This window comes from Anabaena sp. UHCC 0187 (genome assembly GCF_009712035.1).
GTDB lineage: Bacteria > Cyanobacteriota > Cyanobacteriia > Cyanobacteriales > Nostocaceae > Dolichospermum.
Window position 1 is genome coordinate 1 of sequence record NZ_VILB01000005.1, and the last position, 115,343, is coordinate 115,343.

Below are 115,343 nucleotides of genomic sequence, written 5' to 3' on the forward strand. Positions count from 1 at the left end.
ACGATAAGTTTTTGTTGTTTAAAATTAGGCAAAACATCACTCTTACTAATCAAATTAGAGAAAAAAGAGGTTATTTGGAAAAATTGCCATAAAAATTCCCAAAAAACCCTTGATAATAAGGTAGAAAGATTCATAACTAAAAAAGTAATAGCAATAGTATGTAGTTGACTTAAACTAACTATAACCTATAGTAAATCTCGATTTTAGTGATTTTTAATGTGTGGTTTGGTTGCACTCTAAAACAATTTGACTACTCTCTTCTAACCTAGAAAATTGCTAATCTTCTTTTCTTCTTACTTCGCGCTCTTCGTGTCTTCGTGGTTTATTAAATTAAAAATTCTTTCAGCACCAAGAGATAAACAAATGATTCCTATCTAAAATAGATATACCAGAACCATAACCTATATCCAATTTTAAACTAGAAATACTTGTTGGGAGGATCTACCTCCCAGGATATTTTATATTAAGGAATAGACACAGATCGCAATAACCGTTCAACTATAGTTTTAGCATTTCGTCCCCCTCTAGGAATCAGACGATGACAAAGAACGTGAGGTGCAAGAAACTTGATATCATCAGGAAGAGCATATTCTCTACCTAAAATAAAAGCCAAAGCTTGAGCCGCTTTTTGTAATGCGACACTACCACGGGGACTAACACCGAGAGTGATTTCTTCATCCTGTCTAGTAGTCCGCACCAATTCCAAAATATATTGTTGCAAAGATTCTTCTACCTTGACTTGGGAACAAGCTTGGCGTAATGCTTGGACTTCTTCTAAAGTAATACAAGGCTGTAAATCAGCAACCTTTAAACCAGCTTGCAGATTTTGCAACATTTGCATTTCTTCAGATTCCGAAGGATAGCCCAAACTTAAAGACAGCATAAACCTGTCCATTTGGGCTTCTGGGAGGGGAAATGTCCCTTGGTACTCAACGGGGTTTTGGGTAGCTATGACAAAGAACGGCTGAGGAACGGGACGAGAAACGCCATCAACTGTTACCTGATGTTCTTCCATCACTTCCAACAAAGCTGACTGGGTACGGGGTGTAGCGCGGTTGATTTCGTCAGCTAGGAGGACGTTAGCAAAGATGGGCCCTGGTAAAAATGTAAATTCGCCACTTTTAGGATTCCAAATATTTGTGCCGGTAATATCCGTAGGGAGTAAGTCAGGGGTACATTGTAACCGTTGAAATTTGCCATCTACAGAACGGGCTAGGGATTTGGCTAAAAGGGTTTTACCAACACCGGGAACATCTTCTAATAAAGCATGACCACCACCAAGTAAAGCTACTATAACTAAGCGGATAGCTTCATGTTTACCAACGATGGTACGAGCCAAATTTTGTGTTAAAGCGTCAATTTTTTCTCTCATGCAGTACCTGGGGGGAAATGTAGAAGAAGTATAAAGTATAAAAAACTTACAGCAGATTGGAGGTAAATGAAGTATCAAATTTCAAATATCAAGTGGGTTTAACTCCTGAGTCCTGAATACTGACTCCTAACTCCTGCCGTATTTTCTACTTTAACCTTTCCTACAGTATTCCCACTGAACATTACCAATCCAGCATTAGAAATTAAAAATTTCTAATGCTGCTGTACAGTCAAGTTGAATTTGGTTTTTTAGAGCTTCCAGGGAAGGAAATTTCTGTTCGGGGCGCAAAAATTTTACTAACTGCACTACCAAATTTTTTCCGTACAAATCACCAGACCAATCTAACAGATGTACTTCCACATGGGTATCTATACCGTTAACAGTGGGACGGTTGCCGATATTCATCACCCCTACGTGCTGAGTAGGCGCGATATCCGGTGTTTGGTTAGGGATAATTACCTCAATAGCATAAACACCATAATGGGGTAAAAATTTATCTTTTGGTAGTTGAATGTTGGCGGTAGGGAAGCCAATAGTTCTCCCTAATTTTTGACCTGTTACTACTACACCTGTGAGGCTGTAAGGTCTTCCCAGGAGACGATTTGCTTTTTGAATATCACCTGTTTCCAAACTTTCCCGAATTAATGAAGTGCTGATGCGAGTATCATCTGCTGTGGATAAGTTGTCTGTATCAGTTTGTATAGGAACTATTGTCACAGGTATATTATATTTTGCCGCGAGTATTTGCAAATCTTGAGCAGTACCCATGCGCTTTTTGCCAAAACAAAAATCTTGGCCAACGCTAATTTGTTGACATTGCAGTTGTTGGACAAGGATTTTATCTACAAATTCTTCCGGGGAAAGGGCAGATAATTCTCTATCAAAAGGCAATAATACCAATTGCTCTACCCCAAGCGATCGCAATTGTTGAACTTTTTCATCCAGTGGTGTTAACAAATCACGGGGAAGTCCCGTAAAAAACTCATGGGGATGGGGATCAAAGGTGACAACGGTTGAGTATGGGCGGGGATTTTTTTGGTCTGAAGGGGCTGAATTTTCGCCACCTCCTGCTGACTGCAATACTGGCTGAATTACTCTTTGATGACCAAGATGAACACCATCAAATTTGCCAAGAGCAACAGCAGTTGGTGTCAGCAGTCCTTCTGTGGAAGAAGCAACCCATACAGAACACCCATTTTGAGACAAATTTAACACTTGGATTCGGGAATTTTAGGTTTATTGTCGCTATCAGCGTTGACGCTCTCACGCTGTTAGATATCTAATCACCAATCTAATCTAAAATCGAGGAATCCGTTGATTAAATTGGTTTTTGATTAGGTATCCCAACCCCACGGGGAAAACTAATTGGTGTGTTGGTTACTTTTCGTAAATAAAGGCAATGACGAATGCTATTACTCAAGGGAGTGGAAAATTCTTCAATTAGTTCAATTACGCCACCCAATTGTTCAACAGCAGTTTCTAGACTTTCATTTTCTGCTTGAGTCCAAGTACCACGATAAATTACCGCTAAACCGCCTTTTTTTACCAAAGGTAAGGCATATTCAGCACAAGCAGAAACATTACTCACAGCCCGAATTACCGCTAGATCATATTGTTGTCGATGTTGAATTTGTTGACCAATTTCTTCGGCTCTCCCCAGTAAAGTTTTGGCATTAGTAAGAGCAAGTGCCGATAAAATTGTCTCAATAAAAGTAATTTTCTTACCCGTAGAATCTAAAAGTGTAACTTGGGAATTGGGAAAAATTAGAGCAATGGGAATACCAGGAAAACCCGCACCCGTACCAATATCAATTATCCGCTTACCCTTTTCAATACCGGGGATAAATTGTTGTTTTGGGCAAATTCCGCGCAAAGAATCCCAAAGATGTTTTTCCCAAAATTCTTCCGGTTCAGTAATGCGAGTCAAGTTAAGTTGACGATTTCCGGCAATGATTAATTGATAAAGTTGTTGAAATTGGTTTTCTTGTAGTTCCGTTGGTTGCCAATTCAGAGTTTTTTGCCATATTTCTCCCATTTCTGGCAAATTATTGATGGGTAAAGATTCTATATTCATCACTATTTAATAAATTTTTTGCGTTCTTATGGGTAAATTTGTGTTTTTTGAGCGAACAGGGAACGGGCAACAGGGAACAGAAAAAAACTCATGTTTAAAAATATGAGATGGAAATAATGACACTGTTTTTTTTGGTGCTACGCATCTTTTAAAAACATCTTTTTCTTAACTGAGTTTTAAACTGGTGTCAATGAGTGATTCTTATCTGTTCCCTTGTTTAGGAGGAGTGGGTAGGGGTTTAGCACTGCTAAACCCCTACAAATATAGGTTTTTCGTAATTTCGTAAAAGTCCATTTCCCAACCGTGTTTAGTATATCCCAAGACTACTTACCCACAGCCCAAGTATCACGCCATTTAACAGTACCTTCTTTGGCAATTACCCAACGGCGATTTACGAGATTTTCCCGCAGCGGTGCTTGCCCTTCTCTCCATATAGCATACTTGTAACTAATTAAGTTACCTGTACTCTCATCAAAGGGAATCTCCGCAAACCAAGTATTAGCGTTGATGTACTCTAGGGGATATGCCTTGGTAATATCCCAGTTACCCAACTCTGGACAGTCTCCAGTCACCACAATAGTTTCTCCTGGTTGGGTATTCACGCCATTGAGTTGGACACGGACAATAGTTTCCCCATTGATGCGTTCTCCCACGCGGCTAAATACAATTACTCCCCGTTCTTCCAGTTGCAAATTATCAATCTTACCATTTTTAACTTCATACTTGTTGCGAGTCACTACACAAGTATATTCACCGTCGGGTAGTTCAACTTCTACTTCTGGGAGAGTCACTTCTCCTCCTCGGTTGAGTGCTACAAAACACAAAGAATCACGATAACGGCGCACATAGCAATAAACGTCAGGTGTGAGGTATTTTGGCCATTGGCTACCCATAGCTATGGCAGGATTTAGCCGCCGCAAACCAGAAAGTAGTCTGATAGTGCGATAAATTTCTGTATCGTGATCCCATTTTTCCATCATGGGACGATTGTAGGGATCGTTACCGCCATCAGTATCGTCGTGCAGATACTGTTCTGTGCCGTAATAGATGCAGGGAATACCGCGAGAGGTCATAATTAGAGCGATCGCCACTTTCAGCATCGCTGGATCAGAATTTAGCGATTGAAACCGGGACATATCATGGTTATCAATGAAAGTGACTAACTCAGTCGCCCCGTTGTAAGCATGGTCTTGATCAAAGATAGTTTGAATTGCTTGGAATCCGTCTTCAGAACCTTGTCCCAGTGCCGCCCGAATCGCCGTACACAGGCCAAAATCTAAAATAGACATCCCTGAATGATTCGCAAATTCAACCGAGTCAATATCACAAGGATGATTATAAATCCATTCCCCAAAAATAAACACATCTGGCTTGTGATTCATCATCTCGCCAGTAAATTCTTGCCAAAACCAGATTGGCATATGCTTGACAGTATCTACCCGCAGTGCATCCACACCTCGATCTAACCATTGTTTAATCGCTGACTTGATGTACTGACGATATTCACTATTGTTTTCATTGAATGTAGCTAAACCCGCTAATTCACAGTTCTGCACTTGCCATTCATCTTCCCAATTTTGCACTTCCCCATAGTGGTGATACCAATTATTGATATCGTTATTGAAGTCAGCAATTTTGACTCCATCATCATACAATTCACCCTTACTACCATTAGTATCAGGGCTGCTATGGTTGCAAACAATATCTAATACCAACTTCATTTTGCGGTGATGCAGTTCGGCAACTAAACGGTCAAATGTTGTATTTTTGGCTTCTTGGGTACTATTTAAAGAAGCATCTTCTCCTTGGGCAATGTAGCGAGAATTTATGCGCTTGAAGTCTTTTGTCCAATAGCCGTGCATTGCAGCATTGCTAAAAAATAAATCTTCTACCTGTTCAAATAGGGGAGTTAACCACAGGGTTGTTATTCCCATTTTTTGTAAATAGTCTAATTTATCAATCACACCTTGCAAATCACCACCCCAATACTTACCCCAATCTTTGCCAGTGGGATCATATAGTTTTGAGTTAGCGCCTTCACTATTATTTGGATCACCGTCATGAAAGCGATCAACTACAAGAAAGTAAATCGTTTCCTGGCGAAATTCGATATCTCTGGTATAAAGAAACTCTAGATCAATTTCTGTATCTGATGTGGTTGCTTGTATAATTGCTTCTACGGATGTCTTTTCTGAACCTACTTTGTACTGTTCTGGTGAATACTGTGATCCAGGAATTTGTACCATAAAAAATTAAACATCCATGAAGATTAAATACGTGGTCTAAATTAAATATAACATAGCTTCTCAGGAAACCTCCTGAAGACGGATGTTTCAGTTTAATTCCACAGTATTTTTTTTAAAAGGATCAAGAGTATCTACTCTAATCTTGCTCCTGTCCGAAAATATCTTGATTTTTAGGTTTTAGGCTTGAGGTGTTGAATTTTAGGTTAAATAAGTATTTCGGCTTAATACCATTATGTGTGTTAGAGTAGAGAAGTGAAGAAAAAAGCGACCTGTTCAGTCGTAAAGAGTAAAAATACTGAGGATGACTATTAAGGTATAACCTTAAAAATTTAGTAATCATAACAATTCAATTCCCTTCCTGCCAGCGATAGGAATGAATGCATATATAACCCACATTTTAAGGAGCAGCACCCTTGAATTTGCGTGCAAAGGGGGCTTCTTGACTATATTTAGTCTGCACAATAAAAGCTGTTTGTGCTAGGAAACTGTCAGGAATGGTTTTGAATTATAGGTGAAAAGTAGCGATACTCTCATTGACTGTAACGGTAATGCAATTTTAAATTCACGTAATCTTGATCTTGAAAATTAATACGGAGAATATTATGAACTTAGAAAATCGGGCTAAAGCAACTGCCAAAAATATTGAAGGCAAAGTTCAAGAAGCTATAGGAAATATTACGGGAGATCCTCAAGCTCAAGCTGAAGGGAAGGCAAAACAAGTGGAAGCAAGCACTACTCACATTATTGAAAATGTGAAAGATGAAGTCAAAAAAATTATTGACTAAGAGGATATTTGAAAAGTTTTAGGCGAATCATATTCGCTTTTTAAACATCCTTCTAGAGTTTATTTTCCATGGAAGGTATAAATAAAAATCCAATTATTTATACTTTCTAGTTTCGCGCCCTTAGTTAATAGTCAATACCCTTTAAAAATCCAAAATTCGTAATTTACAATGATTTTATTGCAAAAAATTCGTAAAGTATTACTAAACATTAGCCTAGTTTTGTTAGTTTCAACCTCTACAAGTTCGTAACACAATAGAAGATGTGAAAGCCAATGTGCAAAACATCCTCAACTAAGAGATAGAAAGCCTCAATTTTACATCAAAAAAGCGAAATCTAAAAGCAGATAGATTATTGCTAAATTTTGACTGATTTAGAGGCAGATATTTTAAATTCCTTCGTGTCCTAATTCCAGCAATTATTGCTGATATCAACTATGACTAACCCCCAAAATCCTAATCCTAATAATCGTGAAGATAATTTAACAAAGGGGAAAACATCCTCTTATAGTGACGGTTACTCTGATGGTCGAGTTTCTGGAACAAACCTCAAAAACGAAGCACTACAAGCACGCGATCAAAACAATACTGCTGGCGGCTTGTTAATTGGTATTGGTATTACTGCTTTATTAGGACTAAGTGGACTTGCTTACTACTTCTGGGGGCGGCCACCAGCTATCAATCCGGTAATTGTTGTACCTGCTCCTGCTCAACAGCCAGCTAAACAGACAACTATCATCGAAAAGACGAATACTATTGAGCGTGTTTCAGTACCAGCAGTTGCTACTGTTCGCCCACAAAGTGCGCCTAATGTTAACGTAAAAGTTGCGATTCCACAGCCACAAACACCTAAACAAGAAAAGACAGATATTAAGGTGATTGTCCCTAGTAATTCACAGCCTGCTCCCGCTGCACCGAACACGACGATTAATGTAGCTCCTCCTGAATCATCCACGAAGACTTCAACACCTACCTCTAACCCGGACACGAGTTCAAAAACGCAAACATCTCCTAATACGCCTAAGACTAGTTCAGATACAGGTACTCAAACGAATTCAAACCCATAGCAACACGAGTCTAGGTTTCAACTTGGACGGGGTTTATGTCGAAAATAAGCCAACTACTTTTAAAACATCTAGGACTTACGCAAGTCTCACACTAAAAATTTGTTACAAGGTGCATCAGACATCAATAATCTGTTTATTTGCAGGATTTATACAGTCTAACGCACCTTACCAATGTATGTACTAGTTGCGTAAGTCCTGACATTTTCATGGATAATTAATCTTTTTCATCCCTTAATTTTTATTTAAACATTTTTAATTAATCAGTACCTCCTGTTCTTTATTTCCTAAAGTCGCAGGATCAACTGATTTTAAAACCCCATGATCTAATGTCCAGCAATAATCAGCTATTGGTAACATATCACCTGCATCATGTGTTACAACTAACAATGTCCAATCTTTTTTGAGTTTGGCTAATAAATTCACCAGTTGGCGACGCATTGACCAATCTAATCCCGCTGTAGGTTCATCTAATAATAATACATTTGGTTGACGAATTAATTGTACCGCTAAAGCCAAACGTCGCTGTTGTCCACCGCTTAAAGCATGGGGTGATGCAGATAAGGATAAATGATCTAATCCAACTTCTGTTAATGCTTGTTTAACCTGTTCTGTTCCTAGTTCGGGATGTCCTAAGCGCAATTCTTCTAAAATTGTCCCCCCGCAAAAATGCCGTTCTGGAAATTGAAATACTAAACCAGCTAATTGTTGTAGTTCTTCGGCTATAAGTCCCTGTTCTCTCCAAAAAACCCCACCAGCGGTAGGATCAGCCAATCCAGATAAAATTTCTAATAAGGTGCTTTTACCCGAACCGCTAGGGCCAATAATTAAACCCAGTTTCTGGGGTGGTAATTCTAAATTTATAGCTTGGAGAATTGCTTTTGGGCAGGCTGTGGGGTGATAAGTTAGATTTCTAAGATAGAGCATTTGTAAAGATTACCAAGTTATGAAAAATTTTGGTGGCAATAGACGTAATTTATAATTAACTATTTTGGCATTTTAGGTAACAGATACAACAATTTTAACCGTAATTATTCTGAGATTTGCCATGTTCAAACAGTTTTTAATTCCTCAATTGATGATATTCTGCCGATTTCCTGTATTTTTAAAAGTGACTGTTACGGCTTCCATCCTGTTAAATATTTTGGTAAATCCCTCCTTTGCTGGTGATCCATTTCGCAATCGAGAACCCCATAAAATTGGCGATCGCACGGAAGCCGCTTTTAATGCTATTTTTCAACAAGGAAATTACCCCACAGCCAAAGATGCTTTACAAAAAGCAATGTCTAGCGAACCCAATGAACCCTTAATTTACGCGATCCAGGCTTCTCTAGCATATCAAAACCAAGATTTGGTTGGTTTAGAAAAATACAGTCGCAAAACCCTAGAAACTGGACAAAATCTTATTGCCAGTAATCCATTACGTGGTAATTTATACACTGCGGCTGGTCATTTTCTAGAAGGGGCGGTAATTCTCAGTCGAGAAGGGACTGTAAATGGTGCTGCTTCTGCATTTAGTCGCTTACGTAAAGTCTATACATATCTTGACAGAGCCGAAAGGATTTCTGCCAATGATCCAGAGTTAAACTTAATTCGCGGCTATATGGATTTAATGTTAGCTGTGAATTTGCCTTTTGCTAGTCCAGATGATGTAATTAATCGGTTGGAAAAAAAAGCTGCACCTGGTTATTTAGTAGATAGAGGTATTGCTTTAGCATATCGAGATTTGAAAAAGTATTCCCAGGCTTTAGATTATGTTAATCGCACCTTAAAAACAACTGCTGACAACCCAGAAATTTATTATCTCAAAGCCCAAATTCTCCATGAAAAGGGCAAAAACGAAAAAAGCCAGAATTTAATTAAGGAAGCAATAGCTCATTTTGACAAAGCATTAGCCAAAAAATCCCAACTTCCTGCTAATTTAGTTAAACAAATTGAATACGAACGTAATCAAGCTGTCAGTAGTCAGTTGTCAGTTGTCAATTACCCATTACCCATTACCTATTACAAAAATGGAAATTCAATTCCGCGAGTTTAATCCTTTTGATACTTGGATTTGGTTAAAGTTCAGCACTGTTCCCTCCCAGCAGGAAAAAAAATATGTAGAAGAAGTTTTTAATTCCTGGTTTTATCTAGGTAAATTGGGGGGATTTAATGCGGAAAATCTCCAAATCCAAGATACAGGACTTGATATCAGCTACATGAATTATGATGCTAAAGGCTATGATAAAAGCTTAATGGCTTTGATGCACAACATGGGTGAATTTGAATATGAAGGAGAATGGGCGCGTTGTTGGTTTGATTTAGGTACAAGTGATGCGATCGCATTAGATATTCTGATCAACGCCTTAACTCAACTAACTGAAGAATATGTAACTATTGAAGAACTATATCTTGGTGGTGAAAATTCAGATTGGCCGATAGAAGATAGTGAAAGTCGCCCCTCCTCAATTTACGATAATTAATTGCAATCATGAATAAAGAAGGTCAAATTCGGGTAATTGTTTTAGCACTAATTCGAGATGGTAATAGAATATTTGTTTCTGAAGGATATGATCCTCAAAAACAATCAATATTCTATCGCGCTTTAGGAGGTGGTGTGGAATTTGGCGAAACTAGCCGCATAGCATTAGTTAGAGAATTTCAAGAAGAAATTCAAGCAGAATTAACCAATATTCGCTATTTGAGTTGTATTGAAAACTTATTTACTTTTAATGGTAAACAAGGACATGAAATCATTCAACTCTATGAATGTGATTTTGCTGATTCCAAGTTTTATCAAATCGAAAGTTTAACTTTTTCAGAAACACCAGCACGTCAACATCGCGCACTATGGATAGATATTTCCCGGTTCAAATCTGGTGAATTAAGATTAGTTCCTGAAGTATTTTTTGATTATTTGTAAATCAAAATATAGCAATTCTCTCCAGGATTGCTATAGTAAAAATAAAGGTAAATAGGAGGAAGTTAATTATGACCTTACAATTAGCAAAACCACGCCTTAACACTTTTCGTCTCAATGTTTCTCAATACCACCAAATGAGCGAAGTAGGTATTTTTTCAGAAAATGATAAGGTAGAACTAATTAATGGAGAAATTATAGAAATGTCACCAATTGGTAGAAGACACGCAGCTTGTGTTGACAGAATTAATCGCTTATTTAGCAATATTCTGGGAATAAAAGTAATTGTTAGGGTACAAAATCCGATTATCTTAAATAACTTATCTGAACCTGAACCAGATATAGCATTACTACAACCCCGTGCAGATTTTTATGAATCTGGACACCCTGAACCCAAAGATATATTTCTATTAATTGAAGTTGCAGATAGCAGTCTGGAATATGATAGAGACGTAAAAATTCCTCTCTATGCTAGTAGTGGTATTACTGAAGTTTGGTTAGTTGATATTTATGAACAAGTAATTATTATTTATCGCTACCCTAGCGAAAATGGTTATAGCGAGATTCAAAAACTAAGTCGCGGGGAGAAAATGTCAATTCAAGCATTCCCCGAAATTAATTTAGTTGTAGATGATATTTTGGGATCAATAGTTTCATAGCCTCTAAATAACATTCAATTCACATCTTCAGATATTAATTAAATAGAATTGTAGAAATATTAATCAAAGCAATAATGTTTTCTTACGTCGCTGGTAATTTCCCATGTACACGACATCCCAGCGGGAAAAGTTACTAAGTCTCCCTTACCCATTTCTACCGCTTCTCCTCCATCAGGAGTGACAATAACATTACCTGCTAAAAAGTAGCAAGTTTCTTGATCATCGTAAGTCCAGGAAAATTTGGATATTTCCTTTTTCCAAATTGCCCAGTTGAATACATCTAACTCGTTGAGATGTGCAAGACTAGGTTGATGTTCGACTTTAATTTTCATGGAATTGACTTGTATTTAACAATAAGATTGGATATCTTCTCCACACTTATCTACTAAATAACATAATGCGCGAAAACGCAAGCCTACAAACTGCTCATACAGTGGGTTAAATTTGCATAAAGGCGGAATGTGGGCAACTTTTCGGCCAAAAACTATGATATCACGCTCAAAGGGACATTGGGCAGGAATTAATTTAGCAATCAATCTAGCAACTTGAGGATTATCAATTTCAATTTCGTCGAACCATTGACGGATTTTTTGCAATAAATCAAACTTATTTTTAACTGAATGGTTTTCCTCGATAGGGTTAACAAAACTAGAGAGAATCATCGGTTGACTATTGGTTTTTAGCATGGTTGTAAATCCTATGTAGATGAGATTGATAAATTATCTTGGGAATTTGCACTGAACTTGAAGAACTGTAAAGTAGTTGAACTAATTTTTATTTAAACTGGCTTTGTGTGGAATAACTGTTCACTTGAATACAAAATAACAAAGAAAATCTAAAAATGGTATAGTCTCAGCTTATGGATTCCTGATATTGGATATAGTAATCTCATATATAAAATCCCAATTCATGGTTTGAAAACTCCTCAGTAATCTCAATGGGCATGGGCAAGAACACTGATTTATCTAGCTTTTACCCCAGCTAGATTGCAGAAGCATTAGGAAACGATGACAATTAATTTTAGGTTATAGAAGATAAAGAAAAATGTTATGTAAGTTACTTACTTTATAATCATGCACAGGCAACAAGGAAGAAGAAAGTTCATTTTGTTTTCTATTCCCTGTTCTCAATGGCGATCAAATACCTGTGTTTAGATTAACCTGGGCAGCTTTGCAAAATATAACTACATAATTCGCAAAATCCATCTCCTTCGGCTGCTGTAGTCACATAGGTAGGTTGATGCTGTAACTGATCTACATATTCTTGTATATTTGCTACACCTACGGAAATAGGAAAATAACGCTGGTTAAATAAACTTTCATCATTGGGACTGTCACCAACAGTGATAACCTGTTCTGGTAAGTACATAGGGAAATACTGACGTAAAACTTTTAATAAGCCGATTGCTTTATCTTGTCCTTGAGGTTTAATATGACATTGAACATTACTATAAGTAAAACCCCAACCCATTTGTTCACAAATGTTACTAATATTTTTGAGATCATCGGTCGTTAATGAGTTAATATCAAATGTCCAGTCTGTGACTCGAAACCGATTATCAGCAGATTCTTGAATTTGCGGAAAACAACTTTGTAATTTTGCAAAAGTTCTAGCTAAATGTTGACGATGGTTAGCTAAGTCAGGAATATGTGTGAGTGTAACTGCTTCAGAACTACCTGACGGATAATATAAACCACCGTTTTCTGCTATTGCACCATTAATGGGCACTAAGCTACTAATCGCGCTTACCCACCCAGCGGAACGTCCAGTAATAATTAATACGGGAATTTTAGCCGCTGCTAAACTCTCTAAAGTATTTAGTAGTTTTGATGTGAATTTGCCATGCTTAGTGAGTGTACCATCCATATCTGTGGCTAAAAGGCAAATCTGGCACAAATGCGTAGATACTATATCGGAAAACTGCTGTATATTTATGAGATGTTTGCCCAAGTCTGTAATAGGTCTATACATATGAAATTATCAAAACAATGTGAAAAATATTTATACCATAGCAAACTACTAGGCAAGATTTGGGCATTCTAAACAACAGAAGTTAATAGTTTTTTTAGGTTATAAATTATGGTCAGTACAATTTTTCTGGCTCAGTCTTCTGGCTCAAAGATCACAAAAACGAATAAAGCTGTAGTCACCAATGAATCTGAAGGTCCGCCATTATTACTATTTGCTAGTGGAGGGCTGGTTTTAGCTTTAGTCGCTGTAATTATTTATAGCAAACTTTTAGTCCAAAAGGCGGAGAAGAAAATTAAGTTTGAAAAATTTCGCACGCGAGAATTAGAGAAAAAGCTCAAATTAGCTTTAGAAACTATTCGCAAAATGGAAACTAATCCAGATTTAGTTCACTCACGGGATTTTAACCTCGATTATCTGCGAATGCGGATGTCAGAGGAAGTATTCCATTTTGCCTTAGTTAATCAAATTAAAATTAAGGTTAAAGAGAAGATATCTCAAGCACTGCGTCCTAGTCAATCTAGCCAAGGAGCGGTGGGAGTTGCTAGTAACAGTGGCAAGCAAGTAGATGAAACTTTTGATGTCGAACATGAAACTGGTGTAGCGCCCAACATTGTGAAGCGGGTGCTATTTCGAGTCCAAATTAGATTAATGAAGTTACCAACTCAAGCTACTTCTGCTACTATCAGCCAAATAATTGGTTGTATAGAAACATATCTTAGTCCCAGAGAAGATGATGATAGCTGGCAACCCACTATTCAAGGTCGGATTGTTTATATGCACTGGGATCAAAAGGCCAAACCTACCCCGCTGCTGGTACTAGAACAATCAAATGAAGGGGTGAATGTGACATTTAGAACTAGCCGTCAAAGCCCTGTGCCAACAAAACAACAGCCAGAAAATTCACATCATTCAGATGCTATCCAAAAATAATCACAATTTTAGATGATCAACAGATACAGCATGGGTCAGCAGTCAGGAGCAAAACTCTTTTGGTATCAAGCTCGTGATTAAAATTAGGAATTATGATTATTTGTTTTAGCGTCATGATTAGAAACTACATTTTGAGCATCACGGGTAAGTAAACCGTCTTCCATTTCCACAATGCGATCAGCTATATCTAAGATCCGGTTATCGTGAGTCACTAATAAAATCGCAGTTCCTTGATCTTTAGCCAGACGCTGCATGATTTCTACTACATCACGTCCTGATTGTTTGTCTAATGCAGCGGTTGGTTCATCTGCTAATACTAAAGGAGGGTGATTGACTAGAGCGCGAGCGATCGCAATTCTTTGTTTTTGTCCACCAGATAAATTATCTGGATAGTAGTTAACGCGTTCTTGTAAACCCACAGATGTCAGCATATCTTCTGACTGAGAAATAGCCGCTGATTGAGAAATATTATGATTTAATTCCACAGCCATTTGGACATTTTGCCTAGCAGTTAAAAAACCCAATAAATTGTGAGCTTGGAAAATATAACCAATTTTACGTCTCATGTGTACCAGTTTACTTTGACTAGCTCCACATAGTTCTTCACCCAAAAATTTTAAACTTCCCTCTTGTACCGATCTTAATCCACCAATCAGACTCAATAAAGTTGTTTTACCTGAACCGGATGGTCCCGTCATAATCACAATTTCTCCGGCATAGATTTCCAGACTAATATCAAATAAAATCTGTTTTCTTAGAGAGCCTTTGCCATAGTAGTGATTAATATTCTTGATAGAAATTACAGGTTCTTTGTTGATCATAATAAAAGAGTGTAGGAGTCAGAAGAAAGAAGTCAGGAGTCAGGAGAAAGAAAGAAGAAGAAAGAAAGAAGAAGCAAAAAAGAAGGAAAAAAGTAAGTCAACTAACTATTAAAAAATATCGGCTGGATCAGCAGAGCTTAATTTACGAATAGCAATCATTCCGGAAATAAAGCACATTAAAATAGTTAACATAAGCACCATAATAGCGCGATCATAACTCATGAATATGGGCAAAAGTGTGGCATCTCTAGCAACACTATACAGAACAAGAGCGCAGCCAAATCCAGGTAAATAACCAACAACTGCTAATAGAAAAGCCTCTTGCAAAATCACCATTAGTAAATAGTTTTGAGTGTAACCTATGGCTTTGAGAGTAGCATATTCAGATAAATGATCGTTGACTTCTGTATACAGAATTTGATAAACAATTACAGTTCCCACAATAAAACCCATAATTGTCCCTAAAGTAAAAATAAAGCCAATAGCCGTACTACTTGCCCAATAATTTCTTTCAAATTCGATAAATTGTTCCTTAGTTAAAACATTGATACCTTTAGGTAGATAATTCCGCAAATCTTGAGCTACTTGGAGAGAATCTGCACCTGGTTTTAATTTAATTACACCAATATCAATTAATCCCCGTTGCCGATTATTAAAAATTCGTAAAAAGTTAACATCACTGGTAATTAAATTTCCATCTGCTCCAAAAGATGCACCTAAAGTAAATAAGCCACCGACCTTAACTTGTCGTCTTCGTACTTCTGCTGTAACAAGTTTTCCCTGATTAAAGTTATCAGCAATTGGACCATACTCTACCCTAGAAGAACGGTCATATAAAACCACATCAGGAAGCTTGAGCTTATTTAAATTTTTGTCCACTCCCGGTAAATCAAATAAATTAACTTCTGGATTTATGCCGAAAATTAATATATTTCGGGGGCGGCCTGTAACGGGATTTCGCCAGCTAGTATAGTCTAAATATATGGGATGCACGGACTGAACTGTTGGCAAATCCAATGCCTTATATAAACGACGCTGGGAAAACGGTTTCATTGATAGAACAGCAGTAGATTGAGTGTTAATTAAAATCACATCTCCTACTAAACTGCTGTGCATTCTGACGTTACTGTAATAGAGTGCATCCCGGAAACCTAGCTGCATGAACATTAGAATATCAGCAAAGGCAATACCTGACAAAGCTACCGCTAGGCGAGTTTTTTCTCTTGTCAGTTGTAGCCAAGATAAAGGTATTTTTATTGCCATTTTCTAGCCTTTCTAATCTTGATACTAATTAAGTAATTGAACATTAATATTTTTTACGAAAGTAGGAAGTTAATTATCATTAATTTCCACCGCAACTTTAGCGTTAGTTAAACCAGAAACTTGCTTGGTAAATTCTGGAGAAAGGGCAATTTTTACTTCTACAACCCTGGCATCAATATCTGCGGCTGGATCATTATTAAGGACATCTTTTTTGCCAATTTTCCGACCAATTTCCGTAATTCTGCCTTTTAATTGACCATTGAATGCGCCGTTATCACTAGTAATAGTAGCAGTTTGACCTAAACGCACTTTGCTAATACTATCTTCAGGAACTTCTGCGACTACAAACATCTGATCAGTTTGTCCAATTTCCGCAATTCCATTTGCACTCATCATTTCCCCTGATTTGGTGTGAATTTTTAATATCTCACCAGAACTTGGGGCTTTGACATAGCTTTGCTGAAGTTCTACTTGAGCTTTTCTCATTAAAGCAATTGCATTAGTAACTTGAGCTTGAGCTACTTGAACATTTAGCGGACTAACTACTAATATTCTGCTTAATCTTTCTCTTTCTTCATCTATTTGCCTTTGCAAAGTGGCGATAGTTTTGTTGCGTGTGGCTGTAGCTTCAATTAATTGTTGTTGTAGGGTAGCTATAGTTTTAATTTGATTGGCTCTAGCTTCCGAAACTTGCTGTCGAATAGTATCTATTGCCCGTTTTAAACTAGCTTCACTTTCAATGAGTTGTTGATTAGTCGTAGCCGCACTTAAGCGTCGGCGATCGCGTTCTTGCTGAGAAATAGCACCTTGTCCGTATAAAAATTCATAGCGTCCATAATCTACTTGAGCATTACGCTTTTCGGCTCTAATGCGCTCCATATTAGCTTTTAAAGAATTTTTTTGTCCTATTAGTTCGGCTTCTAAACGATTAACTCCCGCTTGTTGGGCAACTTTTTCGCCACTTAACTGGGCAGCAATTCTGCTAATCGTTGCCTGTTGAGCCTCTTTTTCCCCAGCTAATTGGGCTTGCAATCGAGAAATAATGAATCTTTGAGCTTGAGCATCTCTTGGTGGACCAGCACTAACTTGAGCTAAATTCGCACGGGATTCTTGCAGTTTGGCTTTGGCTTCTTCCACCACTGCCATGCTAGTGTCGCGGCTATCTAAAATGGCCACAACCTGCCCTTGCTGTACTCGTTGTCCTTCTCTAACTAAAAGTTGCTGTACTCGTGAACTGCCTGATATACCAGCAGGAGCAGCAAGTTTAATGACTTCTCCTCTTGGTTCTAACCGTCCTATGGCACTAACAGTATTAGGAACTGGAGCTACAGATACAACGGAAGTCAGTTTTTTTAACTGTTCCATTCTGGCTGTAGCTAGTAAACCGGCAGCTATAGCTACTGGCAGCGCTACGGCAATACTTAACCAAACTTTAGGCTGCTCAAATGACTTTTCTTTAGATTTTGACTTTTCATTCACCCTTGACATGATATGTGACCTATTTATCTGAATTGTGGTGATGAAACTAAAAAGTAAGTTAGCTGTAGTGAAATTAGTCACCCAAAGTCTTAATTTAAGACCTGATTATTAACAAAGGTGACTATTTACAATTCACAGTAAACTTTATGCAAAATTTACAGCTTTTTGGACTTTTATTTTTGCAATTATTCTTCAACTGGATATTATTAACTTTGGATAAACTACACCCTATACCCTGTAATTAGTAAGGTGTACTATTCTTGCATGAAAATTTCTGTATCAAAGCAACCTGGGATACAATTGGCAGATGTTTAAATCATTAATACTGGAAATTTCACAATTCATTATTCAGAAGATATGCGAAAATGTGAATTGATTACTTTTGGTAGGAATAATCCTCATCCGTATCCACCTTTACTCTGATTGTTCTCAGTAATAAATAAAGGTTTCAAACTCTCATTATTAAGGTTAATTGAGGAGAAATTGAGAGTTGTTTGTACATAACTGACAACTTTTAAAACATCTGGTTACAAGATTAAGAAGGGTTAAAGTTTACAAAAGAACATAAAAAACAGTTGCGTGAATAGGGCATAGGTAAGAATTTTACCAATTACTAATTACTAATTATCAGTCTAAACTAGATAATTAGGCACTTGGCTGATTAACATTAGTTTTCCCCAGGGAAGTATCCGTGGTGATTACTTCATATAAATTCTACATTTATCAGTTGAGAGAAAACGTAACACAGCTTACAGATAGAGTAATAGCAATTTTTAATTGCTGACACTTTTAGTAATACAGCAGCTATCAGCCGTTAGCTAATGCCTAACGCGTATCGTGCTGTTAGGCTTTAACTGAATGCTTAAGGTAATTCTGGTAAATCAAATAAAACTGTAGTCATATAATTTTCTGCCCAATCTATACCAAAAGCTTTTTCTAGAACTCGACGGGTTTTGTCATTTTGTTGTTGTTTGGTACAATAATTATGTTGTCCAGCCATAATTGCAGCTACTTTTTCCGGTGCAACTGGACTAGATAAAATCGCTTGGGTACAATGTATTTCTAAAAATGACTCTACGTGAGACAGAAACATTGTTTCTTCTTCGGGGGAACTGGGACGAATGAAAAGACAAAAATCGGAAAAAATATTTCCCCATTCTGGTAATTCACGGGGTTGAGAAAAGTTGGCTGTGGTTAACTTGCTAAGTTGAGAATTATAACCATCTGGTAAAATTCGATCTAAGTTTACCGGAGAAAGATCGGCAATAGCAGCACTAATTTGACCTCTACCTCCAACTAAATCACAGCCAAACATGGGAATGTCATATTCTGGACGGGGAAACATGACACAGTGGAGAATATCTAACATATTCCCTACTCTTGCTAGTTCCAAGTGCATTTTACGAAACTGAGGACTTTGATAACAGCGATTTTCTATAATCAGTTTTTCCCCTTCTAATTTACCTTCTACATATCCCAATTCCGCAGGTAAATGGTATGGTGATAAGTCTAGGTGTTTATGCCAAACTGCTTCAATACAATCAGCTAGTTGACGAATTAGGGGATGTTGTTGTTCACGGAGGGAAGGAGTAGAAGACATATTATTTGGAAAATACAATCTATATGTTAGTTTACAACTATCTGTACCATGCTGTTCTGCTTGGAAATATAAACAAATAGTTATACTATAGTCTGATTATCAAAATAAATTTATGTAACAAAAAGTGCAATTATATTCTGTAATATGATTAATTGTCTGAGATACTGAGTTTTAAGAGGTTAATATATAAAAAAATATGAGCTATGATAGTACCCTAAAATACTTAATTGAAGAATATCCCCAAGCCATTGTTCAGTGGTTGTTGAATACAGAAATTACAGAAAATCCAGAACTACTAAAAACAGAATTAAACTTAGAACCAATTCGTGTTGATGGATTGTTTTTATTAAAAACCAACAACAATATCATTCATTTAGAATTTCAAACAGTTCATCAATCAAAACCACCGCTACCATTACGAATGCTAGATTATTGGGTGAGATTATATCGCCAATATAATACTAACATTGAACAAATTATTATCTTTTTAAAACCCACCACATCAGAGGAGGTTTTTATCAATGAATTTAGAACAGCTAATACCTTTCATCGCTATCGAGTCATCAGAATTTGGGAATGTGATCCTCAACCATTATTAGCAACGACCGAACTGTTACCCTTAGCTGTATTAGCCAAAGTTGATAATCCCAGAGCCATATTAGAACAAGTTGCAGCTAAAGTAAATATAATAGAAGATAGAAGACAGCAAATCAACGTCTCAGCTTGTGTTCAACTTCTAGCTGGAATTAGATTTGATGCGGATTTGATTAACGCCTATTTTCGGGAGGATATTATGCAAGAATCTGTCGTTTATCAAAAAATCGTTCGAGAAGGTTTAGAACAGGGAAGACGTTCGGAAATTAAATTAATTGTTCGTCAACTTCAGCGTCATTTAGGAAAAATAGGTACTGAAACTCAAAATCAAATTCAAGACTTATCTTTTCTGCAATTAGAGGATTTAGGAGAAGCTTTATTAGATTTTAAAACTGAAACTGATCTAATTAACTGGTTGACTGAAAATTGTGATTAAAAAAAATCATAATTTTGCAAATTATCCCCAAAAATCTGTAACTTCATAGCCTAATTCCCCGATCATTTGTCGCAATAGGGGTAAACTCAAACCAATTACGTTACTGTGACAACCCTCAATTTTTTCCACAAATAAACTCCCAAACCCTTCCAAGGCAAAAGCCCCAGCGCATTGAAGAGGCTCACCTGTGGCTACATAAGCTTGAATCGCGCGATCGCTCATCTTGCCAAAGTACACCCTAGTAACTTGATATTTAACTACAGATTGATTTTTGGTGGTATCAATCAAAACATGACCCGTATACAAGTCACCAAAATTACCTTGCATAAATTGCCACCGAGCGATCGCTTCCTCAGCATCTGCCGGTTTACCATAAATCTCCCCATTCATAGCCAAAACCGAATCACAACCCATGACCAAAGCTGATGGAAATTGGGAAATTACAGTTTCTGCTTTACATCTAGCCAAAGTATTGACTAACTCTCCCGGTTCAGTAATTGTAATTTGTGACTCATCAAAATCACTAGGGCAAATTATTGGCTCAATCCCTACCGTTTTCAGTAACCGACGACGGGCAACAGAGGCAGAAGCAAGCACAAATTGTGGAATTTTCATAAATTTTTGTATGGGTAAATAAATCCTAATTGTGGAGAAAATTCTCCAGTCCCCATTCCCCATTCCCTATTCCCCAGTCCATAATTAATAAACAGTGAAAGAACTAACAACTTCATCAATCATCCGTTGCAGTTTTTTCCACCGTCTTTGGGGTACTGACGCATTAAAAGTAAAAAGCTTACCGCGACTTACAGCCACACTAGATATATTATGTCTTTCTTCACCATTAGGCAGTTTAACTTCATATTCTAGAAAGTAGTAAATTTTACCATTCACTTCCTTTTGAGCCGCATTGATTAATTCAGCAGTTCGGCCAGAATCTACAGGAGCAAGAGCCGCTTTTCCCAGTTTATAACCTACTTCTGAGGGTGTTCCTAATTCTGGCAAAGTTTTACCTGTAGGAACGGGACTAATGACCACAGAAACATTTTCTGATACTTCAATTAAATCGTGAAATACCACATCAGGTCCATCGGCAACTTTAACAGCTAACCAACCATTAGGATAGGAAAACTGATAACCGTCAGCACTATCTACAAAGCTTTTAAGTCCAGCCGCATCAGCTACATCGGGACTACTCAGGCTGAAGCTCAACACCAATAATAAGATTAACGTAATTCGTTTCCACATTTTTTAAGATTCCTTTGAGCCGTCAGCAACACAAGGTAAGAATAATTGCAAGTTTTTATTCTCTCACTAATATGTACACAGTGGAGACTTGCCACTGAGGATAGCTCTCTCAATGGGGATTGGTTGTAAACTCAGCTAATACCCTGTTAAACACCCAAAAGATTCCTGACACTCTCAGCACGCTTTGTGACTGAGTTTCCTACTTACCGCTTACCCTTATGAACTCTCAACCAGAAGAAGATTTACAGCGTCGTCTCCAAAATCTAGAAGCAGAAATTAAATCTGCTCGTGTTAATTCTCCTCAACCAGAAGCAAAAACACCTGGGATAAGTTTCTCTGAATGGAACTTATATCTAGAAAGATCCAGAAGTTGGTTTAATAGTTTAGCAACAATTAAAAAATTGGCGGTTACAGGCATAATTATGTTGTTAACTGTTTGGATGTTGCAAACAGTATTCGCTCTCGTTGCGTCTGTAATCAGTCTGGCAGTTTTAGCAGTATTAGTGTATCTTGGATACAAATTTTTTGTTGCTAATAGAAAACCGAAATAAGCAATAGCCTATTTTAATCATGCCGATAGCGGTGTAAAAATAAATTCACAGGTAAATTATCCCATGGCGAATCCAATGATCGGCAGAAGTAATAGTCAGTCTAGCCGCCCAAAAGAACCGAAAAAAGCCAATATCACACCATTAGCAACCAGACGTTTTGTAGCCTGGACGGTGGAAATAACCCTCTTTATTGCTAGTGGGTTAGTTCCTTATGCTTTGGGTGTATACGTAAATTCCCATAGTGAAATCCGTCGTGTCCCCCTAAATCCTGTCCTAGTAGTCACAGAAAAAGCGATCGCTAGACCTCTAGCATTGCCTGTTAGTTATGGTATTCGCAACGTTGCCTGGCCGACTAATATCCTCTGGACATTAGCCCTATTATTACCCACTAGCCTCTCCGGTTGGCAATTGTATTTATTAGCTACAACTGGCAGTACCATTCCCAAACGCTGGTTTGGTATTCGTGTAGTTAACGAAGAAGGAACAGCCCCAGGTCTAGGCACAGTGCTAGTCAGAGAAGGATTAGGGCGTTGGACTGTACCAATGACCGCAGCTTATCTACTCTGGCGCTACAGCTTTGTTTTCCCCAACTTAGCGCTATTTACATCTTTGACTATGTTAATGATCCTAGCAGAAGCAAAGGGCTGGCCTGTCCAAAAGCATCGCCGTTCTTTCCATGACCAACTAGCAGGGACATACACAATAGATGCGACCAGCACTTTCAGTCACCCTGGGGAGCAATCAACCATCAATGAGGATAATGGAGATAGCTCAACCCCACAACCTATCCCCACTCGTTCCCAGGGAATTAACCCTAATCTGAGCTTATTTTTGGTGGGGTTGACTAGTATGATTGCTGTGTTATCAACTTTAGTCGGTACACAAATATATATCCAAAGCCAAGAAAGTCAACGCAGAAGCGAACAAACTAATAGCCAAAAGTTTATTGAACTCATCAAAGCACTGAATCCCAACAATGGTTTTACCAATGAAGATCGCCAAAGAGCCATTTTAGCCCTGGGTAGTATTGATGACAAACAATCCATCAAATTATTAGTTGACTTACTGGTAAAAGAAACAGACCCCAAAACCCTAGATACCATTCAACAAGCTTTAACTAATGCTGGTTTTAAAACCATCCCCGAATTAAACCGCATGAATCAGTTTTTGGCTGGGGAAGTAGCATCTATGGGTAAAAGTCCCAATGCGGAATTTAGACAAAATCAGTTAATTCTCACCCAACAGGTGATCAATAAAATCCTGGGTATTTATAGTGGCAAAATTAACAATATTGACTTGAGCAATGCTCAATTAGGTTCTCAAGGATCTGGAGAAAAGTCCTTATTTAACCTGGTATTAAACAACGTTGATCTATCAGGAATTATCTTGAAATCGGCAAATCTTAACCAAGCTAATTTCCAAGGTAGCCGTTTCCGCAGTGTGGGTGAAGATGGACGCTGGGATACTTATGATGATGTGATCGCAGATTTTAGCAATACTCAGTTAAAGCAAGCTAATCTCAGTAATGCTAATTTAAGTCGTGTTTTAATGAGCCGGAGTGATTTAAGTCGTGCTAATCTTAACAAAGCTAACTTATCCTACGGCCGCTTATTTGGTGCTAATCTCAGTAGTACCCAGCTAGTAGGTACAGATTTACGAAATGCAATTTTAGAAAATGCCAGTTTAACAAATGCGGACTTAAGCGATGCTAATTTAACAGAAGCAAATTTATATGCGGCTCATTTACCTCGTGTTTCTGCCATTGGCACACAATTAGCTTATGCAAATTTAACGAAAACTGATTGGCAAGGTGCAGATTTATCTGAAGCCTATTTAGATTATGCTAATCTCAGTGATGCTAACTTAAGTGCTACTCGGCTTACTGGTGCTAGTTTACGCTGGGCAAACTTAGAAAACGCCAATTTGCGAAATGCTGATTTAAGTCGTACTGATTTGCGAGGAGCAAATGTCGCCGGCACAGATTTTCAAGGCACAATTCTCTTTGTCGGTAAAGAAGAGTCAGACAAGTTTGTCCAAACACCTGATCTCGGTTCACAAAATGCCTCAATTCAAGGAGTAGATTTTAGTAAAGCGAAAAATTTAGATCCTCAACAATTAGCCTTCATTTGTACTCAAGGTGGACTGCATTCTCGTTGTCCATAATAGAGGCATAATAGAGGAAATAAAAGGTAGGGGGTTTTATCCAGGGTAGTTAGCAATTAAACTTAAATTCAGATTTTGTCAGGAGTAGGGTAATGAGGCATCTTCAGTATTGGCTTGGGGTAATCGGTGTGGGAACGGTTTTGAGTTTAGCTGTCAACTCTCAACCAGCAAAAGCTCAAGTAGCTTATGGGAGTTATGTTGGTATTGGTCCAACTGTAGGATTTACTGATGGTACTCAACTGGGTGGAGTGCTGGCTTTTCGCTACAAATTACTAGAAACACCTATTTCCTTCCGCACTCAAGCTTTAATTGGTAAAGGGACAGCAGTAGTCCCCACGGTGTCCTATGATTTCCCTCTTAACTGGCAAACTGATGCTTATTTAGGTGCTGGTTTGGTTTTAACTAGTGGTGATACACCTTCTCCTGTAGGTAATAAAATTAGCTTTGCTTTGCAACCAGGCATTGATTACGTTATTCCTAATAGTAATACTGTGATTTTTGGTAATGCTATTATTGCTTTTGATGCTTACCGTAATACTGGTGGTACGGCTCTATCTGTTCAAGGTGGGGTCGGTTTAAGATTTTAATTGTTAATTGGTTATGGGTAAGAATTTTTTTTAATTTTGAATTAACAGATGGTGCTGAACCGAGAAAAAGTAGAGTTTTACTTAACAGACATAGAAACTCCTGTAGGTAAGGTAATTAGTGTAACTATTGCTTTATTGGTGTTAGTATCTTCAGGAATTTTTGTTGCGGAAACTTATAATCTCCCTGAAGATGCTCGCTGGGAGTTAAGAGGATTAGATGATTGTATATTAATGATTTTTGCTGGGGAGTATTTACTCCGGTTATGGAGTACAAAAAATAGAATTAAATATATTCTAAGTTTTTATGCAATTATTGATTTAATGTCAATTTTGCCATCTTTTATCGGATTAGTAGATATTAGTTTTATCCGCTTATTACGATGGTTTCGCATTTTACGGTTACTTAGATTTATTAATAAAAAGTTTTTGATTGGTAGTATCAGTAATGAAGATAGTGTAATTTTTGCGAGAATATTATTTACTTTATTTGCCATAGTTTTTATTTTTTCTGGGTTAATTTATCAAGTTGAGCATCCAGTTAATCCCAGTAATTTTAATACTTTTTTAGATGCCTTTTATTTCTCTGTTGTCACAATGACAACGGTGGGATTTGGTGATGTAATTCCCATTTCTGAATTAGGTCGTTTACTAACAGTATTGATGATTTTAACAGGAGTGGCACTGATTCCTTGGCAGATTGGAGACCTAATCAAACGATTGGTAAAAACTGCAAATCAGATAGAAATTACTTGTGAAGGTTGCGGTTTAGCTTTTCATGATGCAGATGCTGGATTTTGCAAAAAATGCGGTAAACAATTAATAATTAAAGCAGGTGTCAGGATTTAAAACCTCAATTTATTTTAAACTTAGCCGTATAAGCCCTAGTTTTGTCGGCATTTCGTTGTTGCCATTCTTTATGTTTTTTATCTATCATTTTCATTGACAATCTAAGTTCTTGGATTATATGATATAGAAATCCGGTTTGATTACTGAATTTTTCTACGTAGGAAGGCAAGAGGATTTCAGAATATTAAGGTGTACCGAGTTTTGTTCAAAACTTGAGTTTAGACTATTAGAATGCGGCTTTACTTGTTGGCGTTTCAAAGCTGGTTATCCGTTCATGTTTAGCTGACAAATGATGGGATACTTGGACTTGTTAATACTGCATCCATCAATTCAAATACTGCATCTCTGGCCTTCCCCAACGAATCGTAGATACCTTGGCGGAATTTTTCTAGTTGTGTCAGGATCATCATGTCAATGATTTATTGATTACTTTCATTGACTTTACGCCAGTCAGTGTTACTGCTGACTGCTTTTCTCTAGCTTTTTAGTCCAAAGTCCAGGTTTGAGTAATTTGATGCACTGTCAGATTTTTAACTCACCGAGTTTACATCATTTGACAACAATTATAAATTTTTATTTCCTTTGAATTCCCTATTCTAAAACCCGAACAACGAACAGGATTTTCCCCATTCGTTGTCAAGCAATCTCTCTAGTTTATTGAGTATTTATACTTATTTTTCAACCCGACTGTTTTTTTAGCCAGAGGCAATTGGCTAAAAAATAGTATTTTGTACTATATTTTGAATTCCAAAATCGGGGTTAATACTTTATTTTTTTTCAAAATGAGAATTGCTGGTGGAACTATTTATAGAATCGTATCGAAAGCCACCACGACAGATAATTTTGGATTTAGATGTTACCGATGATTTAGGTTTATATGGCTAAAGTCACGCTATCACCAAAACCTAGATCAAATCATTGATTTTTCCGTACTTATAAAAAGCCCGTGACGAGGATTGAACTCGTGACCTCACCCTTACCAAGGGTGTGCTCTACCACTGAGCCACACGGGCGAAACTAAAACCAAAATTAAGATTTATAATGCTGCACATTGATAGCGCAGCATTTATAATTCTTAATGTCTGTAGGATATGGGCCGAGCTGGATTTGAACCAGCGTAGGCGTAAACCAACGGATTTACAGTCCGTCTCCATTAACCACTCGGACATCGACCCGTTTGTGTCCCACGCTTAACTATAATAGCAGCAGTCGCTGGATTTGGCAAGGGGTTAGAGAAAATATTTTTCAGAAACCATAAATCCTTTACCCCAAGCCAGTTTCCTAAGTTTACCCTATTAGTTTTTCAGTTTCTTGCAGAAAGTGTAAGCGGTGGTAGATACCATTTTGATTTGAAAGTTCAGCTTGGGGGAAAAAATTCCAGCCGATACCGATATAAAGCCACTGGTCGAGAACCTGCGGTAAAATAATCAGGATCTTGGGGGGAAAGGTAGACAGCGGTTACTTGATCTGCGGTAATGGCTGGAGAGGATGCAGAAAGTTTTTGATAAGCTGTGGTTGATTCTACAGTATTCAAATATGGACGAGAACCACCTTTAAACAATTGTTGAAAAACTTCTGTAGTGATGAATTGAGCATCTGCTGTTGTTTCTGTGGCGCGAGCGGTGACAATGGAAATTAATTGACGTTCACCCCGCAAAAATGTAATTTGCCGATTAGGAGATTCAGGATCTACTTTAGATGATAATACAGCCTCATCTCCTAAATAAGCTCTAGATAAATTTAAACTATTAAATGCCCTATCAGCTACTAATATTGACGGTTGATTTTGAAAATCAGGAATGAATTTTAAACCCGAATTAGTTGGTTGAACTTTCACAAATTTAACTAAAAAACTAATTGGTTGATTTAACTGACTGCGATTACCTTCAAAGCCTGGTGTCACTATATCCGGTGCTAAGGGTGCGGCTAAATCTATTAATGTGCTGGTAACTTTCCACATACCAGACATCCATTCAGGATAAACTAAATCTCCTTGGGCTGGTTTGACTGATGTTAATTTTTCCCATTGGGGAAATTTGGCTAAATGTTCTGCTAATTCTCCTGCTTGGGCTTCGTTATTTCCTAAGCACAAAAAAAGCATTAAGCAAAAACTAACAATTATTTTAATCAACATATTCAACAATTAAAAATGAAAAATTAAATTCCCCGATTTCTTTAAAAAATCGGGGAACTGTTTAAAACTACGGGGAATTGTTTAAAACTACAAGGTTTCTAAGGCTAAAGGTTGCCAAATTTCCCCATATTTTTCTTTTAAACCTTGCCAAGCTTCTACTTGTCCTGGTTCGTATTCTCCGGGTTTACCCCATTGCAAAAAGAGGCTTAATGCAGGTTTTTCTTCTGCATCTAAAAACCGAATTGCGTAGGTTGTAAAATTACCTCTTTTAGCTTCACCTGTTTCAAATTTCACTTGTTGAATCATATCCATATTTAAATGAAATTCAAAGCCTTCGGTGTGCATATTCGCATATTTACCTTTTGGTAATTCGGCATAAAATAGCTTTTCTATTTTTCCTCTAGCTTCTAAAACGGCGGCGCTACTGGTGACAATTAGGCGCAAAGTTCCCAAGGTTTCACAAGCTTCTAAAAATTCTTTCAATGTTGTTTTCATCATTTATGTTGAATATGAATTAGTTGACGTGATGGAAAATGAATAAATAACTTCTGACTATAAAAGTTTATAACATGATTGGACTCAAATTGCTATCATGAATAAATATGATATGGTGAATTGTTCTCTTGGTCATGAGATTTACTTATGAAAATTCAAACAGTTAAACTCAAGTATTTTAAGAAATTTCGAGATCAGGAACTAGATTTTACTGATCCAGAAACAGGTTTAGCACAAGATCTAATTGTTCTCATTGGGATGAATGGGGCTGGAAAAACCAGTATATTACAAGCGATAGCGGCAACATTAGGTACAGCTACAGGAAGATTAAAAAAACCTGCCGATTTAGATTGGCCAGGGTTTAACTATGACTTGCTGGGTAGAAATTGGCGTGGATTTCCATCTCATGTGACTATGAATATACAATTTTCTAAATCAGAATTGCAAGCTGTAGGCGAATTTCAACAGAAATTACGAGAAATGGGTCGTGATTTACTTCCTCCGGCTGAAAAGCATCTTGTGACCTTAAAATGGCAAGATGAAAATGTGAAAGCAGATAGCGCGGCTGAATTATTTCAATTTAAAGGACGACAATACGCTAAACAATTATTTCGTTCTGAAGGATTTCCAGTTTTTGAAAAAGTGGGGACAGTTTTTTGGTATACAGAACAGAGAACTGCAACTAGTTTAACTCCTGAAGATCCAGAAAACAAATTAGAAATTACAGAGGATATTTTACGTGATCGCCTAGCAAAGTGGCAAATGGTTCATCAAAAGAATGGTAAAAATTTTCGACCAGGACAAAAAGATTTATATGCAGAAATGGAAAGAATTTATCAAGCAGTTTTTCCAGGGCGTGTATTTGAAGGTTTGGAAATACGAGATAATATTGATGAAATTTTTAGTGAACCTTGGTTTTATCTCTATGATGGAAAAAACCAATATGAAATTTCGGAAATGTCTGGAGGAGAACGGGCTATTTTTCCTATGCTGATAGATTTTATGAGTTGGAATATTCACAATTCAGTTATTTTAATTGATGAAATTGAATTACATTTACATCCACCAATGCAACAGGCATTATTGAGGGCTTTACCGAAATTAGGTAAAAATAATCAGTTTATTATTACAACCCATTCTGATTATATAGCGCAATTAGTACCGGAAACATCTATCAAAAGAATAGAGGGGTAATTGAATTTTGAGAGTAGTTAGTAACAAAGTTATTTTTTGTGAAGGTGGATTAAAAAGTTTAGATTCAGGCTTAATCAAAAGATTATTAGAGAATTTATCCAATCAGATCACAATTATTCCTACGGGTAGTAAGTTTAATTTTTCAGTTTTTGTTCAGGGATATTTATATACTGATGAACAACAAAATAATCAAAATTATATGATTTTTCGGGATCGTGATTTTGATATTGAACCTACTACAGAAATTAAATTATTACAAATAGATAAAGTAGGCAAACGGATAGATAAACGGACTTTTCTCTGTCATCGTACCTGTGTTGAGAACTATTTACTTAACCCGGAACTTATTCATAACTATTGGGTGACAAAATATGCCGAGAAGTTAGAAAATCCTATTTCTAAATGGGGTCATAAAGATTCACCTGGAATTGATAATATTACTAAATGGATAGAAGATGCTGCTAGAACTTTACTACATTACCAAGCTGTAAGATGGGCATTAGGTAATTTATGCCAACTTAGTGCCAGTAAGAAACAGTTGAAAACAACATGGACTCAGAGTGGTAAAATCCCTATTTCTCTAATTTTATCTGACTGTAAAAATGAGGCTTTATCTTTAATTAATGAGTTTATTACTACAGTCTCACAAGTTGAAGCAATCAAATTTGAAGATAGTCTTAATAAATATTTACAACAGTTTGATCAAGAGGAATTTTGGATACAAAAACAATATTTAATTTGGTTTGATGGCAAAGATATTCAAGCAGCTATGCACAAAATTAGCCAAAATAGTAAACTCCCATATAAGTAGGTGAGCGTTAAAAATTGTCGTTGGGATAAGGCAGGGGAGCAGGGAGCAGGGCGCAGGGGGAAAGAGTTTGAACTGGCTTTGCTTTTCTTCACATACCTTTAGTTTTTTCTGTTAACCTACTTAGATCATATATTTCTATGTATGATTTTTCTAAATGGGCAATTAATCAGATTGATATTAATCAATATTCTGATTTAATTGAATTAAAAAATACAATACAACAACTATAAATGACCAATTTAAATTTACTACGTTTCATATTTTTCATAAGCAGCAACAATTCGTTGTACTAAAGGATGACGCACCACATCTTTTTGAGAAAATTCACAAACTGCAATTCCTTCCACGTTTCTGAGAATCTGTAAAGCTACATCTAAACCTGATTTCTGATAATGTGGTAAATCGGTTTGGGTAATATCACCTGTAATCACCATGCGGGAGTTAAAACCCAATCGGGTTAAAACCATTTTCATTTGCGCCGGTGTGGTATTTTGAGCTTCATCAACAATGATAAAGGCGTTATTTAATGTCCGTCCCCGCATATACGCCAGTGGTGCAACTTCGATGATTTCCCGTTCGATTAAATTAGGGACTTTTTCGGGGTCTATGAATTCATTAATGGCATCATAAAGAGGACGCAAATAGGGATTGACTTTTTGCTGTAAGTCTCCTGGTAAAAAGCCGAGTTTTTCCCCTGCTTCCACTGCGGGACGGGTTAAAATCAGCCGTTCAAATTGATTGCTGAGTAAGGCTTGAACGGCAATAACCACAGCCAGATAGGTTTTCCCAGTTCCCGCAGGCCCGATACAAAAGGTTAAATCCCGTCTGCGAAGTGCGTCTATATATTGGCGTTGGTGAAAGGTTTTGGCGCGAATTTCAAAACCTCGGCGAGTTTTGGCGAGGATATCCCGCTGTAAGTCCTGTAATTGGTCTTCTGTATTTGTATCGAGGGCTTGACGGGCTGTGAGAATATCAGCACTAGAGATATTATTACCTTGACTCCACAAATTTTCTAGCGATCGCACTAATCGCTTTGCTAATTCTACTTGTTTGGGTGTTCCTGAAATTAATAATTCTTGTCCCCGCAGAACTAAGTTAGCTCCTGTTTGTTGGGATAGAAACTTGATATTTGCTTCGCCATATCCTGCTAGTGCGATGGCACTGGACATACTAGGCAGTTGAATTATGGAATCATCTGCCATATTATTGCTGAATTGGGTAAAAAGTAGTTGTTAACAAAATTAATATTTTCCTATTAAATGTAAATTGAAAATTCTGTAATTTTCTGTTAATTAGTATTTGTATGATTGGGAAATAGGCTGACAACATTTGTTAATTCTTGGCTGGTAAATCCGGAGTAAACACGGAATTATTCGCCAAGATTTGACAATGCTGTTGTCCCCTGTCTCCATTTTCCCAGAATTAAATCTGTTACCAACCATTTAAACTGACTAGTTATTATCTAGCGTAAACGTGGTTTAACAACAGGTTTGGGAATATTGCTCTCTCGTTCTTTCGACTTGGGTGGTAGTATCCGCTCTTCCTGTTCTTCATCAAAAGACGTACTATCCCGACTTTGGGAACCACCACCGTAAATATCCAGGTATACTGATTGCCCAGCTAGTTCTGCTGCTGCGGCAATAACAGTGCGAATGGCCTGAATATTCCGTCCCTCTCGACCAAACACTTTTCCTTTATCTGTGCTATCAAAAGCAATGCGAACCCAAACCCGCTGGAGGGCTTGAGATACTTCACAATCAACGCTTAAAGATTCTGGAGATTCTAAAAACGGTTGCACAAGAAACTTTACCAGCCCAACATAATTGGGACTGGCGGCTGGGGATTTAATCTCAAGACTATGATGCGACTGTTGCACTGACCTGTTCAAAAACGTTAGCTTTTACGAGGATACTACGAACTGTATCGGTAGGTTGAGCGCCTTGTTGTAGTCGCTTAACGATACCAGGAATGTTTAATTTTACTTCATCAGTTCTGGGGTTATAAAATCCTAGTTCTTCTAGGGGGCGACCGTCACGACGGGCAAGGTTGTTAATAGCAACAATCCGGTAACTTGCTTCGCGCTTTTTGCCAAATCTTTTTAAACGCAGTTTGATCATGTTGAGAACTGTTTCTCCTGTTCCTATGTAATGAGTTTGTAACCGATTGATCCGGAAGTGACTGGGCTATGACACCCACGTTCACAATTTCCGACACTGAAATGCTAATTTTAGCACTTCCTAGCCATGATTGGTAATTTGTCAGTTGTCAGTTGTCAGTTGCAAATATCTTTCCGCTGCTCCCTGCCTCCTAAAGAGTCCCAAAGCCTTTTTTCTTTTTCTCTTTCTTTTTCTTGGCTGGTGGTGCGCCACCGGGATAGCCACGCCAGCCTGCGGCAGGGCGATTACCACCCGCTGCTAAGGGATTACCACCGCCAAACATTCCTGGTATGCCGCCACCTTGTCCCATTTGCTGCATGAGCGATCGCATTTTTTGGAAGTCTGCCACCAGTTTGCTTACATCCGCTTCTCTATAACCAGAACCAGAAGCTATGCGACGGCGACGACTGGGAGAACTAGATAACAAATCTGGATCACGGCGTTCTTTGCCCGTCATGGAATTAATCATGGCTTCACAGCGTTTTAGCTGGGTTTCTCCCTGCTTTAACTGATCATCGGAAAGTTTGTTCATACCCGGAATCATCTTCATGATTCCGCCCAAAGAACCCATATTTTTCAATAACCGCATTTGCTTGAGAAAGTCAGTAAAATCAAATTTTGCTGACAGGATTTTCTCCTGCATTTGCTCGGCATCTGCCAAATTTATCTCTTCTTGGGCTTTTTCTACTAGGGTGAGAACATCCCCCATACCCAAAATCCGCGAAGCCATGCGGTCAGGATAAAACGGTTGTAGTGCCTCGACTTTTTCCCCCATACCCACAAATTTAATGGGCGCACCGGAAATTTGCCGCACTGACAAGGCCGCACCACCTCGGCTATCCCCATCCATTTTAGTCAGAATTGCCCCAGTAATCCCAATTTTATCATGGAAGGTACGAGTGAGATTTGCAGCCTCTTGACCCGTCATTGCGTCCACAACCAACAGGGTTTCATCCGGCTGGACTATTTCTTTGATGCGGGCTAATTCCGCCATCATATCTTCGTCAATTTGCAAGCGTCCGGCAGTATCAATAATTACTGTATTTATGCCTTCGGTTCTGGCGCGTTCCACACCTTGACGGGCAATTTCTACGGGGTCTGCTTCAATTCCCAGTTCAAATACTGGGACATCAATTTGCTTACCAAGGGTAATTAACTGGTCAATAGCGGCGGGACGATATATGTCTGTAGCCACTAGCAGACAACTACGTTCTTGTTTACGTAAGTGCAGAGCTAATTTAGCGGTGGCTGTGGTTTTTCCTGTTCCTTGCAAACCAGCCATGAGGATAACGGTGGTCTTACCTACATTTTCTGCCAGAGGAACATTTTCTTCCCCCATTACCTGCACTAATTCATCATGAACAATTTTGATAAACTGTTGGTCAGGACGCACACCGGCGATAACTTCAGCCCCCTGTGCTTTGGTTTCGACTTGGCTAATAAAATCTTTGACAACCTGGAGGTTAACATCTGCTTCCAACAAAGCCCGACGCACTTCCCGTAAAGCGTCTTGAATGTTGGATTGGGAGATTTTATCCTGTCCTCGCAGTTTTTTCCAGGCGGATTCTAAACGGTCAGATAGTGCATCAAACATAATTCAGTTACAACGTAGTTAGTCAGTTGGGGATTGAGGATTTTTGGTCGAGTGTTTCACGATCTTCTTTTCCAGCTTATCTGACTGTAGCAACCGATTGATCTGGTAAACCGTAATTTTGAAGGTGTGATAGTTGATAATAGGTGTCCTCATAGAAAAACTAACCTTTCTCTGTATTTTTTTTGTTGATGATACCTGCGGTGTGCGTAGTGATCACCGTTGCTGATTTTGCAGCTAGAGGAATTGGCTTAACAATTTAAATTGATAGCCTCAATCCTATATAGAGAACACTGTTAGTTAATTAATGAAGGGTTTCACCCCTCATGCTTAAAGCCTTAATTTTGGATGATGAGAATATTTTGAAATCGGTTTTATTGTCATGGATTAAATGCCTTGAAAACCAGTAAAATCAAGTCATATTAGGGATGATGGGTGTGACCCCCTATTAATTATTCCCGGAAAATATAGGTTAAAAACTGTTAGAGACGAACAATTAAAAAATTTAAGAAAAATGCCAAATTGGCAACCATGATGAAATGAACCAGGCTAAATTATATGAGTCGAGCAAAAACAAGGGATTTGTTGAAAGACTGAATCAATTAGCAAAAGGCTCTTGTTGAGATTGCTTAAAAAATAAATAGAATTAGTATTTGCTGCATAGGAATACCTGCTAAGTATAGACGTTATCGTTAACCTGCAAATTACCCCCCTAATTAACGGTTTTCGTCTGTATGAATAAAGTTCCTAATCGCTTCAGCAGCAAATGGTAGAGTGGGAGAGAAAGGCGCTTGGTAATGCCTCCTCCCACTCTCTTTTTTTTGGGTACTTTTTGTCAGTTTTGTCAGAATAAAATTGACTTACAGCAGGTTGGGTAGTTAGGAGGTACAAAATCTAAATTGAAACCTATAAACCAAGCCAGTTTTACTCCTGACTCCTGCTATTATTAAACAATTTAAAATTTGAAGATTCAGTATCAAGTAAATTTTACTTCTAACTTCTGGCTGCTGACTTTTGACTTTTACTATAAAAACGTTTTCGTTGGAGTATTTGAATTGCTTCTACAATGGCTTCTACTTTTACAGGTTTAGAGATATAATCATCCATGCCAACAGATAAACATTCATCTCTATCTGACGGCATTGCATTAGCAGTCAAAGCAATAATATAAGGACGATTAGTTTCATCCCACTGTTGATAAATTGCTTTAGTGGTTTCAATACCATCTAATTCTGGCATTTGGATATCCATAAAAATAACATCATACATTTCTTTTTTTAAGGCGGTTAGTGCCTCAACGCCATTATTGACAATATCTACTTGGTATCCTATTATTTTAAATAATTTTTCAGCAATTTTCTGATTAACAATATTATCTTCAGCAATCATAATTTTTAAAGGAAATTTCTGAGAGAAATTAGCATCAAATTTAATTAATTTTTTTTCTATATCTTGGTTTTTTGGTGTGAGTAAATCTAGCTCTAAACTAAATATACTCCCTTGAGATAATTCACTAGTAACTTTAATTTCACTACCCATCATTTCGGCAATTTTTTGACTAATTGCTAAACCTAATCCTGTTCCTTGCGATTTTAATTTACTTTCTCCTACTTGTTCAAATGGTAAAAAGATTTTTGCTAATTTTTCATTATTAATGCCGACACCTGTATCTGCGACTTGGAATTTAACTCTAGTCAAATAAAATAAATCATTTTTTACTTCTTGACTAATAAAATCAACAATAAAATTTACTTCTCCTGTGTTCGTAAATTTAATAGCATTTCCTAATAAATTCAGTAAAATCTGTCTTAAGCATTTTTCGTCAGCATTAATAATTACAGGTATGCTTGCATCAAATTTATAACTAAAATTAAGATTTTTTTCTAATGCAGAATAACGACAAATTTTTATTATCCCTTTCAGAAAATCAGGAAAATTAAAATTTTTAAATTCGAGTTCCATTTTACCAGCTTCTATTTTAGAGATATCCAAAATATCATCAATTAATGTCAATAAATGTACACCTGATTGATAAATAATTTTAATATCTTCTTGTTCTTGATTTGTTAATTTTGGTGAATCTTGAAAAACTTGAGCAATTCCTAAAATACCATTTAACGGTGTCCGCAGTTCATGACTCATATTGGTGAGAAATTGACTTTTAGAACGGTTAGCATCTATTGCATTTTGCTTCGCTATTTCTAATTCTAAATTTTGCTGAATAAGCTGTTCTTTTTGTTGCTCTAAAATTTTTGCTGTTTGCTGAAGTTCTAAGGATTTATCTAATAATTGGATTTGTGAATTTTTGAGTATTAATATTCCTACTTTTTTTTCAGTTATCACAGCATTTAATACAAGTGTTGTTAAGACGATGACTCCGATAAAGCATTGTAGTAATAAGAGAGAATCGTTTAAGTTAGAATGATTAAATGCTCCTAGTCCTCTAACTGTTCCTAAAACCGCAATTACAGCGACAATGACAATTAAGTTAGTAGCACCCAATTTCCCAAACCGAAAAACTGTCCAAACTAAACAGGGAATGAGCATATATTCTATAAAATAGTCACCAAAAAATGCCTTTTCACAGATAAAAAACACAATTTTTAGTAAAAGTAAAAGCTCGGTAGTTCGCCAAATAAATTTTGCTTTTAAGCGAATGCTGAATTGTTGTTTATCAGTTAAAAAATATTCTTTAAATAACTCTCCCCAACTTAGCAATGCAGGAGTAAAAATAAAGATTCCAGCCACGTTAGATATCCACCAAGTTACCCATACTTCATTATAGCTATTAATAGGTATTTTTCCTCCTAATGTTAATGCTGCAACTCCGATAGTTGCATTTATAATTGGGCCAAACATACCTATTAAGACTAAAAATTTGCTCACAGTGCTGAGTCGTGCTAAGGGAGAGTGTGTACCAACTAATTTACGAAATAGGAAACTACCTAATAATGTGCCAGAAGTTGTACCGATAGCAATTCCTAACACCTGTAAAATCGAGAAAACTAATGTAATAATGTTAGTTGTATTGATAAATGCCCAAATATTTGCTAGGAATGAGCCAATTAATACTCCTGGCCAAATCCAATACCCTAAAAGTAACATAGCCGCAGCAGCAAAACCATCAGGTGGCCAAACTGGTGTGACATTTTGGGGAGTAGAAGCAATAATTCGAGAAAATTGTGCAGTTTCGTAGTAAACTAAGGCTAAAACTGTTATCCATGTAGAACGAACTAATATAAGTTGTAAGTTAAACTTCATTATTTTATCATTTTATTTTGAATTAAGATACAATTATGAAGCTACCTATGACTGTGATATTCGTCACTCAATTCATTATTATTCACTATTAAATTAATCAGTTTTCTTTCAAAAAGATAATATAATCAACTATTTGTTGTTTGCAACTAAACATTGTGGTTTCATAATAAGTCAAGCGATGAGATTTACCGGAGTTTAAAACTATCACAATCCAGTAAAACTGATTATCTATTTGGATATTTTTCCCAAATCTATTTTTTAAGCTAAAGGAAGAATTCCGGGATTTTATCAGTGCTGTTTCAATGTCATCAATAGATAATTCAAGCACTCCCTGAGAAAACAAATTCCGTTGTTGTAAGGTAATGCGACGCAGTGACGAATTAAACTTACAAGTTAGCACTTCATGGCAATTATCAATATCTAAAACTACAAGACTAATAAATACACCAATAAATAAACAAAAACAAGCCGATACCCAGTCACCAAACAAACTGAAGAATATGGCTATGATAGGAGTAACAGAATGATAGATGATGTTTGACGAAGAATATTCTTCCAGTCTGGAAATTTTTCTGATTTTTGTCCGCATATTTATATTAAATCCACAAATCCCCCTTCCATATTTTATACATTATCAGAGAAGAGGGATCGAAGTTAAATGATTCAGAATTTACTTGTGTTAAGCAGCAACTTTTTCCTCAAGAGGTTTAAAAGTCTTTTTCGTAGCACCGCAAATAGGACAATTCCAATCATCAGGAATATCTGCAAACGCTGTACCTGGTAAAATTCCCGAATCAGGATCACCTGTTACAGGATCATAAATCATACTACATTGCCTACAAATCCATTTTTGAGTTTGAGGATCTTCACTGACAACTCTAGTTACTGCTTCTCCACCATTTAATACTTCTAAGGCTTCATTGTAGCGATCTGCGTGATAATTTTCAATGAATTTGAGCAACCCGAAACGGTGGGCAGCAGAGCGAAATGTGTTAGCATGATCATTAGATTCCTGAGCTTGTTTGAGAAATTCTTCCGCTGCGGGATTATCTCGATCATTTGCGGCAGCAGCAGCGAATTCAGGATACATTGTCGTGTATTCGTAGGTTTCCCCTGCTATCGCTAAAGATAAACAACGAGAGATAATTTCCCGTTTTTGTTCATCAGTTAAAACTGCTGCGTCTTTAACTACAAGTTCAGGATGTAATAATTCAAAATGTGCAAAAGCGTGTTCAGTTTCTTGATCTGCTGTTTCTTTAAAAAGTTTCGCTAAATCTGAAAAACCCAATTTACGTGCTACTGCTGCAAAAAATAGGTATTTACGATTTGCCATTGATTCACCACCAAAGGCTGATTCTAAATTTTGTAGTGTAGTAAAATTAGACAAATCCATAATTTGTAAATCTCTATGAGATGTTATTGCATTATCTTAAAATACATACTTTAAGATTTGGTTAAGTTAGCTAATTTATAAAGTATTTATACGATATTAATCAGCCCATTTTTAATTATCTAGGTTTTTCAGCTATTTCAGGATAATTATCCCACTGAAAACTTTAATTCAATTAATAATCCGTATTTTAACCTAAATCAAAAAGTAATATTTCTGCACTGCAATTACTGCTAATTGTTAATTTCTCTTCCCCTGTAATTTCTACTCCGTCTCCAGCTTTTAATTCGTGATTATTGAAATTTACTTCACCCTTAGCTATCTGTAACCAAGCATAACGATGATGTTGGACGTGATAATTTACTACATCACCTTGGGCTAAAATTCCCGCATATAAAGAGACATCTTGGTAAATAGTTACAGCCCCATCTCGTCCATCTTCAGCCGCAATTAAACGCAGTTTTCCCTGCTTTTCTTCTATGGGAAAAGCTTTTTGTTCATATCTAGGTTTTAGTCCTTGCTGATTGGGTAAAATCCAGATTTGTAATAAATGTAATTCTTCTGTTTGGGAAGGATTAAATTCACTGTGCATAATTCCAGTTCCCGCACTCATAACTTGTGCTTCACCGGGAAGAATTACCGAACCTGTGCCTAAACTATCTTTATGTTCCACAGCACCTGATAAAACATAAGTGAGAATTTCCATATCTTTATGTCCATGAGTGGGAAATCCTGCACCAGCAGCAATGCGATCATCATTAATCACTCGCAAAGAACGGAATCCCATCCGCTGCGGATCATAAAAATGACTGAAAGAAAATGTATGATAACTATTCAGCCAGTCAATTTGACTATGAAATCGGTTATTTCCCTGGTGAATCACATAATTAATTGTATTTTGAGCCATGATTTTACCTTGTATTAATAGTTAGTTGTACTGGAGAGTTGCCAAAACAGAAGTAGTTTTTTAACTGTTTATATAGTAAGGTATGTATAGATAAATTAACAAGTACGCACTAAAAAGTAAGATTCTTCCCAAAAGCATACTCTAGCTACTAATTTTATGAATTACTATGTCATCTATGATGGCAACTGCAATCTTTGTGTGACTCTAGTGCAGTTGTTGGAAACTTTAGACCAAGGAAAACTGTTTCGCTACGTTTCTATGCAAGATGAGGAAACATTATCCCAATGGGGAATTACCTCCACAGATTGTCAACAGGGGATGATTTTAATTGATGGTAATGCTACAGAAAGACGTTGGCAAGGTAGTAATGCGGCTGAGGAAATTGGGCGATTATTGCCTCTGGGAAGCTTATTTGTCGAGGCTTATCGGGCGTTACCGGGGATGAAATGGGCAGGAGATAGGTTTTATGAACAAATCCGGGATAATCGCTATACGTTGTTTGGTAAGCGTTCCCAAACCTATCAATCAGCATACTGTGTAGATGGTAGCTGTATTACTAATTCTTAGTTTCCATTAAACACCTCTAAAATCTGCCGACAAACTTGTTTTAGTTTTTCCCCAACAACAGCCGAGGGTGTGGAATCACCCACAAAACTCCAGGTTTCCACCGTAGAAAGTCGCCAAACTTCCCCACTGTGGTCAAATCCAGCAGCTTCCACACCAATGGCGCGACGGTGATTATTGATAGGATCTTGATAAAATCGGATTTGAATTAAAATACTCCGACAGCGCCAAGATTTGCTAATGCCAGGAAAGTGAAAACCGATGTCTATGGAATCTGGATCTACTAATTCTCTGGTTTCTGGGTCATTGTGCCAAGGTTTAAGATCGGATTTGACATCAGGAAATTCGTATTTAAATAAATTTACTACTGTAGCAATTTTGCTGGCAAATTCCAGGTTTGTGGCTTGTTCGGCTGCGTTCACTCAATAATACTCCTCTATGCGGTTGGTCTGTGGGGAAGATAAAGACAGAAAAACCTGAGTTAATTGTAACGGTTCATTACATAGCGATCTAAAATAACACTGTTAATCTGTAAACAAACAAAAAATTAATTTCCATTTATGGTGCGTCAACGTTCTATTTTTTCACTGATTTTTGTATTATTAGCAACATTTTTGATTAGTTGTGGTAGTCCTACTGTTGCTACTTTACCACCATCTTATACAGCAGCGGAAGTTGCCAAAATTCAGGAATATGTTCCCGGAATTCAGATGGTGCGCGATCGCTCGACCGAACTTAAAAACCTGATTTCCCAAGGTGAATGGATTAAAGTGGGTAATTTTATCCACGGACCCATCACAGAAGCTAGATTGAATATGACTTATATCATTCCTAATCTAGCCAAGCAAAACCAAGCTCAAGCCCGGCAAATCAGTAAAGATTTGTTGAATGACTTAGTAAGAATTGATCAAGCTGCTGCTGCGGGCAATACTAGCCTAGCCTTAGGTAAATACAAAGAAGCTTTTGCAGATATTGACAAATTCTTAGAACTAGTTCCCGAAAAGAGTAGCTAAAAGAGGAGTCAGGAGTCAGGAGTTAGAAGAAGAAGAAGAAAGAAATTTCTCCCCCTGCTCCCTGCTCTCTTCCCCTGCCTCCTTTCGAGTCTTGAATCACAAAATGCTAGGTTGATGGGGTGATAGGGTGGAGAGGAAGACTTTTCATTCTTCACCCCTGACTCAAGCGCAAAAACCATGAATGTAGTAATTATCGGCTGTGGCGTGGTTGGGGCGGCGATCGCCTATGAACTCAGCCAAGTTAAAGGTTTAAGTATCACCGTTTTCGAGCAAAAACAACCGGCACAAGGTTCTACCAGCGCTGCCCTCGGTGTGTTAATGGGCGTAATTAGCAGTAAAACCAAGGGTATTGCTTGGCGAATGCGACAAAGTAGCATCCAACGTTATGGAACTTTGATTCCTGAATTAGAAGGCATTACAGGGCGGAAAATCCCTTGTAACCGCCAAGGAATCGTGATGCTATTGTCAGAGAATTTAGAACGTCCTTTAGAAAGTGGGGTTGATGTCCTCTCAGAATGGGAACAACTGCGAGAAATTCGCCAATCTCAAGGCTGGGAATTACAAGTTTGGGATCAAGAACAACTGCAAAAATTTTGTCCCCAAGTTAGTCACCCACAAATTATTGGTGCTGTCTATTCTCCCCAAGACTTACAACTAAATGCCACAGCTTTAACTTTAGCCTTAGTAGATGCTGCCCAACGCAATGGGGTAAATTTCAAATTTGGTGTATCTGTCACAGGAACAGAAACCCCACCTCCTCCCCCCCCAACGCCTTTACACATCAAAAAAGGATTGGGAGAACCACACAAATGTAATTTTATTGAAACTACAGAGGGCAAAGTTACCGCTGATTGGTTTATCATGTCTGCGGGTTTAGGTTCAACGGCTTTAACTGCACAATTAGATCAAATGGTAAATATCCGTCCGGTGCTGGGACAAGCCTTATATTTAAGTTTAGGACGGACTTTAGGAAATCCTGATTTTCAACCGGTGATTACTGGTAATGATGTCCATATTGTGCCAATGGGAAATGGTGATTATTGGGTCGGGGCAACGGTAGAATTTCCCGATGATGAAGATCAAATATCTCCCAGTCAAGAATTATTGGATGCTGTCAGACAACAAGCGATCGCATTTACCCCAGATTTAGCCGCCGCAAAGGTTCTCCGCACTTGGTCAGGATTGCGTCCCCGTCCCGAAGGACGACCTGCACCAGTAATTGATAAACTCCCAGGTTTTAATAATGTTCTCCTGGCTACGGGACATTATCGCAATGGTGTTTTACTCGCCCCGGCAACAGCCACAGCCATTCGGGAAATGATTTTCCCCCAAGATTCTCGTTCTTAACAATGACAAAACCCACCCCTAACGCTTTCAGGGGTGGGTAATTCATAAATTATGGATTTGGGACAGTGGCAAATTAGAACATACCCATGCCGCCCATGCCGCCCATGCCACCCATGCCGCCCATGCCGCCCATACCGCCCATACCACCCATGCCGCCCATGCCACCATCAGGCGCTCCAGCGGATTGTTTTTCAGGTTTTTCGGCAATAATAGCTTCGGTGGTTAGTACCATCCCAGCAATGGAAGAAGCATTTTGTAAAGCGGAACGAACCACTTTTGCAGGATCAATAATACCAGCCGCAATTAAGTCTTCAAATTCGCCTGTAGCTGCGTTATAACCGATATTCAAATCAGTTTCCCGAACTCTGGCAACAATGACAGAACCTTCTGCCCCAGCGTTTTCCGCGATTTGCCGGAGGGGAGCTTCTAAAGCTTTTTTAACAATATCAGCGCCAATTCTTTCTTCAGGAGTGAGGCTGTTTTTAATAGCATCTACCTTGGTAGATAGATAAATTAAGGTTGCACCACCACCAGGAACAATACCTTCTTCTACCGCTGCTTTGGTAGCGTTGAGTGCGTCTTCAATCCGCAAGGTTCTGTCCTTGAGTTCGGTTTCTGTAGCTGCACCGACTTTAATCACGGCAATACCACCAGCTAATTTAGCGATGCGTTCTTGCAGTTTTTCGGTATCATAGTCGGAATCAGTTTCCGCCAACTGTTTACGAATTTGCTCAATCCGGGTTTGGATTTCTGGTTTAGCAACATTACCAGCGACAATGGTGGTATTTTCCTTGTCAATGTGGATTTTCTGAGCAGTTCCCAACATTTCCAAAGTGGCAGTATCTAAGCTCAAGCCGATTTCTTCAGAAATCATTTGTCCATCGGTGAGAATGGCAATATCTTCTAACATAGCTTTGCGACGTTCACCAAAACCAGGGGCTTTAATCGCAGCTACAGCTAATACACCACGGGCTTTATTTACAACCAATGTTTGTAAAGCATCACCGTCTACATCTTCAGCAATAATCAGTAAAGGTTGACCTAAACGGGCAACTTTTTCCAAGATAGGCACTAAATCTTGGATGCTGCTGATTTTCTTATCAACAATCAGGATGCGAGCGTTTTCAAACTCTACTGTCATCCGTTCGTTGTTGGTGATGAAGTAGGGAGAAATATAACCTCTATCAACCTGCATCCCTTCCACTACTTCTAGTTCAGTGGTGAAGGATTTAGATTCTTCAACGGTAATTACACCGTCTTTAGTCACTTTCTCCATGGCCAGTGCAATCATTTGCCCAACTTCAGCATCATTACCAGCGGAAACTGTGGCAACTTGAGCGATCGCACTTCCTTCTACAGGTTTAGTAATTTTGGCAATTTCTGCTATTAACGCCTCAACGGTCTTGTCAATACCCCGTTTTAAGCTAATGGGATTTGTCCCAGCAGCAACATTCTTTAAACCTTCTTTAATCAAGGCTTGTGCTAGAACTGTGGCAGTGGTAGTCCCATCGCCAGCTATATCCTTAGTTTTTGATGCTACTTCTTGAATAAGTCTAGCACCAGTATTTTCTAGAGGATCTTCTAATTCAATTTCTTTGGCAACAGTGATACCATCGTTAACAATTTGGGGAACACCAAATTTTTTCTCTAATAGGACGTTACGACCTCTTGGCCCTAAAGTAATTTTCACTGCATCTGCCAGGGCGTTGATACCCTTTTCTAATGCCCGTCGTGATTCTTCATTAAATGCAATAATCTTAGTCATGTTTTATTTTTCTATTGCTTCCATTAGACAATTTAGCACTCACTGACAAAGAGTGCTAATCTCTTTCCCCAATTTTGATTAACAATCAAAATCCCAAAATTGATTAATATTAACAGTTGATACTTATGTTTGACAATAAAACTAATGATTATATTGGGAGCAGATGAACTTAGAGAACTCCCTTAAATCCCTTGGCATTGCTGACCCTAGCGGCTCCGGCTGGTTAGCTGTATTATTTACGTTTCTATTAGCTTTGGTTGTTACCTGGCGTTTAATTCCCACAATTCGCAAATTTGCCTTAGAGGTAGGTTGGGCAGATCAACCCAACGCCCGACGACTGAATCAAGAACCCTTACCTAATGCGGGAGGTTTGGCAATCTACGCGGGGGTAATTGCGGCTTTGGTCTTAGCTAGTCTCTTGCGGCCGATTGAACTGCAAGGGGTTTTAGCTCAGGTTTTAACGATTCTCCTCGGTGGTTCGATTTTAGTTCTAGTTGGCTTTATTGATGATCAATTTGGCTTACCTCCATCTGTGCGGTTATGGGCGCAGGTAACGACAGCACTGTTACTGGTCGGTAACGGTATCAGCATCAAAGTTGCCTTTGGGACACCCATTGATTCCCTCTTGTCTATGGCGTTAACCGTGCTGTGGGTGGTGGGAATTACTAATGCTGTTAACCTCATGGATGGCATGGATGGTTTGGCTGGTGGCATCAGCTTTATTACTGCTATTAGTTTGTTAGGAGTTTCTGCCCAGTTTGATAATCGTGCTGCTGCAACTTTAGTTTTAGCAGCTTTAGGAGGGGCAGCACTAGGCTTTTTACGCCATAACTTTCACCCCTCACACATCATTATGGGTGATGCTGGAGCATACTTTTTTGGCTATGTGTTAGCAGCAACCAGCATTTTAGGTAAACTCCAATTAAATACAATCTATGCCCTAATACCTACAGTTTTATTTCTGCTGTTGCCAGTTATTGACACTACTCAAGTGTTTGTGCGCCGGCTCATGGCAGGAAAAAACCCTTTGAGTACACCAGGTAAAGACCACCTCCATCATCGCTTGTTAGCCTGGGGACTATCCCAACGTAATGCGGCTTTTATCCTCTGGTCAATTACTTTAGGCTGTAATTTGCTGGCGATGAGAGTCCAGGGTATGAGTTTACCAGTAATGCTGGCTACTGCTGTTGGTATTATTTTGCTGTTAGGGTTGACCCTTGGGCAAAGAATGATCCGTGAATAGGGAGCAGGTGACAGGGAACAGGTGACAGGTGACAGGAATTTTACAACTGACAACTGACCACTAACAACTGACCACTGACAAATTACATCACCATACCGCCATCAACATTAAATACTTGTCCTGTGATGTAAGCTGCGGCGGGATCGGATGCTAAAAAGCGCACCATGCCGGCAATTTCTTCTGGGTTACCAAAACGCCCCAAGGGGATATATTGCAGAATGCCATCGGCTTTGATATCGCTGGTCATGTCGGTGGTAATAAAGCCAGGGGCAACGGCATTGACAGTGATGCCACGGGAAGAAAGTTCTTTGGCAACGGTTTTGGTAAAGCCAATTACTCCAGCTTTGGCGGCGCTGTAGTTGGCTTGTCCAGGGTTGCCCATTTGTCCAGCGACGGAAGCGATGTTAATAATCCGCCCCGAACGTTGTTTCAGCATAATTTTACTAACGGCTTTTGTACATAAAAATACACCAGTTAAGTTTAGGTCTATGACTGCTTGCCATTCTTCTAACTTCATTCTTAATAGCAAGGTGTCACGGGTAATACCTGCATTGTTGACTAAGATATCCACGCGCTGGAATTTTTCTAAGGTGGTTTTAATGAGTGTATCTACTTGATTTTCTTGAGAAACATCTGCTTGGAGAGCAATGGCTTCTCCTCCTGCTTCTGTAATTTCTGCTACTACTTGATCTGCTGCTGTGCTAGAACTGGCGTAGTTAACAACTACTTTTGCGCCTTGGGATGCTAGTTGGATAGCGATCGCTCTACCAATTCCCCGTGATGCACCTGTGACAATTGCAACCTGACCTTTTAATAAACTCATCTATTTTTCCTCAATTTTGTGGAGATACCGCGCTAATTATCTTAGAGTAATTTGGTGAAGAGATAACTTGAAGCAAACGGGAAAATTGTCTGCTGTAGCAGGGGTCAGTAGGAATATTCTAGTTCTAGCGCAACATCTGTGCAGGATTTATTTTCTATTATCTTTCTATAAATATTAAGTAATAGATGGCTTTTTGCATAAATAAATTCCTGTCAGAGAGAAAATCTTACCAGAGAAGGAAATAATGTATGACATTAGTTGTAGTCAAAACGATATTTGAATTTCCCATCAATTGGGAATAAAAACACATAAATAGTCATCTTCTCGCCAATAATTAAGTGTTCCTTGAGGATGATTTTTTTTCATAAAATATCTCTTTCGATACTAGAGCGATCGCCTAAAAAAAGAGATTGTTAGAGGTAGGAGGGGAAAATGCGCCAACTCATGATCCAAGTGACGCGGAGCGGTTTCTCAAAGAGTAATATGTAACAAAAAATAAAAGCTGCTAAAACTTCTGCTAAAGTTCCCTCTTCCCTGAGAGAAAATGCCCTCTCTCAACAAGTAAATTTAATTTTGCCCGACTACTTACCAATGATGAATTACGAATTAATATTATGAGTAGTCTAAAACTTTTTGAAAAGCAAGCCTTAGAAAAAGAACGTAACGAAGTCTTGCAACAGTTAGAAGATTGGCTAGAAATTCCCATGCTAATACTGGGTTTTGTCTGGTTGGCACTATTTATCATTGAGATCATCTGGAGGTTAAACCCGTTACTGGAAGCTCTCAGTATCACTATTTGGATTATTTTTATACTAGATTTTATTCTGAAACTAGCGATCGCTCCTCAGAAACCTTCCTATATCACCAGTAACTGGCTAACAGCTATTTCTCTGCTGTTGCCAGCACTGCGTACTTTTAAGATAATCCGAGTAGTAAGAATACTCAGAACAGTACGGGCTACGCGAGGTCTCCAACTATTGCGAGTCATGACTCGTACTAACCGAGGCATGAAAGTTTTGACAGCAAGTATTAGCCGGAGAGGATTTGGTTATATTGTGGCGTTAACCATAATTATTACTTTCATCGGAGCAGCAGGAATGTATGGGTTTGAAAACGAAGTTCCTGTAGAAAATGGGCTACACAACTATGGTACTGCTTTATGGTGGACAGCCATGCTCATCACAACCATGGGTTCTGAATATTGGCCTAAAACCCCGGAAGGTCAGGTGCTTTGTTTTTTATTAGCTGTATATGCGTTTGCTGTGTTTGGTTACGTAACTGCGACCCTAGCCACATTCTTTATTGATAGTGATGCTAATGATGACGAAGCAGAATTAGCCGGGGTGAAATCAATTCAACTAATTCAGGCTGAAATTACAGCCTTGCGGCAGGAAATTCAAGAATTATTACATCAGAGTCCAAAGCAATGAGAATTGCTCAAATAAATCTCAAATCTCAAATTCAATGAGTGAGAAAAGTTCATGAATGCAGAAATATCCACAGCTTGGGACAAAGTAATTACTGCCATTAAGAAAAAGCTAGTGGTAAATGGTATTGATTTACCGTTCCCAACACAACAAATTCTCTTCCACGATCAAACCGAAGAGACAGATGGAAACCTCTCTCGTCAGCGTGAAGGTTGGCCAGTAGGTCAAGCTGAAGTACCAAAGCCTCGCACTATTAGCAGTTCACTCAGGTTATTTGCGCGAGAGCATAACCGTCAGCTAAAGTCTCAAATTAATGAAAAATGAAAAATGTCAAGTTAAGCAAATTTTGGGGTCAGATCCACTCAAGCTACTGGTTTATACCAGCAGTTATGGCAGTAGCAGCTACTGCTTTAGCTTTCATTATGCTCACTCTTGACCGCACAGACAAGGTGAAAATTAATTATTGGTGGATGTACACTGGTGGCGCAAACGGAGCGCAATCGCTACTGGGAACTGTTGCGGGTTCAATGATCAGCGTTGCTGCTACAGCTTTTTCTATTACCATCGTGGCACTTCAGTTAGCTGCTTCCAATTTTGGTCCACGACTTCTACGTAATTTTATGCAGGACACTGGTAATCAGATTGTCCTCGGCACATTTATTAGTACATTTATTTATTCCTTACTTGTGCTGCGGACAATTCATGGAGAAGGAGATGGATACGAACAATTTGTGCCGCAACTTTCGATTACAGTTGGCACTATATTGGCAATTATTAGCATTGGTGTTTTGATTTATTTCATCCATCATGCTTCAACCATCATTCAGGCTTCTAATGTCATCCAAAATGTTAGTGAAGATTTACATTTAACAATTAAGCGGCTATTTCCCGAAAAAATTGGGCATGGTGAACCAGAACACAGACAAGGATTTGCAGAAATTCCTAGCTCTTTTGCGGCAGAAGCTTTACCAATTCGATCTAACAACACTGGTTATTTACAAGCAATAGATGATCAAGAACTGATGAAAATTGCTTGTCAATATAATTTACTAATACATCTTCAGGTGAGACCGGGAAAATTTTTGCTGCAAGGTAGCGATTTAGTTTTGGTGTTTCCCGGAGAAAAAGTCAATAAAAAACTTACCAAACAAATTAATGATGCCTTTATTTCCGGTGAAGAACGTACAGAACAACAGGATGTAGAGTTTCCTATTTATCAATTAGTTGAAATTGCCCTCCGTGCTATTTCCCCTGGCATTAATGATCCATTTACAGCAATTCGCTGTATTGACCGAATTACTGCCGGACTGTGCCACTTAGCTCAAAGAAATTTCCCTTCACCCTACCGCTACGATGACAATAACAAGTTACGCTTCATTGTCGAAGGAGCAGATTTTCAAGGCTTGCTTGACTGTGCTTTTAACCAAATTCGGCAGTATGGAAAGTCAGATGCAGAAGTAACTATGCGGTTGTTAGAAGCTATAGCCACCATTGCTACTTATACCAACAATTCTAAGTATCAAGCAAGTTTGTGCCATCATGCTCAGATGATTTTACAAGATAGTCGGGGGGGACTTTCTCAAGAACAAGACTACAAAGATATAGAACAAAGGTATAACGAGATTATTAATAATTTAAATGATTATAACAGTCATAAAAATTGGGATTAACCGGAAAAATGGCGTTTTAAATAAATAGCTTTTTTAGCAATAGGTATGAAAAGTCTGAATTGGAGAGATTATCGAGTTATAGCGTGGATAAGACAAGCTTGCCTCATCATTTTTGTCATCGCCGCAGTTGCAAACTTTTGATTTTTACAAAGTCCGCGCAGGCGGACTTTGTTTGTGTAGCCGCGACTTCTAGTCGCCCAAGCTTAACTATTTTGATTAGTTGATTCAGATTTAGCAACTACAGGATTAGGAAGCGGTGGGGGTGTAGGGATTTTCGCTTCTAAATGGGTTTTGCTATTAGTTTGATTCAAAAGAATCATAGACAACAAACCATCTGCTAAACCATTATTACTGCCATTATTACCACCAACAATGATATCAGGAATAATGCGGACATGGCGATCGCCCACAATTTGCATTAACTGCATCGCTGTGTAACCTTGCAAACCCAAAGCTTGTACACCTGTGCGATAGGTTTCCGCTTTCGCGTTACCTGTGGCGCGAATACCTTCAGCTTCCGCTATAGCTTTTAGCTTAGTTGCTTCCGCTTCCCCATTCGCTTCCTTAATGGCTGCTTGGGATTTTAACTCTGCTATTTGCACACTTTGCTCAGATTTGACCATTTCTTGCTGAATGTTCGCCAAGGCTGTTTCCCGCACCAGTTGTTGGCGTTGGGTTTGTGCCATTTGCTGCACCTCGTAAGTCTTGCGTTCTTCTTCGGCAATTTTTCGGTCTGTCTGTGTCTGCATTAAAGCCGCTGGTGGTTGAATATCACCGATTAAGGTATCAATTGCTTGCACATCATAGGCACGCAAAGCAATTTTAATATATTCAGCAGCTTCAGTTTGGCGTTCACTTCGCGCTGTTAAAAAGTCCAAGACAGTGCAGTTTTGAGCAGAGTTGCGGAAATAGTTACCAATGGTTGGTTCGAGAACATGATCTACTAAATTTTGCATTGCCCCCACGCGGGAAATCACCTTTGGTGCATCTAAAGCCCCGACATGGATAATTTGTGCTACTTCCAAATCAAACGCGAAACCATCACGCGATCGCACAGTTAAAGATTCTAATTTCTCATCATAGCTATGTCTTTCTGTCCGTCCTGACCAATTTAAAACAATGTTTGTCGTCGGGACTAACTCAATTTTCATAATTCGGGAGTTAGTTGGGTGTTTACCCGGATACAGAGGTTCTACCCAAACGCCCTTGTGTCCCTGATGCACCAAGTTACCGTGGGTGAAAGCTGCACCGCTGATATCTTCTTGATCTTTACCTACGAAAGAAATTACCACACCCACATAACCAATCGGTATTTCTGTCATGGGGACTTGTTCTACCTGGACAAACCAGGGATTCAAGTTCCAAGAACCAGATAGTAAAATTTGCTCTTGCAAACCTCTTTTACCACCACCATTAATAAACTTTTGACCATTTTGAAAGTTGTCGTGTCCTTCAATTACAGCCCCAGCAATTTCACCGGGGGAAATTGGCAACCCATCCAAAGTAGTGACAATACCGACTTTATCAGATTTGACACTATATACATTCAATTGTTCTGCATTCATGCCATGGGCAGAGGCATTAGCGGCTGTAATTACTTTAAACAGCGCGGTGTTGATACGATAACTACCAGCGGTAAGAAAGCCCATTTGCCGACCTTTTTCCCCACCTTTGGTCAAAAATTTCCGCGCATCTTGAAAATTATCACATTCGACAATTTTGCCCAAAATCCGTTCTGGGGGGTTTTGTGCGCCATCTGCGGCGACAATCATGGCTATTTGACCTTGGGGGACAACAATTATTGATTCTTTTTTAACTGCATATTGCCAAGGCCAATGTCCCCAATGCCAACCAGGGGCAAGGGTATCGGCTTGCAAACCCGCTTCAGCATTGAGGGCGATTAATCTCCCTGCGGGTAGTCCTTTACCGGAAAGGGTGAATTTTTTGACCACAATTCCCACTTCCCGTTCACCGATAACTACCAGTCCCCCAAAGAAGAAACAACCACCAATAATGATCACGGGAATAATGATCAAAGGTTCAATTCCCATGGCTTGATAGGGGATTTGGCGAGTTACTAATTGAGTAACTACGGGCTGGGTTTGGGTAGAGGGGATGGATACAGAAGTTAATTCTTTTGCTGTTAGTGTTTTTATAGGAGTGGCATTGGCAGTATTGATACCACCTGCTAAGGCTAAGGCGGCAATTGCAGATGTAGCCAAGGTTACAAATTTATTTTGTCTACTTTTATCAAGAGAAAATGGAAAGCTTTTCATATATCTGCCTCTTTGGGCAATTAATCATCCAAGGTATCACTTCATCAGGGGGGAATGATTTTTCTTAAACTTAACGTAATTTTTGTCTTAGTAATAACTTAGAGTAACGAACCGCAGAGGCACAGAGGACACGGAGAAATTACAGTCTGTGAGATATTTTATGTAAGTCTTACGTAAAAATCAAATTTCCTGATCCCAATAAATAAGGGTAGGCATTATTGCCCACCCTTATTTATTTTAGATGCAGTATGCAATTTATACTGAGCCGCCGGCAGCTTGAAAACGAGCGCGAGCGCGTTTAAATACTTTTGTTGCCTGAATTTGTGCTTGACGATCTTCTGGTTTGACTTGATTTAAGCTAGTTTGTGCTTCATTAAAAGCAGTGCGGGCTTCTTCAAGTTTAATTTTGTCGCCACGTTCAGCACCGTTGACTAAAATTGTGACTTCATTTTCATCAACTTCAGCAAAACCGCCTAAAAGAGCGATCGCTTGCCAATTGGCATTTTTAGTAGCACGAACACGCATTACACCTATATCCAAAGCTGTCAACATTGGTGCGTGTCCACTAAGGATACCTAACTGACCAGTAGTGCTAGGTAAAACTACTTCCTCAGCTTCAGCATCCCAAACGGTTTTGTCTGGGGAAATTACACGAACAGTTAATGTCATTTGTTAGTTGTCCTTTGTCAGTTGCCTTTTGTCTTTTGTCAGTTGTCAGTTGTCAGTTGCAAAAAACCACTGACTACTGACTAATGACTAATGACTAACCTTTCATTTTTTCCGCTTTAGCGATCGCTTCGGTGATATCGCCGACTAAGTAGAAAGCTTGTTCAGGTAAAGCATCCAACTCACCAGAAAGAATTTGTTTAAATCCTTTAATGGTGTCTTCCAACTTCACATACTTACCAGGAGAACCGGTAAATACTTCAGCTACGAAGAAAGGCTGAGACAAGAACCGCTCAACTTTCCGCGCCCGTGCCACAGTCAAACGGTCTTCTTCAGACAATTCATCTAAACCCAAAATGGCGATGATGTCTTGAAGTTCTTTGTAACGTTGGAGGGTGGATTGAACAGCACGAGCGGTGTTGTAGTGGTCATCACCAACGATGTTGGGTTGTAGCATGGTGGATGTAGAATCCAGAGGATCAACCGCTGGATAGATGCCCTTAGATGCCAAACCACGAGATAATACTGTTGTTCCGTCTAAGTGAGCAAAGGTGGTTGCAGGTGCGGGGTCGGTCAAGTCATCGGCAGGTACATATACAGCTTGAATAGAAGTAATAGAACCTTCGGTGGTGGAGGTAATCCGTTCTTGCAAAGCACCCATGTCTGTACCCAAGGTAGGCTGATATCCTACGGCAGAAGGCATCCGACCCAAGAGCGCGGATACTTCAGAACCAGCTTGGACAAACCGGAAGATATTGTCAACAAACAGCAATACGTCTTGCTTGTTAACATCACGGAAATACTCAGCCATTGTCAAACCAGACAAACCAACCCGCATTCTTGCTCCGGGTGGCTCATTCATTTGACCATAAACTAGAGCAATTTTGGATTCGTTGAGGTTATCTTTGTTGATAACTCCAGATTCCATCATTTCGTTGTAGAGGTCATTTCCTTCCCGGGTGCGTTCACCCACACCCGCAAATACAGACACACCACCATGTTGGGTAGCGATGTTGTTGATCAATTCCATCATGATCACGGTTTTACCAACACCAGCACCGCCGAACAGACCGATTTTACCACCACGTTTGTAGGGAGTTAGCAAGTCAACAACCTTAATCCCAGTTTCAAACACAGAAGGACTGGTTTCCAAATCTGTGAATTTGGGAGCGTCGCGGTGAATAGGTAGATATGCTTCAGCGTTTACGGGACCTTGTTGATCTACAGGTTCGCCCAAAACGTTGAAAATTCGTCCCAAGGTAGCTTTACCAACAGGTACGCTGATAGGTGCGCCTGTATCAACTACTTCTAAACCACGAACTAAACCGTCAGTGGTACTCATAGCCACAGCCCGGATTTGGTTGTCGCCTAGAAGTTGCTGGACTTCAACTGTTAATCTGATATCTTGTCCAGTTTCGTTGGTGCCTGTGATGGTTAAGGCGTTGTAGATTTGGGGTAATTTACCGCCGGGGAACTTAACGTCTACAACCGGACCAATGATTTGGGTAATGTAACCTATGTTTGTTTTTTCTGCGGTGGTGACCATGCTGCGCCTAAATGATTGAAGCTAGTTTTCACAAGTGGGTCGTTTAAGACCCCAGATCAAGCGATATCATCTCTTAGGTTAGCACCTAACGCCTCCATCTTTGCCTTAAATTCATTATTAAGAACAGATTCCCGACTGCTTGAATAAGTTGGGGATCTTTGGTATCAAAAGCAAAATTAGCATCTATAACTCAAGCTTGCTTAGAAACGTTTGAGGTGTGATAATGAGGATGCTGTGGATTTTGTTCTTTTATGAGATGAAGATAGGAGGATTACTTATGCCAGCTACGGTTCAAAAAATTTATACTGATATTGTTCGTATTTTACCACCAGCAGATCGACTTCGTTTGGCAACGCTGATTCTTAATGACTTGGTGCAGCATGATAATAGTGTTATTGACCAAAGTGATACTTGGACAGAACAAGACCAACTTGATTTAGTTAACTTCTCTTTGCAGTATGATTAAATAGAAGAAATTGGAAATCTCTGGTATCAAAAGCAAAAATGCCATGTCTGGAGTTGACACGGCTGGGGTTGAATTATATTTAGTTGTTAATTAATTTACGCTTTAACTGCGGATACTTGTTTGCGTTTGCGGAGTGAGGTAACGCCAAAAGCACCTAAGCCTAAGATACCCATGAGAGAAGCGGGTTCGGGAACAGATTTGGATGCGCTACTAAATTCAGTAACTAATCCGTAGTTATCATGGATATTACCGCTGGAGCTATTATCAAATGAAAAAAGTCGGCTAAAACTACCATTACTGGAGGGATTATAATCGAGAAATGCAGAGAAATCATAGCTTCCGCCATCTTTGGAAACATCAAGCAGTAAATTGCCCTGGGACGGATCGTAAAGAAAGCTATTTCCAGTAATAGAAAATTTTCCATCGCTAATAGCGCCACTCAGAGAGCCTACAAAAAAACTTTGGTTATTGGCTCCTATGTTGCTTGCAAAGATATTAGATAAACCATTTACAGCTTTGTTTGTGGTTGAGAGATTGATGGTATAATTTGCGTTGCTAATAGATCCGGGGCTATCATTTTTGTTAAAAAATGAAATAGTATCAATCTGAATAGGGGATGAGAACAAACTGGCATTATAAACCTGCTGATATCGTAGGGTACAGCCAAAAGGAGCGCAGTCACCACCAGGTTCCCCTGGTCCTCCAATAACTACACTTTCGGCCTGTGCTGTTCCTGCAATACCCAAAGCGATCACGGCTGCTCCTGCTGTAGCCATTGACAATTTCTTCAATACATTTACGGTAGTCATAATATTAATTATTCCCTGAGAAATGAGTTTTTTGTTGCCTTCTATGCCACTGATACTAATATGGGTTTCTCATGCCTGTAAAGCCTTTTTTAGCAACTTCACAGAAAATTTACTGAAAGAAAAGCTACTATTTTCGGGGGGGGGGGTAGCGTTAAACACTTATACTGTAAGGCTTTCAAACATATTAAGTAGTAAATTTAACTGATGCTGATATATAAAGTTTTTGTGAAGCTGGTAAAAATACCATTTTTTATGCACTGAAGTATCAGTAACTTCTCTAGTTCTGAGTGGGAACGCATATACAGAGGTTCTGTCTCTATGATATGGGAGGTAGAACCTCTAGGACAGCATTCCCAGTCTGGAGACTGGGAACGAGGGGATTTAAGTTTTTTGATTTTGGGATTTAAATCTCCCGGCAATAAATTCTCTTTTTTCTAAATGTTTAGTTTTGCGTTTGGTAACTCTTTCTCTCCACATTTGGAAACTAGATGATTTCATTTCCCTTCTCATGAGGGCAATTACCTGTTTTTCTAAAAGTCCAAATTGTTTTTCTATGACATCAAAAGGTGTTCTATCTTCCCAAGCCATTTCGATGATCCGATCTATGGTTTCAGACTCTAAATCAGGTAGTTTCATATTTTGAGAATTTGAATAAAAACGCCACAATTATAAACCTATATTTATCATACTATAGCAATCCTAAATAAGATGTAAACAACTCCTTCTTCTCTTCCTCTGCGCCCTCTGCGCCTCTGCGGTTAGTTAAAGAAAATCCGTTTACAAATCAAATAGGATCAGTATATATTAATTCTCTTTTCTCTTGTTCCTATGCTTTGGGTGGGAACGGATATAGGAGGTAGAACCTCTAAGATAGCATTCCCAGTCTGGAGACTGGGAACGAGAAAACGAGAAAACGAGAAAACGAGAAAATCTGGAAACTGGGAACGAGAAATAAATCGTCTGAATGCTTTAAAATAAAAGTAGGTACAGAAAACCCTGTACTTTCCTCCAGTCGCTTCATCTTAATTGCTTATGAACTTCTCGTTAGCACGACAGTATTTTTACCAAGAGATTCAACAACCTGACGAGTATATTAACTTAGCAAAGGCAGCTTTGTATATTGCCCAGGAAGAATATCCAGATATTGATACTGAAGAATATTTAAATGCTCTTGATACCATGGCAATGGAATTAGAGGAACGTTTGCCTTCTTCTCGCTATCCCTTGCGGATTATTCAAAGTATTAATCAATATTTATACGAAGAATTGGGTTTTGATGGTAATAAAATTGATTATTATGACCCCCGCAATAGTTTTTTCAATGATGTAATTGAGCGCAAAACGGGGATTCCTATTAGTTTAGCTTTGGTTTATATGGAGGTGGCAAAACGGATTGATTTTCCCATGGTTGGTGTGGGAATGCCGGGACATTTTTTAATTCGTCCAGATATTGAAGATATAGGGATTTTTGTGGATGCTTTTAATGGTGGTGAGGTCATGTTTACCCAAGACTGTCAAGAAAGACTTTCACAAATTTATCAGCAATCGGTAACGTTAAAACCGGAATTTTTAGCTGTTGTCAGTAATCGGCAATTTTTGGCGCGAATGTTAACTAATTTAAAGTATATTTATCTGCAAAAGCAAGATTTGGAACGAAGTTTGGGAACAGTAGAACGGATTTTGCTGTTGTTTCCAGACGCAAGTTTTGAATTAAGAGATCGGGGATTATTGTATTATCAACTTGGGCAGTTTTCTCAAGCTGTGGAAGACTTGCAAATTTATTTAATTAAAGTTCCCGATGCTAAAGATGCTGATGTCATTCGTCAATTACTTGCTAAATTAGGTGATGATTAACTTGAGATTATCCCATTTAGTAAAAAATGGATTTCCCTAAAATCTAAACTCAAGTTATTTCATGGCTTTATTGATGAGGAAGATTCTTAATTTCCCGATTAGACAACCAAGCAAAAGCCGCGCTAGTGGCAAACATAATCAGACTGTAAATAGCGGCTGGAATCGCCATAGTAGGCGTGTTTAGTAGGGTGGGGGAACTGGCAATTGCGATCGCTAATGTGCTATTTTGGATACCGACTTCCACTGTAATCGCTTTGGCATCTTCTAAGGTCAGCTTGCTGAAGGTGGCAAAGGCATAACCTAAGACCATTGTTAATATATTTAAAACCAGAGTTACTCCACCTACCTGTAAGAAAAAGGTGGGAATATTCGCCTTTTCTTTTAACAGCAAACCAAAGATAATTAAGGCTAAAAAGAATAAAGACAGCCACTTAACCCATTTTTCCACTTGGGCTGCGAACACGGGTAAGTAGTAGTGTATTCCCATGCCTAAAGCGACGGGGATAATGGTAATTACCGCAATCTGAATCACCGTATTCAGAAATGGTAATTGTACGGAAGAATTTGCTGCCATAAAGTGCTGCATAGCCAGGTTAACTACCAAGGGAAGAGAAAACACAGTAACTAGACTACTAATAGCGGTCAGCGTAATTGATAAGGCAACATTGCCCCGGACTAAATATGTTACCAGATTGGAAGTAGCACCACCAGGACAGGCTGATAAAATCATCACTCCTACGGCTAATTCTGGTGTGAGGGAAAAAACTGTAGCTACCAAAAAGCCGACTATTGGCAGCATAATTAATTGGGCTATTAGTCCGATAAGGACGGCAAAAGGTTCAATTAGGACTCGCTTAAAGTCATCCAGTTTTAATCCCAGCCCCATGCCTAGCATAATAATAAATAGGGCTACAGGCAGAAAAACCGTAGTTAGAAAATTTGACTCCATGATCACTCTACTCACACAACTGTCGGCTATCTTACCAAGAATTGCCCTAATTATTCTTAAATTTGGGGAGATTTCAGATTTTTTTCCTGCGTCTAACTTTAATCAGTAATTCATCTTTAATCCGGTTTAAAATTGAAGTTTCATTTAATGTTGATAAAATTTGACTAACTACTGCTTTGGGTCCATCTGGTCCCCAAGTTGCACCTTTAGCTAGATAAGATTTAGTAACTTGGCCAATACCATAGGAAGAAACACCAGCTACTCCTGCTTGGGTTATGGCTATGGATAAATAGGGTCCCATTGTCATACCTGCGGTGGCTGTTGCAGAGATACCCAGCAGGGTTTTTAAACCACTTAAACCTAAATTTGCTAATAGTTCACTCGCACCGATACCACCCATACTCAGGGCGATTTTTTGCAGTAATTTCACTGCACCGGTTTCGGTCATGGGGATACCGTAAAGTTTAGATAAACCTAAAATTAAGGAGATATCAATAATTACGGCACTTAATATATCAACTACTGTAACAGGATTAAGAGCGATCGCCAATGCTTTAGTTATAACTGCTTTCCAAATCAACTGATTAGCATTTTCGTCCCTAATTATTAGTTTCCTCTCTACCAATTGCTGATTAATATTATCAGTATAAAGCATAGTATTTAAAGCCACTAAAGCTTTACCTTCATGGTGGAGAATTTCTAAAATTTTCAATTTTAATTCTTCAACTTGGGATTTGCCTTTTTGCAATTTTAAACTTCTAGAACCATCAGGATTTTGGACTGCAACTTTGACCAATGGTGCAGCGGAAGCCATAACAATTTCGGCTGGTGAAAGTAATTCCCGCACTCTATCATCTCGAATTTTTTCGTAAATTGTCATGCGGTCAGTTTCGGGATATTGGTCAACTTTATTAAAGACTAAAATTATCGGTTTACCGACTTCTCGTAATTGCGATAATGCTATTTGTTCAATCTTGGTCATGTCTCCTGAAATTACGAAGAGAATTAAATCTGCTTGTTTAGCGATTTGTGCAGCTAAAGCTGCGCGAGTTTCCCCGTCTACTTCATCTAATCCAGGAGTATCAATTAATTCAACTTGGGATTGGCCATTGCTGGGTAATGTGACTTTTAAAGTTCCTAAAGCTTCTTCGCTAATACTCCAATTGACTGTTTGTGCATCACGGGTAACACCATGTAAGGGACCAGTCACAAAGACTTCTTCACCGACTAAAGCATTGAGAAGAGAAGATTTACCCCGTCCTACCATGCCAAAAGCCGCAATTTGGACTACCATACTATCTAGTTTATCTAGCATGGTTTCTAAATCATGAATTTCCGCTTCTAAACCTGATTTTTCCACAGGAGAAAGATCCAGATTATTAACTAAGTTTTTTAGTGCGGTTTTGGCTTGTTTATAGTTAAGTTCTGCTTGAATATCGTCAAAGGTAAAAATAGCGTGATCTAGTTCTTCTTCCCAATTGGGGATGGATTCGGGTATGGTATTCATTAGGATTAGGGAACAGCGAATAGGGAATAGTAAATAATTGCATTTTTAATTCCCTAAGATATAACAACTTGATGTAATTCATTGGGAGTCAGATGAGAATGAACAACTTCACCATCACGAAACCAAACAATCCGCTTGGTTTGACGCGCAACTTCTGATTCATGGGTGACGATAACAACGGTGATACCGCTGCGATTAAGTTCATTAAACAAGTCTAATACTTCTTGGGTAGTTTGAGAATCAAGTGCGCCGGTGGGTTCATCTGCTAAGAGAACAACGGGATTATTGACAATAGCGCGAGCAATTGCTACTCTTTGTTGTTGTCCTCCTGATAATTGGGTAGGTTTGTTATTCAGGCGTTTTTCTAAACCGACTTTGATTAATGCTTCCCTAGCACGATCATTTCTTTCACTGGCTTTAATACCAGCATATACCATGGGCAACATCACATTTTCTAGGGCTGTTAATTGGTTTAATAAATGGAATTGTTGAAAGACAAATCCTAGTTTTTTATTACGAATATGCGCCAATTCAGTATCACTCATTTGAGCAACATTCAAATTATCCAAATAGTAATTTCCATCACTGGGACGATCTAAACAACCAATAATATTCATGGCTGTAGATTTACCAGAACCAGAAGGCCCCATAATAGAACAATATTCACCTTCTTCTATGACCAAATTAACATGATTGAGCGCCCTGACTTCTATTTCTCCAATGCCATAAACTTTAAAAATATTCTCTAAACGAATCATTGCTGATTCTGGTGCAGACTGGGGAATATTCGGATCATTAAAAGTCAAAGTATCAGCCATAAAAATTTATCCTCTTGTTTAAAATTATCAATGGCAAATTATGCCGTTCTTAGTGCTACCATAGGATCAAGTTGAGCCGCACGCCGGGCAGGAACGACACCAAAAAATAAACCAATACTCCCAGAAACACTAGCAGCTAATATAACTGCTGAGGGCGAAATAGTTGCTTGTAAAGGTGTAACAATACTAATTAATAGTACACCTCCACCACCTAAAGCAATTCCCAATACACCACCAGCAATTGAGAGAATCACTGCTTCAATCATAAATTGAATTAAGATGTCTTGTTGAGTTGCCCCAATGGCTTTTCTGAGTCCAATTTCTTGGGTGCGTTCCGTGACAGAAACGAGCATAATATTCATAATACCAATGCCACCGACTAATAGAGAAATACCTGCAATTGCGGCTAACATCAAAGTTAAGCCAGTTGTAATTGTGTCAATAATATCTAAAATGTTCTTTTGAGTCCGCACTGTAAAATCATCTTCTTGGGTAATCTTGTGACGTAATCGTAATAAATTAGTAATTTGAAATTCTGCGGCTCTGATGCTATTTTCATCTTGAGCAGTTACAGAAATTATAGATAAATCAATCCCATAGGGAGATGTTCTGCCCACAATGCGACCGGACATGGTAGTAATGGGAATAAAGGCAATATCATCATTATTGTTACCTAAAAATGTCCCTTTCTCTACGGTTAAACCAATTACCTCAAAACTCACATTTTTAATGCGAATCTTTTCACCAATAGGATTTTGATTACCAAATAGTTTTCTAGCTAATTCGGGACCTACTACCACCACAGGTTGACTACGTTTAATATCTAATTCATTGAAAAATCTGCCTTTCTCAATTTCAAAATTACGGACAGTCAGATAATTTGGGGTAGTACCAATAATGGAAGTATTGGAGTTTTTATTACGGTAATTAATAGTTGTTCTGGTACTAATTTCCGGAGAAACATCTTTAATAGCCCGCACTTGTTTTTTTATCGCTTTAGCATCTTCTAAAACTAAGGTCTTGGGTATTTCCATAACTCGGTTACGACCTTCAGCACTACCAGGAATTATAAAGAGTAAATTAGGTCCTAAAGATTCAAATTGTTCACTAGCTAACTTTTGCGCTCCTTCTCCAATGCCAATCATGGCAATAACTGAAGCATTACCAATGATAATTCCTAACATAGTTAAACTACTACGCAATTTATTAGCTAATAAGGTAGTAGTCGCCATTTTCACACTTTCTAAAATATCCATATTTTTGCTTATTTTTTCTCCTTAGATTTTTTATCTTTAGGTAATTCAACGAATACCTTTTCTCCTGCTTTTAAACCATCCAAAACTTGAATTTGACTATCAATATTTGCGCCAATTGTTACAGGACGAAATTCTGGTTTATTCTTGGTATCTGCTACCCAAACACCTGTTTTTCCTGATTGAGTCACAATCACTTCTTGGGGAATTAACAAAGCATTATTCACGGTATTACCAATAAATGTGACTTCACTCACATTCATTCCTGAACGTAATTTATCTTTGCCTGTATTCAAAGCCACTCGCACTTGAAAAGATGTCACATTTTGGTCAACTACCGCTTCCGGAGCAATCAAACGTACCTGTCCTTGGAAAACTTCTTCAGGATAAGCATCAACAAGTATTTCTACTTTTTGTCCCTGTTTAATCTGGGATATATCCACTTCGGGAACATTAGCTAAAACCTCTAAACCTCTTGCTAAAGCGACTATGGAAGTTGAAGTGGCAGAAGCATTACTAGAAGCAGAAATTGCCGGACTGACATATCCTCCTAATGTGGCATATCTTTGGGTAATAATTCCCGTAAAAGGAGCGCGAATAATTGTATCTTCTAATTGAACTTGTTGTTGTTTTAATTGAGCTTCTGCACTGGCTACCGCTGCTTTCAATCTAGAAATTTCTTCGGGACGATTGCCATTTTCTAACTTTCGTAATCCTTCCCGTTCTTGATTCACAATTGCTTGTTGCCTTTGAACATCTTCGTTACGATTACCAATTTTGAGTAAAGATAATCGTCTTTGAGCCTCTTCTAAATTAGCCTTAGCTTTGCTATTTTCACTGATATATTGTTCTAAACTATCTTGAGAAATAGCCCCATTTTTAGCTAAGTCTTGATAACGTTTTAATCTAGATTGGCTAAGTGTCACAGAAGCTTTTGCCGAGTTTACTTGAGCCTGGGCTTGTTGAATTTCTTGTAACCGATTACCATCACGAACAATGGATAATTGCGCCTGTGCTTGAGCTACACGGGCTTTGGCTTGGGCAATTTCTTCGGGACGAGTTCCGGCTTGGCTTTCCGCTAACTGTGCCTTTGCCTGTGCTAAATTAGCTTGATATTGGAGAATTCGCATTTTAATTTCCGAATTATCCATGCGAGCAATAATTTGTCCTTGCTGGACAGTATCTCCCTGTTCCACATTTAAATCTGCCAAAAGTCCTGGACTTTTAGGACTAATATTCACACTTTGAACTGGTTGTACTTTCCCACTGGCAGAAATTTTTACGGTTACGCTTTTTGCTTCTACAGGAACAGTCAATTTACTAATATCTGGTGGTTTATTTCTTTGCTGGATGGTTTTGATAGTGGTTGTTGTTCCTACAATTAAGACACCACTAGCGATTAAACCCATTAACCAACGTAATGGATATTTAACTTTTTTGCGAATTAAGGGAAGTTCTATGTAAAAAGTCATATTATTTTGCAGCAATTACTAAAATTTAATCTTGCATGGGTGCAATTCCTTGCCAGGCAATATCCACGAGATTCTCGACAAATATTGTTTCTTCTGTTTTTATAAATTCTCCAGGGTGCATTTGTTCTAAGAAAACATAGTTCATTAACGATCCTAACAATATCATAGCAATAGTTTGAGGATCGCAGGGGCGCAAACGTCCTTGTTCTATTTCTTGCGCTAGGAATTTAGTAAATACTTTCACCTCGCGGATAGGTTTTGATTTGATTATACTTGCCGTCTCTGGAAGGAGATTGCCACAGGCTTTTAACATCATTAATCGTGGCATCACTTGACGATGAAATTCTAAAGTTTGTAGACACAAATTAATGAGGTTTTGTTTGAGATTTCCTTTCCCAGATAAAGAATCCAGTTCTTCTACCCAAGGGGGTCTTTCAGAAATTCCCATTGACGCAAAAAATAGTTTTTCTTTGGTTAAAAAGCGTTTAAAAATAGATGCCTCAGAAATTCCGGCTTTTTGGGCAATTTCTAAGGTTGAAGCCCCAAATCCTTGCTGGAGAAATATTTCACGGGCTGCATCTAAAATTTGCTCATTAGTGATTTTCGGTGTGCGCGCCATAAATAAGTATGTAATCACTTATTAATTTAACTGTTGTTGATGGTAATGTCAAGAAAAGGAAAGTAAAATTTCCCAAAACCTCAACCTACTTAACAGATAAGGGTTTCAGGTTTTTTGATGGTCAAAAAGTGTCAGGCTTTGGCTGATGGTGTCTCAAAAGAGTTCGATTTTCCCTTGTCTGTACTTAAATTATCATGGGTGACTCAACATAAAGAGTTGGTTCTTGCATGGTAAATTCTATGCCATAGCCAAGCAATTTTTTAGCAATGTTTTCATTTGCTAATTCTAATAAACGCTTGCGGAAGTCAATGGAATTTTCATGGGAACCCAAAATAAAGAAACTCACTCTAGCGCGGACTCCTGGTTGATTTTCGTGAGGCAATAAATTAATCTTGGTACTATTGGGGTCAATGCCAAATAAAGTATTAGTTCCTTCTTTAATCACTTTTTCTAGTAATGCTTCTTCTGGTTGATCTAAGATGCGAGAAAAATCAAGATAAAGCAAGACCATTAATTTTTTACCCCTAGTGACATTTTCAATATCAACTTTTGCCATAACTGAATTAGGAACAATTACCAAGGTACTTTTACCAGCTATTCTTAATTTGGTAGAACGCAACCCAATGGATTCTACACGAGCAAATAATATTCCTTGAGAACTTAAACTAACGCGAATATATTCTCCAGCAACAAAAGGACGATCTAGATATAAAACAATAGTTCCAAAAATTTGTTCTAAGGTGCTTTGAGCCGCAAAAGCAACAGCGATACCCCCAATACCCAAACCGGCAATTAATCCTATTAAATTAATATTTTGACTCTGAGCAAATGCTAAAGCTGCGATAAACCCCAGCATGATATTAGCGGCAGTTTCCACAACTAGTAATAACTCATCAATTTCTAAACCTAATCTGCGAATTAAATCAATGCCATAGACACGCAAAACTTGCCGAAATAAGCGAGATATTAAAGCGGCAAAACTGCTAATTAATGCTAAGTCTAAAAAGAATTTCAGGAATAAATAAAATCCTGTATATTGTCGTAGAAAATTCCAAGATACAGAAACAAGAATTAAAGTTCCTGTAATTTTTAGAAGATTTTCTAGAGGATCAATTAAACTTTCATAAATCTTAACTATGGGTTGGGGTGTAAATTTATGAATAATTATTGTTAACAAGCCAGGGGTATATTTACCAACTAGCAAAGATACTAGAAAAAAGAAACAAAAAATTCCTAAATTAATACCCAATGACACCAGAAATTTGCGTGCTTCTTCATCAATTGCTAACCAATTTTGAATATCAACTAAAATCTGCATTATACTTATTTACTTAACTTATTTAGATTGTGATTGGTGCATCAATATTCACAGGTTCATCTGCAATATCAAAATTAATACTAAATTCTTGAAGCTGCATAGTAATATTTTGTTTAGCTAAGTCTAGCAATTGATGACGCAGATCCATGCCTATTTCCCCAGCACCAAGAATAAAAAAGCTAATTTGTGCTTGAGTAGTCTTAGTTTTTTCATCTTTGTATATATCTTTGAAATTTACTTCAGTATTGCGGGAATCTATACCAAATAAATCTTTGGTACTTTCTAAGATAATCTGACGAATTAAAGCTTGTTCATTTTCGTTAATTTCTTGATGGAATTTCAAATAAATTAAGGAAACAACTTTTCTTCCTCCTGTAAAGTTTTCGATATTTAATTGAATCAGGGAATCATTGGGAACTATAGTTACAGTTCCCTTTCCGGAATTCCGAATTTTAGTAGAACGCAACCCGATAGATTCTACCCTACCAAAAGTGCCATCAGGTAAACCAATATAATCATCAACTACAAAAGGTCTATCAATATAAATAACAATTCCCCCTAATAATTGTTGCAAGGCTTGTTTAGCGGCAAAAGCCAAAGCTATACCACCGATTCCTAAGCTGGTTACTATACCCAATAAATTGATTTGATGAGCTTCAGCGAAAACGCAGAAGATAATGATAGAAATTAGACCCTTGGCTATAATATTGCTGACTACTAATATTTCACCATTCATTTTTTGCTTAATAGCTGACTCTAGCAAATAATAATTGAAGAATTTATCAAACAACTGAGAGGTTAACACCCCAACCATAATGGCTATTGATAACCCTAGGGGAATTTCTATATACTTAAACCAACTGTTTTGCAGAACAATTAATAAGAAAATATCACTCAAGCTCAATAAACAAACAAATATTACCCATTTTCGGTAAGGTATAAGAATTTGTTCATAAATTTTTTGTAATTGAGGAGATAAAAACTGAGTAAGAATTGATTCATTCATTTTTTACAAACTGACAGAAACAATAAATTAAGAAGGCACGCTAATATTTGACAACTATGCAAAATTTGCCTAAGTTGTTTTGGAAAAATGTCATCTTGTCTGACACTATAGCTTATTCTTCATGACTTTTACTCAAAGCTCAGTTTATAGTATAGATGAAATACTTACTTTTATCAGTAGATAATGTTAAAAACTTGTTCGTATTTTTGACTAAAATCAATATTATACTAAGTTGATAACAGTAAGCAGACTTGTTTAATGAGAAAAAAGTTGAGAAATCAACGTCCTTTTAAGTCATTAAGTCTATTAACTAATAAGGTTTGTTGTTTACTATCTTCTAATTTTTCAGCTATGGAAATAGCCTGGCTGTATAAAGCTTTAGCTTTGGCAAAGTTCCCCATTTTTTCATAAATATCCCCAGATATAGCTAAATATTTTAAATCTTCCGCAGGATTTCTAATCGAGTTTGTAATTGCCACACGATTTTCTAACAGTTCCAAAGCTCGATCATAACGCCCTACAGCAGCATGGGCAGTAACTAAACCATCAATGGCTCGTAATTGGTTAGGACGCTCAAAACTCCCTTTCGCTAACCGCATTGCTGAACCATAACTACCAATGGTATTTTGATAATCTCCAATCGCTAGATAAGCGTCACCAAGATTATTGAGGGTGTTAGCTTCACCGATAGCATCACCAATTTGGCGGCGGAAATTTAAGGCATATTCACCAATTTTGATGGCTTTATTATAATCACCTCTTCTAAGGGCAACTAAGCTTAAATTACTTAACGATAGCCCTTGTCCTTCAACATTAATCACATTACGAGCCACAACTAAAGCCTGTTCAATGGTGTCTTGGGCGGCAATATTTTCGCCTTTTTCTAGGAATAAACTACCCAGATTATTTAGAGCAAAAATCTGATTTTGAAAATCTTGATTATCACGGGCAATTGCTAACTGTCGCCGTAAGGCATCTTCGGCATCTTTGATATTACCTAATTTCAGATAGGTATTAGCTAGTAAATCGTAGGTTGAACCTTGAGCTTTTAAATCACCCAATGTGTGATAAATTTCCAAGGCTTCTAAGGCTGATTTTAGGCTTTTTTCGGGTAAACCTTGGGATAATTGCTGTTTACCCTGCCTGAGTAATCTATCAGCCACATCTCGTGATGATTTATCAACGGAACTATTTAAAGGACGGTGAATTTGTTGGGTAATATCAATTGCTTTTACACCTGTAGCAGTAAATAAACAGGTGAACAATACAATATAAAAAGTCAAAACTGGCAACTTGGGAAAATTGCCTATATTCATCAGATTCCCCGATAACAAATGCCGCTGTTTCATAATATTTACCCTGGAAATTCCGGCTGTAAGTAGATAGTGTAACGCTAATTTTATGTAAAACAGAAACGAAGGGTTCTCAGCCTTGGTTCTGTGCCGTAGATGGGCTATTGTGATTATTATAGCTAAAGTTAGGACTAAATTCCCTGTTCACCTAAGTAAATAGCTCGAATATCAGCAGGTAATTTATCTTCTAGTAGCCGATAACTTTCTTGGAGAGAACTTGCGACTTCAGCGGGGGAAATTTGTTCTCCTTCAACTTGCAAATATGCAGCAATTCTCGTTTCACTCCAGTGAAAAGTTTGCGCCATTAAGACGATTAACCGCGATATTGGTGGTAGTTGATCTAATGCCTGTTCTACATAGCACCATAGCGGTGGTGATGTGTCCTTGAGGGAATAATGAATGGCTTCTGTGGGTGGTAGTTGAATGTCGTTAATATGGAAGGCAGTGATGTTAATTAACCAGTTTTGTAGGGTTAAGGAATCCGTCCCTCTGGTTGCTTGGTTTAAATCCAGTCCCCCTAATTCATAATAGATATTTCGCCAGATCAGAGCAAATAAATAATCAGCTTGCACAGGCGATCGCGCTGAATGCCGAATTAAGGTGTACACTATGGGGCTATAACGGCAAAAAATCACCGTAAAATACTTGCCATAATCTGGATATTGCTGAAATAGACTCAGTAGTTCTTGATCACTGTGATGAAATAGCGACTTCACCAATGGGTGATTAGCTTCGGGAAAGTGGGGAATTTGCACAATCTCTGGACTAGATAATTGTTAAAATATACTAGGGAATGGTGATGGGATGGCTAATAATATCGGAAAGTCAGTAAGTTTGTAAAGTCAGACTACTAGACTATTGATAAACTAGAAACTAGGACTTAATGTTAGTCTTAACTGACAATACTCAAAGCGTCTCCTTTATTGTGATTCTGTTTGTTCATGGTTATAGAAGCTAGTTCCATAATGTTCCTGCTGAGTCCACTCACTTTCGGCTCGTTCTTACCTTCCCTGCCCTTGGATAGCCTGTTCTCCACCCAGGGGATTATGATTATGCTGCTGGCAGCTTACGCTGGTGCTATGTGGATGTTCCTGAGTAGCGCACCTAAAGTTTATACTGTCATGGTATCGGATTTAGAAGTTGCCCGACAGTTATATGAAGGATTGCTAGATTTGCCAGTGGCAGAAGTTCCTTTGCACTATTATTACAACTACGAGCAAACCATTGGTGCAACAGGTATTGACCCGCTGTATATGTCCGCTGGTCCCAGTTGGTCTAACAGCACCATGAATAGTGGTAGTGACGGACTGTGGTATCAACTCAAGAAAAATACTCAATTACATATTATCACTGGTGCAAGTTTAGGCAAAAAAGATCAGCATCGTCATGTTTGCTTTGATCATGATTGTCTAGAATTAATTTTAATGCGGGTGGAAGTCAGGGGTTTAAAGTTCAAAATTCGCAACCAAAAGCCTTTGAATTTTTTAGTTAAGGATTATGAAGGGCGTGTCATTGAAATGGCTGAAGTTGCTAATTAGTCATTATTAAGGTGGGCAATGCCCACCAAGGAGATAATTAAAAAATATCTTTCCGCTTTTGCAACCCAAAAGTTATCAACAAATAAACCGTAGCGTGTAACGACAAAATTCCCCAATTTAAACTCAAATTTCCCCAAGTTGGATCATATACAGATGTAACTTCAAATGGTTGAGGAATTAAACTACCGTCAGGTAATTTAACTGGTTCTGGAACTAAAGCATTAACATTTAATATTGTCCCATAAGCACCAACAGACCAGCGACTAATCATTAACCATGAGAGAATTTTACTCACAACACCTTCAGTTTTAAATAATACTCCAGAAAAGATAATTTGCGGTAAAATTAGCAGTGGTAATGTACTATTCGCTTGACTACTATTTTTGACAATTGCAGAAACAAGTAACCCTAAACTAAAACTAGCAAATAACGTCAGAAAACTAGTAATTAATAATCCCATATGCCAAGAAATTAGGGCTGGATTTGGAGATTTGAAACCCATGAGAATTATAATTAAAATTAATAAAGTTTGTGCTAATGCTAAACCTGATAAAATCGTAATTTTAGAACCAAGATAAGCAAATAATCCTAAATTAACTAATCTTTCTCTTAAATAAATTGCCGATTCCTTAACTATTTCTTGTAAAGAACTAGAAAATCCTACCCACAAACCAGCACAGGTAAATACAAATAAAACCCGTAAAGCTAAAGAAGCTAAAGCTGGATCTGGTTCATTTCCTAATACAAAAGGTACTTTATCTTTCATCGCTAAAGTGATCAGACTAATCCCAATTGGAGCAGTTAAAAGAGATAGTACAAGATTAATTTTATCCCGAACAATTAATTGACCAGAACGTTGTGTTAATAACAGCCATTGCTGCCAAAATGAAACACCTTTAGGCTTTGCTGGTATTGTGGTTATTCCTGCTTTAATTCCTGAATTTAATTGATTAGCAACATAAACCTGATAATAATTAGATTGACGGAATTTATTCACATATTTAATTGCTTCTTGTTCATCTTCCAACTTAATATAAATATCAGCAAAATCTCTAACTTGAAAAAATTGCAAAGCGTCTTGAGGAGTGCCAAAATAACAAAGTTTTCCACCTATTCCTAAAAATACAATTCTGTCACATTCTGTAATATTTGCCGTTGCATGAGTCACTAAAATGACTGTTCTTCCTCCTTGATGTGCTAATTCTTTTAATAACTGCATCATCTGTTTATCCAAACCTGGATCAAGTCCTGAAGTGGGTTCATCTAAAAAGAATAATTTCGGATCAGCTAATAATTCTACACCAATAGAAACTCGTTTTCTTTGTCCACCGCTAAGATCACTAATTAAAGCATGACGACGATGACTCATTTTAATTGCTGCTAATGCTTGTTCTATAACTTGTTGTAAATTAATATCAGGAGGTAAACGCAATTTAGCAGCATAAGTCAGCACTTCTGCAACAGTTAATTCTCGATGAATAACATCATCTTGGGGAACATAACCAATTTGATTTCGGTACAAATTAAAGTTTTTCTGTAAATCTTCCCCATTCAGATAAATTATCCCTTGCGTTACTTTTTCAATTCCTAAAAGTGTCCGCATTAAAGTAGATTTACCTGCACCACTTCCTCCTACTAAGGCTACAAATTGTCCGGGTTCAATGGCAAAAGATAAATCATCTATTCTCAATTTACCATTAGTTTCTAAAATTAAATTTTGTGCTTCTAGTCTAATGTGAGTACCTTGATCTAAAATCTCTAAGTTATCATCACGTAAAACTAAAATATAAGGGCCAATATGAATTTTTGCCCCATTGTGCAAAATCGCTTTACTGCTTACTTGTTGACCATTAATAAAAACTCCATTATTGCTGTGATTTTGTAAAATATAACGTCCTTGATGATCACTATCAATTGTGGCATGACGACGGGAAATTGTCGGAGCATCCAAATATAAGTTTGCAGTAGAATCCCGTCCGATTAAAACCGATTTTTGTTTTAAAGAGATTGACTTTTGTGTTAGTGAATTGCCAGAATTAGATGTAGCTGGATTAAAATATCTAATTTGAATCAGTTGGTGAGGATTTTGAGAAATTTGAATTTCCACACCATTTGTTAACAAATAACCTTGGGTAGCCGTAATCAAAGAATGATTAATATACAACTTATTGCTACTAGGTTTTTGACCATCACCATCATAAATACGGTATTCTGCACCCTCCTTGCGGAACACAGCTTGTACACGGGAAACCAATTCCCAGTCTTGGGGAACGACTAAATCAGCTAGATTGGGTTCACGTCCTAAAATGTGCTGTGACTTCTGCAAGTTTAAGTGTAAACTTTTACCTTGATTGTTGATTTCCAGATAGGGATTTATACCTGAAGCGGTGGGATACTGTCCTGGTTGGTATGACATAGACTGGTTGTAATAAAAAGTAATTTAATTTGCGGTATTTTTAGCAAATATTGAGAACATTTTACGTATAAAAAGGTGATAATATATGGAAACTAAATGAAAATTTTACCTAAATCAGTGAAAACGTCAACAAAGAGTAAAGTTTTATGACACTGACACTATTGAATAATCGTTATCAGGTATTGCGGGAACTGGGTAGTGGAGGATTTGGGAAAACATTTTTAGCTGAAGATACCCAAATGCCTTCTGCTAAACGGTGTGTGATTAAACAACTCATCCCAGTGGTGAATAATCCCCAGGTATACCAACTGGTGCAGGAAAGGTTTCAGCAAGAAGCAGCTATTTTGGAAGAATTAGGCGATCGCAATAGTCAAATTCCCCAGTTATATGCTTATTTTATGGAAGGTGGGGAATTTTATTTAGTTCAGCAATATGTTGAAGGTAAAACTTTAACCGAAAAACTACAACAGCAAGGGGTGTTAAGTGAAATTACAGTTAAGGAAATTTTAATTAACATCTTGCAAATTCTTGAATATGTTCACAGTAAAGGTATAGTCCATCGAGACATTAAACCAGATAATATTATTTTGCGTTTTTCTGACAGCAAACCAGTATTAATTGATTTTGGGGCTGTTAAGGTAACAATGAACACAGAAGTCAGTCCTTCTGGTAATTCTCATCAGTCTATTGTGATTGGAACACCCGGATTTATGCCAATGGAACAATCAGCAGGAAGACCAGTATTTTCTAGTGATTTATTTAGTTTAGGATTAACAGCGATTTATTTGTTAACAGGTAAAATTCCCCAAGATTTACCAACTGAACCAAATCTAGGGAATATTTTATGGCGACATTTTGCACCTTATTTGAATGTTAATTTTGGGGATGTTTTAGATAAAGCTATAGCTTATCATCCACGCGATCGCTATCTCAATGCTAGAGAGATGTTAACAGCTTTACAAACTCTCTCAAATCCTATTGCACCTACTTTACCAGTTCCCCAATCTATCCCTACAATTCTTGCTGCACCAGTAACAGCAGGTTATGTACAACCGCAGACCGTCGCATCTCTCCCAACCTCACAACCACATTTTCAAACCCAATATCCAGTTACTTCTAATAATGGGTTAGGAACTTGGCAACAAGCTGTAATTATTGGTGGTGTAATAGGATCATTTCTAGTAGGTGGTTTTTGGGTATTAGGAATAGTTAATAAACCACAAATTACAACTACTAATACCACACCATCACCTGTACTTTCTCCAGTAGAAAACACAAATATAACTCCATCAAATACTTCTATTTCTCCTATTAGTCAACCAACTACATCACCCCCAGAACCTATACAACCACAAACAACAAGCTCAATTTCACGAGAAGCAGCAATACAAGGATTAGAAACATGGTTAGCAGCTAAAAGACAAATATTTTCTCCTCCTTACAATAAAGAATTAGGATCTAAACTTTTGACAGGGCCTGTATATACAAAGTTCATTAGTAAAACAGATAATCCCGATGCTTGTCTTGCTAGAGGGAATAATGAAGATGATTGTCTAAGTTCTGTAGATTGGTTAATAAGAAATAGAGCTTATTGGGTATATGGTGTGCAAAAAATCCAAGCTGTAAGAAATTTTGTTTCTAGTGGCAATAATGCCACAATCATAGTTGTAGTTACAGAACAACGCACATTATATAATAAAAATGGAAATGTAGATAAAAGCCAATCAGGTCTTTTTACTTCAACTACCAGCTACGATTTACAATATGAAAATGGTGAAATCAAAATATATAATTACAAATAAAATATATTCACTATTTTCATGAAAATTCAAGAATATTGCAGGAATGAGTTTTAAGATAAATTAAAGTTATTTTCCTGCTATATATTCCTAATTTATCAATATCAAATCAATAAGTATTTCTGTAATCTAGGTGTATTTTTGTGGAACAACAGTCACAAGGGAATTTAAATAACCGCGATCAAAAAATTGCTGAACTAGAAGCAAGATTAACTAATGCTAATCAAATTATTACCAACTTACAAAAGCAAAATATTGATTTTCAAAAAAATATTACTAATTTAGAATTAGAATTAGACGAATTTCACCAAAAATCACAATCAAGAAATAATCAATCTTTACAACCTGGACAAAACCAGATTAAGTCATCAGGAAATAGAAGAATCATTCGTAAATATCGGTTTTCACAATTATCAGATTGGCAATTTTACGGACTTACATCTTTAGTAGTAATGTCAATACTTTTATTATTTGGAGTTAGTACATTATTCAATAATCAAAATAGAAAAAGTAGTAAACAATCATCTCATCAGCAATCTAAAAATCAAACATCAGCAACTTCGCAACCAAATTTGTCTTTAGCACCACCAAATATTCCAGTTAATATTAAACCTCTAGCACAAACACCAATTGATCAAGGTTATAATTTACCTCATGATAATCATTCAGAACTTACTTATAATGTAATTAATTCTCCTAGCTTTAAAGACAGCGAACAATTAAATCAAATAACTCAAGAATTAACCAAATTAGCAAAAAGTAAGAATTTACCAGTAGAGAATTTATCAATTAGTTTGATAGATGTAAATAAACAAACTATTTCTGGGTATAAACAAAAAACACTTCGTTATCCTGCTAGTGTAGTAAAATTATTTTGGATGGTAAACCTAGAAGCTCAAATTAATCAAAGATTGATTCAATTAGATAATAATATTAATTCTGATTTAGATAAAATGATTCTTAAATCAGATAATAATGCTGCTAGTCGGATTGTAGATATGATTACTAATGCCCAATCTTTAAAAAATAAACTAGATAAAGAAGGATTTACACAATGGAAAAAACAACGTCAAAGCATTAACAGATTCTTCCAAAATGCTAACTATCAAGATATTAATATTAGTCAAAAAACATTTCCTATTCCTGATTTAAAAATCAATGAACCTCAAGGTACAGATTTACAAATACGGGGAGATAATCTTCAAAAACCAATTCGTAATAAAATTACAACATATCATGCAGCTAGACTAATGTATGAGATTGCTACTCAACAAGCAGTAGCACCAGAATATAGTCAAAAAATGCTCAATTTACTCACAAGAGATTTACGTCGAGAAGCTTGGAAATTCGATCCACCAAACCTAGATGAATTTAATCCAGTAGAGAATTTTTTCGGTGAAGGTATAGCTAACGAAAAAGTACAATTTGCATCTAAAGCAGGTTGGACTACGAGTTCTCGACAAGAAGTAGCTTATGTAACTACACCAAATGGTAAAACTCGTTATATCCTCGCAATATTTGGTGATGATCCTGCTTATGGTAAAAGCAGAACAATTTTTCCACAAATGTCTAAATTAGTCTTTGATAGGATGACAAATTCTAACCGTCAATAATAATTAGGTTTGCAAAATTAGCATAAAACAGAATTAATATTACCAAAAAATAAATCCTTTGCAATTGCTTGCTTTCATCCTGTTCATCCTTTAATCCTGGACATCCTGATTCAGACAATTTTCCTAACTAATTACCAGTTGTAGAAATTTAAAATTTCCCACAACTGGCATAATCTATCATTACCAATCTCCAACTTTATCTATGACTATCAAGTAAACTATGCCGAGAAAAAATGCCCTTCAATTTCAAATTAGTGAAGACATTTATAGAATTTACTAATTCTCTTTGTTGAGAACTTAAATTTAATGCTTCCAAAGCTTGATCAATATTATTACCATTGTGCAATTTGTGGGCAAGCAAATCACGTTGAGATAAATCTAAAATTGCGGCAATTTCTTTATTTCGACGCTGACGAATAGCTTGCAATGCTTGATTTTCTTGGGGAGTAAAATCATATTCAGATAATTTGATATTATCGCTAATTTCTCCAGAGTTAGTAAAGAAGTGATCTGCCCAAGCAAAAGGAACTTTCCAGGAACAGAAGGTGATAGCAAAAATAAGAGCCAAAGTCAATAACCGTTGTGTTAATTTATTAATCATGTTGATGTTGATGTTCATAACAGCTTAAGTCAAATTTTAGTTAGGGGAAGAGTAGCTTAAACAATTTTCCTATTTCTGGGCGCTAACTGGCAAAGATAAACAAACATTGATCAGCACTTATTTAATAGAACAGATTTACTATTACCTAAACAGTATAAATCCTGAGTTCAAGACACAGACAAGGAAATCAGGCTGTTTCTATATTCGAGGTGGGGTAAGATAGATAATGTTTTCTCTATGACCAAACTCAGAAATTGATAAGTAAGAAAAATATATCAGAGACATAAAGATTATGTTCTTTTATATTTCCCGACTCCAGGCTATCATCAAATTCATTAGCCAAGGTGATAGCATGACAGAACAAATATTAGAAAAACAAATACAGCAAAATGACGGCATAGATTTGGAAGCTGCTTTCCAAGAATCTCACATTCAAGAAATCCTCGATAAATTAGATCAGGAATTAGTCGGGTTAAAGTCCGTCAAAAACAAAATTAGAGAAATGGCGGCTTTGTTGTTAGTTGACCGTATCCGCAAAAGCTTAGGTTTAGATGCAGGTGCGCCCAGTTTGCACATGACATTTTTAGGTAATCCGGGCATGGGTAAAACCACCGTAGCTATGCGAATGGCAGAAATTCTCTATCGTCTCGAATATATCCGTAAAGAACACGTCATGTTAGTGACGCGAGATGATTTAGTTGGTCAAGGTATGGGGCAAACAGGACCCAAAACCAGGGAAGTATTAAATAATGCCATGGGCGGAGTTTTATTAGTTGATGAGGCTTATACTTTATACCGTCCAGATTATCCTGGGGATTTTGGTTTAGAAGCCATAGAAATTCTCATGCAGGTTATGGAAAACCAAAGAGATGATTTAGTCGTCATTCTTGCTGGTTATAAAGACCACATGGAAAGATTTTTTCATAGTAATCCCGGGATGAATTCCCGCATTGGATTACATATTGAATTCAATGATTATGGCGTTGATAATTTAATGGTAATTGCTCAATCTATAGTCAAAGCCCAAAACTATTGCTTTAGTCCAGATGCCGAAAAAGCCTTCCGCGACTATTTAATTAAACGGAAGACAATGCCCCATTTTGCCAATGCTAGAAGTGTGCGTAATGCCATAGATAGAGCGCGTTTACGTCAAGCAAATCGGTTATTAAGTAGTGGTAAACTATTAAATAAACAGGATTTAATTACCATTGAAGCCATAGATATTCTCGCTAGTCGAGTATTTAGAGAAGGTGTTCCTGATTGCGAAACTGAAAGTTGATTAATTTGGTGATTGGTGATTGGTGATTGGTAATTGGTAATTGGTAATTGGTAATTAGTAATTGGTAATTGGTGAAACTTTTCCCTATTCCCTTTTCCCTTCTTACTGTCACCTGTCACCTGTCACCTGTCACCTGTCACCTAATCAGACTTTCTCATTTTGTTAATTTCTGCTTGTAATTTTTCAATTTCTTTTCTGAGTTTTTCCGCTTCATGCTCAGGTGTTTCTGGTGTCACATCAACCGAACCATCCGGAGTCCGCTGATAATTGCCTTTTCTGATTTGCTGATATTCTTCTGATACTGCCCAACTGCGTAAATAATGCAAACGTTCTACAGGGAAGGGATGACTCAACATCATTCCTTGAGCGCCATTGTATAACAGAAATTTATATACTTGATTCAGCCCATCATCATCTAGTGCCTGATATTTTTCCGACTGCTGGATAAACTCTTGTAAACTACATTCATGGGCATATTTATTACTACCTCCAGACAGTTTCATCATAGATGACATGACTGGGTTTAAATCATCCATGACTAATAAAGCCGCTCTATCAGCCGATAACTCAGCTTTGCGTCGCCACTCGAAAAACGCATAAATCAAAGCCTGGCTGACAAAATTACCTAAACCGAAGGTTAATTCACCAATGACGGAAGCGGCACTCATCGCCCACATCGCCATTTGAATTAAAATAGTATGACCACATTTAATATGTCCCAGTTCATGCGCTAAAACTGTGCGTAGTTCTGATTCATTGAGTAACTCTAGTAACCCAGTGTTGACGACTATGTAAGGATGTTCCTGTCCTAAAGCATAACTATTGACTTGGGCATCTTGAGCAATAAACAATCCCGGTTCCCCGCTGATGTCCAAATCTCGGACACATTCCCGGAATATCTGGTAAATGGTGGAATATTGGCGCGGTCCGACTTCAATGGAGTTACCCATTAAATAGACAAATTGGGGGCGTTCATAGACAAATTCTACAAACTTACGGGCGATTAAATCAAAGCCGGGTAAACTGCGTAAAGCTTGTTCTGCTTGACTATCTAAGGGATGTCTGAAGGCTTCGCTGGAAATTCCTGGGTAAGTTGGCATAATTTAGAAAAATGGGTGAATGGTTAAACAACGACTAATGATTAATGACAACATACATAATAGAAATGAGGTAGTCTGGCTAACGCCACGCTTCGCTAACGGAAAAATCCTTTGTTATGGAATTTAAAGCGCGTGATTGAAGCTGAAGTTCATTTATCATTACATAACTTCCTGCGATCGCAGGACGGGTTTCCTTCCTGGCCCCATCATTTGACGATGGCTAGGTTGGTAGCACGTGCTTTGCGGTTGGGACGTAGTGCTTTGATTCAGGTAGGGGCGGTTTGTGGACATCAAGGACGATATCGCACCAGTTTTATCGCTTCTGCTTTAATGTGGCATGGTTCTGTAATTATTGTCGCCTCAGAAACAGTCCAGCAACGGTTATTAAAGGTAGAAATTCCCCGACTCCAGCAGTGGCTACCAGCAAATAAGCCCATTAGAACCGGTGACGTTTGGCCAAGTCCTGATTTTCAGGGTTTGCTATTAACTTCCCCCGCAGCTTGGTTAAAAGGACAATTGGCTGATAACAATCCATTTCCTGCTCATATTCCCACAATTATTGATGGGGTTGACGATTTAGAAGATTGGGTTCGTTCTCAACTGACTCAAAGCATTGAACCCCATGATTGGGATCAATTAATGCTGGCTTATCCCTATCAAGCGGATTTAATTCGGGAAGTTAGGGTAGAACTGACATATAAATTATTTCAGCATCCAGAAAATCCCTATCATTGTTATCTAATTTCTCAGCCAGAAATTGATATTTTACAAGATTTATATTTAGCTTTAGATAAAAACAATCTTCCAGATGTTTGGCGAAATTTTTGGCAACAATTCCCAAATTTAGAAGATTCTTCTTCTCCTACTTTATTTTGGTCAACCATTTCCCGTCGTCAAGGTTTATTTTCTTTACATTATGCCCCCATTGAATTGGGTAAAATTCTCGCACCAATTTGGCAACGTCAACCTGTAGTATTAATTGGTAGTGCTTTAGAACCGGAAACGGAAGCACCTCTTTTCCGTCAACGTTTGGGTTTAGAAGATGTTACTTGCTTGAAATTTGCTGCTGATAGTCAAGGGGAAGCAATTCAACTTTATGCCCCTTATAAGTTGCCTTTACCGAATACGCCAGAATTTCAAGGAGCTTTAATTCATCAAGTTCGCACTTTGGTATGTTTGAGTGCAACTGCACCAGGAATGACGGTAATATTAATCGGGGATGTACCACTAAAAGCCAGGGTAGGGGCAATTTTGGCTTCTGAATTTGGTTCACGGGTACAAGTCGAAAAAACTTGTTTAGATGAAAACGGGATTTTGATTACTGGTTGGGAATTTTGGCGCGAAAATCAAAGTGTTTTACCATCACCAAGATTGTTAATTATTGCAACTTTACCTTTACCATCTTTGGAAAATCCTTTGGTAGCTGGTAGAGTAGCTCATTATAAGCGATCGCATCAAGACTGGTTTCGGCTATACTTGTTACCTACGGCTATGAATGAATTGCAAAGAGCGATCGCACCTGTACGCGAAAATCAAGGTATTGTGGCTTTACTAGATAGTCGTGTCGTTAACCGCAGTTATGGCGTGCAAATCCTCTCCGCCCTTAGTCCCCTAGCCCGTTTAAACTATCTCGATCCTAGTCTGTTTTCTGTGAATAATGAAGATGATTCTGGTTAATTAATTTCCATGACGAATTTCTATTAAAATTTAAATTGAACTCAAAAAGAAACTAAATTATTGAATTATGGGTGAAGCAAAACGCCGTAAAAACTCTCTAGGAGAAGAATACGGACAAGACACTACGAGAATCTTACCTTGGATTCCCATCAATAAAACCCAAGCTTCACAATTTGTGGCTATCACCACTCGTGGTGCTTGGATAGGTATTGGATCTATGGTTGTTGCTTGGGTAATCATCCGGTTTATCGGTCCTGCTTTCGGTTGGTGGGAAATTGTTGGGTGATTGGTAATTGGTGATTGGTAATTGGTAATTGGTAATTGGTGATTGGTAATTGGTTGATTTTCTTTCTTCTTCTTCTTCCTTCTTCTTTTCTTTCTCCTGACTCCTGACTCCTGACTCCTGACTCCTTTAAAAAAATGCTCTTACATTTAAGCACTTGGCCAGAAGTTGAAACTTATCTGCAACAATCTCAAGGAATTATTTTACCCATTGGTTCAACAGAACAACATGGCCCAACGGGATTAATTGGGACTGATGCGATTTGTGCAGAATCTATTTCCAAAGGTGTTGGGGAAGCAACTCAAGCAATGGTAGCACCAACTATTAATGTGGGAATGGCATTACATCATACTGCTTTTCCCGGCACAATTAGTTTACGTCCTAGCACTTTAATTTTAGTAGTTAAAGATTATTTAACTTGTTTAGTCAAAGCTGGTTTTACCAAGTTCTATTTTATTAATGGACATGGGGGAAATATTGCGACTCTCAAAGCTGCTTTTTCGGAAACTTACGCTCATTTAGAAGATTTACAAATTCCCAATTCCGCAAAAGTACAATGTCAAATTGCTAATTGGTTTATGGGTGGTTATGTGTACAAACTTGCCAAAGAATTGTATGGTGATCAAGAAGGTTCTCATGCTACTCCCAGTGAAGTAGCTGTTACCAAATATGTTTATCCAGAAGCAATTAAAAAAGCATATCTTGATCCAGAAGTTGCGGGTGGACATAAAATTTATAGTTCCGCTGATTTTCGGTTACGTTATCCAGATGGGAGAATGGGTTCAAATCCAGATTTAGCAACCCCAGAACATGGGAAGCAGTTTTATGATTTGTCTGTGGAGGAATTGAGTAAGGGGTATTTGGAGTTTTTGAAGGGGGAATAAATGAAAGTCGCTATCTAATAAATTCGTCAAAAGTAGCTATAACCAATTCTATTCTTCTTAAAGATGTCATAATTAAACTGTTAAACCAGTTTAGATAAGAAAAGGAGTGAAAATATGGATGATCAATTACAAGATAGCGATGTCATTGAAAAAGATGAAGACACTGCTGAAGAGGATAGAGGTGATAGTGGAGGGTTATATCCTTATGACCCAACTAAAGCAGATATTGATATTAGAGAAGAACCGCAAACAGTTTTCGAGTTAATGAGAAAATATGATAATGGAAAACTGATAATTGATCCTGAGTTTCAACGTAATCTAGTTTGGACAATCGAAAAAAGAAGTAAATTTATTGAATCAGTTATCCTTAACTTTCCTATACCACCTTGGTATGTTAATCAAACTAAAGAAGGCAAGTACATTATAGTAGATGGTCTACAGAGAACATCTACTTTGCATCAATTTATCAATGACGAATTTCAGCTAACAGGTTTAGAAGCTTTAACTAATTTGAATGGATATATTTTTTCTGAACTTAAAGAGTTACCGGGTGATTATCAAACCAGAATGGAAGATAAAAAACTTAATATATATCTTATTAAACCTTCTGTCCAAGCTAAAGTTGTTTATGATATCTTTAATAGAATTAATACAGGTGGAACAAATCTTGAACGTCAAGAAGTCAGAAATTGTATATTTTCAGGAAAATCTACTAAACTGATCAAAGAATTATCAGAAACAGACTATTTTAAAAAAGCTATTGATAATGGAGTATCTCCCAGAAGAATGAAAGATAGAGAAGTTATTTTGCGTTATCTAGCATTTATAATTTTTGATTATGAAACAGAATATCAGGGAGATTTAAGTGATTTTGTAGAAAATGCCATGAAAAAACTTAATTTGATGTCAGATGAAAAAATAGATTTATTAAAAAAAGATTTTAAGCGAGTTATGAATCTGACTTTTGAGTTTTTTAGTAAAAGAAATTTCCGATTACCCGCAGCACAGAGGAGAGGAAGAATCAATATTGCTATTTTTGAATCTGTTTCTTATTTCTTTTCTGTAAATAGTGATAAATTTCTAGAAGATAATAAAAAACTTATTCAAGATAATTTTGATAAATTGCTAGAGAATCAAGAATATCTTGATGCTGTTAGATATGCTACAAGCAGTAAAAATAAAGTTATTACTAGATTTAAACTCGCACAAGAAATTTTAGGAAATATATAGATATGCTAACTCAAATTAAATTAGAAAATTTTAAATGCTTTAAAGAAAGAACTTCTTTTTCATTAGGACAATTAACACTGCTTACAGGAATCAATGGCTGTGGTAAGTCAACTTTGCTTCAGTCTTTGCTATTAATGCGACAATCTATTGATCATAATGAAAATACTGATCAAATTTTGCTAAATGGTAATAGTGTAAGTTTAAATAGTTTTAATGATGTTAGAAATATAAACAATTCTAGAAATGAAGACATTATTTTGCAATATTGTTACAATAAATTAGTTGAAATTTATGATACAAGTAATCCTAATAAGTATACTAAATTCAACATAAGTGGAGATGCTAAATACTTTTTGAGTGAAAATTCAGAAGATGACATGGTAGGGAAAATTCAGAAAATTCAATTTTACGATGAATTAGGATTAAATTTTTTGCAAGATGAGCATATTAATAAAAGTGATTTATATAAAATAATTTCTGTTTATGAACCTCGATTAAGTAATTTTTTAAGCAAATTTATAGTTCATTATAATATTAATATTATAGATAAAAATAATAATACAAATTCATATAGTGGAGGTACTCTTATAAATAATTTAATACCTGAACAACATTATCTTATGGTTGATAATATTGATAATATATATCAGAAAATAGCATCAGAGTGGTTACATAAATCTTTAAACTTTAGTCATATTCACTATATCTCCGCAGACCGTCTGGGTCCTCAAGAATATTATTTAAAATCTACCATCAATAAATTTCCTAACGTTGGTGCAAAAGGTGAATTTACAGTTAACTTACTCTATAAAAAAAGAGATGATTTAGTTAATGAAAAACTATGTTTAGGTGAAGATGCTAAAACACTAGCTACCCAAACTGAAGAATGGCTTAACGAAATATTTAATGGTGCAAAAGTCGAAATTCCCAGTTCTGAAAGTAATATACTCGAACTTTTATTTAATACTAGCACATCAAAAGACCGTTTTAGACCAGCTAATGTGGGATTTGGATACAGTTATATTTTACCAATTGTTGTTTCAGGTTTGATTGCAAAAGAAGGAGAAATATTAATAGTCGAAAATCCCGAAGCACACTTACATCCAAAAGCACAATCACGACTAGCTAAATTTTTGGCTAAAGTGAGTAGTTGTGGTGTACAAGTTTTTATTGAATCCCATAGTGATCATATTTTAAATGCCTTGCGAATCGCTGTTCTTGATGATATTATTACTCATGAAGACTTAAGTATCTTATATTTTCAACAAAATTCAGAACAGCCAGTTGTGAAAATTCCTGTACAACCTAATGGGGGAATTGAAGAATGGCCAGAAGGATTTTTTGACCAAATGGATAAAGATTTTGCACGACTTTTCGGGATGTAAAAAATGGAAATATTTATCAATGAGGTGTCTCTAGAGGGTCAGTATCTTAACGAAGCAGAATTTCGAGATGCAGTGAAAACGTTCACTGCTATTTTTGTGTTAATTAATGAAAAAATTCAAGATAAGAAGCTTTACAAAGAAGAAAGTGATAGAATTAACATCTATGAAGCAATTAGAGATTCTAATTTTCCTACCAGTCTTAATCAACTTAAAGACAAATCTTTGAAAACAGCTTTTATGAACATAGTTTTTAATAAATCAAATCCCCAAAAATGGCGTATAGAAAAACTACATTCTCCAGAAGATTTATTTGATTGTTTAATTAGTGATGATAATTATAAAGATGTGAGTGATACTTCATTAGCTGAAGTTACAGAACGAAAATTAAAAAGTCCTGACAGTAAATATTTACTAATTAATTTTCCAAATTCTAGTTTTAGAATGGAACATCCTGATATCAGACACAATTGTTTAATCACTATTATTAAAAATAATGATGAAATCAATCTGATATGTTTAGATGCTATAGACAGTAAATTAGCTCTGGAATGTTGGTTAGAAGAGAAACTTAATTTAAGTCAATTAGAATATTCTTTTGATAGCACAAAATTACCAACGGATAAACAGACAATTTTACGAGATACTACAAGATTTAAAAAAACAGCAAATAAATGTCAGGGAAGATCCATTTATATTGAATTGACTACAGGCAGATATTGGTATGTAGATAATTTACATAAGAGTAACCCGCATTTAGAAGTTTTTGATAAAACAGGTAAAAATCATCTTGGAGAAGCTGATTTAGACGGAAATATTAATTATTCTAAAAGCGATTCAGATAAAATTATAGATGTTTAGATGTAACATATATCTTAAATCCTGATTCTGACAGTTAATTTAGGAAATAATTATCTTGATAAATAAAAACCTTATATATATGGGCGCACACTTTCCCACACTTACCATAAGCATACCCAAAACTCGAAACACTGTCAAGCCCCCTAGCTGAAATCACCAAAACTCGTTCAATTATTGATAAAATTCTCAATAATAATGAGAATAGACCCCCCATAATTGAGAAAGTTCTTTTTTCCCAAAATCCCATACAAATAACTTATACCCTCTCCGTGACTCTGCGCCTCTGCGAGAGAAAAAATCCGTATTTCCACAGGGACAGGCAAGAAGCCCATCCCACAAACTAACTAACTTTGAGCAATACCTTCTTCCCGTGCAGCTTGTTGGACAGCAGCAGCCACAGCAGTAGCCACACGCTTATCAAACACAGAAGGGATAATATGTTCCCGATTCAAATCAGAAGGCTTAACCAAAGAAGCGATCGCACTGGCAGCTTCCAAACACATATTAGTAGTAATCGTATTAGCCCGACAATCTAAAGCCCCACGAAACACCCCAGGAAACGCCAGGACGTTATTGATTTGGTTGGGGTAGTCACTCCGACCCGTAGCCATAACAGTGACGTTTTTAGGAACTAATTCTGGTTGAATTTCGGGAATGGGATTAGCCATTGCAAACACAATTGCATCCTTCGTCATCCCTTGTACCATTTCTGGTGTTAAAACTCCCGGTGCGCTGACACCAATGAAGACATCTGCACCTTGAACCGCACCCGCCAAAGTTCCTTGGGCTTTAACAGCAAATTCCAGCTTTTCAGGAGTTAAATCGGTGCGATTACTGGAAATAATTCCCTGAGAGTCGCACATTAAAATGGTTTCTGCACCAGCTTTGCGAAGTAACCGAGCGATCGCAATCCCAGCCGCACCAGCACCATTAATGACAATGCGGATATCTGCAATGGATTTTTGCACAAGTTTCAGAGAATTAAATAATGCTGCCAAGGTGACAATGGCTGTACCATGTTGGTCATCATGGAAAATGGGGATATTTAATTCTGCACGGAGTCTTTTTTCGATTTCAAAACAACGGGGGGCTGCGATATCTTCCAAATTCACACCACCAAAGACAGGGGCGATATTTTTGACAGCTTTGACAATCTCATCTGTATCTTGAGTATCCAGGCAGATGGGAAAAGCATCAAGTCCAGCAAATTCCTTAAACAGCATGGCTTTCCCTTCCATCACAGGTAAAGCGGCTTCTGGACCCAAATTACCTAAACCTAAAACCGCACTACCATCAGTAACAATGGCGACAGTATTGCTTTTGATGGTCAGATTATACACTTCCTCTGGATTTTCAGCGATCGCTTTACAAATCCGACCAACTCCTGGAGTGTAAGCCATGGCTAAATCAGAAACACTTTTGAGGGGAATTCTGCTGACAATACTGATTTTGCCACCGCGATGTAAATTAAAGGTACGATCATAGACATCAATTACCTTAATATCTGGTAATTCTTTTACTGCTTGCACAATGGTTTCCGCGTGTTCCGTACTAGCCGCATCAACTGTAATATCACGGATAGATTCTTGACGGGTTTGTTCAATTAAATCAATTTGTCCAAGATTACCACCAGTTGCAGCGATCGCTTGGGTAACAGATGCTAACATCCCCACCCGGTTGGGAATCTGTAACCGCAGGGTAACACTAAAACTAGAATTAGGAGTAAGATTTTTCATGGTGCTAATCTCTATTATGAACTACCCCATCTTACTTCGTTGAAGATGGGGTTTCTACATCCCCATCAGTAAGTTGAGATTTTTGACGTTTCACACGACCTAGTTGCTTCATACTTCCAGCATTCTTGCGTTTGCTAGTGTTTGAAGTAGAGCTAGAATCATCTACGTCTGAGAGGCTAGTTCCTAACCCCTGTAAATTATTTGAGTGCCAAAGTAGCATGACTTCTGCGGCGGCGATATCGCGCTGTTGAGTATACCCGCAGTTATGGCAAATATGAGTTCTTTCGGCTAAACTCTTCTTTTCTTGATTTCCGCATTTTGGACAGGTTTGAGATGGTTTCACTTTGCGAGTAGGTACTTCTATAAACAAGCCACCAATGTCCGATAATTTCGCTTTTAGAGCGTCTTTTATCATCCCCATCCCCACATCAAGAATTGATTTATTTAACCCAGCTTTTTGTTTTTTACGTTTACCTTTTTTAGCTTTGGCACTCATGTTTTTGACTTCTAGTTTTTCAGTGACTACCGTGCTATTACCGCTGATTATTCGTGTAGTTTCCTGGTGAACAAAGTTCTGTCTTTGGTTAGAAACTTTTCTCGAAAGTTTACTACCTAATTTTTGAACTTTCTTCCACCTTCTAGAAGCCTTAACTTTCTTTTTGAAATTGGGAGAACGTTTCCGACGTTTAGCTTTTCCCAACTGTTTATTTTTTTGTTCTGCTTTTCGGAAAAACCGAGGTGCAGGTACTAAACCATTATCCTCACCGTTTGTCCAAGCAATTGCATCATTACAACCTAAATCAATTGCAATAACACCATTATCAGTTTTGCGGCTATTCTTTAACAAAGTATCATCAATCTCCAAGACAATGGAAGCATACCATTTACCATGACGGTTAACGATATCTAAAGCTTTATGATGTCCCCAAAGTCTAGCTTTACCCCGCATTTGAATTTGACCAATCTTTGATAATTCTAAATAGCCGTTATCCCCTGTACTGTGTACTTTCCAGCCTGTAAAAGATGGGTAAGTCCAACCAGAATAATGACGAATTGACTTGAATATAGGGTACTTTCCTAGTCCCTTAAAAAACCTTTGAAAAGCAAAATCAACCCGTTTTAATGTGGCTTGTAATGCTTGGGAATTTATTTCTTTATATTCTATCCAGACTTCTTTGAAATCCGGTAAACAGTTCTGTTGTTCAAAGTAAGAAACAGATTTACCAAACTTTTTATATGAAGTAATACGGTTAGATACAGCAGCGTTATACAAATCTTTGTGAAGTTTGCGGTGATAGTGCAACATTTCATTGACTTGCCTATTGGGATATAGTCTAAAAGTTGCTCTACGTAGCGCCATTGATAATTACCTCTCATTCACTTTCTTAACTTTAGACCGGGGAGTGTCAAATTGTATTGCTACGGAAAATTTTATTTTCACAAAAAAACCGTGTCATCCAAATTAATCAGATTTTAAGAATTATTGACCGCCGATAAACGCCGATAAATATGGATGAATTCAGGAATTTTCTCATTTTAAGCAGTATAAGTACCTGGACTGTTATGGTGTTGGCGATAAGTTACCGAAAAAGTCATAATGATCTAATGCTTCTAAGATACCCCAGGCATAGTTTCCTTGGGCAAAGTAAATCTGTGGTAAGCCTCGCAGTTTTTCAATTTCTTGGCTATGATTTCCGACTACGACGGCTAAAGTATTACCTGCTAACATGGATTCATCATTACCTGAAGCCCCTGCTACTAAAAAGCGGTGAACTGGTAAGCCCCATTTTAAAGCTGCATAACGAATAGCATCTCCTTTGGAAGCGCGAATAGGCACTAAGTCAAGATACATATTATGGCTGTAAACTCCTTTGACGTGGAGGCCATGTTGACGCAGACGACGGATTATTTCTCGGACACTAGGTGATTTGGCCTCATCAACAAAATAGCTAATCTTAAATTTGCCTTGAGCATCGGCAGATTGCAATTCAACTCCCGGTATATCCTGCATGACTTTGCGAATTTCTGACCGTCGCCAATTATACGCAATGTGTCTTTGCCAACTCGTATCTGTAACTATCTGCGGACCATAGTAAATAGAACTTCCTGCTGATGTGATTAGTAAATCTGGCATGGGGAAACGCCATTCTTCTAACAGACTTAAGGTACTTTTAAGACTGCGTCCTGTGGCAATACCGACTCCAGTTGTATTACCTTCATTACGAATTCTCTGAATTAACTTTTCTAAAGCTTCTTGATCACCTAATAGGGTATTATCAATTTCGCACACCAGAAACCGATCAGCCGTTGGGAGGTGATTGGTATCCGGTATATTCCAATCTGGATGTTCAACTGCGGGAGATTCGCGCAAAGGACTGAGGAGAGATTGCACTCGTCTTTGGGGAAATAAACTGACCTTCTCTAAATATTTTTCTACATGACTATTCCAAGAGAAATATTTACGGACATTAGTTAATCCATTTTCAGACCATTCTTGCCATTGTTTTTTATCTGTGAGAGCTATTCGTAAGGCATTTTGAATATCTTCAATATTCAAAGGATCAATCAATAACCCGTTCTGACAAGCCGCTAAAATATCCCTTGGACCCCCATCCGCAGTCGCAATAATCGGCACACCACAGGCACTAGCCTCAATCAATGTGAGTCCAAATGGTTCGGTCAGGGCTGGGTTAATAAACACCCCTTGGGTTTTTGCTGTTAGCCTGTATAAATCTGGCACATCATCAGCATTATGGTGTTTAGGATAAGCAATATGACCATAAAGATCATACCGATCTATTAATTGCAATATCTCCATAAATACCTGACGCGGTCCCGATTCCATCGTCATGATGTCTTCCCGCTTTCCTAGTATCAGTACCAGGTTAGCCAATTTTCGCATTTCGGGATCTTCACCGTAAGCTTTAATTAAACTACTGACATTTTTCCGAATAGCTGGGCGAGAAATCGCCATAATCATCGGCTTTTGCGGGTCTTTGAGAAACTTATCTAATTCTTTTTGAATCGGTGGGGTTGGCCAATTATCAGCAGCCGGGTAAAAACGCTCTAAGGTGACACCTGGGGGAATGACGACCATGCGTTCCGGTTGATACTGGTCGTAAACGCCGTACTGATCTTCAACTTCTTGATGAGTGCTGGCTATGACTAAGGCTGCACTACCTAGGGTAATTTCTTCGGCTTCGATTCTGGTACTGATATGAAAATTCTCTTCAATGGTTTTCTGTTTAGTACCATGCTCTAATAATCTTTGTTGTTTAATCCGTCCCAGGGAGTGACCCGTATGGACTAGAGGTATACCTAACCAACCTGCAACCCGAGAACCTACGTATCCGGCATCAGCGTAATGAGTATGAATGATATTGGGAATTTTGCCAACTTTGCGAATGTGCCTGAGTAATTCGTCTGCAAAGGTATCTAAATGTGGCCAAAGAACTTCTTTGCGGAGGTAGCGTTTAGGTCCACAGGCAATACGAATAATTTGGGCTTTATCTGAGAGAATTTCTACTGGTTGAGCATAGTCTGGGCTAACTTTTGGGTCATTTACCAACCGTGTTACTAGGTCAACTCTTTCTACTTGGGGATTTTTCGCTAATGTGCAAGCAAGTTCAACTGCATATTTTGTTTGTCCACCAGTGTCTGCATCTCTTCCTAATTCTAGATTATGACCACGGATTAAACCATGAACGCTGACGAGCAAAATGTACAACCCTGAGTTGTTTGACACAGTGCTGATTCCTCCATAATTGACTGGCATTGACAATCCCCACTCTCAAGAGACGGAGATTCTAAATTCATTTTAACAACACGGGAAAGTACCTACCTTAATCCACTCATAGGGTGGGGAGGTATACGATAAGATTATCTGGTTTTGACCAGGCTGCTAGTACACAATGGCGTAAGTTAACTAACTAACCATTAAAAATGCACAAACCCCAAAAATGAAGCTTGTGCATTTTTAATTATAAGATGGGCGAGGAGGGATTCGAACCCCCGACACCGTGGTTCGTAGCCACGTGCTCTAGTCCACTGAGCTACACACCCTTGACTCACGAATTTTATAATAGCACACACTTTCCCAATGACGCAAGATATTTTTTCAAATTCTTTTTCATTAACTCATCTGGATGCCCAGGGAGAAGCTCAAATGGTTGATGTATCAGGCAAAGTAGCCACTATTCGCCAAGCGGTGGCGACTGGGAAGGTGCGAATGTTACCTGAGACTTTCGCTGCTATTCAAGCCGGCAACACTCCCAAAGGTGATGTTTTGGCAACTGCGAGGTTAGCGGGAATCATGGCTGCTAAACAGACAGCGAATTTAATTCCTCTCTGTCACCCCTTACCTTTGCAGAAAATTACTGTGGAAATTATCCCCGATGCCCAACTACCTGGTTATCAAATTGATGCCACTGTCAAAACCAAAGCGGAAACTGGGGTAGAGATGGAAGCTTTAACAGCGGTATCTATTGCGGCTTTAACTTTATACGATATGGCTAAAGCGTTAGAAAAATCAATTCAGATTGAGGCGATTTATTTAGTCAGTAAGACAGGGGGGAAATCTGGAGATTGGGGATAATTGACACAGGACTAGTACCGCAGGGCGGAATTAAAAATTAAAAATTAAAAAAGCAGATTGTATAAGCTTTTCAGAGATTTTTAATGGTTGGTTGATTTACGCCGTTGTGTACTAGAATATTAGGATAGTGTGAACTTACAGTTTTCTCTTAATATTTTGTAAAAATTGAAATCCCAACCATGGCAAGTATATAATAATTCAGGCAATATTCAAGGTTTAAATGATGTCTATTGGTCAAGTAATGCCGTGTAGGCATTGCGACGGTAGCGGTAAGTGTAACTGTGAGGAATGTCAGAAAAAAGCAAACACTAGTTCTTATGGTACTGTTAAATCTTCTGCTTGTGAAGGATGGGGTTATAATTGGATTGGTCCACAAATCGTATATCTCCCTCCTGACACGAATAGGTAATAGATCAAATCTAGGTGAGAGAAAATGAGGGGAATTTTGCATGGAATTTGAGTGGAATCCAAACAAAGCGGAGTTAAATTTTAAGAAGCATGGTGTTTCTTTCCCAGAAGCCGCAACCACTTTTCATGACCCATTATCTGTCACCTTTCCTGATCCTGACCACTCCATTGGAGAAAGTCGCTACGTTATTATTGGAATATCTAGATTTGGACAAATTTTAGTTGTTGCCCACACTGATAGAGAAGACAAGATCAGAATTATCACTGCTCGAAAAGCCACCCGACAGGAGAGGAAGTTTTATGAAGAAGGAAGTTGAGAACGAAATGGAAGATGAGTTACGTCCTGAGTATGACTTCGCTCAAATGCAGCGAGGTGTTAGAGGTAAATATGTTGAGCGATATCGGACTGGGACAAATTTAGTGCTTTTAGATCCCGATATTGCCCAAGCTTTCCCCAATGATGACGCGGTGAATGACGCTTTGAGATTATTAATCCAAATCGCCCAGCGTCAGCAATCCCAGACTGCGGTACAGAGGAAAGAATAGCAAAAGTAACAAATAAATAAAATACTTTACAAGGAGACTTTACTCAAAAACTACCGTTCTATTTCCATAAACTAAAACGCGATTTTGTAAATGCAATCTTACCGCCCTAGCTAAGACAATTCTTTCTAAATCTTTACCTTTTCTAATTAAATCATTCACCTCATCTCGATGACTTACCCGCACTACATCCTGTTCAATAATCGGCCCTGCATCTAAGTCAGCCGTAGCATAATGGGCTGTTGCACCAATAATTTTTACCCCTCTCTCAAAGGCACGATGATAGGGATTAGCACCAATAAATGCAGGTAAAAATGAATGATGAATATTAATAATTTGCGGGAATTTTTCAATAAAATCCGCGCTAACTATTTGCATATATTTTGCTAATACGACTAAATTAATTTTGTATTTATGCAATAATTCTAGTTGTTTAGCTTCCTGTTCTTCTTTATTTTCTTTAGTGATGGGTAGGTAATGGTAATCAATGCCAAATTGTTCAACTACTGGCTGTAAATCGGGATGATTACTCATAATTAAAGGAATTTCTGCATGAAATTCTTTAGCGTGATATCTCCAAATTAAATCAAACAAACAATGATCTTGACGACTTACCCAAATAGCAATGCGGGGAAGAGTATCAGAAAAGTGTAATTCCCATTTTGCATTTAAAGGTTGGGCAATGGCATTAAAAGCAGCAGCAATTAAATCTTTGGGTAAATTAAATCCTTTTAATTGCCATTCTATGCGATTCAGAAATAATCCAGCTTCAAAATCTGTATGTTGATCTGCATGGGTAATATTACCACCATTAGCATAGATGAAATTCGCAAATTTTGCTACTAATCCCCGTTGATCTGGGCAAGAAATTAATAAGGTTGCTGTTTGTTTTGTCATGAAATTTTTGCTGTTTTAAGTTATCTAAATAAACGTTCGTGTAGCGCGTACCACAGAGGCACAGAGAACACAGAGAGAGGAGATTTTATTATTTTGTTTTTGTAGGTGTTGGTGTTGGTTTAGGAAGGCTAGGCAATGGTTCTACATCAATTTTTTCTGTTGTTTGTTTCCATTCTGATATGTCTCGATTAACTGCATTCACAAAATCTTTGGAAACTAATAATAAGTTCAGATTCTGATTACCATCAACTTGAGCATATAAAAACTGATTATTAAAATCACCTTTCCCTAAAATCAATTGATGACTTTGTTGATTTTTCAGTTTAACATCAATGCTTGCTACAGGTTTATCTAAACCAAATTCTGATAATTCGGTTGGTGAAACTGATAATGTTCTTTCACTTTTACCCTCAACCAATAAATCCATTAAGTAAGAAACTATTGCATCATTTGCTAGTGCTGATATGGGAGATTTGATTTCCCATTCAGGTTTTTCAGATGTATTCCTTTTTTCTAGTTGTAATGTTGTATCTTTGATTTTAATTGTTAAAGATTGAACATTATCAGCGGTAAAAGAGAAAATTTTCTGTTTTTGGGCTTTGATTTCTGTTTGCTGATTTTTTCCTTTGATTTCATGAAAGTAAACAAAACTCCCTAAACCCAGAGTTAAAAGTATTAAAATTAAAGTCGTTTTTGGCAATTTCATATGAAAAATTAATTAACAAAACTATCTAATTAGTGAGAAATTAAAACCGCTTCTCGCCATTTTTGGACTGAGTTAATCATATAGATGCGATTGCTATATTTTAACATTTCTACTGTAATAATTTCTTCTCTAATTTTACCTTTATCAAGTAAAGCACTACGAAAAGTCCCTGGTAACAAACCGCATTTTACTGAAGGTGTCAGCAATTCTCCATTCAACTCTACCACAATGTTACCAATACAGGTTTCTGTGATTTCGCCTCTTTCATTCCATAATAAAACATCATCACAATCAGGAAAAGCGGCTTTTGCTATTTCATAAACTTGGCGATTAGTCGTTTTATGATACAAGAATATATTACTAGAGTCAACAGGTGTGCTACATAAGCCTAGTTTGATCATTTTCTGATTATTTACAGCCGATAAAGCTATGGTTTGACATACAATTTCACCATCAGAATCTAACAATAGTCTTATTTTATAATCTTGATTTAAAAATGATTCTGTTAATTGATGAAGTTGAGCTATTATGCTATTTATATCAATATGAAAATCAAAGTAAATTGCTGAATCCTGTAACCGTTGTAAATGATAATCTAAAATAAAATAACCATCATCAGGTTGCCATAATATTGTTTCTAAAAGTGAAAAATCTGGTTGATTGAGGGTGAGAACTTGGGCTTTTATTTGACATTCTTGATATTCATCACTACTCACAGAATCCCAAACAATTCCCCCTCCAACTCCATACTCTGCTTGATTATTTTCTTGATCAATTAACACAGTCCGAATAGCCACATTAAATTGAGCTTGACGTTGGGGACTAATAAAACCAATACATCCAGTATAAATGCGGCGTGGTGTATTTTCCAACTCCCGAATAATTTGCATAGTCCGGGTTTTAGGTGCGCCGGTAATAGAAGCACAGGGAAATAATGCCCCCATAATTTCACTTATGGAAGCTGTAGTTGTGGCTGTAACAGTAGATGTCATTTGCCAAACTGTGGGATATTTTTCGACATTAAATAAACTGGGAACTTTGACAGTATTAATATTAGCCACTCTTCCCATATCATTGCGAATCATATCCACAATCATTACATTTTCAGCGCGATTTTTTTCGGAAAGATGTAGTTGATTAGCAATATCATGATCTGTTACTAATGTTAAACCTCTGGCTGCTGTTCCTTTCATGGGAAGAGAAGTTAACTGATTATCATCAAGACGAAAAAATAGTTCAGGAGAAGCGGAACAAATAGCAAAGTTATCAATATCAACATAAGCCCCATAATCGGCTTTTTGGGCTTGCACTAATTTGAGAAATAATTCCCAAGCATTGCCACTAAAGGGCGCATTTAGGCGTAAGGTGTAATTTACTTGATAAGTTTCCCCCAAAGCAATATATTCTTTAATCTTACTAATGGCTTGATGATATTCTGCTTCACTGACTGAAGGTGTCCAATTGAGTTGATATTCTGTAGGTAAAGTTGGTTTTGGTAACTCAATAATTTCTGGTTTCTGATATAATCCAAACCAAAGTAAGGGAAATGAACAGGGAGAATGGGTTTTTAGTACAGAATCAAAAGCTGTTGAGGCTTCATAACTAATAAAACCTGCCCCATACATTTGATGTTTGTCAATCAAATCATTCACAAGTTGCAATTTGGGAACAACTTGATCAATACTATCAGCCCTGATAATTTCATCAGGATTTTGAAAACAAAGCCACTGCTTTAATTTAGCATCGTGAATTACTAACTGATTTTTCATCGGCGTTTCCACCAAATCAGAAAACCTGCCCCCAATCCAATTAAAGGTAATAAAAATATAGCAGATATTGTTAACAAGTTAGCTTGAAGAGTTGATATCACAATCCGGCGATTTTTTGGTTCTTTGGGACGAATTGAGAGAAGTTGTTGATCCTGTTGAGTTAACCAACTAACTGAATTGAGAAATACATCTCCATTTAATTGTTGTTCAAATAAACCATCAACGGCAAAGTTTGAGTTTCCAAATACTACTAATCGGGATTCTTTAGCAGTAGTTTGAGAAGTTGCTGGAATTGGTGAATTTGTAGGAGTTGGTGAATTTGTGGGAATTGGTGAATTTGTAGGAGTTGGTGAAGTTGTAGGAATTGGTGAATTTGTGGGAATTGGTGAATTTGTGGGAATTGGTGAATTTGTGGGAGTTGGTGAAGTTGTAGGAGTTGGTGAAGTTGTAGGAGTTGGTGAATTTGTGGGAGTTGGAATTGATAACTTTCTAGTTAATGCTACTCCTAAAGTTAAAGGTCCTTTTAAATCTTTACCTTCATTAAATTCTAATTTTTCACTTTTTTGATCACTTTCTGCCCAACTGCTAGGATAAGGTTTGGTTTTTAATAAAGCCATAGACTCAATACCAGGAACAGGATCAATTTCCAGCGGACGAGTTAAGGGATATACAGAAATATTGTTAGCAAAATCCTTAGTAATAGGATGTTGTCCATATTCTGTGACTAGAATAGCAGCCGGGCCAAGTTGCAAATTTGCCCCAGAAGTATCAATGGCCAAACGATTATCTAAACGCACACCCCAATCTTTTAAAATGGGGTCTATTTTCGGGTTGGTGTTGGGATTAATCATCAATAATAAGTTACCACCCCGATTAAGATAATTCTGTAAAGCTGTAACTTCCCCCGTCAATAATTCTCTTTGGGGTCCAGCTACAACTAAAACATCAGCATCATCGGGAACTTGCGGCTGTTCTGCTAAATTTAAAGCTGATGTGGTAAAGTTTTTATCAGTTAATCCCTGAATTGCTTGAGATATTGCCCCTTTACTCGCGGAAAGTGGGTGTTCCCCATGACCTTGCAGAAAGTAAACTTTAGCAGTTTTGGAACTAGTAATTTGTTGTAACCGATTAGTTAATTTTATTTCTGATAGCCGTTCATTTTCACTAATTAACTGGACTAATTGCCGTTTATTTTGAAATTCTAAATAAACTTCACCATAATCTTTGACACCAAATTTTTCTGCTAATCCTGGTCTTAATTGAGGATCAACATAGGCAAATTTAAATTGGTTATTTTGACGATGATAGTTATCTAATAATTCCCGATCTTGAGGATTTTGTTCTCTACTAAATAACCAAACTTTCATTGTTTCCGGTAAATTATTCACTAATTCCCTTGATTGAGGGGATAAAGTAAATAATTGACTATCTGTTAAATCTAGACGCAGGTGGTAGCGAATACCTAAAAAGTTAATTAACCCTAAGATAATTAATACTGATAAAGTTGCAACTAAGGCATTAGTACCCGATTGGGTAGAACGCTTTTGCCACCATTTACTTTGTTGACTTTTTACTACCACCCATAAAACACAAATTATCAACCCTATTATTGTCAATGATAAAGGAATTATTCCCCATTTTTCTGATATTAATCCAACGGTTAAACCAGCCGCTAAACAGAATGGCCCTAGCCAAAATACAAGTTTCCCAAGTTTATTTTTTTTCATTATTTATTATGTAAATGTATCTAACCACAGAGGCACAGAGGACACAGAGGTAAGAGGTTAAGGAGGAATTTTTTTAGCAAAGTTTTTCCTGGCTTTGAAAAAAATGCCGGGGTTAACTTCTACTTTTATTGACGTTGAAAGCGCAGTGCATCAATTGATTGGGCTGTGAGAAAAATACCTAAGATAATGTAACTGGCGAATAAAATCAAGCCGCTAGTATCAAAAATTCCTTGAATTAAGGTGTTGTAATGTTTGAGAAGGGATAAATGACTTACGGCTTCACCAATTGGACCAGGAATGGTTTTGGCAATTAAATCAATGAATAACAGCAAAATAACCACGGCAAAGGTGAGGACAGCCGCTAAAATTGTACTGTCTGTTAATGAGGAAATAAACATTCCTAATGATAAAATTGCTGCTGCTAGTAAGATTAATCCTAAATGACCAAGTAAGGGAATTGTCGGTGATATGGGCGGATTGGAACTAGATAAAGCGATCGCTTCTAACCCGATTAATGGCAAAACCATTGTTAAGAAAAATGTTAATACTCCTAATAATTTGCCTACGGCTACAGCCCAGTTGGTAACTGGTGATGTGGCTAATAGTTCTAAAGTTCCTCGCTTCCTTTCTTCGGCATAGAGTCCCATGGAGAGAATAGGTAATACAAATAACATTAACCAGCCCATTCTATCTAAAAATGCTCGCACAAATTCATAAGGAACATCTATTGATGGGGAGGGGACTCCAAATTGTTGCCCTTGTAAATCATAGCCAGAAACTGTGACTAAAATTCCTTCTGGCCCCAATAAAATCATCACGAAAAATAAACCTGCTAAAAACCAAAATGCACTGGCTATTCCATAGGCTAAGGGCGATATAAAATAACTCTGTAGTTCTCGACGATAAATGGCAATAATATTGGCGATAACTATACCCATTTATGCAGCTTCTCCTTCTTCAATTTCTGATTTGATATCTGTGGTGGTTTCTGATTCTGCAATTTCTGAATTTATTCCTGTAGAGAAATTCTTTTCTGCTGTAGTTAATTCTAAGAAAACATCTTCTAATGTGGCATTAATCCGACGCATTTCATATAAACCAAAGCCAGCCCGAATTAAAGCCGAAGCAATCTCTTTTCCTGGTTCTTTTCCTGGTTGTAATATTACCCGTAGGTAGGTATGATTTTCTGATAAGTGCTGATGGTTAGGTATGGATTCTACTAAACTCACACCGGATATTTTTTGCAGCATTTGTTTAGCTAAAGGTGCTTCCCCTGTAATTTCTAATTCGTATCCTGCCCCACCTGTTAATTGTGTCATCAAATTTTCTGGGGTGTTAGTTGCAACTATTTGTCCTCGATTAATAATGGCAACTCGGCTACAGGTCATGCTGACTTCTGGGAGAATATGAGTAGAGAGAATTATGGTGTGTGTTCCTGCTAAACTTTTAATTAAGTTCCGCACTTCCGTAATTTGCCGGGGATCAAGTCCAACTGTCGGTTCATCAAGAATAATCGCTGGGGGATCATGAACGATTGCTTGGGCAATCCCTACTCTTTGACGATAGCCTTTAGAAAGTTTGCGAATAATGACTTGGCGTTTATCTTGTAAGTTGCAGCGGTTGATGGCTGCTGTGACTTTTGTGGGGCGATCGCCTGAAGAAACTCCCTTAATCCTGGCTACAAAGTGCAAAAATCCTTCTACAGTCATCTCTGGATATAACGGCGGCGTTTCCGGTAAATAGCCAATCCGCTGCCGCACCAAAAGAGAATTATCGTGGACATCATAACCTGCAATCTTGGCTGTCCCACTACTGGCAGGTAAATAACCGGCTAAAATTCGCATGGTTGTGGTTTTACCAGCACCATTGGGACCCAAAAACCCCAAAATTTCCCCAGGTTCAACGCTAAAGGTAACATCAGTAATTGCTGTTGTCGAACCATAAATTTTACTAAGATGCTCAACTTCAATCATTTGCCCAATTATAATAATACCCAAACAATCTTAGCTAAAGAATTGGTAATTGGTAATAGATAATTGGTAATGGGTAATTTCTTCATGGGTAATTGGTAATGAAAATTACTTTCTATTCCCGATTGTCTCTTGTCCTGATCAGTAAGTTATCTACATAAATTTGTATTACGCGCCCATTATTGTATAGTATGTTATGTATTGTAAGTATATAACTGTATTTTATGTGTTATAAAAATTACACAAAAGAAAATGTAATTAAAGTTAGCTAACATTTTGCTCAGTCAAGAGAATAGTTAGGAATTTTTCAGGGTATACTAGCTGCATAATCTGTAAAATAATTAGTTCACCTGATCATCTGAAATAATTGAAAATAGTAATAATTGAGAATATAGTAAAAGTTTTGTATAACCTATTCAAATACATAAAATTTTAAGGAAGAGGCATGGTAGGAAATGAGAAGGAAAAAATCCGCCATTTATTAGTTGTCCAAGATCCACAGGGACAGCGCACTCTTCCCTTGCTAGAGGCAACTTATTCTCTAGGAAGGGACTTAAGGAACGCTATTGTTCTCCATTCTCGGTCTGTCTCTAGGCAGCACGCGATTTTGCTAAGAGTAACAATTCCTAATACTGACCAATATGGTTTTCGGATTATTGATGGTAATTTTCAGGGAAAAAGAAGCACCAACGGTTTATTTGTGAATGGACATAAATGCCTTGCCCATAATCTCCAAAATGGAGATGTGATTGCTTTTGGTAATAATAATACTCAAGCTAAATACTATATAATTACTAACCTCTCGGAGCAAGCCTTTTCTGACTCTTGTGAAGCTGATGAATTATCTGATTTCCTTGCAGGCAAAATTAATGTTAACTCTCCTTTTGATACATCTATTATCCATGACAATAACTTTGAAGCTGCTAGTGATGTAGCTTTAGCCCGTCTAGCTTCTTTTCCAGAACTGATTCCCAATCCCATTATTGAAATGAATTTAGAGGGGAAAGTCACATATCTAAATCCGGCAGCAGCAGCGAAATTTCCCAACTTAAGACAGATAGCTCAAGAACACCCAATTTTGGCACAATTGTTAAAAGCTGTTGAGAATCAAAAACAAAATTCCTTTGTGCGGGAAGTCACAGTTGGTGATGAAATTTTTGAACAATCTGTGCATTATTTACCTGAAAGTGATTTAATTAGAACTTTTATTATTAGAGAAGTTACAGAACAAAAAAAAGCTGAAATAGAACTACAACAACGTGATCGTCTATTACAAGGAATAGCTGAAGCAGCTAATTATTTATTAGCAGAAATGAACTATGAAATAGCTATCGAAAAAGCACTGGCAGCATTAGGACAAGCTACCAATGTGGAACGAGTCTATCTATTTCAAAATCATCCCCATCCACTTACAGGGGAAATATCCGTAAGTATGCGGTTTGAATGGATTAAATCCGGTGCGGAAACCTCCCACTATCATTGGCAAAATCAGTCTTATCAAACCTCTGGACTAGAACGTTGGTATAACACACTCTCTCAGGGTGAAACTATTAGCGGTATTACCCAACTATTTCCGACTACAGAGAAAGAACTGCTCATGGGAGATCAGATTAAATCGCTCCTGCTTGTACCTCTGAGATTAGAGGCAGAATTTTGGGGTTGCTTGGGTTTAATTGAATGTACCTTAGAACGTCTTTGGTCAAAACATGAAGAATCTAGCCTTTTAACCATGGCCGCTAGTATTAGTGGCGCTCGTCAACGTCAGCAAGTAGAGGAAAAGATTCGTTATCAGGCTATGCACGATTTACTGACTGGACTACCTAATCGTTTACAATTCAACGATATGCTTAACCGCAGTATCCAAAAAGTAAATCAGAAAGAGGAAATCATTGCGGTTATGTTTCTGGATCTGGATCGCTTTAAAATAATTAATGATACTTTAGGGCATACAGTCGGAGATGAATTATTAAAAATCGTTGCCCAAAGACTCAAAGATACAATTAGAGCGGGAGATGTTGTGGCTCGTTGGGGCGGTGATGAATTCACTATTTTATTACGACAATTACCTGAAATTCAACCCATTATTCAAATAGCTCAAAATATTCTCCAGACTTTAGAAAGTGCCTTTTATGTCCACGGACATGAACTTTATATTAGTTCCAGTATTGGCATAGCTCTCTTAGGTAAAGATAGTCCTGATGTCGAAACTCTCATTCAACACGCAGATGCAGCTTTATATTACGCCAAAGACGAAGGCAGAAATAACTACCAATTTTATAAAGAGTCTCTCAGTAAAAAAAATCCAGAACTATTGAAGTTAGAAAAAAGTCTCCGTCATGCCCTAGAACGAGAAGAATTCATCCTCTATTATCAGCCTCGTGTTAATATTATCACGGGCAAAATTACAGGCATGGAGGCTTTATTGCGTTGGTATCATCCAGAAATGGGGATAGTTTCTCCCACTGTTTTTATTCCTCTGGCGGAGGAAAGTGGCTTAATTATCTCTATTGGTGAATGGGTTTTACGCCAAGCTTGTCAGCAAAATAAAATTTGGCAAGATGCGGGATATCCATCCATCACAATTGCCGTTAATCTTTCTCCTAAGCAGTTTCGCCAACCTAAGTTAGTAGAAATATTAACCGATATTTTAACGGTAACTCAATTAGAACCAAAATTTTTAGAATTAGAGATTACGGAAACCACAGCGATTTTGGATATCAACTTCACTACAACTGCACTACGTAGTTTAGAACAAATGGGTTTACTTCTAGCCATTGATGATTTTGGCACAGGTTATTCTTCTCTTTCTCGCTTACAAGTGCTACCATTTCATAACCTCAAAATTGATCGTTCTTTTATTAAAGAACTCACCACAGATGAAAAAGTCGCTCACATCATCCAAGCTATAGTTACCTTGGGACGATCTTTAGGATTGACGTTAATTGCTGAAGGTGTTGAAAAGCCCGCAGAGTTAGAGTTTTTACGCTCAATTAACTGTGATGATGTTCAAGGATTTCTTTTATATCGTCCACTATCTGTTGACCAAGCTACAGAAGTTTTGAAAAATGAAACATGAAGAAGGAGTCAGGAGTCAGGAGTAAAACTAGCTTGGTGTATGGTGTATGGCTTTAAATTTAGATTCTGTACCTCATTGATATGCAATCTGCTGTAAGTTTTTTGTAATTTTTAACTTTTAATTGATTTATTCTCAATCCCAAAAAAACTAAAATTAGTGAGAAGATAACATCGTATCGAACAAATAAAATTATGAGAGTTTGGCTTGGATGTTTTTTTGTCCTATTTGCTTTGGCGGAGTTTTTTAAGTGGTTGCAAGGTTTTTCTGTCCCATTGCCCATATATATTTTAGGGGGGGCATTATTAGCAGTTGCCTCTAACTATGAGAAGATTTTTCCTTCTTACTTCAGTAATACTCCTGTTATCACCCCTGGGGAAGTACCGAAGTTAGAATCAGCAGTAAACTCAACTCCGATTTCTTTATCAATATCTACCCCGGTATCGGATATTGAAGAATCTTCAAGCAATTACAGGCATTTCTCCCCAAGAACTTAAAATTAATTCCCTGACAGGCAATTTTATCACTAATTTAGCTGCAATTTGTAGATAAGATGGTTTGTTCCCATTTTAGCGATCGCTATCAATCAGCTACAGCAGTGTTTCATGATTTGAAATTCTTCGTCATAGGTAATTAGTAAAACTTTTTGCCTATTTTCTACATAAACATAATATGTATAAATTGCATAATCAAACAAGTGACTTTGCAAGTATCACCCACACAAAAGATAAGATTTTTGTTAAGCTTACTGCAAAATTAAAAGTTAAGTAGCTTTTAAGACAGAAAAAAGTAACAAATATTACGAATTGTATTTAATTAAGACCAAAATCGTAGATGTAGAGGAAAGAAAATAAATGTTCAAAAAAGTCGTCATCATTGGGTGTTTAACCCTATTTATGTTGGTAGGCTTATTAACAGGAAATGCCTTTGCAGCAGCTTCGGCTGCTGCACCCCTTCCTGATACGGGAGATACAGCATTTATGCTGATTTCTTCAGCCCTGGTATTGCTGATGACACCTGGATTAGCATTCTTTTATGGTGGGTTTGTGCGATCGCACAATATTCTCAACACATTGATGATGAGTTTTGTGTTGATGGCCATTGTCGGAGTCACCTGGGTGCTTTGGGGTTATAGCCTTTCCTTTGCCCCTGGCTTGCCTTTCATCGGTGGTTTACAGTGGCTAGGGTTAAATGGGGTCGGCTTAGAGACAACAGGCTATCTGCAAGGTTCAGCCCCTGCGGAAGTTGTTTCCTATGCCCCGACAATTCCCCATCAAGCATTCATGATCTATCAAGCTATGTTTGCAATTATTACCCCAGCCTTAATTTCGGGAGCGATCGCCGAACGGATGAGTTTCCGTGCCTATTGCCTATTTGTAGTGCTGTGGTCAACTTTCATCTATACACCTCTAGCACACATGGTTTGGGCAAAGGGAGGATTTTTAGGGTTAGCTGGTGGGATAGGTGCTTTAGACTTTGCTGGTGGGACCGTAGTGCATATTAGTTCTGGGGTTTCGGCATTAGTAGCAGCAATTGTCCTCGGTCCAAGAAAAAACTATCCAGATCGTCTTAGTCCTCCCCACAATGTCCCCTTTATTCTGTTAGGTGCTGGCTTACTTTGGTTTGGTTGGTTCGGTTTTAATGCTGGTAGCGCCTTATCCGCAGGAACAGTAGCCACAGTAGCCTTTGTTGCTACCAATACATCAGCCGCCGCCGGGGCATTAATGTGGTTAATTTTAGAAGCCACATTGCGAGGAAAACCTACCGCAGTAGGCGCAGCCACAGGTGCAGTAGCTGGTTTAGTTGGGATCACCCCAGCCGCCGGCTTTGTTACACCTCTATCAGCAATTTTAATCGGTTTCATTACTTCCGTTGTCTGCTTCTATGCTGTCAGTTTTAAGCACAAGTTGCGGGTTGATGATGCCTTGGACACCTATCCCGTCCACGGTGTTGGTGGGACAATAGGCGCGATTTTAACAGCTATCTTTGCCACAGTTGAAGTTAATAGCAGCGGTAAAGATGGGGTATTGCGCGGTAACTTCGGTGAATTATTTGTGGAACTAGGCGCGATCGCCATAGCCTATACCATTGCTGGTGTGGGGACTTGGATCATTCTCAAAATTATTGCAGCTACAGTTGGTTTACGAGTCCCAGATCAAACAGAAGATCAAGGCTTGGATATCAATGAACACGGGGAAGAAGGTTATAACTCCGAGTTTGCTGATCGTATTTCTAACAAGTAAAAGGCAGGGGTTTAGGGGTGTGGGGTTGTAGGGGTGTAGGGGCAATATTTTCATGCCTTTACCAATTACCAATTACCCATGACCAGATTTACAATTAAGTTTAATATCGGTCATTTTTATTAGTCGTGTCTAATCGTGTAAAAACCTTTCCTGCTTGGGGATTCTTCGCACTGTTAACTAACGTTATCCTAATGTTAGCGGTCATCTTATTGATTTGGCGACAGCACAAACTAACCCCTGTGTTAGCAACCACAGCTATCCCAAATCCCCCAGAACCAGTTAATCTCAACTGGAAAAATCAATATGTACAACCAGAGTTAGGCCCCCGTCATAAACTCAGTTATCCCCAATGGTTGGATATCCTCAAGCAAGAAGCTAAAATAACTGCCCAGAAAAATCCCCAGCGATTAACCATACTAGCGGGAGATTCTCTGAGTTTATGGTTTCCACCGGAGTTATTACCTGAAGATAGAACTTGGCTAAATCAGGGAATTTCTGGGGAAGTTAGTAATGGATTATTGCAAAGATTAGATTTCTTTGATCGCACCCAACCAGAGATGATTTTCGTTATGGTGGGCATTAATGATCTGATTCGGGGGCTAGATGATCAGGAAATTTTAGCTAATTATCGGCAAATTATTAGTTATCTGCGAAAAAAACAGCCCCAAGCAGAAATTGTCGTTCAGTCAATTTTGCCCCATGGTGTCGAGGGCATAACTTGGGAAGGAAAAGAAAAACTCCTAGCTATTTCTAATCCTCGGATTCGCAAATTGAATGAGGAACTGAATCAGATTGCTACGGAAAAAGGTGCGAGATATCTGAACTTACATCCCCTGTTCACTGATAAACAGGGTAATCTTCGTTCAGATTTTACCACCGACGGTTTACATCTGAGTCCCCCAGGTTATCTAGTTTGGCGGACTGCTTTGCAAATGTATACTAGCCAAAAAGTAGTACCCCAATCTTCCCCGTCTCCTCAACCACCAAAGGTAAACTCAGGAAATAGGATATAAATTAAAATTTTCCATCTAAATCGCCTCCAAGCACGAGAAAATCAAAAATAGTAATTTTAGTGGTCAATTCCAAATGGATACAAAAGCTTTTAAACGCAGCCTCCAACATTCAGCCAATTACAATCGTAAGGGCTTTGGTCATCAAGCGGAAGTTGCCACCCAGTTACAGTCTGAGTTTCAGAGTAACTTAATTCAGGAAATCCGCGATCGCAATTACACTCTCAAACGTGGTAATGTCACCATTCAATTAGCTCAAGCATTTGGCTTTTGTTGGGGTGTAGAACGGGCTGTAGCCATGGCTTATGAAACTCGTCAGCATTTCCCTACAGAACACATTTGGATTACTAACGAAATTATTCACAATCCATCTGTGAATAAACGAATGCAAGAAATGCAAGTAGAATTTATTCCCGTCATTGACAAAGTAAAAGACTTTTCTGTTGTTGGTAGCGGTGATGTGGTGATTTTACCAGCCTTTGGTGCCAGTGTTCAAGAAATGCAAATCTTGAATGATAAAGGTTGCCAAATTGTTGATACTACCTGTCCTTGGGTATCTAAAGTTTGGAACACTGTAGAAAAGCACAAAAAAGGTGATTACACTTCAATTATTCACGGAAAATACAAGCATGAAGAAACTGTTGCTACCAGTTCCTTCGCTGGGAAATATTTGATTGTTCTGAATTTGAAAGAAGCAGAATATGTGATTAACTATATTCTCAATGGTGGCAATCGTGAGGAATTTTTAACCAAGTTTGCTAAAGCTTGTTCTGCGGGATTTGATCCTGATCAAGATTTACAACGGGTAGGGATTGCTAACCAAACAACTATGCTCAAAGATGAAACCGAAAAAATCGGAAAAATGCTAGAGCGTACCATGATGCAGAAATATGGGACAGCAGAGTTAAATCAGCATTTTCAAAATTTCAATACCATCTGTGATGCTACCCAAGAACGTCAAGATGCTATGTTGGAATTAGTGGAAGAAAAGGTAGATTTAATGATAGTTATTGGTGGGTTTAATTCATCGAATACTACTCAATTACAACAAATTGCTTTTGATCGTGATATTCCTTCCTATCACATTGATTGTGTTGAACGTATCCAATCAATTAATAACATTGAACATCGGCGATTAACAGGGGATTTAGTAATTACAGAAAACTGGCTACCAGCAGGAGAAATTAAAGTTGGTGTTACTTCTGGTGCTTCAACACCAGATAAGGTAGTTGAAGAGATAATCGAGAAAATTTTTGCCCTCAAAGCAACAGCAGCTTTAATTTAAGTTCATGTTGTAGTTTGTTTATTTACCCCTCTTTTATTAGCAAGAGGGGTTGGATTTATTCATTTTTCAATTACTCTCAGGTGTGGGTGTTTCTGTGGGTGTTTCCGTCGGAGTTGGTTCTTCCGTTGGTGTTTCTGTAGGTGTAGGTTCTGGTGCTGGGGGATTTTCTGCGGTGACAGTTAATTGATAATCTACCGGTTCTGAGGCTGTAGAAACAATAACAAATTCATAAAATCCTGTTTCTGGTAATGTTTTGGATAGACTCCGTTCTTGAGAATCTTCTAAAAATACGATTTTCCCAGAAGGAGAATAAATTGATAATAAAAGTTTTGCATTTGCTTCTAGCTTAACTTCCATATTTTGGTCTTTAGCTAGTCCAGCAATGAAAACTTTACCTCTTCCTGGTTGTAGACTTCCATTAACTGTTTTACCCGTAGCACCTTCAGGAAAAACTATTCTTGTAAATGCACTTTTGGAAAGAATAGCGTTAAGCTGATCATTTACAAATGCGTACCAAACTTGTCCGATGGGTTGTTTGATAAAATCTTTACCTTTTTGCTCAGGGAATTCACGCAAAAAAGCTGCATCACCTAAATGATATAAAGAACGGCTACCAACGTTGATTTTATTGACTGCGACTTTCCAGCGATCACGTTCTGCAAAAGTGTAGTTTCCCAGTTGACGACGGGATTCAGAACTGATTGCTGATAGCTTTTCTAGGACTTGGGCGGCGGTTTTATCCCATTCTGCTCGTAAACTTTCATCTTCTGGATTATCGCTAAGAATACGTCCCTTTAAACTGGGATCTTTTTCCCGAAAGACTTGGTTTACCAGTGCAACATAAAATTTATAATTTATACCTAAGTTTTCACGGCTATCGCTCAATTTTTGTTTGCGTTGTTTTTCCTCTGGTGAAAAATTAACTGCGGGTTTTTCTATTTCTGTGCTACTCGGACTAGATGTAATTGTCGGGTTACTCGCATTTAAATTCTGACTGCGGTTTTTGAATCCCCACGCAAGTAAGCCCAGACTGGTAAATAAAGCCAAAGTCATAATGAAGACATTTGTTCCTGTCCAAATACTTGGTTTTGGTTTTGCAGGATTGGCAGTAATCACAGGTTCAGAAACTGGGATTTGGGGGGGAGAAAAAGCGACAGTTGCAGATGTGGGGGGTTGAGTTTGCGGATATTGCGGATAGTTAACAGGTTGGGTTTTTGGGGGATTCAGGGCTTGGAGAAGTTGACTAACTGTTTGATAGCGATCGCTGGCAATTGGTGATAACATTTTATCTATAATTTGTCCAAATGCAGGACTGAGGATCACTTCCTTCCGCCATTGCCAACTCAGATTATAAGTATCAATTAATTCCTGGGGTTGTTTACCTGTCAGTAAAACTAACATCGTGACAGCTAAAGCATATAAGTCGCTGTGGGTAGACACCACACCAGTTTGCATTTGTTCTGGGGGTGCAAATCCTATTTTTCCCAACAAAGTGCCATTGCTAGGAGGTGTCATTGCCCCTGTTTGGTAATATTGAGAAGCGACAGTTGCGGCTACTTGTTTAACTCCCCCAAAGTCAATTAACACAGGTAATTTATCACCATTACGAAGCATTAAATTATCAGGAGAAATATCCCGATGAATTACACCTAAAGAGTGAATATATTCCAGAACTGGTAAAATTTGCTGTAATAGTTGGTGGATTTCTGCTTCTGTAAATTTTAAACCCCGTTGTTGACGACTATTTAATAAAGAATTATAAGTTTCACCATCTACATAATCTTGAACTAAAAATAGACTTTCTTTACCTTGTAAATTGAGGCGTAATAGTTCCCGAAACCGAGGAATTTGGGGATGTTGTAATTTATAAAGAACACTTGCTTCTCGCTGAAAAAGTTCTTCAGCTTTTTGGACAACATAAGGAGTTTGTACTTGGGGAGAAAATTCTTTTAAAACACAAGCTTCTCGAAAGCGGTTAATATCTTCAGCTAAATAAGTTCGTCCAAATCCTCCTTGGCCAATTTGCCGAATAATAGCATAGCGATCGCCTAAAGTTTGTCCTGGTTGAATACCCTGATTTACAGATGTCGGTATATTGGCAATTTTCTCTCCACATTGGAGACAAAACTTACTACCAGACGGATTTTGATGCCCTTGAGAACAATAAAGATTAGTCATTTGTCATTTGTCAGTTGTCAGTTGTTAGTTGTCAGTTGTTAATTACTTGTTCCCTACTTTATCAGATGCGATTGCATACCAAATTTGGAGAAAAGTCTGTTGATTTAGTTTCCCACGTTCTTGACCAGGAAACAATGGTTCAAATGTTTGATATGTGTCTGCGCGTAAATCCTGAAAAGATTGATAATTACCCAATCTTCCTACTTTAGCAAGTTGATTCCACCGTTGAGAATCTTGTTGACTATAACTACCTATTTTCTTTCTCGCTGTTTCACTTAAATTAGCCTTTTCTATATTATTTAATAACTGATCTGCAACATTATTCCATTGTTCCCGTAAAGCTGCATCTTCCGATTTCTCAGTTAACTTCCGTTTATTTAACTCTGGTTTTCCCGCATAGAAAACTTCATTAACTGTATTCGTAAAAAATACTGAAGAAATTTCTAGCTGTTGAACACGACTAAAAACCTGTTGAATACTGCGGTTATTATTTTTATTACCTCCAGGATTATTAATAGACGGAATTTTAGGAACTTCAATTTGAGGGACTTTAATTGATGTTATCCCCTTAACTGCAAAATTTCCTAAAGCGAACACCCCCGCACCTGTTAACAACATTCCCGTACTAATAATAAAGCTGACAGTAAAAGGCCGCAACCATATTGGCATTGGTATTTTCTGTACAAATAATGTCGTCTTATTGTGGACACCACCACCAAGATTACGAGCGTGTTTTATACCCGGTGCTACTACCTCGGTTTTCAATTTAGTAATATAAGGATGGGGATTATTGTTAGGAGTTTGCATAGTCTGTGGTGTAGATGAAAGAGATGGTAAAGGTAAATCTTTAATAACTTGTTCGGCTTTTTGATAGCGATCGCTCGGTTTATATGCCAACATCTTCTTGAAGACAGCCTCTAATTTGGGACTCACTTTAATTTCCTTACCCCAAAACCAAACGCCGTTATAGCTATCATAAAGTAAATGTGGTTCTTTCCCCGTGATCAATACTAAAGCCGTCACTGCTAGAGAGTAAAAATCACTGCTTTTATATACTTTTCCCTGAATTAATTGTTCCTCTGGTGCATATCCTTTTTTACCTAATAAAGTTCCATTTACAGCCAATTGTGTCCGCCAAAAACCCTGAGAAGCGGGTAACTGTTTGACACCACCAAAATCAATCAATACGGGTAAATTATCACTTTGGCGTAAAATTAAATTATCTGGGGAAATATCGCGGTGAACTATATCTAAAGAATGAATATAAGTTAAAACTGGGAGAATATTGTGCAGTAAATTAATTACTTCCTCCTCACTAAAAGACTTGCCCTGATTTCGACGCTGTTCAAATAATTGATCATAATTATCACCCTCAATATAATCTTGCACTAAAAAGAAAAAATCCTTAGTCCCAATTTTTGCCTGAAAAGAAGCGTGAAAACGCGGAATTTGAGGATGTTGAATTGTTTTGAGGACACTTGCTTCCCGTTCAAACAGTTCCTTAGCTTTTTGTAAATCCTGGGGTTTGACAACTTGGGGGGCAAATTCTTTTAAAACGCAGGTTTTGCGAGATTTTTGCCTATCAATCGCTAAATAACTGCGTCCAAAACCACCTTGTCCCAATATCCGCGCAATTTCATAACGATTATCAATAACTTGTCCCACAGTCAAAGGTAATGCCTCACCGCAATGAGTACAAAAACGATGACTACCACTATTTATGTGTTGTTGACTGCAATATATTTGCATGATATAGGAAGATAAATCGAGAGTTATCAATGACTACAAAAGGAGTGAGATAATTTACGTTCGTGTAGCATCTGGCAGAAAAAATTTTTATGGCAGTTGCCACATTCTAATTGTGCCATCCTCGCTACTACTAGCGAGAATTTTTTGATCTGGACTAATAGCGATCGCTTCCACTGGACTGGTATCACCTCTCATAGTCGAGAGTAGTTCCCCAGTTCGCCAATTCCAGAACTTTATTTTGCCATTAAAATTGCCAGTAATCATCGTTCGTCCATCTGGAGTCAGAATAATTGACTCAATTGAATCCGTATTCTGAGTAAAATCGCGCAATAATTTACCAGTACCTAATTCCCACAGCTTCAGAGTATTAATGGCACTATCTTTAGTCACAAGCTGACCAAAACTACCACTAATTACAACTTTGTTATCCAAACTGATAGCTAAGGCATCAATACCCGGTGGATGTTCCATACTGTGCAAAAGTTTTCCAGTCCGTAAATTCCACAATTTCACTTGTTCTTTCGCCGCACCATTACCGCCACTACCACTGACAAGAGTTTTCCCATCAGCACTGATAGCAAGACGACTAATATAGTCTGAATGTCCTACCAGAGTCCGCAGTCGTGTTCCGGTCTGTAAATTCCAAATCTGGATTTGACGGTCATCACTACCACTGACAAGGGTTTTACTATCAGGACTAATTGCAACTGCTTCCACTGGAAGTGAATGTCCTGCAATTGTTAAAAGTAGTTTTCCCGTAGACAAATTCCAAACCTTGACCGTATGATCAATATCTCCACTGACCAGAATCTGTCCATTTTTTCCACCCATAGCCAGAGACGTAACACCTTCTGATTTTGATGTCAGAGTATTTAGGAGTTTACCAGTCTGTAAGTCCCAGATTTTAATAGTTCCTGACCGACTACCACCGATTAATTTTTTACCATCAGCACTAATAATAATAGCGGGAACTCTTTCCGGTTCTTTGAATGTGAAAATCGGTTGACTAGTTTGGCTTAGATAAGTAGTTGAATGATTAGTAGTAGGAATCAATGAATGGGAGGGAAGCCAAGGAATAGCAACACCCAAAGTGGCCACTGTCAAAATTTTCCAGGAAATTAGATTCATAGGATAATAGTTTACTAAAAAATTGCATTTATAGATAAAATACTGACTAAAGATTAACTAGAGTTTTTCCCCACACAAGCCTTATGAAACCCCAAATACCAACACCAAGGGCAATTCTGGGATTAGAAAATTTTATCTCTACTCCCTTAGCAGAGAAACTAGAACAGCATCTTTACATTGACTCTCAAGAAATAGCTTTGACATTATTTCAAGATGTAGCTGCTAGTGTACCCGCTTACCAGGCATTTTTAGCAGAACGAGGCATAAATCCTAGAGAAATTCAAACATTAGCAGATTTCCAAAACTTACCAAAAGTTAATAAAGAAAATTATATTTCCCGTTATTCTTTGCCCCAATTGTGTAATAATGGAAAAATAGGAGGCTGTGATATAATCGCGGCCTCCTCTGGCTCAACAGGTAAATCCACATTTTGGCCGCGTTTTATCACTGATGAATTACAAATAGCCACCCGTTTTGAGCAAATTTTTCATGATAGTTTTCATGCAGATACTAAAACTACTTTAGCAGTAGTTTGCTTTGCCTTGGGAACGTGGGTAGGGGGAATGTTTACTACTAATTGTTGTCGTCATTTAGCAGCTAAAGGTTATCCCATTACCGTCATTACCCCAGGAAACAATAAAACGGAAATTTTGCGAATTGTCCAAGAATTGGGCGGTAATTTTGAGCAGGTTGTATTATTAGGATATCCACCATTTTTAAAAGATGTGATTGATACGGGAATTGCCAATGGGATGGAATGGGGGCAATATCATATTAAGTTAGTCATGGCAGGAGAAGTATTTAGTGAAGAATGGCGAAATTTAGTGGGAGAAAGAATAGGTTCTGAAAATCCCTGTGATGATTTTGCATCTATGTATGGAACAGCAGACGCGGGAGTTTTAGGGAATGAAACCCCTCTTAGTATTTGTATTCGGCGGTTTTTAGCAGCCACTCCAGAAGCAGCGAAAGCATTATTTGGAGAGTCGCGTTTACCGACTTTAGTCCAATATGATCCTTGTAGTCGGTTTTTTGAAGTTGAAGATGGAAATTTACTATTTTCTGGGAATAATGGCGTTCCTTTAATTAGATATAGCATTCTTGATCAAGGTGGCTTGATTACTTATGCCCAAATGCTAGAATTTTTAGCAGAATGGGGTTTTAATCCGATTACAGAATTACAAAATCATCGCGGAATTCATCAATTACCATTTGTCTATGTTTTCGGACGTTCTAACTTCACAGTTTCCTATTTTGGCGCAAATATTTATCCAGAAAATGTGACAGTGGGATTAGAACAACCAATGATTAGAGAATGGGTAACGGGTAAATTTGTTTTGCAGGTAAAAGAGGATTTAGACAAAAATCGTTTTTTATCTGTGGTGGTAGAGTTAGCACCAGGAATAGATGATCATGAGGAGAAAAGATTATCTATCACTGCTTCTATTCTTACTCAATTATTGCGTCTAAATAGTGAGTTTGCTAATTATGTTCCTTCACAATATCAAACCCCTGTAGTAGAATTAAAATCTACTGGTGATGTTGAATATTTTCCTGGGGGTGTTAAACACAGATATACCCGTAATAATATTAGTCAATTGTGAAAAAATAGGTAAGAATTCAAAATTTAATAAAACTCTTACCTACAATCATGTTATTTGCATACTGATTACAAAGCTTGCCAACCGGTGCCTTTATAACCATAATTAAAGATATCTGGATGCAATATTTCTGCTAAAATCTCCAGAGAATCTACCAACCGCGGACCAGGACGGTTAAAGTAAGCATTACCATCAGTAATAAAGACTCTTCCCGATTGAACTGCATGGAGTTTTTTCCATTCTGGACGTTGAGTTAATACGTCAGCTTCTTGCTGAGTCCGTTGTAAATCAAAGCCACAGGGCATAAAAATAATCACATCTGGGTTACTAGCTACTAATGTTTCCCATTTGAGATGAGTAGTAGCTTTACCCATGACACTAAACAATGGTTGTCCCCCAGCTAGGTTAATTAATTCAGGAACCCAATTTGCAGCGGTCATTAACGGATCAGTCCATTCAAGACAAGCGACTTTAGGCATTTCTGCGAGAGAAAGTCCTTGCAGTCTCCGCTTGCAAATTCTGACACGGGCTTCTAGATTTTCCAGTATTGCTACTGAATCTACTCCAAATGTGTGACTAACCCGTTCAATATCACCCCAAAGATCCTTTAGTGTGTTGGGTTGTAAAGAAATTATTTGCGGTGAACTGTGGGTAAGTTGGGCAACTGCTTTTTCTACTTCTGGTAAACTTACAGAGCAGATATCACATTGATCCTGCGTGATAATGTGGGTAGGGTGCAATTTCTCTAAGACATCAACTTTGATTTTGTAGATACCCAAAGCAGATTGCAATATACTGTCGGCTTCGTTGTGAATAGAATGGCTATTAGCGTCACCATTCAAACGTGCTTGGGTACAAACTGGAAGATTGACGATTTCGGGAGGATAGTCACATTCATGCGATCGCCCGACTATAGCATCAAATAAACCAAGTTTAGCGACTATTTCCGTAGCACTCGGAATTAAAGAGACAATTCTTATATCGTTACTTGTATCAATCATAGTCTCACCCCCTAGGAATAGGAGTTCAGGAGTTAAAATAGAAAATGGTGTTAAGTTCTTTTTAACAGATGTTTCTACCTTTATTTTCACATATTTTTAGAGAGACGGTATCTATCTTGAGGATGTTAGTATTTTTTATTTTTCGCTAAGACGCATAGACAAGGATACACAATTACATTATGCTGGAAATGCAAGCAATAATAGGTGTATCTATGAAAACAAGTCAAGTATTGAAAATAGCCCTAATTCCTATGTTAGCTATATCTACCCTTCTATCTATAGCAAATACAGCAGTAGCTGACTACTTAAGAAGTGAAGGCTATGGTGGTGAATACCGCTATGAGTTATGGTCTAGTGATGACGGTAATAATTATTACTTAAAAATTTGGAATAGAGATGAAAATCCGCAAAAAGATAGTTATGTGACAACGGGAAACTTTGAATCTAGTGCAGAAGCTTTAAATGACTTTGATTGTAACTACGCTCGTAAAAGCTTACCAGAGTGTCCAAACAATAGATAATTAGTTTTAGATCCCCGACTTCTTGAAGAAGTCGGGGATCTGGTGATATCATCTAGTTATTCTGCACCCTCGATTGGGGCAAAACCTTGACGTTGGATGTTTTCTGTGATATGGCGCGGTTCTAGGAATTGCAACAGATAATCTGGTCCTCCTGCTTTTGAACCGACTCCAGAAAGTTTAAACCCACCAAAGGGTTGACGGGAAACTAACGCCCCGGTAATATTCCGGTTAATGTATAAATTCCCCACTTCAAATTCTGCTTGGGCTTGTTCAATGTGGGAAGGTGTGCGGGAATAAAGACCACCAGTTAAAGCGTAGTTTGTGCCATTAGCAACGTCTATTGCTTCTTGAAAATCTTTAACTCGAATTACTGCTAAGACAGGGCCAAATATTTCCTGTTGGGCGATAACTCCGTCTGCGGGTACTTCCGAAAAAATCACCGGACCGATAAAATAACCTTGACTGGGTGCGGGTAATTCTAAGGCGACTTTTGCTTCTTGTTTGCCTTTTTGAATATACTCCAAAATGCGATCGCGCGAAATAGCATCAATCACCGGACCAACTTGGGTACTGGGTAATTCCGTTTCCCCAATATTCAAGGATTTTGTGGCTTCTACCAACCTTTCCACAAAAGCATCATAAATTGGTTCAAGCACAATTACCCGTGAACAAGCAGAACATTTTTGACCACTATAACCAAAAGCAGATTGGACAACGCCGACAACAGCCTGGTCTAAATCAGCACTTTCATCCACAATAATGCCATTCTTCCCACCCATTTCCGCAATTACTTTCTTGAGATGCTTTTGACCGGGTTTGAGAATTGCGGCTTCTGCGTAAATTCTACAACCTACTTCCTGAGAACCAGTAAAAGCAATCACATGAGTATCAGGATGATTAACCAAATAAGCACCGACCTGCGAACCCTTACCGGGAACGTATTGAAAAACACCTTTGGGGATTCCCGCTTCTATTAAGATCTCCGTCAACTTCGCAGTAATCACAGAAGAAGTTTCCGCAGGTTTAAGTAAAGTACAATTTCCCGAAACCAAAGCCGCCACAGTCATACCGCAAGCAATAGCCAAAGGAAAATTCCAGGGAGAAATCACAATAGCGATTCCTTTGGGTTGGTAAATATAACGATTGGTTTCCCCCAAAACATCATAAATTACACCCTTGTCCAGCCGTTCCATTTCGTCAGCGTAATAAAGACAAAAATCAATGGCTTCCGAAACTTCCGCGTCAGCTTCCTTAACA

At 37.8% G+C, this 115,343-nt stretch carries 100 protein-coding genes, 3 tRNA genes and 1 pseudogene (1 of these 104 running past the window's edge); 42 read left to right on the top strand and 62 right to left on the bottom strand.

What is annotated here, in order from left to right:
* Positions 1 to 463: 463 nt before the first annotated feature.
* The 4 genes from FJR11_RS04665 to FJR11_RS04680 all read right to left on the bottom strand — a co-directional run bounded on the left by FJR11_RS04665 (position 464) and on the right by FJR11_RS04680 (position 5,692).
* A complete protein-coding gene (locus FJR11_RS04665; RefSeq protein WP_168502557.1) occupies positions 464 to 1,372 on the bottom strand; it encodes a MoxR family ATPase in 909 nt (302 codons plus the stop codon).
* A 195-nt stretch (positions 1,373 to 1,567) separates the two neighbouring features.
* On the bottom strand, positions 1,568 to 2,587 hold the full coding sequence (locus tag FJR11_RS04670) for a bifunctional riboflavin kinase/FAD synthetase (protein WP_168502558.1): 1,020 nt from the start codon (positions 2,585 to 2,587) through the stop codon (positions 1,568 to 1,570).
* Between the two features lie 103 nt (positions 2,588 to 2,690).
* Positions 2,691 to 3,446 carry a 16S rRNA (guanine(527)-N(7))-methyltransferase RsmG gene (gene rsmG, locus FJR11_RS04675; protein WP_168502559.1) on the bottom strand — a complete coding sequence of 252 codons (756 nt, stop codon included), beginning with the start codon at positions 3,444 to 3,446 and terminating at the stop codon, positions 2,691 to 2,693.
* Between the two features lie 323 nt (positions 3,447 to 3,769).
* Positions 3,770 to 5,692, bottom strand: coding sequence for an alpha-amylase family glycosyl hydrolase (locus FJR11_RS04680; protein ID WP_168502560.1), 1,923 nt, complete (start codon positions 5,690 to 5,692; stop codon positions 3,770 to 3,772).
* A 602-nt stretch (positions 5,693 to 6,294) separates the two neighbouring features.
* Here FJR11_RS04680 and FJR11_RS04685 point away from each other — a divergent pair.
* On the top strand, positions 6,295 to 6,477 hold the full coding sequence (locus FJR11_RS04685; protein WP_168502561.1) for a CsbD family protein: 183 nt from the start codon (positions 6,295 to 6,297) through the stop codon (positions 6,475 to 6,477).
* A 419-nt stretch (positions 6,478 to 6,896) separates the two neighbouring features.
* Positions 6,897 to 7,541, top strand: a complete 645-nt coding sequence (locus FJR11_RS04690; RefSeq protein WP_254444682.1) for a hypothetical protein — start codon at positions 6,897 to 6,899, stop codon at positions 7,539 to 7,541.
* A gap of 252 nt (positions 7,542 to 7,793) precedes the next feature.
* Here FJR11_RS04690 and FJR11_RS04695 read toward each other — a convergent pair whose 3' ends face one another.
* Entirely contained in the window at positions 7,794 to 8,465 is a 672-nt protein-coding gene (locus tag FJR11_RS04695; protein ID WP_168502563.1) for an ABC transporter ATP-binding protein, read from the bottom strand.
* A 121-nt stretch (positions 8,466 to 8,586) separates the two neighbouring features.
* On the opposite strand from FJR11_RS04695, the gene FJR11_RS04700 reads away from it, so the two are divergent.
* From FJR11_RS04700 to FJR11_RS04715, 4 genes are all read left to right on the top strand, one after another.
* Entirely contained in the window at positions 8,587 to 9,576 is a 990-nt protein-coding gene (locus tag FJR11_RS04700) for a Sll0314/Alr1548 family TPR repeat-containing protein (protein WP_168502564.1), read from the top strand.
* Positions 9,551 to 10,003, top strand: a complete 453-nt coding sequence (locus tag FJR11_RS04705) for a DUF3531 family protein (protein WP_168502565.1) — start codon at positions 9,551 to 9,553, stop codon at positions 10,001 to 10,003. Before FJR11_RS04700 ends, FJR11_RS04705 begins: the two co-directional genes overlap by 26 nt.
* 8 nt (positions 10,004 to 10,011) lie before the next feature.
* On the top strand, positions 10,012 to 10,443 hold the full coding sequence (locus FJR11_RS04710; RefSeq protein ID WP_168502566.1) for an NUDIX hydrolase: 432 nt from the start codon (positions 10,012 to 10,014) through the stop codon (positions 10,441 to 10,443).
* A 68-nt stretch (positions 10,444 to 10,511) separates the two neighbouring features.
* Entirely contained in the window at positions 10,512 to 11,099 is a 588-nt protein-coding gene (locus FJR11_RS04715; protein WP_168502567.1) for a Uma2 family endonuclease, read from the top strand.
* Between the two features lie 59 nt (positions 11,100 to 11,158).
* Here FJR11_RS04715 and FJR11_RS04720 read toward each other — a convergent pair whose 3' ends face one another.
* The 3 genes from FJR11_RS04720 to FJR11_RS04730 form a co-directional block, all read right to left on the bottom strand.
* Positions 11,159 to 11,431 (bottom strand): cupin domain-containing protein, encoded by a 273-nt coding sequence (locus FJR11_RS04720; RefSeq protein WP_168502568.1) that lies wholly within the window; start codon positions 11,429 to 11,431, stop codon positions 11,159 to 11,161.
* 15 nt (positions 11,432 to 11,446) lie between these two features.
* Positions 11,447 to 11,785 (bottom strand): Mo-dependent nitrogenase C-terminal domain-containing protein, encoded by a 339-nt coding sequence (locus FJR11_RS04725; protein WP_168502569.1) that lies wholly within the window; start codon positions 11,783 to 11,785, stop codon positions 11,447 to 11,449.
* Positions 11,786 to 12,254: 469 nt separating this feature from the next.
* Positions 12,255 to 13,070, bottom strand: coding sequence for an HAD family hydrolase (locus FJR11_RS04730; protein ID WP_168502570.1), 816 nt, complete (start codon positions 13,068 to 13,070; stop codon positions 12,255 to 12,257).
* 108 nt (positions 13,071 to 13,178) lie between these two features.
* Here FJR11_RS04730 and FJR11_RS04735 point away from each other — a divergent pair, with 108 nt between their 5' ends.
* Positions 13,179 to 14,000, top strand: a complete 822-nt coding sequence (locus tag FJR11_RS04735) for a hypothetical protein (RefSeq protein WP_168502571.1) — start codon at positions 13,179 to 13,181, stop codon at positions 13,998 to 14,000.
* An 83-nt stretch (positions 14,001 to 14,083) separates the two neighbouring features.
* Here FJR11_RS04735 and FJR11_RS04740 read toward each other — a convergent pair whose 3' ends face one another.
* The 4 genes from FJR11_RS04740 to FJR11_RS04755 all read right to left on the bottom strand — a co-directional run bounded on the left by FJR11_RS04740 (position 14,084) and on the right by FJR11_RS04755 (position 19,163).
* Entirely contained in the window at positions 14,084 to 14,821 is a 738-nt protein-coding gene (locus FJR11_RS04740; RefSeq protein ID WP_168502572.1) for a DevA family ABC transporter ATP-binding protein, read from the bottom strand.
* 108 nt (positions 14,822 to 14,929) lie between these two features.
* Positions 14,930 to 16,084, bottom strand: a complete 1,155-nt coding sequence (gene devC, locus FJR11_RS04745; protein WP_168502573.1) for an ABC transporter permease DevC — start codon at positions 16,082 to 16,084, stop codon at positions 14,930 to 14,932.
* A 69-nt stretch (positions 16,085 to 16,153) separates the two neighbouring features.
* The gene (locus tag FJR11_RS04750) at positions 16,154 to 17,572 is read right to left on the bottom strand and encodes an HlyD family efflux transporter periplasmic adaptor subunit (protein WP_168502574.1); all 1,419 of its coding nucleotides are present in this window, start codon (positions 17,570 to 17,572) and stop codon (positions 16,154 to 16,156) included.
* A gap of 853 nt (positions 17,573 to 18,425) precedes the next feature.
* Positions 18,426 to 19,163 carry a phycocyanobilin:ferredoxin oxidoreductase gene (locus FJR11_RS04755; RefSeq protein WP_168502575.1) on the bottom strand — a complete coding sequence of 246 codons (738 nt, stop codon included), beginning with the start codon at positions 19,161 to 19,163 and terminating at the stop codon, positions 18,426 to 18,428.
* Between the two features lie 196 nt (positions 19,164 to 19,359).
* Here FJR11_RS04755 and FJR11_RS04760 point away from each other — a divergent pair, with 196 nt between their 5' ends.
* Positions 19,360 to 20,193: a DUF4351 domain-containing protein gene (locus FJR11_RS04760; RefSeq protein WP_168502576.1), complete on the top strand. Its 834-nt coding sequence runs from the start codon at positions 19,360 to 19,362 to the stop codon at positions 20,191 to 20,193.
* A gap of 21 nt (positions 20,194 to 20,214) precedes the next feature.
* Here FJR11_RS04760 and FJR11_RS04765 read toward each other — a convergent pair whose 3' ends face one another.
* Both FJR11_RS04765 and psbP read right to left on the bottom strand, forming a co-directional pair.
* Positions 20,215 to 20,808 (bottom strand): nucleoside triphosphate pyrophosphatase, encoded by a 594-nt coding sequence (locus FJR11_RS04765; protein ID WP_168502577.1) that lies wholly within the window; start codon positions 20,806 to 20,808, stop codon positions 20,215 to 20,217.
* 84 nt (positions 20,809 to 20,892) lie between these two features.
* Positions 20,893 to 21,438 carry a photosystem II reaction center PsbP gene (gene psbP, locus FJR11_RS04770; protein ID WP_168502578.1) on the bottom strand — a complete coding sequence of 182 codons (546 nt, stop codon included), beginning with the start codon at positions 21,436 to 21,438 and terminating at the stop codon, positions 20,893 to 20,895.
* A gap of 218 nt (positions 21,439 to 21,656) precedes the next feature.
* On the opposite strand from psbP, the gene FJR11_RS04775 reads away from it, so the two are divergent.
* From FJR11_RS04775 to FJR11_RS04790, 4 genes are all read left to right on the top strand, one after another.
* Positions 21,657 to 21,989, top strand: coding sequence for a hypothetical protein (locus tag FJR11_RS04775; RefSeq protein ID WP_168502579.1), 333 nt, complete (start codon positions 21,657 to 21,659; stop codon positions 21,987 to 21,989).
* Between the two features lie 63 nt (positions 21,990 to 22,052).
* Positions 22,053 to 24,152: a pentapeptide repeat-containing protein gene (locus FJR11_RS04780; protein ID WP_168502580.1), complete on the top strand. Its 2,100-nt coding sequence runs from the start codon at positions 22,053 to 22,055 to the stop codon at positions 24,150 to 24,152.
* Between the two features lie 92 nt (positions 24,153 to 24,244).
* Positions 24,245 to 24,739, top strand: a complete 495-nt coding sequence (locus tag FJR11_RS04785; RefSeq protein WP_168502581.1) for a hypothetical protein — start codon at positions 24,245 to 24,247, stop codon at positions 24,737 to 24,739.
* A gap of 48 nt (positions 24,740 to 24,787) precedes the next feature.
* Entirely contained in the window at positions 24,788 to 25,585 is a 798-nt protein-coding gene (locus FJR11_RS04790; RefSeq protein ID WP_168502582.1) for an ion transporter, read from the top strand.
* A gap of 941 nt (positions 25,586 to 26,526) precedes the next feature.
* On the opposite strand, the gene FJR11_RS04795 is transcribed toward FJR11_RS04790, so the two are convergent.
* From FJR11_RS04795 to FJR11_RS04810, 4 genes are all read right to left on the bottom strand, one after another.
* Positions 26,527 to 26,598 (bottom strand) — tRNA-Thr (locus FJR11_RS04795).
* Positions 26,599 to 26,677: 79 nt separating this feature from the next.
* Positions 26,678 to 26,760, bottom strand: a tRNA-Tyr gene (locus FJR11_RS04800).
* A 182-nt stretch (positions 26,761 to 26,942) separates the two neighbouring features.
* A complete protein-coding gene (locus FJR11_RS04805; RefSeq protein ID WP_168502583.1) occupies positions 26,943 to 27,719 on the bottom strand; it encodes a DUF6816 family protein in 777 nt (258 codons plus the stop codon).
* 87 nt (positions 27,720 to 27,806) lie between these two features.
* Positions 27,807 to 28,214, bottom strand: a complete 408-nt coding sequence (locus tag FJR11_RS04810) for a ChuX/HutX family heme-like substrate-binding protein (protein WP_168502733.1) — start codon at positions 28,212 to 28,214, stop codon at positions 27,807 to 27,809.
* A gap of 147 nt (positions 28,215 to 28,361) precedes the next feature.
* Here FJR11_RS04810 and FJR11_RS04815 point away from each other — a divergent pair, with 147 nt between their 5' ends.
* Together FJR11_RS04815 and FJR11_RS04820 are read left to right on the top strand one after the other, a co-directional pair.
* Positions 28,362 to 29,408: an AAA family ATPase gene (locus FJR11_RS04815; protein ID WP_168502584.1), complete on the top strand. Its 1,047-nt coding sequence runs from the start codon at positions 28,362 to 28,364 to the stop codon at positions 29,406 to 29,408.
* 7 nt (positions 29,409 to 29,415) lie between these two features.
* Positions 29,416 to 30,219, top strand: coding sequence for a hypothetical protein (locus FJR11_RS04820; RefSeq protein WP_174762918.1), 804 nt, complete (start codon positions 29,416 to 29,418; stop codon positions 30,217 to 30,219).
* 248 nt (positions 30,220 to 30,467) lie between these two features.
* On the opposite strand, the gene FJR11_RS04825 is transcribed toward FJR11_RS04820, so the two are convergent.
* The 8 genes from FJR11_RS04825 to FJR11_RS04860 all read right to left on the bottom strand — a co-directional run bounded on the left by FJR11_RS04825 (position 30,468) and on the right by FJR11_RS04860 (position 39,524).
* Positions 30,468 to 31,421, bottom strand: a complete 954-nt coding sequence (locus tag FJR11_RS04825; RefSeq protein WP_168502585.1) for a PhoH family protein — start codon at positions 31,419 to 31,421, stop codon at positions 30,468 to 30,470.
* A gap of 260 nt (positions 31,422 to 31,681) precedes the next feature.
* Positions 31,682 to 32,068: a KH domain-containing protein gene (locus FJR11_RS04830; RefSeq protein ID WP_168502734.1), complete on the bottom strand. Its 387-nt coding sequence runs from the start codon at positions 32,066 to 32,068 to the stop codon at positions 31,682 to 31,684.
* A 7-nt stretch (positions 32,069 to 32,075) separates the two neighbouring features.
* Positions 32,076 to 32,336, bottom strand: a complete 261-nt coding sequence (gene rpsP / locus FJR11_RS04835; RefSeq protein ID WP_168502586.1) for a 30S ribosomal protein S16 — start codon at positions 32,334 to 32,336, stop codon at positions 32,076 to 32,078.
* Between the two features lie 190 nt (positions 32,337 to 32,526).
* Positions 32,527 to 33,969: a signal recognition particle protein gene (gene ffh, locus FJR11_RS04840; protein ID WP_168502587.1), complete on the bottom strand. Its 1,443-nt coding sequence runs from the start codon at positions 33,967 to 33,969 to the stop codon at positions 32,527 to 32,529.
* Positions 33,970 to 34,959: 990 nt separating this feature from the next.
* A complete protein-coding gene (locus tag FJR11_RS04845; protein ID WP_168502588.1) occupies positions 34,960 to 37,227 on the bottom strand; it encodes an MASE1 domain-containing protein in 2,268 nt (755 codons plus the stop codon).
* 97 nt (positions 37,228 to 37,324) lie between these two features.
* Complete coding sequence (locus tag FJR11_RS04850; RefSeq protein WP_168502589.1) at positions 37,325 to 37,816, bottom strand: hypothetical protein; 492 nt, start codon at positions 37,814 to 37,816, stop codon at positions 37,325 to 37,327.
* Positions 37,817 to 37,906: 90 nt separating this feature from the next.
* Positions 37,907 to 38,620, bottom strand: a complete 714-nt coding sequence (locus FJR11_RS04855) for a rubrerythrin family protein (protein WP_168502590.1) — start codon at positions 38,618 to 38,620, stop codon at positions 37,907 to 37,909.
* 187 nt (positions 38,621 to 38,807) lie between these two features.
* A complete protein-coding gene (locus FJR11_RS04860) occupies positions 38,808 to 39,524 on the bottom strand; it encodes a pirin family protein (RefSeq protein WP_168502591.1) in 717 nt (238 codons plus the stop codon).
* A 156-nt stretch (positions 39,525 to 39,680) separates the two neighbouring features.
* Between FJR11_RS04860 and FJR11_RS04865 the strand changes: the two genes are divergently transcribed.
* Positions 39,681 to 40,091, top strand: coding sequence for a thiol-disulfide oxidoreductase DCC family protein (locus FJR11_RS04865; protein ID WP_168502592.1), 411 nt, complete (start codon positions 39,681 to 39,683; stop codon positions 40,089 to 40,091).
* Here FJR11_RS04865 and FJR11_RS04870 read toward each other — a convergent pair.
* Positions 40,088 to 40,510 carry a hypothetical protein gene (locus FJR11_RS04870; RefSeq protein ID WP_168502593.1) on the bottom strand — a complete coding sequence of 141 codons (423 nt, stop codon included), beginning with the start codon at positions 40,508 to 40,510 and terminating at the stop codon, positions 40,088 to 40,090. The genes FJR11_RS04865 and FJR11_RS04870 overlap by 4 nt on opposite strands.
* Positions 40,511 to 40,648: 138 nt before the next feature.
* Here FJR11_RS04870 and psbQ point away from each other — a divergent pair, with 138 nt between their 5' ends.
* Positions 40,649 to 41,101: a photosystem II protein PsbQ gene (psbQ, locus tag FJR11_RS04875; protein WP_168502594.1), complete on the top strand. Its 453-nt coding sequence runs from the start codon at positions 40,649 to 40,651 to the stop codon at positions 41,099 to 41,101.
* Between the two features lie 177 nt (positions 41,102 to 41,278).
* Complete coding sequence (locus FJR11_RS04880; protein ID WP_168502595.1) at positions 41,279 to 42,448, top strand: FAD-binding oxidoreductase; 1,170 nt, start codon at positions 41,279 to 41,281, stop codon at positions 42,446 to 42,448.
* 73 nt (positions 42,449 to 42,521) lie between these two features.
* Here FJR11_RS04880 and groL read toward each other — a convergent pair whose 3' ends face one another.
* Positions 42,522 to 44,213 carry a chaperonin GroEL gene (gene groL / locus FJR11_RS04885; RefSeq protein WP_168502596.1) on the bottom strand — a complete coding sequence of 564 codons (1,692 nt, stop codon included), beginning with the start codon at positions 44,211 to 44,213 and terminating at the stop codon, positions 42,522 to 42,524.
* 163 nt (positions 44,214 to 44,376) lie between these two features.
* Between groL and FJR11_RS04890 the strand changes: the two genes are divergently transcribed.
* Positions 44,377 to 45,456, top strand: a complete 1,080-nt coding sequence (locus tag FJR11_RS04890; RefSeq protein ID WP_168502597.1) for an MraY family glycosyltransferase — start codon at positions 44,377 to 44,379, stop codon at positions 45,454 to 45,456.
* Positions 45,457 to 45,538: 82 nt separating this feature from the next.
* Here the strand turns inward: FJR11_RS04890 and fabG are convergent, their stop codons facing one another.
* The gene (gene fabG / locus FJR11_RS04895) at positions 45,539 to 46,279 is read right to left on the bottom strand and encodes a 3-oxoacyl-[acyl-carrier-protein] reductase (RefSeq protein ID WP_168502598.1); all 741 of its coding nucleotides are present in this window, start codon (positions 46,277 to 46,279) and stop codon (positions 45,539 to 45,541) included.
* A gap of 614 nt (positions 46,280 to 46,893) precedes the next feature.
* Between fabG and FJR11_RS04900 the strand changes: the two genes are divergently transcribed.
* The 3 genes and pseudogenes from FJR11_RS04900 to FJR11_RS04910 all read left to right on the top strand — a co-directional run bounded on the left by FJR11_RS04900 (position 46,894) and on the right by FJR11_RS04910 (position 49,376).
* A complete protein-coding gene (locus tag FJR11_RS04900) occupies positions 46,894 to 47,709 on the top strand; it encodes an ion transporter (RefSeq protein WP_168502599.1) in 816 nt (271 codons plus the stop codon).
* A 78-nt stretch (positions 47,710 to 47,787) separates the two neighbouring features.
* Positions 47,788 to 48,030, top strand: a pseudogene (locus FJR11_RS04905) (mechanosensitive ion channel family protein); the annotation flags it as partial.
* Positions 48,027 to 49,376, top strand: a complete 1,350-nt coding sequence (locus FJR11_RS04910; RefSeq protein ID WP_168502600.1) for a DUF2254 domain-containing protein — start codon at positions 48,027 to 48,029, stop codon at positions 49,374 to 49,376. The pseudogene FJR11_RS04905 and the gene FJR11_RS04910, both read left to right, overlap by 4 nt.
* A 203-nt stretch (positions 49,377 to 49,579) precedes the next feature.
* On the opposite strand, the gene FJR11_RS04915 is transcribed toward FJR11_RS04910, so the two are convergent.
* The 3 genes from FJR11_RS04915 to atpD form a co-directional block, all read right to left on the bottom strand.
* Positions 49,580 to 51,652: an SPFH domain-containing protein gene (locus FJR11_RS04915; RefSeq protein ID WP_168502601.1), complete on the bottom strand. Its 2,073-nt coding sequence runs from the start codon at positions 51,650 to 51,652 to the stop codon at positions 49,580 to 49,582.
* A gap of 255 nt (positions 51,653 to 51,907) precedes the next feature.
* A complete protein-coding gene (gene atpC, locus FJR11_RS04920) occupies positions 51,908 to 52,321 on the bottom strand; it encodes an ATP synthase F1 subunit epsilon (RefSeq protein ID WP_168502602.1) in 414 nt (137 codons plus the stop codon).
* A gap of 94 nt (positions 52,322 to 52,415) precedes the next feature.
* Entirely contained in the window at positions 52,416 to 53,864 is a 1,449-nt protein-coding gene (gene atpD / locus FJR11_RS04925; protein ID WP_168502603.1) for a F0F1 ATP synthase subunit beta, read from the bottom strand.
* A 277-nt stretch (positions 53,865 to 54,141) separates the two neighbouring features.
* Here atpD and FJR11_RS04930 point away from each other — a divergent pair, with 277 nt between their 5' ends.
* Entirely contained in the window at positions 54,142 to 54,330 is a 189-nt protein-coding gene (locus tag FJR11_RS04930) for a hypothetical protein (protein WP_168502604.1), read from the top strand.
* A gap of 95 nt (positions 54,331 to 54,425) precedes the next feature.
* Here the strand turns inward: FJR11_RS04930 and FJR11_RS04935 are convergent, their stop codons facing one another.
* Complete coding sequence (locus tag FJR11_RS04935; RefSeq protein ID WP_217358209.1) at positions 54,426 to 55,106, bottom strand: PEP-CTERM sorting domain-containing protein; 681 nt, start codon at positions 55,104 to 55,106, stop codon at positions 54,426 to 54,428.
* A 414-nt stretch (positions 55,107 to 55,520) separates the two neighbouring features.
* Entirely contained in the window at positions 55,521 to 55,775 is a 255-nt protein-coding gene (locus tag FJR11_RS04940; RefSeq protein ID WP_168502606.1) for a TIGR03643 family protein, read from the bottom strand.
* Between the two features lie 396 nt (positions 55,776 to 56,171).
* On the opposite strand from FJR11_RS04940, the gene FJR11_RS04945 reads away from it, so the two are divergent.
* The gene (locus FJR11_RS04945; RefSeq protein WP_168502607.1) at positions 56,172 to 56,993 is read left to right on the top strand and encodes a SirB1 family protein; all 822 of its coding nucleotides are present in this window, start codon (positions 56,172 to 56,174) and stop codon (positions 56,991 to 56,993) included.
* A 67-nt stretch (positions 56,994 to 57,060) separates the two neighbouring features.
* Here the strand turns inward: FJR11_RS04945 and FJR11_RS04950 are convergent, their stop codons facing one another.
* The 10 genes from FJR11_RS04950 to FJR11_RS04995 all read right to left on the bottom strand — a co-directional run bounded on the left by FJR11_RS04950 (position 57,061) and on the right by FJR11_RS04995 (position 68,042).
* A complete protein-coding gene (locus tag FJR11_RS04950; RefSeq protein WP_168502608.1) occupies positions 57,061 to 57,942 on the bottom strand; it encodes a bile acid:sodium symporter family protein in 882 nt (293 codons plus the stop codon).
* A gap of 73 nt (positions 57,943 to 58,015) precedes the next feature.
* Entirely contained in the window at positions 58,016 to 59,449 is a 1,434-nt protein-coding gene (locus FJR11_RS04955; protein WP_168502609.1) for a GTP-binding protein, read from the bottom strand.
* Positions 59,450 to 59,502: 53 nt separating this feature from the next.
* Positions 59,503 to 60,267, bottom strand: a complete 765-nt coding sequence (locus FJR11_RS04960) for an ABC transporter ATP-binding protein (protein WP_168502610.1) — start codon at positions 60,265 to 60,267, stop codon at positions 59,503 to 59,505.
* Between the two features lie 38 nt (positions 60,268 to 60,305).
* Entirely contained in the window at positions 60,306 to 61,523 is a 1,218-nt protein-coding gene (locus tag FJR11_RS04965) for an ABC transporter permease (RefSeq protein WP_168502611.1), read from the bottom strand.
* A gap of 8 nt (positions 61,524 to 61,531) precedes the next feature.
* A complete protein-coding gene (locus FJR11_RS04970) occupies positions 61,532 to 62,992 on the bottom strand; it encodes an efflux RND transporter periplasmic adaptor subunit (RefSeq protein WP_168502612.1) in 1,461 nt (486 codons plus the stop codon).
* A 25-nt stretch (positions 62,993 to 63,017) separates the two neighbouring features.
* Positions 63,018 to 63,611, bottom strand: coding sequence for a TetR/AcrR family transcriptional regulator (locus FJR11_RS04975; RefSeq protein WP_168502613.1), 594 nt, complete (start codon positions 63,609 to 63,611; stop codon positions 63,018 to 63,020).
* 184 nt (positions 63,612 to 63,795) lie between these two features.
* A complete protein-coding gene (locus tag FJR11_RS04980) occupies positions 63,796 to 64,929 on the bottom strand; it encodes a mechanosensitive ion channel family protein (RefSeq protein ID WP_168502614.1) in 1,134 nt (377 codons plus the stop codon).
* 22 nt (positions 64,930 to 64,951) lie between these two features.
* On the bottom strand, positions 64,952 to 65,935 hold the full coding sequence (locus FJR11_RS04985; protein ID WP_168502615.1) for a mechanosensitive ion channel family protein: 984 nt from the start codon (positions 65,933 to 65,935) through the stop codon (positions 64,952 to 64,954).
* 278 nt (positions 65,936 to 66,213) lie between these two features.
* Positions 66,214 to 67,284, bottom strand: a complete 1,071-nt coding sequence (locus tag FJR11_RS04990; protein WP_168502616.1) for a lipopolysaccharide assembly protein LapB — start codon at positions 67,282 to 67,284, stop codon at positions 66,214 to 66,216.
* A gap of 134 nt (positions 67,285 to 67,418) precedes the next feature.
* Positions 67,419 to 68,042 carry a sigma factor-like helix-turn-helix DNA-binding protein gene (locus FJR11_RS04995; protein WP_168502617.1) on the bottom strand — a complete coding sequence of 208 codons (624 nt, stop codon included), beginning with the start codon at positions 68,040 to 68,042 and terminating at the stop codon, positions 67,419 to 67,421.
* A 186-nt stretch (positions 68,043 to 68,228) separates the two neighbouring features.
* Between FJR11_RS04995 and FJR11_RS05000 the strand changes: the two genes are divergently transcribed.
* The gene (locus FJR11_RS05000; RefSeq protein WP_168502618.1) at positions 68,229 to 68,825 is read left to right on the top strand and encodes a glyoxalase-like domain protein; all 597 of its coding nucleotides are present in this window, start codon (positions 68,229 to 68,231) and stop codon (positions 68,823 to 68,825) included.
* A gap of 37 nt (positions 68,826 to 68,862) precedes the next feature.
* Here the strand turns inward: FJR11_RS05000 and FJR11_RS05005 are convergent, their stop codons facing one another.
* On the bottom strand, positions 68,863 to 71,241 hold the full coding sequence (locus tag FJR11_RS05005) for an ATP-binding cassette domain-containing protein (RefSeq protein ID WP_168502619.1): 2,379 nt from the start codon (positions 71,239 to 71,241) through the stop codon (positions 68,863 to 68,865).
* Positions 71,242 to 71,387: 146 nt separating this feature from the next.
* Here FJR11_RS05005 and FJR11_RS05010 point away from each other — a divergent pair, with 146 nt between their 5' ends.
* Positions 71,388 to 73,043 carry an IMS domain-containing protein gene (locus FJR11_RS05010; RefSeq protein ID WP_168502620.1) on the top strand — a complete coding sequence of 552 codons (1,656 nt, stop codon included), beginning with the start codon at positions 71,388 to 71,390 and terminating at the stop codon, positions 73,041 to 73,043.
* 140 nt (positions 73,044 to 73,183) lie between these two features.
* Positions 73,184 to 74,653, top strand: coding sequence for a serine hydrolase (locus tag FJR11_RS23850; RefSeq protein ID WP_168502621.1), 1,470 nt, complete (start codon positions 73,184 to 73,186; stop codon positions 74,651 to 74,653).
* 196 nt (positions 74,654 to 74,849) lie between these two features.
* On the opposite strand, the gene FJR11_RS05020 is transcribed toward FJR11_RS23850, so the two are convergent.
* Positions 74,850 to 75,272 (bottom strand): hypothetical protein, encoded by a 423-nt coding sequence (locus tag FJR11_RS05020; protein ID WP_254444683.1) that lies wholly within the window; start codon positions 75,270 to 75,272, stop codon positions 74,850 to 74,852.
* Between the two features lie 334 nt (positions 75,273 to 75,606).
* On the opposite strand from FJR11_RS05020, the gene FJR11_RS05025 reads away from it, so the two are divergent.
* The gene (locus FJR11_RS05025) at positions 75,607 to 76,533 is read left to right on the top strand and encodes an AAA family ATPase (RefSeq protein ID WP_168502736.1); all 927 of its coding nucleotides are present in this window, start codon (positions 75,607 to 75,609) and stop codon (positions 76,531 to 76,533) included.
* Between the two features lie 140 nt (positions 76,534 to 76,673).
* Here FJR11_RS05025 and FJR11_RS05030 read toward each other — a convergent pair whose 3' ends face one another.
* The gene (locus tag FJR11_RS05030; RefSeq protein ID WP_168502622.1) at positions 76,674 to 77,633 is read right to left on the bottom strand and encodes a M48 family metallopeptidase; all 960 of its coding nucleotides are present in this window, start codon (positions 77,631 to 77,633) and stop codon (positions 76,674 to 76,676) included.
* 132 nt (positions 77,634 to 77,765) lie between these two features.
* On the opposite strand from FJR11_RS05030, the gene FJR11_RS05035 reads away from it, so the two are divergent.
* The 6 genes from FJR11_RS05035 to FJR11_RS23390 all read left to right on the top strand — a co-directional run bounded on the left by FJR11_RS05035 (position 77,766) and on the right by FJR11_RS23390 (position 83,950).
* Positions 77,766 to 79,310 carry an ATP-dependent DNA helicase gene (locus FJR11_RS05035; RefSeq protein ID WP_168502623.1) on the top strand — a complete coding sequence of 515 codons (1,545 nt, stop codon included), beginning with the start codon at positions 77,766 to 77,768 and terminating at the stop codon, positions 79,308 to 79,310.
* Between the two features lie 67 nt (positions 79,311 to 79,377).
* Positions 79,378 to 79,596 carry a DUF2839 domain-containing protein gene (locus tag FJR11_RS05040; RefSeq protein WP_168502624.1) on the top strand — a complete coding sequence of 73 codons (219 nt, stop codon included), beginning with the start codon at positions 79,378 to 79,380 and terminating at the stop codon, positions 79,594 to 79,596.
* A gap of 134 nt (positions 79,597 to 79,730) precedes the next feature.
* On the top strand, positions 79,731 to 80,477 hold the full coding sequence (locus FJR11_RS05045) for a creatininase family protein (RefSeq protein ID WP_168502625.1): 747 nt from the start codon (positions 79,731 to 79,733) through the stop codon (positions 80,475 to 80,477).
* Between the two features lie 114 nt (positions 80,478 to 80,591).
* Positions 80,592 to 81,707: a DUF262 domain-containing protein gene (locus FJR11_RS05050; RefSeq protein ID WP_168502626.1), complete on the top strand. Its 1,116-nt coding sequence runs from the start codon at positions 80,592 to 80,594 to the stop codon at positions 81,705 to 81,707.
* 2 nt (positions 81,708 to 81,709) lie between these two features.
* Positions 81,710 to 83,092, top strand: a complete 1,383-nt coding sequence (locus tag FJR11_RS05055) for a DUF3696 domain-containing protein (protein ID WP_168502627.1) — start codon at positions 81,710 to 81,712, stop codon at positions 83,090 to 83,092.
* 3 nt (positions 83,093 to 83,095) lie between these two features.
* Entirely contained in the window at positions 83,096 to 83,950 is an 855-nt protein-coding gene (locus tag FJR11_RS23390) for a hypothetical protein (RefSeq protein ID WP_217358210.1), read from the top strand.
* A gap of 344 nt (positions 83,951 to 84,294) precedes the next feature.
* Here FJR11_RS23390 and FJR11_RS05065 read toward each other — a convergent pair whose 3' ends face one another.
* From FJR11_RS05065 to FJR11_RS05080, 4 genes are all read right to left on the bottom strand, one after another.
* Positions 84,295 to 85,686, bottom strand: a complete 1,392-nt coding sequence (locus FJR11_RS05065) for a malic enzyme-like NAD(P)-binding protein (protein WP_168502628.1) — start codon at positions 85,684 to 85,686, stop codon at positions 84,295 to 84,297.
* 31 nt (positions 85,687 to 85,717) lie between these two features.
* The gene (locus FJR11_RS05070) at positions 85,718 to 87,046 is read right to left on the bottom strand and encodes an RNA-guided endonuclease TnpB family protein (RefSeq protein WP_168502629.1); all 1,329 of its coding nucleotides are present in this window, start codon (positions 87,044 to 87,046) and stop codon (positions 85,718 to 85,720) included.
* 201 nt (positions 87,047 to 87,247) lie between these two features.
* Positions 87,248 to 89,431, bottom strand: coding sequence for an HAD-IIB family hydrolase (locus FJR11_RS05075; protein ID WP_168502630.1), 2,184 nt, complete (start codon positions 89,429 to 89,431; stop codon positions 87,248 to 87,250).
* 243 nt (positions 89,432 to 89,674) lie between these two features.
* Positions 89,675 to 89,748, bottom strand: a tRNA-Arg gene (locus FJR11_RS05080).
* Positions 89,749 to 89,785: 37 nt separating this feature from the next.
* Between FJR11_RS05080 and moaC the strand changes: the two genes are divergently transcribed.
* The 3 genes from moaC to FJR11_RS05095 all read left to right on the top strand — a co-directional run bounded on the left by moaC (position 89,786) and on the right by FJR11_RS05095 (position 91,234).
* Positions 89,786 to 90,280 carry a cyclic pyranopterin monophosphate synthase MoaC gene (gene moaC / locus FJR11_RS05085; protein ID WP_168502631.1) on the top strand — a complete coding sequence of 165 codons (495 nt, stop codon included), beginning with the start codon at positions 89,786 to 89,788 and terminating at the stop codon, positions 90,278 to 90,280.
* Positions 90,281 to 90,729: 449 nt separating this feature from the next.
* Positions 90,730 to 91,005, top strand: a complete 276-nt coding sequence (locus FJR11_RS05090) for a BrnT family toxin (RefSeq protein WP_168502632.1) — start codon at positions 90,730 to 90,732, stop codon at positions 91,003 to 91,005.
* Positions 90,989 to 91,234: a hypothetical protein gene (locus FJR11_RS05095; RefSeq protein ID WP_168502633.1), complete on the top strand. Its 246-nt coding sequence runs from the start codon at positions 90,989 to 90,991 to the stop codon at positions 91,232 to 91,234. Before FJR11_RS05090 ends, FJR11_RS05095 begins: the two co-directional genes overlap by 17 nt.
* 39 nt (positions 91,235 to 91,273) lie before the next feature.
* Here FJR11_RS05095 and purU read toward each other — a convergent pair whose 3' ends face one another.
* From purU to FJR11_RS05125, 6 genes are all read right to left on the bottom strand, one after another.
* Complete coding sequence (purU, locus tag FJR11_RS05100) at positions 91,274 to 92,128, bottom strand: formyltetrahydrofolate deformylase (RefSeq protein ID WP_168502634.1); 855 nt, start codon at positions 92,126 to 92,128, stop codon at positions 91,274 to 91,276.
* Positions 92,129 to 92,216: 88 nt separating this feature from the next.
* Positions 92,217 to 92,834, bottom strand: a complete 618-nt coding sequence (locus FJR11_RS05105; protein ID WP_168502635.1) for a DUF4340 domain-containing protein — start codon at positions 92,832 to 92,834, stop codon at positions 92,217 to 92,219.
* A 29-nt stretch (positions 92,835 to 92,863) separates the two neighbouring features.
* Positions 92,864 to 94,603 carry an aminodeoxychorismate synthase component I gene (gene pabB / locus FJR11_RS05110; RefSeq protein ID WP_168502636.1) on the bottom strand — a complete coding sequence of 580 codons (1,740 nt, stop codon included), beginning with the start codon at positions 94,601 to 94,603 and terminating at the stop codon, positions 92,864 to 92,866.
* Positions 94,600 to 96,330, bottom strand: coding sequence for a Gldg family protein (locus FJR11_RS05115; protein WP_168502637.1), 1,731 nt, complete (start codon positions 96,328 to 96,330; stop codon positions 94,600 to 94,602). The genes pabB and FJR11_RS05115 overlap by 4 nt, the downstream gene beginning before the upstream one ends.
* Before the next feature lie 125 nt (positions 96,331 to 96,455).
* Complete coding sequence (locus FJR11_RS05120) at positions 96,456 to 97,268, bottom strand: ABC transporter permease (RefSeq protein WP_168502638.1); 813 nt, start codon at positions 97,266 to 97,268, stop codon at positions 96,456 to 96,458.
* On the bottom strand, positions 97,269 to 98,303 hold the full coding sequence (locus FJR11_RS05125; RefSeq protein WP_168502639.1) for an ABC transporter ATP-binding protein: 1,035 nt from the start codon (positions 98,301 to 98,303) through the stop codon (positions 97,269 to 97,271).
* Positions 98,304 to 98,745: 442 nt separating this feature from the next.
* Here FJR11_RS05125 and FJR11_RS05130 point away from each other — a divergent pair, with 442 nt between their 5' ends.
* From FJR11_RS05130 to FJR11_RS05150, 4 genes are all read left to right on the top strand, one after another.
* Positions 98,746 to 101,376 carry an EAL domain-containing protein gene (locus tag FJR11_RS05130; protein ID WP_168502640.1) on the top strand — a complete coding sequence of 877 codons (2,631 nt, stop codon included), beginning with the start codon at positions 98,746 to 98,748 and terminating at the stop codon, positions 101,374 to 101,376.
* 851 nt (positions 101,377 to 102,227) lie between these two features.
* On the top strand, positions 102,228 to 103,616 hold the full coding sequence (locus FJR11_RS05140) for an ammonium transporter (RefSeq protein ID WP_168502642.1): 1,389 nt from the start codon (positions 102,228 to 102,230) through the stop codon (positions 103,614 to 103,616).
* A gap of 125 nt (positions 103,617 to 103,741) precedes the next feature.
* The gene (locus FJR11_RS05145; protein ID WP_168502643.1) at positions 103,742 to 104,629 is read left to right on the top strand and encodes an SGNH/GDSL hydrolase family protein; all 888 of its coding nucleotides are present in this window, start codon (positions 103,742 to 103,744) and stop codon (positions 104,627 to 104,629) included.
* Between the two features lie 73 nt (positions 104,630 to 104,702).
* Positions 104,703 to 105,911 (top strand): 4-hydroxy-3-methylbut-2-enyl diphosphate reductase, encoded by a 1,209-nt coding sequence (locus FJR11_RS05150; protein ID WP_168502644.1) that lies wholly within the window; start codon positions 104,703 to 104,705, stop codon positions 105,909 to 105,911.
* Between the two features lie 66 nt (positions 105,912 to 105,977).
* Here the strand turns inward: FJR11_RS05150 and FJR11_RS05155 are convergent, their stop codons facing one another.
* From FJR11_RS05155 to FJR11_RS05165, 3 genes are all read right to left on the bottom strand, one after another.
* Positions 105,978 to 108,089 (bottom strand): serine/threonine-protein kinase, encoded by a 2,112-nt coding sequence (locus tag FJR11_RS05155; protein ID WP_168502645.1) that lies wholly within the window; start codon positions 108,087 to 108,089, stop codon positions 105,978 to 105,980.
* Positions 108,090 to 108,131: 42 nt separating this feature from the next.
* Positions 108,132 to 109,838, bottom strand: a complete 1,707-nt coding sequence (locus tag FJR11_RS05160; RefSeq protein ID WP_168502646.1) for a serine/threonine-protein kinase — start codon at positions 109,836 to 109,838, stop codon at positions 108,132 to 108,134.
* Between the two features lie 87 nt (positions 109,839 to 109,925).
* On the bottom strand, positions 109,926 to 110,966 hold the full coding sequence (locus FJR11_RS05165) for a WD40 repeat domain-containing protein (RefSeq protein ID WP_168502647.1): 1,041 nt from the start codon (positions 110,964 to 110,966) through the stop codon (positions 109,926 to 109,928).
* An 83-nt stretch (positions 110,967 to 111,049) separates the two neighbouring features.
* Here FJR11_RS05165 and FJR11_RS05170 point away from each other — a divergent pair, with 83 nt between their 5' ends.
* Positions 111,050 to 112,567 (top strand): phenylacetate--CoA ligase family protein, encoded by a 1,518-nt coding sequence (locus tag FJR11_RS05170; RefSeq protein ID WP_168502648.1) that lies wholly within the window; start codon positions 111,050 to 111,052, stop codon positions 112,565 to 112,567.
* Positions 112,568 to 112,632: 65 nt separating this feature from the next.
* Here FJR11_RS05170 and FJR11_RS05175 read toward each other — a convergent pair whose 3' ends face one another.
* Complete coding sequence (locus tag FJR11_RS05175; protein WP_168502649.1) at positions 112,633 to 113,565, bottom strand: cobalamin-binding protein; 933 nt, start codon at positions 113,563 to 113,565, stop codon at positions 112,633 to 112,635.
* Positions 113,566 to 113,777: 212 nt separating this feature from the next.
* Between FJR11_RS05175 and FJR11_RS05180 the strand changes: the two genes are divergently transcribed.
* The gene (locus FJR11_RS05180) at positions 113,778 to 114,086 is read left to right on the top strand and encodes a hypothetical protein (protein ID WP_168502650.1); all 309 of its coding nucleotides are present in this window, start codon (positions 113,778 to 113,780) and stop codon (positions 114,084 to 114,086) included.
* A gap of 56 nt (positions 114,087 to 114,142) precedes the next feature.
* On the opposite strand, the gene pruA is transcribed toward FJR11_RS05180, so the two are convergent.
* Positions 114,143 to 115,343, bottom strand: the 3' portion of a protein-coding gene (gene pruA / locus FJR11_RS05185; RefSeq protein WP_168502651.1) for an L-glutamate gamma-semialdehyde dehydrogenase. Its footprint extends 1,778 nt past the window's final position; only the last 1,201 of its 2,979 coding nucleotides appear in the window; the start codon falls outside the window, past its right edge; its stop codon occupies positions 114,143 to 114,145.

What these genes read in the sequence shown, in the direction of transcription:
- FJR11_RS04665 (WP_168502557.1), bottom strand. Translation starts at nt 1,372, where the DNA reads ATGAGAGAAAAAATTGACGCTTTAACACAAAATTTGGCTCGTACCATC.
- rsmG (WP_168502559.1), bottom strand. Translation starts at nt 3,446, where the DNA reads ATGAATATAGAATCTTTACCCATCAATAATTTGCCAGAAATGGGAGAA.
- FJR11_RS04680 (WP_168502560.1), bottom strand. Translation starts at nt 5,692, where the DNA reads ATGGTACAAATTCCTGGATCACAGTATTCACCAGAACAGTACAAAGTA.
- FJR11_RS04685 (WP_168502561.1), top strand. Translation starts at nt 6,295, where the DNA reads ATGAACTTAGAAAATCGGGCTAAAGCAACTGCCAAAAATATTGAAGGC.
- FJR11_RS04695 (WP_168502563.1), bottom strand. Translation starts at nt 8,465, where the DNA reads ATGCTCTATCTTAGAAATCTAACTTATCACCCCACAGCCTGCCCAAAA.
- FJR11_RS04700 (WP_168502564.1), top strand. Translation starts at nt 8,587, where the DNA reads ATGTTCAAACAGTTTTTAATTCCTCAATTGATGATATTCTGCCGATTT.
- FJR11_RS04705 (WP_168502565.1), top strand. Translation starts at nt 9,551, where the DNA reads ATGGAAATTCAATTCCGCGAGTTTAATCCTTTTGATACTTGGATTTGG.
- FJR11_RS04710 (WP_168502566.1), top strand. Translation starts at nt 10,012, where the DNA reads ATGAATAAAGAAGGTCAAATTCGGGTAATTGTTTTAGCACTAATTCGA.
- FJR11_RS04715 (WP_168502567.1), top strand. Translation starts at nt 10,512, where the DNA reads ATGACCTTACAATTAGCAAAACCACGCCTTAACACTTTTCGTCTCAAT.
- FJR11_RS04720 (WP_168502568.1), bottom strand. Translation starts at nt 11,431, where the DNA reads ATGAAAATTAAAGTCGAACATCAACCTAGTCTTGCACATCTCAACGAG.
- FJR11_RS04725 (WP_168502569.1), bottom strand. Translation starts at nt 11,785, where the DNA reads ATGCTAAAAACCAATAGTCAACCGATGATTCTCTCTAGTTTTGTTAAC.
- FJR11_RS04730 (WP_168502570.1), bottom strand. Translation starts at nt 13,070, where the DNA reads ATGTATAGACCTATTACAGACTTGGGCAAACATCTCATAAATATACAG.
- FJR11_RS04735 (WP_168502571.1), top strand. Translation starts at nt 13,179, where the DNA reads ATGGTCAGTACAATTTTTCTGGCTCAGTCTTCTGGCTCAAAGATCACA.
- FJR11_RS04740 (WP_168502572.1), bottom strand. Translation starts at nt 14,821, where the DNA reads ATGATCAACAAAGAACCTGTAATTTCTATCAAGAATATTAATCACTAC.
- devC (WP_168502573.1), bottom strand. Translation starts at nt 16,084, where the DNA reads ATGGCAATAAAAATACCTTTATCTTGGCTACAACTGACAAGAGAAAAA.
- FJR11_RS04750 (WP_168502574.1), bottom strand. Translation starts at nt 17,572, where the DNA reads ATGTCAAGGGTGAATGAAAAGTCAAAATCTAAAGAAAAGTCATTTGAG.
- FJR11_RS04755 (WP_168502575.1), bottom strand. Translation starts at nt 19,163, where the DNA reads ATGTCTTCTACTCCTTCCCTCCGTGAACAACAACATCCCCTAATTCGT.
- FJR11_RS04760 (WP_168502576.1), top strand. Translation starts at nt 19,360, where the DNA reads ATGAGCTATGATAGTACCCTAAAATACTTAATTGAAGAATATCCCCAA.
- FJR11_RS04765 (WP_168502577.1), bottom strand. Translation starts at nt 20,808, where the DNA reads ATGAAAATTCCACAATTTGTGCTTGCTTCTGCCTCTGTTGCCCGTCGT.
- psbP (WP_168502578.1), bottom strand. Translation starts at nt 21,438, where the DNA reads ATGTGGAAACGAATTACGTTAATCTTATTATTGGTGTTGAGCTTCAGC.
- FJR11_RS04775 (WP_168502579.1), top strand. Translation starts at nt 21,657, where the DNA reads ATGAACTCTCAACCAGAAGAAGATTTACAGCGTCGTCTCCAAAATCTA.
- FJR11_RS04780 (WP_168502580.1), top strand. Translation starts at nt 22,053, where the DNA reads ATGGCGAATCCAATGATCGGCAGAAGTAATAGTCAGTCTAGCCGCCCA.
- FJR11_RS04785 (WP_168502581.1), top strand. Translation starts at nt 24,245, where the DNA reads ATGAGGCATCTTCAGTATTGGCTTGGGGTAATCGGTGTGGGAACGGTT.
- FJR11_RS04790 (WP_168502582.1), top strand. Translation starts at nt 24,788, where the DNA reads ATGGTGCTGAACCGAGAAAAAGTAGAGTTTTACTTAACAGACATAGAA.
- FJR11_RS04805 (WP_168502583.1), bottom strand. Translation starts at nt 27,719, where the DNA reads ATGTTGATTAAAATAATTGTTAGTTTTTGCTTAATGCTTTTTTTGTGC.
- FJR11_RS04810 (WP_168502733.1), bottom strand. Translation starts at nt 28,214, where the DNA reads ATGAAAACAACATTGAAAGAATTTTTAGAAGCTTGTGAAACCTTGGGA.
- FJR11_RS04815 (WP_168502584.1), top strand. Translation starts at nt 28,362, where the DNA reads ATGAAAATTCAAACAGTTAAACTCAAGTATTTTAAGAAATTTCGAGAT.
- FJR11_RS04825 (WP_168502585.1), bottom strand. Translation starts at nt 31,421, where the DNA reads ATGGCAGATGATTCCATAATTCAACTGCCTAGTATGTCCAGTGCCATC.
- rpsP (WP_168502586.1), bottom strand. Translation starts at nt 32,336, where the DNA reads ATGATCAAACTGCGTTTAAAAAGATTTGGCAAAAAGCGCGAAGCAAGT.
- ffh (WP_168502587.1), bottom strand. Translation starts at nt 33,969, where the DNA reads ATGTTTGATGCACTATCTGACCGTTTAGAATCCGCCTGGAAAAAACTG.
- FJR11_RS04845 (WP_168502588.1), bottom strand. Translation starts at nt 37,227, where the DNA reads ATGAAGTTTAACTTACAACTTATATTAGTTCGTTCTACATGGATAACA.
- FJR11_RS04850 (WP_168502589.1), bottom strand. Translation starts at nt 37,816, where the DNA reads ATGCGGACAAAAATCAGAAAAATTTCCAGACTGGAAGAATATTCTTCG.
- FJR11_RS04855 (WP_168502590.1), bottom strand. Translation starts at nt 38,620, where the DNA reads ATGGATTTGTCTAATTTTACTACACTACAAAATTTAGAATCAGCCTTT.
- FJR11_RS04860 (WP_168502591.1), bottom strand. Translation starts at nt 39,524, where the DNA reads ATGGCTCAAAATACAATTAATTATGTGATTCACCAGGGAAATAACCGA.
- FJR11_RS04865 (WP_168502592.1), top strand. Translation starts at nt 39,681, where the DNA reads ATGAATTACTATGTCATCTATGATGGCAACTGCAATCTTTGTGTGACT.
- psbQ (WP_168502594.1), top strand. Translation starts at nt 40,649, where the DNA reads ATGGTGCGTCAACGTTCTATTTTTTCACTGATTTTTGTATTATTAGCA.
- FJR11_RS04880 (WP_168502595.1), top strand. Translation starts at nt 41,279, where the DNA reads ATGAATGTAGTAATTATCGGCTGTGGCGTGGTTGGGGCGGCGATCGCC.
- groL (WP_168502596.1), bottom strand. Translation starts at nt 44,213, where the DNA reads ATGACTAAGATTATTGCATTTAATGAAGAATCACGACGGGCATTAGAA.
- FJR11_RS04890 (WP_168502597.1), top strand. Translation starts at nt 44,377, where the DNA reads ATGAACTTAGAGAACTCCCTTAAATCCCTTGGCATTGCTGACCCTAGC.
- fabG (WP_168502598.1), bottom strand. Translation starts at nt 46,279, where the DNA reads ATGAGTTTATTAAAAGGTCAGGTTGCAATTGTCACAGGTGCATCACGG.
- FJR11_RS04900 (WP_168502599.1), top strand. Translation starts at nt 46,894, where the DNA reads ATGAGTAGTCTAAAACTTTTTGAAAAGCAAGCCTTAGAAAAAGAACGT.
- FJR11_RS04910 (WP_168502600.1), top strand. Translation starts at nt 48,027, where the DNA reads ATGAAAAATGTCAAGTTAAGCAAATTTTGGGGTCAGATCCACTCAAGC.
- FJR11_RS04915 (WP_168502601.1), bottom strand. Translation starts at nt 51,652, where the DNA reads ATGAAAAGCTTTCCATTTTCTCTTGATAAAAGTAGACAAAATAAATTT.
- atpC (WP_168502602.1), bottom strand. Translation starts at nt 52,321, where the DNA reads ATGACATTAACTGTTCGTGTAATTTCCCCAGACAAAACCGTTTGGGAT.
- atpD (WP_168502603.1), bottom strand. Translation starts at nt 53,864, where the DNA reads ATGGTCACCACCGCAGAAAAAACAAACATAGGTTACATTACCCAAATC.
- FJR11_RS04930 (WP_168502604.1), top strand. Translation starts at nt 54,142, where the DNA reads ATGCCAGCTACGGTTCAAAAAATTTATACTGATATTGTTCGTATTTTA.
- FJR11_RS04935 (WP_217358209.1), bottom strand. Translation starts at nt 55,106, where the DNA reads ATGGCTACAGCAGGAGCAGCCGTGATCGCTTTGGGTATTGCAGGAACA.
- FJR11_RS04940 (WP_168502606.1), bottom strand. Translation starts at nt 55,775, where the DNA reads ATGAAACTACCTGATTTAGAGTCTGAAACCATAGATCGGATCATCGAA.
- FJR11_RS04945 (WP_168502607.1), top strand. Translation starts at nt 56,172, where the DNA reads ATGAACTTCTCGTTAGCACGACAGTATTTTTACCAAGAGATTCAACAA.
- FJR11_RS04950 (WP_168502608.1), bottom strand. Translation starts at nt 57,942, where the DNA reads ATGGAGTCAAATTTTCTAACTACGGTTTTTCTGCCTGTAGCCCTATTT.
- FJR11_RS04955 (WP_168502609.1), bottom strand. Translation starts at nt 59,449, where the DNA reads ATGAATACCATACCCGAATCCATCCCCAATTGGGAAGAAGAACTAGAT.
- FJR11_RS04960 (WP_168502610.1), bottom strand. Translation starts at nt 60,267, where the DNA reads ATGGCTGATACTTTGACTTTTAATGATCCGAATATTCCCCAGTCTGCA.
- FJR11_RS04965 (WP_168502611.1), bottom strand. Translation starts at nt 61,523, where the DNA reads ATGGATATTTTAGAAAGTGTGAAAATGGCGACTACTACCTTATTAGCT.
- FJR11_RS04970 (WP_168502612.1), bottom strand. Translation starts at nt 62,992, where the DNA reads ATGACTTTTTACATAGAACTTCCCTTAATTCGCAAAAAAGTTAAATAT.
- FJR11_RS04975 (WP_168502613.1), bottom strand. Translation starts at nt 63,611, where the DNA reads ATGGCGCGCACACCGAAAATCACTAATGAGCAAATTTTAGATGCAGCC.
- FJR11_RS04980 (WP_168502614.1), bottom strand. Translation starts at nt 64,929, where the DNA reads ATGCAGATTTTAGTTGATATTCAAAATTGGTTAGCAATTGATGAAGAA.
- FJR11_RS04985 (WP_168502615.1), bottom strand. Translation starts at nt 65,935, where the DNA reads ATGAATGAATCAATTCTTACTCAGTTTTTATCTCCTCAATTACAAAAA.
- FJR11_RS04990 (WP_168502616.1), bottom strand. Translation starts at nt 67,284, where the DNA reads ATGAAACAGCGGCATTTGTTATCGGGGAATCTGATGAATATAGGCAAT.
- FJR11_RS05000 (WP_168502618.1), top strand. Translation starts at nt 68,229, where the DNA reads ATGGTTATAGAAGCTAGTTCCATAATGTTCCTGCTGAGTCCACTCACT.
- FJR11_RS05005 (WP_168502619.1), bottom strand. Translation starts at nt 71,241, where the DNA reads ATGTCATACCAACCAGGACAGTATCCCACCGCTTCAGGTATAAATCCC.
- FJR11_RS05010 (WP_168502620.1), top strand. Translation starts at nt 71,388, where the DNA reads ATGACACTGACACTATTGAATAATCGTTATCAGGTATTGCGGGAACTG.
- FJR11_RS05020 (WP_254444683.1), bottom strand. Translation starts at nt 75,272, where the DNA reads ATGAACATCAACATCAACATGATTAATAAATTAACACAACGGTTATTG.
- FJR11_RS05025 (WP_168502736.1), top strand. Translation starts at nt 75,607, where the DNA reads ATGACAGAACAAATATTAGAAAAACAAATACAGCAAAATGACGGCATA.
- FJR11_RS05030 (WP_168502622.1), bottom strand. Translation starts at nt 77,633, where the DNA reads ATGCCAACTTACCCAGGAATTTCCAGCGAAGCCTTCAGACATCCCTTA.
- FJR11_RS05040 (WP_168502624.1), top strand. Translation starts at nt 79,378, where the DNA reads ATGGGTGAAGCAAAACGCCGTAAAAACTCTCTAGGAGAAGAATACGGA.
- FJR11_RS05045 (WP_168502625.1), top strand. Translation starts at nt 79,731, where the DNA reads ATGCTCTTACATTTAAGCACTTGGCCAGAAGTTGAAACTTATCTGCAA.
- FJR11_RS05050 (WP_168502626.1), top strand. Translation starts at nt 80,592, where the DNA reads ATGGATGATCAATTACAAGATAGCGATGTCATTGAAAAAGATGAAGAC.
- FJR11_RS05055 (WP_168502627.1), top strand. Translation starts at nt 81,710, where the DNA reads ATGCTAACTCAAATTAAATTAGAAAATTTTAAATGCTTTAAAGAAAGA.
- FJR11_RS23390 (WP_217358210.1), top strand. Translation starts at nt 83,096, where the DNA reads ATGGAAATATTTATCAATGAGGTGTCTCTAGAGGGTCAGTATCTTAAC.
- FJR11_RS05065 (WP_168502628.1), bottom strand. Translation starts at nt 85,686, where the DNA reads ATGAAAAATCTTACTCCTAATTCTAGTTTTAGTGTTACCCTGCGGTTA.
- FJR11_RS05070 (WP_168502629.1), bottom strand. Translation starts at nt 87,046, where the DNA reads ATGGCGCTACGTAGAGCAACTTTTAGACTATATCCCAATAGGCAAGTC.
- moaC (WP_168502631.1), top strand. Translation starts at nt 89,786, where the DNA reads ATGACGCAAGATATTTTTTCAAATTCTTTTTCATTAACTCATCTGGAT.
- FJR11_RS05090 (WP_168502632.1), top strand. Translation starts at nt 90,730, where the DNA reads ATGGAATTTGAGTGGAATCCAAACAAAGCGGAGTTAAATTTTAAGAAG.
- FJR11_RS05095 (WP_168502633.1), top strand. Translation starts at nt 90,989, where the DNA reads ATGAAGAAGGAAGTTGAGAACGAAATGGAAGATGAGTTACGTCCTGAG.
- purU (WP_168502634.1), bottom strand. Translation starts at nt 92,128, where the DNA reads ATGACAAAACAAACAGCAACCTTATTAATTTCTTGCCCAGATCAACGG.
- FJR11_RS05105 (WP_168502635.1), bottom strand. Translation starts at nt 92,834, where the DNA reads ATGAAATTGCCAAAAACGACTTTAATTTTAATACTTTTAACTCTGGGT.
- pabB (WP_168502636.1), bottom strand. Translation starts at nt 94,603, where the DNA reads ATGAAAAATCAGTTAGTAATTCACGATGCTAAATTAAAGCAGTGGCTT.
- FJR11_RS05115 (WP_168502637.1), bottom strand. Translation starts at nt 96,330, where the DNA reads ATGAAAAAAAATAAACTTGGGAAACTTGTATTTTGGCTAGGGCCATTC.
- FJR11_RS05120 (WP_168502638.1), bottom strand. Translation starts at nt 97,268, where the DNA reads ATGGGTATAGTTATCGCCAATATTATTGCCATTTATCGTCGAGAACTA.
- FJR11_RS05125 (WP_168502639.1), bottom strand. Translation starts at nt 98,303, where the DNA reads ATGATTGAAGTTGAGCATCTTAGTAAAATTTATGGTTCGACAACAGCA.
- FJR11_RS05130 (WP_168502640.1), top strand. Translation starts at nt 98,746, where the DNA reads ATGGTAGGAAATGAGAAGGAAAAAATCCGCCATTTATTAGTTGTCCAA.
- FJR11_RS05140 (WP_168502642.1), top strand. Translation starts at nt 102,228, where the DNA reads ATGTTCAAAAAAGTCGTCATCATTGGGTGTTTAACCCTATTTATGTTG.
- FJR11_RS05150 (WP_168502644.1), top strand. Translation starts at nt 104,703, where the DNA reads ATGGATACAAAAGCTTTTAAACGCAGCCTCCAACATTCAGCCAATTAC.
- FJR11_RS05155 (WP_168502645.1), bottom strand. Translation starts at nt 108,089, where the DNA reads ATGACTAATCTTTATTGTTCTCAAGGGCATCAAAATCCGTCTGGTAGT.
- FJR11_RS05160 (WP_168502646.1), bottom strand. Translation starts at nt 109,838, where the DNA reads ATGCAAATATATTGCAGTCAACAACACATAAATAGTGGTAGTCATCGT.
- FJR11_RS05165 (WP_168502647.1), bottom strand. Translation starts at nt 110,966, where the DNA reads ATGAATCTAATTTCCTGGAAAATTTTGACAGTGGCCACTTTGGGTGTT.
- FJR11_RS05170 (WP_168502648.1), top strand. Translation starts at nt 111,050, where the DNA reads ATGAAACCCCAAATACCAACACCAAGGGCAATTCTGGGATTAGAAAAT.
- FJR11_RS05175 (WP_168502649.1), bottom strand. Translation starts at nt 113,565, where the DNA reads ATGATTGATACAAGTAACGATATAAGAATTGTCTCTTTAATTCCGAGT.
- FJR11_RS05180 (WP_168502650.1), top strand. Translation starts at nt 113,778, where the DNA reads ATGAAAACAAGTCAAGTATTGAAAATAGCCCTAATTCCTATGTTAGCT.